The organism is Streptomyces sp. NPDC102279, assembly GCF_044766365.1.
In the GTDB taxonomy this organism is placed as follows: Bacteria; Actinomycetota; Actinomycetes; order Streptomycetales; family Streptomycetaceae; genus Streptomyces.
The window spans coordinates 55,698-168,686 of record NZ_JBIWLU010000002.1; the positions used below are offsets into that span (position 1 = coordinate 55,698).

At 68.7% G+C, this 112,989-nt stretch carries 98 protein-coding genes, 1 tRNA gene, 6 pseudogenes and 1 riboswitch; of the genes and pseudogenes, 45 read left to right on the forward strand and 60 right to left on the reverse strand.

Going from position 1 to position 112,989, the window contains the following annotated elements; genetic code table 11:
- Nucleotides 1-302: 302 nt before the first annotated feature.
- On the forward strand, nucleotides 303-968 hold the full coding sequence (locus ACIRQH_RS03765) for a nitroreductase (RefSeq protein WP_388879901.1): 666 nt from the start codon (nucleotides 303-305) through the stop codon (nucleotides 966-968).
- Nucleotides 969-1,003: 35 nt separating this feature from the next.
- On the opposite strand, the pseudogene ACIRQH_RS03770 reads toward ACIRQH_RS03765, so the two are convergent.
- Nucleotides 1,004-1,111 (reverse strand): annotated as a pseudogene (locus tag ACIRQH_RS03770) (AAA family ATPase); the annotation flags it as partial.
- A gap of 400 nt (nucleotides 1,112-1,511) precedes the next feature.
- Nucleotides 1,512-2,960 (reverse strand): hypothetical protein, encoded by a 1,449-nt coding sequence (locus ACIRQH_RS03775; protein WP_388879904.1) that lies wholly within the window; start codon nucleotides 2,958-2,960, stop codon nucleotides 1,512-1,514.
- Nucleotides 2,961-3,108: 148 nt separating this feature from the next.
- Here ACIRQH_RS03775 and ACIRQH_RS03780 point away from each other — a divergent pair, with 148 nt between their 5' ends.
- Nucleotides 3,109-3,510 (forward strand): DUF4913 domain-containing protein, encoded by a 402-nt coding sequence (locus ACIRQH_RS03780; protein WP_358817257.1) that lies wholly within the window; start codon nucleotides 3,109-3,111, stop codon nucleotides 3,508-3,510.
- A 360-nt stretch (nucleotides 3,511-3,870) separates the two neighbouring features.
- On the opposite strand, the gene ACIRQH_RS03785 is transcribed toward ACIRQH_RS03780, so the two are convergent.
- The 7 genes and pseudogenes from ACIRQH_RS03785 to ACIRQH_RS03815 form a co-directional block, all read right to left on the reverse strand.
- Nucleotides 3,871-5,424, reverse strand: a complete 1,554-nt coding sequence (locus tag ACIRQH_RS03785) for an alpha/beta hydrolase (protein ID WP_404224058.1) — start codon at nucleotides 5,422-5,424, stop codon at nucleotides 3,871-3,873.
- A 179-nt stretch (nucleotides 5,425-5,603) separates the two neighbouring features.
- A pseudogene (locus ACIRQH_RS03790) lies at nucleotides 5,604-5,835 on the reverse strand (transposase); the annotation flags it as partial.
- A 107-nt stretch (nucleotides 5,836-5,942) separates the two neighbouring features.
- Nucleotides 5,943-6,016, reverse strand: a tRNA-Met gene (locus ACIRQH_RS03795).
- A 49-nt stretch (nucleotides 6,017-6,065) separates the two neighbouring features.
- A pseudogene (locus tag ACIRQH_RS03800) lies at nucleotides 6,066-6,288 on the reverse strand (cold shock domain-containing protein); the annotation flags it as partial.
- A 179-nt stretch (nucleotides 6,289-6,467) separates the two neighbouring features.
- Nucleotides 6,468-6,749 carry an HU family DNA-binding protein gene (locus ACIRQH_RS03805; protein ID WP_388879911.1) on the reverse strand — a complete coding sequence of 94 codons (282 nt, stop codon included), beginning with the start codon at nucleotides 6,747-6,749 and terminating at the stop codon, nucleotides 6,468-6,470.
- Nucleotides 6,750-6,990: 241 nt separating this feature from the next.
- Entirely contained in the window at nucleotides 6,991-7,308 is a 318-nt protein-coding gene (locus ACIRQH_RS03810; protein WP_404224060.1) for a hypothetical protein, read from the reverse strand.
- 201 nt (nucleotides 7,309-7,509) lie between these two features.
- Nucleotides 7,510-8,121 carry a TetR/AcrR family transcriptional regulator gene (locus ACIRQH_RS03815; protein WP_388879917.1) on the reverse strand — a complete coding sequence of 204 codons (612 nt, stop codon included), beginning with the start codon at nucleotides 8,119-8,121 and terminating at the stop codon, nucleotides 7,510-7,512.
- A 144-nt stretch (nucleotides 8,122-8,265) separates the two neighbouring features.
- On the opposite strand from ACIRQH_RS03815, the gene ACIRQH_RS03820 reads away from it, so the two are divergent.
- Together ACIRQH_RS03820 and ACIRQH_RS03825 are read left to right on the forward strand one after the other, a co-directional pair.
- Nucleotides 8,266-9,000, forward strand: a complete 735-nt coding sequence (locus ACIRQH_RS03820; protein WP_388879919.1) for an SDR family NAD(P)-dependent oxidoreductase — start codon at nucleotides 8,266-8,268, stop codon at nucleotides 8,998-9,000.
- A 33-nt stretch (nucleotides 9,001-9,033) separates the two neighbouring features.
- The gene (locus tag ACIRQH_RS03825; RefSeq protein ID WP_388879922.1) at nucleotides 9,034-9,657 is read left to right on the forward strand and encodes an NADPH-dependent F420 reductase; all 624 of its coding nucleotides are present in this window, start codon (nucleotides 9,034-9,036) and stop codon (nucleotides 9,655-9,657) included.
- Nucleotides 9,658-10,414: 757 nt separating this feature from the next.
- Here ACIRQH_RS03825 and ACIRQH_RS03830 read toward each other — a convergent pair.
- Both ACIRQH_RS03830 and ACIRQH_RS03835 read right to left on the reverse strand, forming a co-directional pair.
- Nucleotides 10,415-10,936 (reverse strand): hypothetical protein, encoded by a 522-nt coding sequence (locus tag ACIRQH_RS03830; protein ID WP_388879925.1) that lies wholly within the window; start codon nucleotides 10,934-10,936, stop codon nucleotides 10,415-10,417.
- Between the two features lie 606 nt (nucleotides 10,937-11,542).
- Nucleotides 11,543-12,016, reverse strand: coding sequence for a hypothetical protein (locus ACIRQH_RS03835; protein WP_388879928.1), 474 nt, complete (start codon nucleotides 12,014-12,016; stop codon nucleotides 11,543-11,545).
- Between the two features lie 268 nt (nucleotides 12,017-12,284).
- Between ACIRQH_RS03835 and ACIRQH_RS03840 the strand changes: the two genes are divergently transcribed.
- Entirely contained in the window at nucleotides 12,285-12,908 is a 624-nt protein-coding gene (locus ACIRQH_RS03840; protein WP_404224543.1) for a Tn3 family transposase, read from the forward strand.
- On the opposite strand, the gene ACIRQH_RS03845 is transcribed toward ACIRQH_RS03840, so the two are convergent.
- From ACIRQH_RS03845 to ACIRQH_RS03870, 6 genes are all read right to left on the reverse strand, one after another.
- Nucleotides 12,814-13,377, reverse strand: a complete 564-nt coding sequence (locus ACIRQH_RS03845; RefSeq protein ID WP_388879931.1) for a dihydrofolate reductase family protein — start codon at nucleotides 13,375-13,377, stop codon at nucleotides 12,814-12,816. The two genes, ACIRQH_RS03840 and ACIRQH_RS03845, sit on opposite strands and share 95 nt — an antisense overlap.
- Before the next feature lie 435 nt (nucleotides 13,378-13,812).
- Nucleotides 13,813-14,526 carry a methyltransferase domain-containing protein gene (locus ACIRQH_RS03850; protein WP_388879934.1) on the reverse strand — a complete coding sequence of 238 codons (714 nt, stop codon included), beginning with the start codon at nucleotides 14,524-14,526 and terminating at the stop codon, nucleotides 13,813-13,815.
- 569 nt (nucleotides 14,527-15,095) lie between these two features.
- A complete protein-coding gene (locus ACIRQH_RS03855; protein WP_404224063.1) occupies nucleotides 15,096-17,777 on the reverse strand; it encodes a sigma-70 family RNA polymerase sigma factor in 2,682 nt (893 codons plus the stop codon).
- 1,184 nt (nucleotides 17,778-18,961) lie between these two features.
- Nucleotides 18,962-19,285 (reverse strand): hypothetical protein, encoded by a 324-nt coding sequence (locus ACIRQH_RS03860; protein WP_388879940.1) that lies wholly within the window; start codon nucleotides 19,283-19,285, stop codon nucleotides 18,962-18,964.
- A 222-nt stretch (nucleotides 19,286-19,507) separates the two neighbouring features.
- Nucleotides 19,508-19,876 (reverse strand): NUDIX hydrolase, encoded by a 369-nt coding sequence (locus tag ACIRQH_RS03865; RefSeq protein ID WP_404224065.1) that lies wholly within the window; start codon nucleotides 19,874-19,876, stop codon nucleotides 19,508-19,510.
- 173 nt (nucleotides 19,877-20,049) lie between these two features.
- The gene (locus tag ACIRQH_RS03870; protein ID WP_388879946.1) at nucleotides 20,050-21,189 is read right to left on the reverse strand and encodes a PucR family transcriptional regulator; all 1,140 of its coding nucleotides are present in this window, start codon (nucleotides 21,187-21,189) and stop codon (nucleotides 20,050-20,052) included.
- Nucleotides 21,190-21,275: 86 nt separating this feature from the next.
- Between ACIRQH_RS03870 and ACIRQH_RS03875 the strand changes: the two genes are divergently transcribed.
- A complete protein-coding gene (locus ACIRQH_RS03875) occupies nucleotides 21,276-22,331 on the forward strand; it encodes a ferredoxin reductase (protein WP_388879949.1) in 1,056 nt (351 codons plus the stop codon).
- 7 nt (nucleotides 22,332-22,338) lie between these two features.
- The gene (locus tag ACIRQH_RS03880) at nucleotides 22,339-23,457 is read left to right on the forward strand and encodes a fatty acid desaturase family protein (protein WP_388935112.1); all 1,119 of its coding nucleotides are present in this window, start codon (nucleotides 22,339-22,341) and stop codon (nucleotides 23,455-23,457) included.
- An 883-nt stretch (nucleotides 23,458-24,340) separates the two neighbouring features.
- On the opposite strand, the gene ACIRQH_RS03885 is transcribed toward ACIRQH_RS03880, so the two are convergent.
- A complete protein-coding gene (locus tag ACIRQH_RS03885; protein WP_388879956.1) occupies nucleotides 24,341-25,003 on the reverse strand; it encodes a hypothetical protein in 663 nt (220 codons plus the stop codon).
- A 618-nt stretch (nucleotides 25,004-25,621) separates the two neighbouring features.
- Between ACIRQH_RS03885 and ACIRQH_RS03890 the strand changes: the two genes are divergently transcribed.
- The 15 genes from ACIRQH_RS03890 to ACIRQH_RS03960 all read left to right on the forward strand — a co-directional run bounded on the left by ACIRQH_RS03890 (nucleotide 25,622) and on the right by ACIRQH_RS03960 (nucleotide 41,566).
- The gene (locus tag ACIRQH_RS03890) at nucleotides 25,622-26,416 is read left to right on the forward strand and encodes an ABC transporter ATP-binding protein (RefSeq protein WP_388879959.1); all 795 of its coding nucleotides are present in this window, start codon (nucleotides 25,622-25,624) and stop codon (nucleotides 26,414-26,416) included.
- Nucleotides 26,417-26,584: 168 nt separating this feature from the next.
- Nucleotides 26,585-27,277 carry an SRPBCC domain-containing protein gene (locus ACIRQH_RS03895; protein ID WP_404224069.1) on the forward strand — a complete coding sequence of 231 codons (693 nt, stop codon included), beginning with the start codon at nucleotides 26,585-26,587 and terminating at the stop codon, nucleotides 27,275-27,277.
- On the forward strand, nucleotides 27,274-28,191 hold the full coding sequence (locus ACIRQH_RS03900) for an HpcH/HpaI aldolase/citrate lyase family protein (protein ID WP_388879965.1): 918 nt from the start codon (nucleotides 27,274-27,276) through the stop codon (nucleotides 28,189-28,191). Before ACIRQH_RS03895 ends, ACIRQH_RS03900 begins: the two co-directional genes overlap by 4 nt.
- 3 nt (nucleotides 28,192-28,194) lie before the next feature.
- Nucleotides 28,195-29,265: an amidohydrolase family protein gene (locus tag ACIRQH_RS03905; protein ID WP_404224071.1), complete on the forward strand. Its 1,071-nt coding sequence runs from the start codon at nucleotides 28,195-28,197 to the stop codon at nucleotides 29,263-29,265.
- Entirely contained in the window at nucleotides 29,262-30,917 is a 1,656-nt protein-coding gene (locus tag ACIRQH_RS03910; protein WP_358817304.1) for a thiamine pyrophosphate-binding protein, read from the forward strand. The genes ACIRQH_RS03905 and ACIRQH_RS03910 overlap by 4 nt, the downstream gene beginning before the upstream one ends.
- Nucleotides 30,918-30,922: 5 nt before the next feature.
- A complete protein-coding gene (locus tag ACIRQH_RS03915; RefSeq protein ID WP_388935100.1) occupies nucleotides 30,923-31,834 on the forward strand; it encodes a hypothetical protein in 912 nt (303 codons plus the stop codon).
- 59 nt (nucleotides 31,835-31,893) lie between these two features.
- Nucleotides 31,894-33,069, forward strand: a complete 1,176-nt coding sequence (locus ACIRQH_RS03920) for a DUF3500 domain-containing protein (RefSeq protein WP_404224074.1) — start codon at nucleotides 31,894-31,896, stop codon at nucleotides 33,067-33,069.
- A 35-nt stretch (nucleotides 33,070-33,104) separates the two neighbouring features.
- Nucleotides 33,105-33,986, forward strand: a complete 882-nt coding sequence (locus ACIRQH_RS03925) for a hypothetical protein (protein WP_404224076.1) — start codon at nucleotides 33,105-33,107, stop codon at nucleotides 33,984-33,986.
- Between the two features lie 52 nt (nucleotides 33,987-34,038).
- The gene (locus ACIRQH_RS03930) at nucleotides 34,039-35,019 is read left to right on the forward strand and encodes an ABC transporter substrate-binding protein (protein WP_388935093.1); all 981 of its coding nucleotides are present in this window, start codon (nucleotides 34,039-34,041) and stop codon (nucleotides 35,017-35,019) included.
- Between the two features lie 50 nt (nucleotides 35,020-35,069).
- A complete protein-coding gene (locus ACIRQH_RS03935; RefSeq protein WP_404224078.1) occupies nucleotides 35,070-35,930 on the forward strand; it encodes an amidohydrolase family protein in 861 nt (286 codons plus the stop codon).
- Between the two features lie 67 nt (nucleotides 35,931-35,997).
- A complete protein-coding gene (locus tag ACIRQH_RS03940; protein WP_358817310.1) occupies nucleotides 35,998-36,690 on the forward strand; it encodes a GntR family transcriptional regulator in 693 nt (230 codons plus the stop codon).
- A 26-nt stretch (nucleotides 36,691-36,716) separates the two neighbouring features.
- The gene (locus ACIRQH_RS03945; RefSeq protein WP_404224081.1) at nucleotides 36,717-38,309 is read left to right on the forward strand and encodes a carboxylesterase/lipase family protein; all 1,593 of its coding nucleotides are present in this window, start codon (nucleotides 36,717-36,719) and stop codon (nucleotides 38,307-38,309) included.
- A gap of 14 nt (nucleotides 38,310-38,323) precedes the next feature.
- Nucleotides 38,324-39,361: an ABC transporter substrate-binding protein gene (locus ACIRQH_RS03950; RefSeq protein WP_388935090.1), complete on the forward strand. Its 1,038-nt coding sequence runs from the start codon at nucleotides 38,324-38,326 to the stop codon at nucleotides 39,359-39,361.
- A 32-nt stretch (nucleotides 39,362-39,393) separates the two neighbouring features.
- Nucleotides 39,394-40,257: an ABC transporter permease gene (locus ACIRQH_RS03955; protein WP_388879985.1), complete on the forward strand. Its 864-nt coding sequence runs from the start codon at nucleotides 39,394-39,396 to the stop codon at nucleotides 40,255-40,257.
- A gap of 163 nt (nucleotides 40,258-40,420) precedes the next feature.
- The gene (locus ACIRQH_RS03960) at nucleotides 40,421-41,566 is read left to right on the forward strand and encodes a lactonase family protein (protein ID WP_404224084.1); all 1,146 of its coding nucleotides are present in this window, start codon (nucleotides 40,421-40,423) and stop codon (nucleotides 41,564-41,566) included.
- A 27-nt stretch (nucleotides 41,567-41,593) separates the two neighbouring features.
- Here ACIRQH_RS03960 and ACIRQH_RS03965 read toward each other — a convergent pair whose 3' ends face one another.
- Together ACIRQH_RS03965 and ACIRQH_RS03970 are read right to left on the reverse strand one after the other, a co-directional pair.
- Nucleotides 41,594-42,811 (reverse strand): MFS transporter, encoded by a 1,218-nt coding sequence (locus ACIRQH_RS03965; protein ID WP_404224086.1) that lies wholly within the window; start codon nucleotides 42,809-42,811, stop codon nucleotides 41,594-41,596.
- A gap of 344 nt (nucleotides 42,812-43,155) precedes the next feature.
- Complete coding sequence (locus ACIRQH_RS03970) at nucleotides 43,156-43,566, reverse strand: MarR family winged helix-turn-helix transcriptional regulator (protein ID WP_404224088.1); 411 nt, start codon at nucleotides 43,564-43,566, stop codon at nucleotides 43,156-43,158.
- Between the two features lie 477 nt (nucleotides 43,567-44,043).
- On the opposite strand from ACIRQH_RS03970, the gene ACIRQH_RS03975 reads away from it, so the two are divergent.
- A complete protein-coding gene (locus tag ACIRQH_RS03975) occupies nucleotides 44,044-45,924 on the forward strand; it encodes a TolB family protein (protein ID WP_404224090.1) in 1,881 nt (626 codons plus the stop codon).
- A gap of 234 nt (nucleotides 45,925-46,158) precedes the next feature.
- Here the strand turns inward: ACIRQH_RS03975 and ACIRQH_RS03980 are convergent, their stop codons facing one another.
- Nucleotides 46,159-47,598, reverse strand: coding sequence for an alpha/beta hydrolase (locus tag ACIRQH_RS03980; RefSeq protein WP_388879999.1), 1,440 nt, complete (start codon nucleotides 47,596-47,598; stop codon nucleotides 46,159-46,161).
- Nucleotides 47,599-48,208: 610 nt separating this feature from the next.
- On the opposite strand from ACIRQH_RS03980, the gene ACIRQH_RS03985 reads away from it, so the two are divergent.
- The 3 genes from ACIRQH_RS03985 to ACIRQH_RS03995 all read left to right on the forward strand — a co-directional run bounded on the left by ACIRQH_RS03985 (nucleotide 48,209) and on the right by ACIRQH_RS03995 (nucleotide 51,429).
- On the forward strand, nucleotides 48,209-48,556 hold the full coding sequence (locus ACIRQH_RS03985) for a TetR/AcrR family transcriptional regulator C-terminal domain-containing protein (protein WP_388880002.1): 348 nt from the start codon (nucleotides 48,209-48,211) through the stop codon (nucleotides 48,554-48,556).
- A gap of 248 nt (nucleotides 48,557-48,804) precedes the next feature.
- Nucleotides 48,805-49,158, forward strand: coding sequence for a hypothetical protein (locus tag ACIRQH_RS03990; protein WP_404224545.1), 354 nt, complete (start codon nucleotides 48,805-48,807; stop codon nucleotides 49,156-49,158).
- Nucleotides 49,159-50,199: 1,041 nt separating this feature from the next.
- Complete coding sequence (locus ACIRQH_RS03995) at nucleotides 50,200-51,429, forward strand: PP2C family protein-serine/threonine phosphatase (RefSeq protein ID WP_404224547.1); 1,230 nt, start codon at nucleotides 50,200-50,202, stop codon at nucleotides 51,427-51,429.
- A gap of 670 nt (nucleotides 51,430-52,099) precedes the next feature.
- On the opposite strand, the gene ACIRQH_RS04000 is transcribed toward ACIRQH_RS03995, so the two are convergent.
- A complete protein-coding gene (locus ACIRQH_RS04000) occupies nucleotides 52,100-52,753 on the reverse strand; it encodes a hemolysin III family protein (protein ID WP_404224093.1) in 654 nt (217 codons plus the stop codon).
- Nucleotides 52,754-53,106: 353 nt separating this feature from the next.
- Here ACIRQH_RS04000 and ACIRQH_RS04005 point away from each other — a divergent pair, with 353 nt between their 5' ends.
- Together ACIRQH_RS04005 and ACIRQH_RS04010 are read left to right on the forward strand one after the other, a co-directional pair.
- On the forward strand, nucleotides 53,107-53,316 hold the full coding sequence (locus ACIRQH_RS04005) for a hypothetical protein (protein WP_404224095.1): 210 nt from the start codon (nucleotides 53,107-53,109) through the stop codon (nucleotides 53,314-53,316).
- Between the two features lie 136 nt (nucleotides 53,317-53,452).
- Nucleotides 53,453-53,812 (forward strand): hypothetical protein, encoded by a 360-nt coding sequence (locus ACIRQH_RS04010; protein WP_358817324.1) that lies wholly within the window; start codon nucleotides 53,453-53,455, stop codon nucleotides 53,810-53,812.
- A 105-nt stretch (nucleotides 53,813-53,917) separates the two neighbouring features.
- On the opposite strand, the gene ACIRQH_RS04015 is transcribed toward ACIRQH_RS04010, so the two are convergent.
- From ACIRQH_RS04015 to ACIRQH_RS04065, 11 genes and pseudogenes are all read right to left on the reverse strand, one after another.
- Nucleotides 53,918-54,226 (reverse strand): SCO5918 family protein, encoded by a 309-nt coding sequence (locus ACIRQH_RS04015; protein ID WP_358817325.1) that lies wholly within the window; start codon nucleotides 54,224-54,226, stop codon nucleotides 53,918-53,920.
- Between the two features lie 51 nt (nucleotides 54,227-54,277).
- The gene (locus tag ACIRQH_RS04020) at nucleotides 54,278-54,682 is read right to left on the reverse strand and encodes a CBS domain-containing protein (protein ID WP_404224097.1); all 405 of its coding nucleotides are present in this window, start codon (nucleotides 54,680-54,682) and stop codon (nucleotides 54,278-54,280) included.
- Nucleotides 54,683-54,727: 45 nt separating this feature from the next.
- Nucleotides 54,728-56,221: a DEAD/DEAH box helicase gene (locus ACIRQH_RS04025; protein ID WP_404224099.1), complete on the reverse strand. Its 1,494-nt coding sequence runs from the start codon at nucleotides 56,219-56,221 to the stop codon at nucleotides 54,728-54,730.
- On the reverse strand, nucleotides 56,218-56,418 hold the full coding sequence (locus ACIRQH_RS04030; RefSeq protein ID WP_388937400.1) for a hypothetical protein: 201 nt from the start codon (nucleotides 56,416-56,418) through the stop codon (nucleotides 56,218-56,220). Before ACIRQH_RS04030 ends, ACIRQH_RS04025 begins: the two co-directional genes overlap by 4 nt.
- 128 nt (nucleotides 56,419-56,546) lie before the next feature.
- Nucleotides 56,547-56,750, reverse strand: a complete 204-nt coding sequence (locus ACIRQH_RS04035; protein ID WP_151471173.1) for a cold-shock protein — start codon at nucleotides 56,748-56,750, stop codon at nucleotides 56,547-56,549.
- 600 nt (nucleotides 56,751-57,350) lie between these two features.
- A complete protein-coding gene (locus tag ACIRQH_RS04040) occupies nucleotides 57,351-57,863 on the reverse strand; it encodes a MarR family transcriptional regulator (protein WP_358817328.1) in 513 nt (170 codons plus the stop codon).
- A 235-nt stretch (nucleotides 57,864-58,098) separates the two neighbouring features.
- Nucleotides 58,099-58,335, reverse strand: a pseudogene (locus ACIRQH_RS04045) (MerR family transcriptional regulator); the annotation flags it as partial.
- A 7-nt stretch (nucleotides 58,336-58,342) separates the two neighbouring features.
- Nucleotides 58,343-59,986, reverse strand: coding sequence for a M4 family metallopeptidase (locus ACIRQH_RS04050; protein WP_404224102.1), 1,644 nt, complete (start codon nucleotides 59,984-59,986; stop codon nucleotides 58,343-58,345).
- A gap of 676 nt (nucleotides 59,987-60,662) precedes the next feature.
- Nucleotides 60,663-62,036, reverse strand: coding sequence for an MFS transporter (locus tag ACIRQH_RS04055; RefSeq protein WP_404224104.1), 1,374 nt, complete (start codon nucleotides 62,034-62,036; stop codon nucleotides 60,663-60,665).
- On the reverse strand, nucleotides 62,033-64,045 hold the full coding sequence (locus tag ACIRQH_RS04060; RefSeq protein ID WP_404224106.1) for a PEP/pyruvate-binding domain-containing protein: 2,013 nt from the start codon (nucleotides 64,043-64,045) through the stop codon (nucleotides 62,033-62,035). Before ACIRQH_RS04060 ends, ACIRQH_RS04055 begins: the two co-directional genes overlap by 4 nt.
- Nucleotides 64,042-65,415, reverse strand: coding sequence for an acetyl-CoA carboxylase biotin carboxylase subunit family protein (locus ACIRQH_RS04065; protein WP_388877180.1), 1,374 nt, complete (start codon nucleotides 65,413-65,415; stop codon nucleotides 64,042-64,044). The genes ACIRQH_RS04060 and ACIRQH_RS04065 overlap by 4 nt, the downstream gene beginning before the upstream one ends.
- Nucleotides 65,416-65,714: 299 nt before the next feature.
- Here ACIRQH_RS04065 and ACIRQH_RS04070 point away from each other — a divergent pair, with 299 nt between their 5' ends.
- From ACIRQH_RS04070 to ACIRQH_RS04085, 4 genes are all read left to right on the forward strand, one after another.
- Nucleotides 65,715-66,755: a PAS domain-containing protein gene (locus ACIRQH_RS04070; protein WP_388936470.1), complete on the forward strand. Its 1,041-nt coding sequence runs from the start codon at nucleotides 65,715-65,717 to the stop codon at nucleotides 66,753-66,755.
- 947 nt (nucleotides 66,756-67,702) lie between these two features.
- Complete coding sequence (locus ACIRQH_RS04075; RefSeq protein ID WP_358817335.1) at nucleotides 67,703-68,254, forward strand: SigE family RNA polymerase sigma factor; 552 nt, start codon at nucleotides 67,703-67,705, stop codon at nucleotides 68,252-68,254.
- A complete protein-coding gene (locus ACIRQH_RS04080) occupies nucleotides 68,251-69,633 on the forward strand; it encodes a PQQ-binding-like beta-propeller repeat protein (RefSeq protein ID WP_388936472.1) in 1,383 nt (460 codons plus the stop codon). Before ACIRQH_RS04075 ends, ACIRQH_RS04080 begins: the two co-directional genes overlap by 4 nt.
- Before the next feature lie 305 nt (nucleotides 69,634-69,938).
- A complete protein-coding gene (locus tag ACIRQH_RS04085; RefSeq protein ID WP_404224109.1) occupies nucleotides 69,939-70,625 on the forward strand; it encodes a DUF4232 domain-containing protein in 687 nt (228 codons plus the stop codon).
- A 365-nt stretch (nucleotides 70,626-70,990) separates the two neighbouring features.
- Here ACIRQH_RS04085 and ACIRQH_RS04090 read toward each other — a convergent pair whose 3' ends face one another.
- From ACIRQH_RS04090 to ACIRQH_RS04185, 20 genes and pseudogenes are all read right to left on the reverse strand, one after another.
- Entirely contained in the window at nucleotides 70,991-72,445 is a 1,455-nt protein-coding gene (locus ACIRQH_RS04090; RefSeq protein WP_358817338.1) for an NAD(P)/FAD-dependent oxidoreductase, read from the reverse strand.
- Nucleotides 72,446-72,606: 161 nt separating this feature from the next.
- Nucleotides 72,607-73,347, reverse strand: coding sequence for a 3-oxoacyl-ACP reductase FabG (gene fabG / locus ACIRQH_RS04095; RefSeq protein WP_388936478.1), 741 nt, complete (start codon nucleotides 73,345-73,347; stop codon nucleotides 72,607-72,609).
- Nucleotides 73,344-74,024, reverse strand: a complete 681-nt coding sequence (gene cofC / locus ACIRQH_RS04100; protein WP_358817340.1) for a 2-phospho-L-lactate guanylyltransferase — start codon at nucleotides 74,022-74,024, stop codon at nucleotides 73,344-73,346. Before cofC ends, fabG begins: the two co-directional genes overlap by 4 nt.
- Nucleotides 74,021-76,594 (reverse strand): annotated as a pseudogene (locus tag ACIRQH_RS04105) (bifunctional FO biosynthesis protein CofGH); the annotation flags it as partial. The pseudogene ACIRQH_RS04105 and the gene cofC, both read right to left, overlap by 4 nt.
- Before the next feature lie 28 nt (nucleotides 76,595-76,622).
- Nucleotides 76,623-77,780, reverse strand: coding sequence for an acyl-CoA dehydrogenase family protein (locus ACIRQH_RS04110; RefSeq protein WP_404224112.1), 1,158 nt, complete (start codon nucleotides 77,778-77,780; stop codon nucleotides 76,623-76,625).
- Between the two features lie 60 nt (nucleotides 77,781-77,840).
- Nucleotides 77,841-78,497, reverse strand: a complete 657-nt coding sequence (locus tag ACIRQH_RS04115) for an enoyl-CoA hydratase/isomerase family protein (RefSeq protein WP_388877199.1) — start codon at nucleotides 78,495-78,497, stop codon at nucleotides 77,841-77,843.
- Nucleotides 78,494-79,543 carry an LLM class flavin-dependent oxidoreductase gene (locus ACIRQH_RS04120; RefSeq protein ID WP_358817343.1) on the reverse strand — a complete coding sequence of 350 codons (1,050 nt, stop codon included), beginning with the start codon at nucleotides 79,541-79,543 and terminating at the stop codon, nucleotides 78,494-78,496. Before ACIRQH_RS04120 ends, ACIRQH_RS04115 begins: the two co-directional genes overlap by 4 nt.
- A 136-nt stretch (nucleotides 79,544-79,679) precedes the next feature.
- Nucleotides 79,680-80,003, reverse strand: a complete 324-nt coding sequence (locus tag ACIRQH_RS04125; RefSeq protein ID WP_388877201.1) for an NIPSNAP family protein — start codon at nucleotides 80,001-80,003, stop codon at nucleotides 79,680-79,682.
- Nucleotides 80,000-80,668: an NADPH-dependent F420 reductase gene (npdG, locus tag ACIRQH_RS04130; RefSeq protein ID WP_388877204.1), complete on the reverse strand. Its 669-nt coding sequence runs from the start codon at nucleotides 80,666-80,668 to the stop codon at nucleotides 80,000-80,002. Before npdG ends, ACIRQH_RS04125 begins: the two co-directional genes overlap by 4 nt.
- A 104-nt stretch (nucleotides 80,669-80,772) precedes the next feature.
- A complete protein-coding gene (locus ACIRQH_RS04135; RefSeq protein ID WP_358817346.1) occupies nucleotides 80,773-81,513 on the reverse strand; it encodes a helix-turn-helix domain-containing protein in 741 nt (246 codons plus the stop codon).
- A gap of 129 nt (nucleotides 81,514-81,642) precedes the next feature.
- Entirely contained in the window at nucleotides 81,643-82,116 is a 474-nt protein-coding gene (locus tag ACIRQH_RS04140) for a VOC family protein (protein WP_358817347.1), read from the reverse strand.
- A gap of 188 nt (nucleotides 82,117-82,304) precedes the next feature.
- Entirely contained in the window at nucleotides 82,305-83,927 is a 1,623-nt protein-coding gene (locus ACIRQH_RS04145; RefSeq protein WP_404224116.1) for an AMP-binding protein, read from the reverse strand.
- Nucleotides 83,909-85,363 (reverse strand): aldehyde dehydrogenase family protein, encoded by a 1,455-nt coding sequence (locus ACIRQH_RS04150; protein WP_404224118.1) that lies wholly within the window; start codon nucleotides 85,361-85,363, stop codon nucleotides 83,909-83,911. The genes ACIRQH_RS04145 and ACIRQH_RS04150 overlap by 19 nt, the downstream gene beginning before the upstream one ends.
- Nucleotides 85,364-85,388: 25 nt before the next feature.
- The gene (locus ACIRQH_RS04155) at nucleotides 85,389-86,276 is read right to left on the reverse strand and encodes a TIGR03619 family F420-dependent LLM class oxidoreductase (protein WP_358817350.1); all 888 of its coding nucleotides are present in this window, start codon (nucleotides 86,274-86,276) and stop codon (nucleotides 85,389-85,391) included.
- A 28-nt stretch (nucleotides 86,277-86,304) separates the two neighbouring features.
- Nucleotides 86,305-87,495 carry a CaiB/BaiF CoA transferase family protein gene (locus ACIRQH_RS04160; RefSeq protein ID WP_388877215.1) on the reverse strand — a complete coding sequence of 397 codons (1,191 nt, stop codon included), beginning with the start codon at nucleotides 87,493-87,495 and terminating at the stop codon, nucleotides 86,305-86,307.
- A 480-nt stretch (nucleotides 87,496-87,975) separates the two neighbouring features.
- Nucleotides 87,976-88,278, reverse strand: a complete 303-nt coding sequence (locus ACIRQH_RS04165) for a muconolactone Delta-isomerase family protein (RefSeq protein ID WP_358817352.1) — start codon at nucleotides 88,276-88,278, stop codon at nucleotides 87,976-87,978.
- 125 nt (nucleotides 88,279-88,403) lie between these two features.
- On the reverse strand, nucleotides 88,404-89,282 hold the full coding sequence (locus ACIRQH_RS04170) for an ABC transporter substrate-binding protein (RefSeq protein ID WP_358817353.1): 879 nt from the start codon (nucleotides 89,280-89,282) through the stop codon (nucleotides 88,404-88,406).
- 480 nt (nucleotides 89,283-89,762) lie between these two features.
- Nucleotides 89,763-90,434, reverse strand: a complete 672-nt coding sequence (locus ACIRQH_RS04175; RefSeq protein WP_388877224.1) for a TetR/AcrR family transcriptional regulator — start codon at nucleotides 90,432-90,434, stop codon at nucleotides 89,763-89,765.
- Between the two features lie 69 nt (nucleotides 90,435-90,503).
- Nucleotides 90,504-91,319, reverse strand: coding sequence for an IclR family transcriptional regulator (locus tag ACIRQH_RS04180; protein WP_388877226.1), 816 nt, complete (start codon nucleotides 91,317-91,319; stop codon nucleotides 90,504-90,506).
- 193 nt (nucleotides 91,320-91,512) lie between these two features.
- On the reverse strand, nucleotides 91,513-91,962 hold the full coding sequence (locus ACIRQH_RS04185) for a fibronectin type III-like domain-contianing protein (RefSeq protein WP_404224122.1): 450 nt from the start codon (nucleotides 91,960-91,962) through the stop codon (nucleotides 91,513-91,515).
- A 32-nt stretch (nucleotides 91,963-91,994) separates the two neighbouring features.
- Between ACIRQH_RS04185 and ACIRQH_RS04190 the strand changes: the two genes are divergently transcribed.
- Nucleotides 91,995-92,534 carry a substrate-binding domain-containing protein gene (locus ACIRQH_RS04190; protein ID WP_404224124.1) on the forward strand — a complete coding sequence of 180 codons (540 nt, stop codon included), beginning with the start codon at nucleotides 91,995-91,997 and terminating at the stop codon, nucleotides 92,532-92,534.
- 137 nt (nucleotides 92,535-92,671) lie between these two features.
- Here ACIRQH_RS04190 and ACIRQH_RS04195 read toward each other — a convergent pair whose 3' ends face one another.
- The 3 genes from ACIRQH_RS04195 to ACIRQH_RS04205 all read right to left on the reverse strand — a co-directional run bounded on the left by ACIRQH_RS04195 (nucleotide 92,672) and on the right by ACIRQH_RS04205 (nucleotide 95,466).
- Nucleotides 92,672-94,150 (reverse strand): UDP-N-acetylmuramoyl-L-alanyl-D-glutamate--2,6-diaminopimelate ligase, encoded by a 1,479-nt coding sequence (locus ACIRQH_RS04195; RefSeq protein ID WP_388877235.1) that lies wholly within the window; start codon nucleotides 94,148-94,150, stop codon nucleotides 92,672-92,674.
- A gap of 207 nt (nucleotides 94,151-94,357) precedes the next feature.
- A complete protein-coding gene (locus ACIRQH_RS04200; protein WP_388877238.1) occupies nucleotides 94,358-94,510 on the reverse strand; it encodes a hypothetical protein in 153 nt (50 codons plus the stop codon).
- A 278-nt stretch (nucleotides 94,511-94,788) separates the two neighbouring features.
- Nucleotides 94,789-95,466 (reverse strand): helix-turn-helix domain-containing protein, encoded by a 678-nt coding sequence (locus tag ACIRQH_RS04205; RefSeq protein WP_404224127.1) that lies wholly within the window; start codon nucleotides 95,464-95,466, stop codon nucleotides 94,789-94,791.
- Nucleotides 95,467-96,221: 755 nt separating this feature from the next.
- Here ACIRQH_RS04205 and ACIRQH_RS04210 point away from each other — a divergent pair.
- The 4 genes from ACIRQH_RS04210 to alc all read left to right on the forward strand — a co-directional run bounded on the left by ACIRQH_RS04210 (nucleotide 96,222) and on the right by alc (nucleotide 101,136).
- Nucleotides 96,222-97,658 (forward strand): hypothetical protein, encoded by a 1,437-nt coding sequence (locus tag ACIRQH_RS04210; protein WP_404224129.1) that lies wholly within the window; start codon nucleotides 96,222-96,224, stop codon nucleotides 97,656-97,658.
- Between the two features lie 45 nt (nucleotides 97,659-97,703).
- The gene (gene allB / locus ACIRQH_RS04215) at nucleotides 97,704-99,047 is read left to right on the forward strand and encodes an allantoinase AllB (protein ID WP_404224131.1); all 1,344 of its coding nucleotides are present in this window, start codon (nucleotides 97,704-97,706) and stop codon (nucleotides 99,045-99,047) included.
- A gap of 43 nt (nucleotides 99,048-99,090) precedes the next feature.
- Nucleotides 99,091-99,825 (forward strand): aspartate/glutamate racemase family protein, encoded by a 735-nt coding sequence (locus tag ACIRQH_RS04220; RefSeq protein WP_388877251.1) that lies wholly within the window; start codon nucleotides 99,091-99,093, stop codon nucleotides 99,823-99,825.
- 156 nt (nucleotides 99,826-99,981) lie between these two features.
- Nucleotides 99,982-101,136: an allantoicase gene (gene alc, locus ACIRQH_RS04225; protein ID WP_388931391.1), complete on the forward strand. Its 1,155-nt coding sequence runs from the start codon at nucleotides 99,982-99,984 to the stop codon at nucleotides 101,134-101,136.
- Nucleotides 101,137-102,087: 951 nt separating this feature from the next.
- Here the strand turns inward: alc and ACIRQH_RS04230 are convergent.
- Nucleotides 102,088-102,702 carry a PadR family transcriptional regulator gene (locus tag ACIRQH_RS04230; RefSeq protein WP_404224134.1) on the reverse strand — a complete coding sequence of 205 codons (615 nt, stop codon included), beginning with the start codon at nucleotides 102,700-102,702 and terminating at the stop codon, nucleotides 102,088-102,090.
- A gap of 97 nt (nucleotides 102,703-102,799) precedes the next feature.
- Between ACIRQH_RS04230 and ACIRQH_RS04235 the strand changes: the two genes are divergently transcribed.
- A complete protein-coding gene (locus ACIRQH_RS04235; protein WP_388931396.1) occupies nucleotides 102,800-103,261 on the forward strand; it encodes a hypothetical protein in 462 nt (153 codons plus the stop codon).
- Nucleotides 103,258-104,466, forward strand: coding sequence for an FAD-dependent oxidoreductase (locus ACIRQH_RS04240; protein WP_388931399.1), 1,209 nt, complete (start codon nucleotides 103,258-103,260; stop codon nucleotides 104,464-104,466). Before ACIRQH_RS04235 ends, ACIRQH_RS04240 begins: the two co-directional genes overlap by 4 nt.
- Nucleotides 104,467-104,767: 301 nt before the next feature.
- On the opposite strand, the gene ACIRQH_RS04245 is transcribed toward ACIRQH_RS04240, so the two are convergent.
- Nucleotides 104,768-105,736: a helix-turn-helix domain-containing protein gene (locus ACIRQH_RS04245; RefSeq protein WP_404224137.1), complete on the reverse strand. Its 969-nt coding sequence runs from the start codon at nucleotides 105,734-105,736 to the stop codon at nucleotides 104,768-104,770.
- A gap of 109 nt (nucleotides 105,737-105,845) precedes the next feature.
- Between ACIRQH_RS04245 and ACIRQH_RS04250 the strand changes: the two genes are divergently transcribed.
- The 4 genes and pseudogenes from ACIRQH_RS04250 (at nucleotide 105,846) to ACIRQH_RS04265 (ending at nucleotide 109,613) form a co-directional block, all read left to right on the forward strand.
- Nucleotides 105,846-106,874 (forward strand): saccharopine dehydrogenase family protein, encoded by a 1,029-nt coding sequence (locus ACIRQH_RS04250; protein ID WP_404224139.1) that lies wholly within the window; start codon nucleotides 105,846-105,848, stop codon nucleotides 106,872-106,874.
- An 87-nt stretch (nucleotides 106,875-106,961) separates the two neighbouring features.
- Nucleotides 106,962-107,047: riboswitch (ZMP/ZTP riboswitch) on the forward strand.
- Between the two features lie 21 nt (nucleotides 107,048-107,068).
- On the forward strand, nucleotides 107,069-107,935 hold the full coding sequence (locus ACIRQH_RS04255; RefSeq protein WP_404224141.1) for a bifunctional 5,10-methylenetetrahydrofolate dehydrogenase/5,10-methenyltetrahydrofolate cyclohydrolase: 867 nt from the start codon (nucleotides 107,069-107,071) through the stop codon (nucleotides 107,933-107,935).
- A gap of 18 nt (nucleotides 107,936-107,953) precedes the next feature.
- Nucleotides 107,954-108,172, forward strand: a pseudogene (locus ACIRQH_RS04260) (aminoglycoside phosphotransferase family protein); the annotation flags it as partial.
- Between the two features lie 451 nt (nucleotides 108,173-108,623).
- Nucleotides 108,624-109,613 carry a hypothetical protein gene (locus ACIRQH_RS04265; protein ID WP_388931406.1) on the forward strand — a complete coding sequence of 330 codons (990 nt, stop codon included), beginning with the start codon at nucleotides 108,624-108,626 and terminating at the stop codon, nucleotides 109,611-109,613.
- 345 nt (nucleotides 109,614-109,958) lie between these two features.
- On the opposite strand, the gene ACIRQH_RS04270 is transcribed toward ACIRQH_RS04265, so the two are convergent.
- Nucleotides 109,959-110,477 (reverse strand): hypothetical protein, encoded by a 519-nt coding sequence (locus tag ACIRQH_RS04270; RefSeq protein WP_358822558.1) that lies wholly within the window; start codon nucleotides 110,475-110,477, stop codon nucleotides 109,959-109,961.
- Between the two features lie 373 nt (nucleotides 110,478-110,850).
- Nucleotides 110,851-111,792 carry a LuxR C-terminal-related transcriptional regulator gene (locus ACIRQH_RS04275; RefSeq protein ID WP_388877277.1) on the reverse strand — a complete coding sequence of 314 codons (942 nt, stop codon included), beginning with the start codon at nucleotides 111,790-111,792 and terminating at the stop codon, nucleotides 110,851-110,853.
- Nucleotides 111,793-112,041: 249 nt separating this feature from the next.
- Here ACIRQH_RS04275 and ACIRQH_RS04280 point away from each other — a divergent pair, with 249 nt between their 5' ends.
- Together ACIRQH_RS04280 and ACIRQH_RS04285 are read left to right on the forward strand one after the other, a co-directional pair.
- On the forward strand, nucleotides 112,042-112,278 hold the full coding sequence (locus ACIRQH_RS04280; protein WP_404224144.1) for a hypothetical protein: 237 nt from the start codon (nucleotides 112,042-112,044) through the stop codon (nucleotides 112,276-112,278).
- A 354-nt stretch (nucleotides 112,279-112,632) separates the two neighbouring features.
- Nucleotides 112,633-112,875: a response regulator transcription factor gene (locus tag ACIRQH_RS04285; RefSeq protein ID WP_241539850.1), complete on the forward strand. Its 243-nt coding sequence runs from the start codon at nucleotides 112,633-112,635 to the stop codon at nucleotides 112,873-112,875.
- Nucleotides 112,876-112,989: the final 114 nt, after the last annotated feature.

Here is a 112,989-nt window from a genome sequence, read left to right on the forward strand (position 1 = left end):
AGGCCTCTACACCTCGCGGACGCCCGCGATCCCGCCGGCCCGATCCCAGGGAACCTCGAAGCAACCAGCGTCTTCATCCCTCTGTCTCAGCTCATGAGCACCGTTTCCGCGAAAGGGCCGGGTGGCTTTGTCGCTGAGAGCCGACCGAGCATGAAGGTGACTTCGACAGCACTTCGTGATCGGTTGGCGGAGGAATGTCGGCCAGTTTTGGCAGCACCAATGCGCCGACCGGTCTGCTCGCCTGGTGCGATGATCACCCTCGTGTCTTCGCTGCCCGCCATGGAGTGAGAGGACGAAGAGACGTGGATGTGTATGAAGCCGTGGACAGCCGCAGGGCTGTGCGGGCGTTCAGCGATGAGCCGGTACCCAAAGAGGTACTCGCACGAGTGCTCGCCGCAGCGACGCGGGCTCCGTCGAGCGGGAACCTCCAACCGTGGCATGTGTATGTCGTGACCGGCGAGCCCTTGGCCGAACTGAAGAGACGCGCGACGGCCAGGGCACTGGCGGGAGACCCGGGTGATGAGCGGGAGTACCCGATGTACCCGGCCGAACTGACCTCGCTGTATCTGGACCGCTTTTCCGCCGCGGCCGCCCAGCGATACAAAGCGCTGGGAATCAAGCGCGACGACCCCGACAGGCCCACGAAGATTGCCGCCTTGAACTCGGAGGCGTTCGGGGCGCCGGTCGTACTGTTCTGCTACCTCGACCAGACGATGGGGCCCGGACAGTGGGGAGACGCCGGGATGTACTTGCAGACGGTCATGCTGTTACTGAGGGCGGAAGGGCTGCACAGCTGCCCCCAGGTGATGTGGACGATGTTTCGCGAGACCGTCAGCCAGATAGTCGGAGCCGACGACAAGCTCGCACTGTTCTGCGGTGTCGCGGTGGGATTCGAGAAGGAAGGCGTGCCACGGCTGCGTACCGGGCGGGCGGACATGGCAGAAACAGTGAGCTTCATCGGAGCGTGACCCGCTGACCGATGGTCCTCACAACAGACGGGTCGTCAGCCCGTGTCACTCCGCTCATCGCGGGCTCGGGTTTGGGCGAGACGGAAGGAGTCGGTGCCGGTCTCGATGATGTTCCCGCCGAAGCTGAGACGGTCGACGATGGCATTGCCTAATCCATGAACGCGGCGAGACACAGTGGCCCCGCTCCGAGCGTCCGAAATCAGCGTCATATCGGCACTCCCCTCGAACCTCGGGCACCATTGCAGGCTCTCTCCTCGACTCAGGCCTCCCGGTCGACGACGACCTGAACGGCTCGGAGCGCCAGGCGAGGCAGGAGGGAGCTCACTCCCTGGCGTCATCAGCACAGAGACCCCGACCCAGCGCGATCATCGAAGACCGTCGCACTCCCCGCCTGAGTGAGGGGAAGACGACCGGCTCCGACGTGACCGACGCACGCCAAGTCCCTCGACGCGAATCAGCGCGTCGAGGGACTGAGAGACGCTCCGACTCGGCTTCCGCCCGAGAGACGCCTTCGCTCCGTTGTCCACCCGCGAGCAGGCTCCCCTAGCGCCCGGACACGTTGGTTGTCGCGGACCGGACCGGCTTGGGCCTTGCCACGGCGGTCGAGGCGGCCGAGTCGGTAAGACCAGGGCCCTCGGGGGACGGGGTCCGGGGCATCTGCAAATTGGCCACCTGGCTGGTGATCCGCCCCATGCTCTCGTCCGATGAGGACGCCGGACTCGGCGTCCTGCGGGGCGAGTTGCCGGCGGAGGTCGAACGCTCGACCGTGTAGGGGAGGTGGGCGGGCCTGTTCAGACCGTCCATACCCAGCTCGGCTGCCTTGCTGACGCCGATGTTGCTGGCTTGGACGAGGGTGATCTTCTCGCCTCTGAGGTTCGTCAGGTCGGCCGGGTCCTGGGTCGGGTCGGTACGCCAAGCCCCCTGGTTGTCCTTGCCGAGGCTCAGCTGCGGCAGAACCCGGACGTTGTCGACCTGGAACGCACGCATCGTAATGTCGTTCCAGGTCGTCGGATCGACCTGCAGCATCGGCATGTCCGTATGCGTAGCGCCCGGTGGGGTGGTGGGGGTGCCGAACGTGGCATGGATCCCATCGGCGAGGGCGCTGATGTTCATGCGGCCGATGATGTCCGCGCGCCTGCCGTCCTGGGTGTTGTACTTGGCACCCAGGTCGTTGTCGGCGGCGAGATTGACGGTATCGGGCTTGAAACGCTTGTCCGTGTCCTTCGGGTTGAAGGTCACGTTGCCCCGCATGGCCTCGTCACGAGTCATCGTGGCGAGATAGCCGATATGCATCGTTGCGGCCATCTTGGCCGCCTCCTGCCCGCGGGTGCCTTCCCTCGTGTAGATGGCGAAGGTGTCGAGGTGCGGCATCATCTGCGGCTCGATGTCCGCGTCACTGTGCTGTTCGGTCATCGCCTGAAAGCTGGAATTCAGGACGTGACGCATATTGGCGTCCTGACCGTGCGAGAGGTCGACGACCTTGAGCTCCGCGGTCGAGAAGTCGAAGGGTGCCACGGCCTGCGCCGTGAAGTGAGTGTCGTTCTGGACGGCATCCCACTCCGCGCGCGACATGTGGTGGTGTGACAGGTCCACGCTGAGACCGGTCTCGTTCGCACGGAGGAGATATGTCGACAGGTCCTTCGCCGCGATGTATCCGGAGTTGCTCATCTCCATCCTGAAGATGTCATCAACGGTCTGGTGGTTGTACTTCGGCTCGAGGACGGCGGCGAGCTGTCGCGTGTCCTCGCGGATGTGGCGAACGTTGACGCCGTGCTGCTGCGCCTCGGCTCGGTACCCCTCCATCAGCTCTTCCATGCGCCTCTGCCCGGTCTCCCCCGGACGACGGCGAGGCAGAACCACCAGCTGCTTTTCCGAGTTCGGGTAACGCTCGCTAAGCGTCTTCAACCCTGCCTTGGCGTTGTCGCTCAGTTCTTCTCCGAACCAGATCATCTGGAGCCTCTCCGGCTCCTTGGCCGGATCACGGTCGGGCATGTGACTTCCTCCCTGCGCCGATGACCCCGTGCCATCGGCTGTCACCAACAACGGACCGACCACCTGAAGGGTTCAGCACGTTGAACCGACAACGCCGATGATCCGTCGTATGCGTGACGAATGATCACCGACCAGACGGAGTACGGAAATGACGACCCTCGAGCCGAAGTCGGCGGAGGATCAGGAGCAAAAGCCAGCCTTCATCCTTTACATGGACGGCTCCGAGTACGACGAAGGACTGCACCGGCTGACGCTGTGGGTACGACACCTCCTGCTCCCCGTGTACGGCAGGGAAGTCACGTCAGGCGCGGCATGGTGCTCCAGCTGGTGGAAGCACCCAGAAGCGATCGCCCAGTTCTACGGCTTGTGGATGGCCTGGCAGGAGCTGACGGGCCCCGAGTCCGGCGCTACGGGGCCGTCCACCTGGCATCGTGACCATCTCACCCACATCGTGGCCTCGCTGCGGGATCCTTCGGGCCCCTTCTCGGGCTGCAAGCCGGGCCGGCACCGCGCCAAGCAGACACCCGAGATGGACCCGTTCCCGAGCTGAACGGTGCTTCTCCCAGGATCAGGAGGGGGCGCCCGAACGGGCACGGGCCCGCCTGGCCGCCTCTCCCTCCGAACCTGGCGTCCGTGACCGAGCGACCGGCCCCGCACCCAACTGTGCACGTACGGCGTCCAGTCGCTGGAGGTGCCGGGTCTACTCGCCCCACCCGCCGTCTGCGCGTGGTAGCGGCGGACGTTCTCGGACGTCTCGGCCAGGTAGCGCACCCGGCTCGTGGATGCGATCCGCGCCGCGCCGCTGGAGTGGCGCACCGCCCCCTCGGTCCGGGCGATGTGGTGCCGTACGCCCCGGGGCCATGCGAGCGGACCCGAATCCTGACGACCGCCCGGCGGATCCCTACGAGCCTCAGGACATGCTGCCCGGGCACACCTTCCCCGGGGCCGGGGTACGGCCCGTGCGGAGGTAGTGGTCGACCGTCTCCCTGACGCAGCGGTTCTGGGGGTATGTACCGTGGCCCTCCTCCTCGGCCGTCAGCAGGACGCCGACGCCGTCGCCCAGGGCGCGGGCCATGTGGCGGGCGCCGGGGTAGGGGGTGGTCGGGTCGCCGGTGCCGCCGACCACCAGGACGGGGGCCGCGCCGTCTGCGTACACCTGGAGCGTGGCGCGCTCACCGTCGAACGGCCAGTCGTAGCAGAGGTAGACGCCGATGGACCAGGCCGCGCCGAAGACGGGTGAGGCGGCTTTGACGCGGGCCGCGTCCCGGTCGAGGCGTTCGAAGCCGGGGCGCAGGCTGGAGTCCGCGCAGGTTATCGCGGTCTGGGCGGCGCGGCTGTTGTCGCGCGGGGCCGCCGCGCGGTCGGCGGAGCCGATGTCGTCCGCGCCCTTGCTCAGCGGACGGCCGTCGTTGTGGTCGATCAGCGCGGTGAGGGCCTTGGCGAGCGGCGCCCAGCCGTCCGCGCCGTGGACGAGATGGTCGCCGACGGCGTTCGCGAGGTCGTCGGCGTCGAGACTTCTTCCGGCGCCGGCCGGGGCGGGCTTCTTCTCCAGGCGGTCGGCCAGACGCGCCATGCGCCGCGCGGCCTCCTCGGGCCCATCGCCGGTCGGGCAGTGGCGGACACGGGCCGCACAGTGCGCGGCGAACCGGTCGAACGCCGCCTGAACCGCCTTGACCTGGGACACCTGATCCTCGTCGAGGTCCTGGGTCGGATCGACGGACGCTTCGAGGACGACCCGTCCGACGTGCGAGGGGTACAGGTGGGCGTAGACCGCGCCGAGCGCCGTTCCGTACGAGACGCCGAAGTAGTGCAGCCGCTCGTCGCCGAGGAGGTAGCGCATCAGGTCGACGTCACGCGCGGTGTGCGAGGTGCCGATGTACGGGAGGAGCGCCCCGGAGTGCTTGGCGCAGGCGTCGGCCCCGTCGTAGCCGGTGTCGTCCGCGGTCTTCCCACATCGCACGGGGATGGTCGCGCCGACACCCCGGGGGTCGAAGGAGACCAGGTCGTAGCGGTCGAGGAGCGGTTCGTACTGGTTGAGGCGTTCGGGCAGTCCGCTCACGCCGGACACGCCGGGGCCACCGAAGTTGAGGACGAGCGAGCCGATGCGCCGGGCGTTCGGGCCGGTGGCCTTGCGGCGGATCAGAGCGACGTCGATCGTCCTGCCGTCCGGTTTCCGGTAGTCGAGGGGGGCCTTCATGGTGGCGCAGTCGTAGCCCGTGCGCGCGGTGGGCGGCGAGGTGCAGCTGGACCAGTGGAGGTGCTGGCCGGTGGTGAGTGCGGTGGGCAGACCGGCGGGAGGGTTGTTCGCGGTGAACTCCGCACGCGGTTCCACACTCCGGCCGGGAGCGGCGTGCTGGAGCCAGGCGCCGACGGCCCCGATCACGGCGAGGACGACCACGGCGATGATGCGCGCGCCGACCGAGAGGCCCGGTCTGCGGCTTCGTATCGGATGTGCGTCACTCATCGAAATCCCCGCGCTCCCGCCCCTGGACGCCCGCCCCCGTGCCCGCATGCCCGTATCCGTGGCCGTCCGATCCTCGAATGCATGCAGGATACAAGCCGCCTCCGACAGGACGGCCGGACGCCTGGCGTGCGGTGTGCGCGGCGGCTGGCTAGTGACGGCCGGTCAGCCGGTGACCGACGGGGACGCCAAGACGGGGCAGGCCTGCGCAGGACACAGGCGGACCGCATCCGGGCCAGGGACTTGAACGGGCAGATCACTCAGCAGGAACGCCAGACGCGGTGCCTCGTAGCCGGTATCCGCAACGATGAGACTGTCCGGGTCTTCCGGGCGCAACTGCCGCCACGCGATGAGTCGTTCGACCACGTCACGCAGTTGCCGGGCGGTGACAGTGTCGTCGCCGGGTGCCGGACGCCGCAGGCTCAGCCGGTGCTGCTGTGCCAGGCCGCGGCATCCGTCACTGCGCCCCGCAGCCAGAAAAGGCGAAAGGGCCCGGCGGATTGCCGGGCCCTCTCATCTCGTAGCGGGGACAGGATTTGAACCTGCGACCTCTGGGTTATGAGCCCAGCGAGCTACCGAGCTGCTCCACCCCGCGTCGGTGATGCCACTCTACACACCAGCCCGTGCGGGGAGCGACTCGTTTGGCCGCGGATGATGTTCTCGGCCTTGGGCCCCTCCTGGCGGGCGTCCCATCGAACGTGACGCGCTCTCCCTCAACCAGCTCGCAAAAGCCGTTGCCGGAGACGTTGGACTATCGGGCGAGGACGTCGGATCCGCCGCCGTCCCGCATGATCCCGCCGAAGCCTGTTCGGCGTTGAACCACTTCACGCTGCCGTTGGCCCTGCTCCTGCCCTTCGACCCTGCCAGGAATCCCCGTTCCTTGCTTGTGCGAGGCCGTCCCCAACTGGAGGGCGCCCGGGGCCCCTTCGGCGTCCGGCGATCCAGCTTCTGCGCCGCTCGCAGTCGGCTGTGGTGCCTGCGTCGCCGCTGCGGGACGGCAAAGCTCGGCTGCTGCCGTGCGGCGCCCACTGCGGGCCAGAGGCCGGCTACTTGCCCTTGGCCGCTTCCTTGAGCTTGGAGCCGGCCGAGACCTTGACGCTGTAGCCGGCAGGGATCTCGAGCGGCTCACCGGTCTGGGGATTACGGGCGGTACGCGCGCTGCGGTGGGTGCGCTCGAAGCCGAGAAAGCCCGGGATGGTCACCTTCTCGTCGCCCTTGGCAACGACATCACCGACCGTCTCGGCGAGGGCGGTCAGGACGGCGTCGGCATCCTTACGGTCCACCCCGGCCCGCTCGGCCAGCGCTACTACCAGGTCACTACGGTTCATACGGCGATCTCCGAATCCGTGAATCGGCCCGCCTGCACCAAACAGGCAGGACAAGTCGACCATCCTGCCACCGGCCACTGACAACCCGGGCAAGAGGGCGATCTCCCGCTGGCTTCTGGACGAGAGCAAGGGGTGAGGCGGACACCGAAACTCCGGAGCACTCGGCGGCCGCCGTCGGAGAGCTCCGTCTATTGGGCCCGCACGAGTCTCCTGGCTCGCAGCAACTCTCCTGACGCGTCGGTCACCGACCCCCACCCGGGGTGATCAGTCGCCCGTTCACGGACACGTCCACGCGGGAGGCGGCGCCGTACGCGGGGCGCAGGATCACCAGCGGCCTCGCGACCCGCACGGGCGCGTCCCCGTTCAGGAGAATCAGCGCGTTTTCGGTGAGTACCGCGTACCCGAGTCGGTGGTAGAGGGCGAGCACCCGCTCCCCGGGCCGGAGCGTCCGGAGCAGGGCGCGCGCCTTGCTCAGGGGAAGGGGGACGATCTGGCGGGCGGCCGCCTCGGCTGTGCGCGGGTCGTCACGCAGCAGACGCTGCGCGGCGGTTGGGGGCATACGCGGAGAATAAACGCTGCCGGTCTTCGACAGAAGCACTGCTCTCCGAACCGATGTATGGCCGTGACCTGCGCAGATGACGTCGTCATTGCACAGTCGGCAACCGTGGCCACGCCGGCCGAAAACCCTGGGCACGAGTGACCCGTACGACTGCACCACTCGGCGGGACGAGGGCGGGCTACCCGGCCGCGGAGCGCCGGGTCAACTCGACGCTTCCTCCCGTACCCGGTCATTGCTGACTGCGGCGGGGATGGCGTTGTCGATGAGGACGGCGGCGATGGCCGCGGCGGTGGGGAAGGCGTCGGCGTTGAGGACCCGGGTGCGGGCCGCGGCGCCGTCGATGAGCAGCGCGAGCTGCTCGCCGAGCTGCTCAGGGTCGGTGGCGCCGGCTTCGCGGGCGGTGTCGGCGAGCCGCGCGGCGACGGCCTTCTTGTAGTCGCCTGCGTACTGGGATGCGGGGTGCTCGGGGTCGTGGAGTTCGACGGCGGCTGCGATGTACGGGCACAGAGGCGTGGTGGGGGGGACGTCGAAGGCTGCGAGGAGCCGTTCACGGGGCGTGAGGTCCGTGCGGTCGAACACGCCGGACAGAACGGAGGGGTCGAACCGGCGCAGGTACTCGGCGACGAGTTCGTCCTTGCCGGTGAAGTGCTGGTAGGCCGTTCGCTTGGACACCTGGGCCGCCGCGCAAAGCTCGTTCATGCCGGTGCGGTTGATGCCCTGCTCGCGGAACAGTTGCTGGGACGCGCCGAGGATGCGCTCGCGGGCGCCCCGGCCGCGGCGGCTGCCCTTGGGGCCCTTCTCCAACTCCGTCATGGGTCCATGCTACCCCAGACGGGTAACGACCGGTGTACATAACTTGCACCCTGGCCACCCGCCCCGTACCGTAAGCACACAGGGCGGTGTACATAACGTCGCCACCCCAGGTGCACACGGCACCACGGACCCAAGGGAGCGACCATGGGAAAGCTCGACGGCAAGGTAGCGGTCATCACCGGCGGCACCACCGGCATGGCGCTGGCCGGCGCGAAGCTGTTCGTCGACGAGGGAGCGCACGTCTTCATCACCGGCCGCCGCCAGGACGCCCTGGACGAAGCCGTGAAGCAGATCGGCCGCAACGTCACCGGCGTCCAGGGCGACGCCGCCGACCTGGACGACCTCGACCGCCTGTACGACACCGTCAAGCGGGAGAAGGGAAGCCTCGACGTGCTGTGGGCCAGCGCCGGCATGGGCGAGCCCGCCCTGCTCGGCGAGATCACCGAAGCCCACTTCCACGACGCGTTCTGGCTCAACGCCCGCGGCACCCTGTTCACCGTCCAGAAGGCCCTCCCGCTCTTCAACGACGGCGGCTCCATCCTCATGACCGGCTCCAACGCCTCCCTCGGCGCCTTCCCCGGCTGGAGCGTCTACGCCGGCAGCAAGGCCGTCCAGCAGGCATGGGCCCGCGTCTGGCTCAACGAGCTCAAGGACCGCCGCATCCGAGTCAACGTCCTGACCCCCGGCCAGGTCGCCACCGCCAAGCAGGCAGAACTCTTCGACGAGGCCACCAAGCGCCAGTTCGAGTCCCTCATCCCCCGCGGCCAGATGGGCCGACCCGACGAAATCGCCACCGCCGCCCTCTTCCTCGCCTCCGACGACTCCAGCTACGTCAACGGCATGGAACTCGTCGCCGACGGCGGCACCACGGCCATCTGAACCGACCAACACACAACCAGGACAGGACATCTCATGAGCAACATCAGCATCATCGGCACCGGGAACATGGCCCGCACGATCGGCGCCCGGGCGGTAGAGGGCGGCAACACCGTCGAGGTCATGGGCCGCGATCAGTCCAAGGCCGCCGACCTGGCCAAGGCACTCGGCGGCGGCGCCACGACGGGAGAATGGGGCACCGCCCCGGCCGGGGACATCGTCATCATGGCCCTGCTGTACGACGGTGCCGTGCCGGCCGTCGCCCAGTACGGTGACGCTCTCGCGGGCAAGGTCATCGTCGACATCAGCAACCCCTTCAACTCCACGTTCGACGGGCTGGCCCACCGCGAGGAGACCTCGATAGCGGAGGAAGTCGCCAAGGCGGCCCCGGCCAGCGCCAGCGTGGTGAAGGCGTTCAACACCATCTTCCGCCATGTCCTGGAGAAGGGTCGGCCGGACGTCTTCATCGCTGGCGACAATGCACAGGCCAAGGCCAGTGTGGAGGCGTTCATCGAGACCCTCGGGCTACGCCCGCTGGACGTCGGCGGCCTGAAAATGGCGCACTGGCTGGAAGGAGCCGGCGTGGTCACGGTGGGCCTCGCCAACCACGGGGTGGGGAACCTGGACTTCGCCCTCAGCATCACCGAACTTCCCGTCTGAGCACGGGTTGACGGATCACCGAGCACTCGCCGATGAAGCCTGGCTTCACAGGGTGACGTCCGGTTGTGTCGCGCGCGATCGGCGTCGGCGTCGGTCAACAGGCCAGCGCACGCAGGCGACATGGCGCTTTCCTCAACGCGAGCGGTAAGCGTCACCGCCTGCGCTTCACTGCGATCCGCCCGATACGCAGCGTCTGAACCGTCTACGGCGATGTCGGCGTCCGCGACAGCGATCAGCCGGTTGACCAGTACGGTCGGAACGTGCACGCCGGCGGCAGACCGGCACAGAACATGATGCACAGAGGCATCCTGACCGGACCGTCACCGAATGGTTCCTGGACAGGGCGGGGTCGAACGGCGCTGTTCTTCGACGCGGGGTCCGTTCTGCCAGGTGCTCCGCGGCTGGCTCGGGGAGGTTCGGCGAGGCGTTCACGTATCACTGACTCGGGCTCTGCTTCCCGGCAGCGGTGCGGCCGCGTATCGCCGACCGTGAACGGCTCACCGTCTTCCAACTGCCGCCCTACGCACCCGACCTGAACCCCGTTGAGGGACTGTGATCCGTCCTCCGGCGCACCAACTCTCACGAACCGGGCCCTCGCCGACCCGACGACATGACATCCGCTGTCCGACGCGGCCTACGACAACTTCGGGACCGTTACGACGTCCTGGACGGCTGTCTCACCGACACTGGACTCATCCGTGATCGACCACAATGACATCGCGCACCAAAAACACAGATCGGCATGCACGTTGGCAGCTCACATGTGCTGCATCCAGATATTGGGCTCTACATAGCTGCCCTGATCAGCGGAACGGTCCATCCGAAGCAAGCTCAGCCCTTCTGGGATGATGTAGTCCCCCGTCTCGGGAAACACCATGCCGGTCCACCGCTCCCATTCCGCGGTCGTGCCGGTCATGCTCTGCGACTCGGGAGCCGCCGCGAGAACACGTGCCCCAAGACGCTGGTGCGTGCGGACCCATGGATCCAGGGCCGTACCGTCCTCGCGGGTCCACCTCATGAACACCTCGATAGACGTCAGAGGGTAGCGGGCCTTCAGCGTCGGGCGTACCGGAGCGATGACACGTGGCCATCCTGCATCCACGGCGAGCCGGCGCAGTGCCTTGAGCGTCTCCCCGGCCAGACCGCGCCCTTTGAGTGATGGGGTGACGACTGCCCCGCAGATCACCAGGGTGTCGGGGTCGACGCCTTGTTCTCGGCCCTCAACGGCGCAGATCGTGGCCTGGGTGTAACCAAGTGGGGAGTGTCTCGGTTCGTCCATCCCACCGAATCGGTATACCCCAACCGGCTGCGACAGGCACGCCGCGCCCGTCCACCAGCGTGAGATCAAGGTTGGCGAACCACTCCCTGATCCTGCCGATGTACTGCTTGGCCAGCCGATCAGCTGTGATGAACTCCGGGAAGCCCTCGCTGAAGAGCTCGTGCATCTGCTCATCGGGCCACTTACGTGCGTCGGTTCGCTCAACGATCAATGTCACCGGCCCGTTTATAGCGCACCATCCACCAGCCGAGCGAGGCCGTTCCGCTCCCGATCCTCCAGGCATGCCTCCAGAGAGACGGCGTCCGTGCGGACCAGGAGGTCATCCCGAAGCGGAGCCCCGCTCGCGACGAAGGTCCAATGCGTCGGCGCATCGCGCATGCGCTCGGCGTCGACCTTCAACAACACCGTCACACCCTGCTCTGCCAACGACTCCATGACTCGTGCTACGTCCATCGCATTCCCACCCCCTGCCTGAAATCGAACAGCCAGAAGGCTGCACCGGCCTCTCACGACACCAGCTTGACCGCTTAGCATCGAGAGGTGTCTACCGCCTCGCCCAGACCCTTTCAGGCCGAGCGATCCGTCGCATGACCATGGCCACTCGAACTATCGGAGTGGTCCACGCTCATCAATGGACACTGGGGGCGCGGACAAGAAGGTATCGGAATTCACCGGGCCGTATGCGATGTTGAACGTGTCCAGCCAGTACGTCCAGCCCCGAATACCCAGTGCACTGCTGAAGCGGTAGTTGAGCTGCCAACGGACCCATTGGCCAGGGACGAGCCGGACGGCCGGTGGCCGCCGCTTCCGAGGCGGCAGGGCAAACAGCGGCTGCGCTCGCGGAAATACCCGCAGTCGATCATCTGCTTCACGGAGCTGGACATCGACTTTGCCCAGGACCTCCCTGTTGTCATACGGCTCGAAGCCGTCGCGCTCATGCATCCGGATCACATGCGCCAGGGGAGCTATCTCATGCGGGAGAGCGAAGCCGACCGGGGCCGCGTTCCTTCGAGCCGCAGCATCCCCGCCCCGCGATTCCTTCGTCCAGGTCGTCCGGATCCACTGGACGGTGATCTGCACAGCCATTGCTCCTACAACCTTGTCGAGCAGCCCACTCTACGGACCTGCCCCCCTTCCCCCCACGCCAGCACGAGCACTGGCACACGTGACCACTTCAGTTGCTCGCCGATATCTCCAACAGGGATGTGTGACTCCCGAAGACGGCGATCCAGCACATACACCGGGATCAAGGCCGTCTCCTCCGGCGGCCACGACCACACCGAGGACAACCTGCACTATGTGAGCCGGATCATGGCCAGTCGGAGATCGGGTTCGGCATCATGAGCTGCTGAACTTCGACCTGCTGCCGCGCATCAGTCGGATCAACAAGGTGAAGCTGCACCGGCCCGTGGCCGGCGAACCGGACGCCTACCAGCAGCTCGCCCCGGCGCTGACCTGGCCGATCCGCTGGGAACCCATCGCCCAGCAGTACGACCGGATGCTCGAGTACGCCACCGCGATCCGAACTCGCACCGCGTCCACCGAGGCGATCCTGCGCTCGGCCATGCTGGAGGTCAGCCACGCCCAGAAGACCATCTCCGTGGCCCGCTGCCTGCGACTTCGGGACCTCCAGCGGGAGATCGAGGAGGGCCTGAACGTGATGGAGCCCTCCGACGGCGCGAACTCCGTGATCGCCTACGGCAAGGGCGGGGAGATCGCCTCGAACCGGCGCGACGAGCAGCAGATGTTCGTCCTTTGCCTGCGCATCCTGCAATCGGCCCTGGTCCTCGTGAACACCCTGTTGCTCCAGGACATCCTCGGCGACCCGGAGTGGGCGGACCTCCTCACGCCCGCGGACCGGCGCGGCCATCGAGCGCTCAGCGCTTGGTCTCGTACCTGGTCAGGACCATGCCGTCGGGGAACGTCCGGGTCTCCACCAGGGTCAGGTTCACCCAGTTGTCCAGAGCCGTGAAGAACGGCGTGCCGCCGCCCACCAGGACCGGATGGGTGACGATCGCGTACTCGTCGATCAGCCCGGCCCGCATGGCCGCCGCGGCGAGTGTGGCACCGCCGATGTCCATGGGACCGCCGTCTTCGGCCTTGAGACTGGTGATCTCGGTGACCGCGTCGCCGGTGACGAGACGGGTGTTCCAGTCGACCGTGCTGGTCGTAGAGGAGAACACCGCCTTCGGCATGTCCCGCCAGCGGCGGGCGTACTCGATCGCCGCCGGTGTGGCACTTGGCTGCTTGTCGGCGGTCGGCCAGTGGGAGCTCATCGCCTCCCACAGCTTGCGCCCGTACAGCGCCAGACCCGTCGAGTCCACCCGGTCGGACCACCACTGGAACAGCTCGTCGCTCGGCACGCTCCAGCCGAGGTCGTCGCCGGGCGCCGCGATGTAGCCGTCCAGGCTCATGTTCATGGCAAAGGTCAGTTTCCGCATGGCGTCAGCCTCCCGTGAGTCGGTCTTCGGCGTACAGACCACCACGGCGCGGAAAAATCATCGGCCAGGCCACACTGCCGCAGGCAAGCCGGACTATTGCGGCGGAGCCCCTGCCGTGATCATCGCGACCTGCGGCGGGTTCTCCGGCCGCCGCAGGCAATCGAGGCGGGGGTTTCGGTGGCTACGTCGAGGTCCTGGCTGGGCGGTAGACCGGACCGTGAGCCGGAACGGCATAGCCGCCTGTGATCACCAAGGGGTACGGATTGCCGCGTGAGGACATCGGAAAGGAAACCACGGTGCAGGTCACTCAGGTTCTCACGGCCGGCATGCTTCGGGCAGCGGCCAGCTCAGGTGAGGCGGCTTCCCAGGCTTCCCTCAGTAACCGACTGATCAAGGTGCGCAAACGCCCCCGAGTACGCAGGAGCAATACGCTGGTCAGACTGTCGAGGTGAGGTCGAGGAGCTGGAAGGTGACCGGGGTGTCGCCGGCTTGGCGGGTGGCGTGGTTCAGTTCGGTGATCTGCAACCCTGCTTTGGCGGCGAGGTTCTCCAACTGCTCTCGGTCACCGAGGGTGTTGAAGCCCAGCAGCAGTCGGCCGCCATCGGTGAGCCGTGCCGGTCCTTGGGACAGGTAGCGGTGGTGGGTCTGGTAGCCGCGGTCGAAGATGGCGTGCTGGACGTCGCTGCTGTAGCGGAAGTCGTCCGGCGCGAGGACGACGTTGGAGTTCCAGAAGACGACATCGAAGCGTGTCCTCGGGTCCAGGACATCGAACAGATCGCTCTGCAGGGCGTGGACCCGGTCACCGACTCCGTGGCGAGCAGCGTTGAGCACAGTGTTGCGTACGGCCGCCGGGGCAATGTCCAAGGCCGTGACCCGCTGGCATCCCCGCAGCGCGGCTGTCACCGCGGTCACGCCCGCGCCGCAGCCGACCTCCAGGAACCGGCCGCCCATGGGGTAGGGAACCCACTGCGTGAACAACTCGGTCGAGGCGGTATGCACGGGGGCGAAGACGCCGGGCAGCAGGTCCCAGGGCAGCCCCAGCAACTCGAACAGCAGCGGCCGGTCCTGGCCTGCGCTGTGCCGGTCCACCAGCCGCTCGCCGATGTCGTATCCGGGGCCGGCAGAGGATCGCGAACGACTGGGTTCCATAGTTCTGGATCTTGACCGTTACCAGCACCGGGCGGCAGCCGACACGCCCGCGAGGTCTTCTCGTATCAGCCCCCACGAGAAGACAGCGAGACCCGCTCAGCGCCGTTCTCCCGTCTCCAATCCCGCCCCATCGATCTGGCCGTCGCCCTGCGCAACGCAACTCCTCTGCAACGTCTTCGCCGTTCGGTGAGGACTGGGCGGCGTCTGAAGGAGGCCGGTTTCACGCCTCGGCCGGTCGCGCCCTGTGACCCGAAAGTGAGTGACAGCGCCACGGCAGCCGGCCGTCGTGCACGACTCCGAAGCAGCCCTCCGGCACTGTTCTCGGCGTCGCGCCCCCTGCTCCGCGGACGCTCCCCCGGGCGAGTGCGCATGGACCCCCGGAATCCTGATCCCGCTCGCCTTCCTCCGTCGCAGGGCAAGGCGACGGTGGCGCGGTGGCGCGGTCCTGACCGCTGATCGGCGCCGGCAAAGAAGGCGCGCCGACCCCACCCGGGTCCGCACCGACCCCACCTCTCTCGCCACGATCAGAGCCCGGGCCGTCCCCGGCAGCCGGGGACGGCCCAGCCATGTCAGGAACGCCTGCGCCCGGCGAGCACGAGCAGACCGGCTCCGGCGACCAGGACGGCCGCGGCGATGCCCAACGGCAGCACTGGGTCGGACCCGCCGGTTTCCGCCAGCGGTTCGCTCCCGCCGTGAGCGGTGAGGCCGGAGTCGTCGTCACCGGCCTCACCGGATTTCGGCGCCTTGCCGCCGGCCCCATCCGCCCCGGTCTCGGCGCCCGCGCTGCCGGCCGCGTCCGGGCTCGCCTGCCCCGGCGCCGACGACTCACCGCCACCCGCGACCGCCCCCGCTCCGACTCCGTACGCTCCCCGGTCCGGTGCGCCGCCCTTGCGGGGCGCCCCGGTGAAGTCGGTGGACGTGGCCGGGAACGGGGTGGCGGAGCCGATGGCGGGTGAGCCCTTCATGAGGCGGAAGTCCGCGTTCGGGCTCGTGCCGGGGGCGGTGAACTTCGGGTCGGCGATGATGTCGTGCGGGCCCTTGGTCTCGGGGGCCTTGCCGCCGAAGTAGACGTTGTAGTCGTACGTGACGTTCACGTTGCGGGACGTGCTGTTGGTGGCCTGGCCCGGGCGGCCGTAGGCGATGTTGTTGAGGAGCCGTACGTCGGTGCTGTCGTGGGCGAAGATGTTGGCGTAGGGCGTTTCGACTCGGGTGCTGCGGCCGTTGAGGTAGGCGGTGTTGTTGACGATGTCGACGTGCCGGCTCTTGTAGGCGTGGATACCTGAACCGCCGTTGTCGTAACTGATGTTGTTGGCGACCAAAACGCGTCCGTTGTAGGCCGGCCGCCCTCGCTCGGGGTCGCCCTTCGTCGTGTCGACGATGATGCCGTTGCCGTCGGAGTAGCAGCGGCAGCCTTCCCACTTGACTTTGGTCTCGTTGTCGTGGACGCGGTTGCCGGTGATGCGGATCTTGTACGTCCGGGGGTCGCCGCCCCCGGTGTCGCGGGGGGTGAGGACGGAGATGCCGCTGCTGCCGTAGACGGTGAACCAGGCGTTGGAGTGGACGTGGTTGCCGGTGATGTCGACGTGGTCGGCCTCGATCGCGGAGATCCCGGCGCCCGCGCAGTCGTGTACCAGGTTGCCGGTGATGTCGACGTGGTGGGGGAACGTGCCGGACTCCCGGTTCTTCTCCACGGATATGCAATTGGTGTTGTAGGTGGGGTCGGTCTTGCTCGACGAGCGTTCGGCGTCGGCCAGGGACAGGGCTGCGTTGTTGCCCTTGACCTCCAGGTTCTTGATGACGATGTACGAGGCGCCGTAGACGCTGATGCCGTTCCAGGCGTTCTTGGGGTTCAGGACGGGCCGATGGCCGGGATACGCCGTGAAGGTAATGGGAGCTCCCGGACGCCCCGAGCGTCTGATGGTCAGCACGTTGGAACCCTTGCGGGGCTCGGTGTACGTGCCGTTCATGACGGCTACGACGTCGCCGGGGCCGGCCAGGTCCGCGGCCTTCTGAAGGGTGCGAAACGGCGATCCGGCCGACGTGCCGGGGTTGGAGTCGCTGCCACCGGAACTCACGAAGTAGGTGGGGGCGGGAGCCTTCGCGGGCGGGGACGTACGGAAGCGCGCGGCAACGGGTGAAGGAGCAGGGGTGCGGGTCTCCGCGGGGGCAGGCGTCCTTGTCATCGTCGACGGACTTGCCTGGGAGGCCGCACTCCGTGCGCCGACGGAGTACTCCGCCCCCGATGGGACCATGACGAGGCCCGTCACGACGAGCGCGGCCATCCCCGCGGCGACGGTCGCGCCCGTCGCCTTGGCGGAGACTCCGACGCGTACACCGTGGTCGCCACGCGGGCGGCCGGTCGCACGACGACCGTGCCCGCGAGGCGCCGGCCGGGGAGTGGCCTGACGGACGGTTGCGGCCTGGGGGTGGCCCCCGGCGCCGGCGACACCGGCCTCGACCGGGTCGCCCGCACGGCCCGGCAGGAGCAGGGGCAGACCGGCGAGCAGCCGCTCGGGCGGGACCAGTCGGCCGGCGGGATGACCGCAGGGTTCGCAGGAGCGGAGGTGCCGGGCGATCCGCTTGCGCAGCAGGGTACTGGGGCTCGGGTCGCCCGGGCCGGCGAGCTTGGTCAGCTCCGGGCAGCGCGGGGCACGGGACAGCGCTCGGACGACCGTCCGCGCCACGTCGAGTTGGGTCTTCATCCGCTGGACCTGGACAGCCAGATGGGCCGCCGGAAGGTTCATGGCCGCTGCGATGTCCTTCCGGGACAGCCGTCCGCACGCCTCCAGCCACCACAGCGAGAGCAGGTCGCGGTGTGCCGGGTCGAGCCACGCGGTGGCTGCGGCGACCTGCCGCTGCTCGGCGGAGAGTGATTGCCGCAGCAGGAAGAGGGTCGCGAAGTCGGGTTCCGGCGAGTGCCGTTCGTCGGCGTGCTCCAGTGTCGTCAGCCGGCCGGACCGCGCCCGGCGCCGGGCGTCGGTGAGCTGGCGGACCGCGATGGCCACCAGCCAGGAGCGGAACTTCGCCGTGTCCCTCAGGTCCGGCAGCGCGCGGATCACCGCGACCATGGTGTCCTGCACGATGTCGTCGACGTCGAGGTCGGTCTCCGCCGCCCGCCCGACTACGTTGTAGACCAGCGGCAGGGCGCCTGCGGTGAGCCGTTCGACGGCCCCGGTGTCCCCCTCGCGGGCTGCTTCGACCGTGCGGCGGTCCGGAAACGTGTCGGTCTGGTCGGACCCGTCATGTCGCATGCGATACATCCTCGGACAAGAGCAGGTGTGGCTGCTCTGGTGGGCGGTTGTCGCAGCAGGAGACGAGCGGGGCCCCCGGGCATAACACTTTTCGCATCCCGGGCCCGTCCTGCCTTCCTCCTCGCCGGACGACCGACCCTGATACGAGGTCGGAGTTGGCGTCGTCGTCGCCGGTGTGACCGGTACAGAGTGTGGTCGATTGAGGTGGGTGGCGGTCGGTGAAGCGGGCGATCTGCCGCCGTATTTCGGCGAGGCTGAGGTGATGCGCACGTCGTCTGCCGTTGTTTGCGGCATCCCACGCGGCCTGCTCGGACTCCTTCACCCTGCTTGATCTGACCGCGCAACACAGTTCGCCCCCAGTGCAGTTGGGGCCGGTATCGACAGCAGGCCGAGACGTGCCGAACAAGCGCGGCAGGGCAGGGCACTGCACATCGCGACCGAGTCCCTGAGGCCAACAGGAAGCCCGCCAACCCACTCACACGAGGGGGTACAGCTGGCGCGCGCGGCGCGCTGCCACACGCTGGCGAGCCGGGCGATATGGGGCTGGGTGCTGGTCGAGGATGGCCGCACGACCGCTCTCGTCCACCGTCACGACGTTCGCCCTCCACAGCCGCTGCCGACCGCCTCAAGACGGTCTTCTGACCCCTTGAACGCGTACGCACTGGCGAGGGAACTGGAGGAACTCGGCAGAGAGGAAGGACTCACCGCCGTCCGATGGGAGAACACAGCCCGCGAGAGAGTGGTCGGCGAATGCTCGACGCCGGAGGACTCCGTGCAGTTCGGGCAATGGTGGGCCGAGATCACAAGCCACCGGTGGCGGTCCCCCGACGAGTTGCCCCCGCCTTCGTCGTCCTCATCCGGCCAAGGCCAGTGGCACGGCCACTCGGGCAGTGATTACGGAGGCATCGGCGGGGATTTCGGCAGCGGACACGGCGGCGGCGGCTTCAGCCGTGGTTTCGGTGGCGGATATTGAAGAGCGCCTCGGCCGCGACTGCATGATCCGAGGCAATCCGTGAACGGTCACCGACTTGCCGCACGTGGTGTCGAGTGACCTGCAATGCGTTGGTCCAATCCGGGTAGTGCTCCTGTTCCTCAAGCCAGGTGCCACCGGCTTGAACGCCGACGGCACCCACCTGCCTCGGGGCCTTACGCGACTACGCGGTCGCTGATGACTCACAACAGGACTAGAACCGGCCGGTGCAGGCCAAACAGACCCGTGACGACTCCCAGGTGGCCCGCTGCTCTTGCGTGTAGGCCGTCGCCTTGTACACCACCGCGCCCCACCCCAGGCCGCCAGTCGCGATCACCAGGCCGAGCAGAACAGCTCCGCCCGCGGCCACCACGACGCCGAGCACCAGCGCACCCAACGCGCCCAGCAAGCCACCGCGCACCGCAGCGGGCGGAGCGTACTTCGCTTTCAAATCCGAGTCCGACGGCAGAGACCGCCAGTAGTGCGGAAGATCCGCCACATTCGGCGACCCGCACTTGGGCGACGGACACACGATCATGCTCAACCTCCAGCCAAGACAGTTCCGTTGGCGGCAGGATCCGGAGCGGGTGGGGTACTCGGCAAGACGTACCCGCGAGTGTGTGAGGCGGACCACAGCCCAGACGCAACAAGAGCCCCAGCCTGCACGGACGGGACCCTCGCGTAGCGGATCGACTACAGAAACAGCCAGGTCAGACGAATGGGAGAACGCCGGCGGCGTCGGCACCGGTCCGCGATTCGATCAGCCCTGGAGGACCTCGTCGAGGTACTCCTGCACCGGCTCGAATACCCCACCCGGCACCAGACGCGCCAACTCCCCGAGCCCCACCCACGCCACCTCGGCAACCTCTCGCGGCGACGCCGCACGAGCCTGGCCCGACACCAGCCGGCACGCCACGTAGACGACCTGCCACCCCGTCAGCGGATGCACCCGCTCGCCCAGCACCGACAGAGCGCCCACCACCACACCCGTCTCTTCCCACGCCTCCCGTATCGCCGCCTCGATCAGCTCCTCACCCGCCTCGACCTTCCCCGACGGGAACGTCCACACGAGCGGGCCGGCAGCCACGGCACGACGGATCAACAACACCCGACCCGCGTGCGTGATCACGGCACCCGCGACCAACCCGCTGCCTTCAACCGGCAACCTCGACTCCACCTCTGAAAAGGGTCAGCCGTCGCACTCCGAGTGAGCTGCGAGGCCTCAGCGCACCGCGGCCAGGCGATCTCGGGAGTTGCGACCGCCCTGCTGGCGGACGCGGTCGTGGACGGTCGAAGAACGCGTCAGCTGACCCGAGGACCGACCGCCAGCGTCAGTTCAAGGACCCGGTGCGGCGACCCGAGGTCCGGAAACAGCTCCCGCAGCTGCGACATCCGGTACCGGACGGTCTGGGGATGGACGAACAACGCCGCCGCCACCTCGTTGCGCCTGCCATGGTGCAGCAGCCACGCCCGCAGCGTCTCCTCCAGCCGCCGCGCGGTCGCGACAGGCAAGGTCTGCAACGGTGCGAGGGCTCGGGCGCGCAGATCTGCGAACGCGTCCACGTCGGCGCTCAGCACCAGCTCGGGCAGGTAGTCCTCGGTGTCGCGAATATCAGAGGAGAGGGAGCGCGCGCGGACGGCTCGTGCGTACGAGGCGGACGCACGAATCCATGGCCGGGCCGGGCCGACCACGGCGGTGCGGTCGGTCAGCTGCCTCAAGAGATGCGATCGGTCGGCATCAGGCACCAGCAGCACGCCGAAGGCGTCCGGTAGATCGTCGAGGACGAGGGTGCTCGGGTCGAGCGTGCGGTAGGCAGGGCGGGCCTGGGCGGCGGGCAGCAGGACCGCGGTCAGTGAAGCCGGAGGCTGCCATCCGGCCCGTTGAACAGAGGCCCACAGCACGTCCGGGCTCGCGCCGGCGAGGAGGTCGCGGACCAGTTGTTCCAGGTGGCGCTCATGAGCCCGGCCCTGGGCGGCCAGTTCATCGGCGTGGCCCGCGGCGCTCGCGGCGGAGAGCTCGTCGATGTAGGCGAAGGTCAACTCGGCGAACTTGGCGACCTCGGCGGCGGGCAGACCTGCGGGTACGGCACCCGCGGCCAGGCATCGCCAGGCCACGCGGGCGCCGACGCGGTAGGCGCTGAGCAGAGCGTCCATCGAACGGCCGTCGCGCACCTCGCCGCGGCCCAGCTCGTAGGCTGCGTCACCGGCGTCGCCGCCCGTGGCGTTGCCGCTCGCGAAGTTCAGGTAGTGCCCCAGAGCGGTGCGGACGGCTCGGCGGATGGTGCCGCCCATGCGGCCCGAAAGGGCGTTGGCGTAGGAAGGAACCTCGTCGATGATCGCCTGGACGACCTCGTCCGCGGTGGACTTCAGCGCGGCCCGAAGCGCGGTGACCGTCGTCTCATCCAGTGCCAGCTCGGTGGCCCTCCGTATTGCATGGCTCATGTTTTGTTCCCTACGAACAATTCCGCCGACCAGATTTACGTCCTATGGACAGGACTTTACGCCCTGAAGCGCATCAAGCTGGAGTCATGACGAGTACAGCCCTCCGCAGCAGAGCATGGAAACTGCTGGAGATGGTCACGACGCCGCTGCTGCCGTCGGACTACCTCGACCTGGTCAGCCCGCTGCGTGCGGGCGCCGACCTGCGTGGGCGCATCGAGGCCGTGCACCCCGAGACGGGTGACGCCGCGACCATCGTGATCAGGCCGGGACGGGGCTGGCGCGGCCACACCGCCGGTCAGTACGTGCGGATCGGGGTCGACGTCGACGGCGTGCGCCTGTGGCGTGCCTACTCGGTCACCTCGCCGACGAACCGCCAGGACGGCCGCGTCACGATCACCGTGAAGGCGATCCCGGACGGCAAGGTCAGCAACCACCTGGTCCGCAAGGCGAAACCGGGCACGCTGATCCAGCTCGACCAGGCGACCGGTGACTTCGTGCTCCCGCAGGCCAAGCCGGCCAAGGTGCTCTACCTGACCGCCGGCAGCGGCATCACGCCGGTGATGGGCATGCTGCGCGACACCGAGTTCGACGACGTCGTCATGGTCCACTCCGCGCCACAGCCGCACGACGTGATCTTCCGCAGCGATCTGCACGACCTGGTCGCGGACAAGAAGCTGCGTCTCACCGAGCTGCACACCGACACGGACGGCATGCTCGACATCGCCCGTCTCGACGAGCTGGTGCCTGACTGGGCCGAGCGCGAGACCTGGGCCTGCGGGCCCGCGGGCCTCCTCGACGCCGCTGAAGAGCACTGGACCGAGCACGGCGTCCGAGAGCGCCTGCACACCGAACGCTTCCGCCCCAGCATCGTCGTCGCCGGCGACGGTGGCGAGGTCACGTTCAGCACCACCGGCAAGACCGTCGACGCGGACGGCGCCACGCCGTTGCTGGACGTCGGCGAGGAGGCCGGCGTGCTCATGCCGTCCGGGTGCCGCATGGGCATCTGCTTCGGCTGCGTCACACCGCTCAAGGCGGGCGCCGTCCGCGACCTGCGCACCGGCGAGATCACCGAGGCCGAGCCGGGCGTCCTCATCCAGACCTGCGTGTCCGCCGCGGCGGGCCCCTGCGACATCGAACGGTAGGAGCACCTTGACCGCCATCGACCCCACCGCCCACCTGACCGCGGAGCAGATCGAGGAGCTCGGCCGCGAGCTGGACGCGATCCGCGACGGGGTGATCGCCAGCCGCGGGGAGAGCGACGCCGCCTACATCCGCAAGGTCATCTCGGCGCAGCGCAAGCTCGAGCTGGTCAGCAGAGGCGTACTGCTGTTCTCGATCTTCCCGCCCGCGTGGCTGATCGGCACCGCCGGTCTGTCCGTGGCGAAGATCATGGACAACATGGAGATCGGCCACAACATCCTGCACGGCCAGTGGGACTGGATGCGGGACCCGAAGATCCACTCCACCACTTGGGACTGGGACCACGTCTCGCCGGCCGAGCAGTGGAAGCACTCGCACAACGAGCTGCACCACACGTACACCAACGTGATCGGCAAGGACAACGACCTCGGCTACGGCATCATGCGCGTCGACGAGGACCAGAAGTGGCACCCGGTGTACCTCGGCCAGCCGCTGTGGAACTTCCTCAACGCCTGCTTCTTCGAGTACGGCATCGCAGCGTACGACCTGGAGCTCGGCAAGAACCTGCACAAGCGGCGCCGCAACAACCCCGAGTTCCGCGCGCGGGCCAAGGCCGTGGGCCGCAAGATCCGCAAGCAGGTGCTCAAGGACTACGTGATCCACCCGCTGCTGTCGGGCCCGTCGTTCCTCACCACGCTCGCCGCCACCTTCACCGCGAACCTGGTCCGCAACGTCTGGACCCACTCGGTGATCATGTGCGGGCACTTCCCCGAAGGCGTGCAGGTCTTCGAGCGCCGGTCGATCAGGGGCGAGACGCGGGGCCAGTGGTACCTGCGCCAGATGATGGGCTCGGCGAACATCAGCGGCAGCAAGGCCATGCACTTCATGACCGGCAACCTGTCGCACCAGATCGAGCATCACCTGTTCCCCGACCTGCCGAGCAACCGGTACGCCGAGGTCGCGGTGAAGGTGCGCGCACTGTTCGACAAGTACGAGCTGGAGTACGTCACCGGGCCGCTGCCCAAGCAGGTGTTCTCCGCGTGGCACAAGGTCTTCCGGCTCTCGCTGCCGAACAAGAAGCCCGCCGTCAAGATGCCGGACCGCGAGCAGGAGCTCGTCGCGGCCTGATTCCCGGCACTGGTCCAGGTCTTTCGACCGTATCGGTGGCACCGCCGGTGTCGGTGTGATCCGTTGCGGACGGCGGTCGGCGTCGGCGTCGGCGTCGGCGTCGGCGTCGGCGTCGGCGTCGGCGTCGGCGTCGGCGTCGGCGTCGGCGTCGGCGTCGGCGTCGGCAGACCGTACGACACGGATCCGAGGCAGCCCGGTGGGCGGCACATGGCCTTGCAAGTGTCAGCGAGGTGGCCTTGCGTGATCGGCACCTCCTCCGCCTCCGCCGTGCGCGCTGTTCGGTCCGATGGGCGTCGCTACCTGAACGTCCGCCAGGAGCTCGGCTCACAGCCCCCGGCAAGCGCCCCCGACGAGGTGTTGTAGTGCTCTGACCTGCCACGGTGGGCCTGGCGTTGGTGTGCATGGTGGCGGCATAGAACCTGGGTGACGCGGTCCGGTCGTCTCTCTGGCCGGCAAATCAGGTGCGGACCCCACGGCGTGGCCAATCGCCGCCCAGTCAGGCTCTGTCCTGCCCATGACGAAGACGCTGACGGATGAGCCCTGTACTACCGCGTCACCGCGCAGCTTTCCGGTGGCGGCGACATTCGCTGCTCGGTGACGGTGGAGGAATGACCAAGTCGGGACATACGGCTGGGGGATACAACATCTGCTCAGCGCAGTTCAGCAGCGGATTCCTCGGCGGCTGGAACTAGAAAGGCCCGCACAAGAGAACGTCCCCCTCACCGGTCGACGGGCGGGAGAGGGGGCGTCGGCGTTCGATCACGCGGGCATGAGAGCCCGGATGACAGTGGGAGGTGCTGGACCGGGATCTGCACCAGCTGCCGGCAACCCCTACCCACCAGAACCCACACGAGCACAGGACCAAGGAGGACCTAACGGAGTCCTACCAAGGGTCGTCAGAAATCCAGTCCGCTTCCGCTGATCGCTGGACGACCTTCTCTGCGATGCCTGCCCGCGCCGATTCGAGGGAGCTCGTGATCCGGTAGGCGTCTGGCAGGTCCAACCCCACGTACTTGCCCTCCTCTTCGAGTCCGTCGTCCGGTAGGTAGAGACGAACTATCGGCGTCGGGAGTTCGTCGGCGAACTTGGGAGGATCCCACCCCACGACCCGTCCGACGTAGGCCTCCCCTTCATCCCCCAGAGCCGCGTAGTACAACAGATAGTGCGCCGGGTCGACATAGAACGGCTCAGCACGATGAATCCCTTCCCAACCGTGAGGCTGCGGCCAGGATCCGGTGGACGAGGCTTCCCGCCACGCCTCTTCAACATCCTGGATGCTCCGGCCCATCCAATACCTCTCGGTCTGGCTCCCCAGCGATACGTACCGGGGCGGGCCTTCCTCCCCTTCCGTGTCGAGGAACCGTACGACCGGCTCGACAGCAGGGGTGACGGTCCCTCCGGATGCCCGGTAGAAGGCGACGATCCGTCCTAAGCGCAGCCGCCCGCCCTCGTCCTCGCCGTAGAAGAACCGGCCCGACCTGTAGTACTCGTCGGTGATGTCTTCAAAGCGCGGCCAATGCTCGTACTGCCTGTTCCGGTAGTCCATGAGAAAACCCCCTCGGGTGACGGCAAGCCACAGACGCTACTGCCCCCCTTCCCGAGATGCCGTGCCGTCGCTGCCGCCGGATTTCGGTCCTGTCCGGTCGCGGGCTGCTCCGCCGCGAACACACCAGAGCCGTCAAGTCACCTGCCTCAGGGCCAGCAGTACGGAACAGCCGCGTCGGCGGGCCGGTCACCGTGAAGAACCGCATCCCCAACTGGTGTCGTCCACAGGCCTGATGGTGGGGAACATCCGCGAGGTGACGTCGCCACGGGCGACGGCTGTCCGTACGCCCGATCACTGCGAGACGCGACGGTCCACTGATTGTCGGACAGTTCAGTCCCGGCCTCAGTCGGGGTTTCTGTGAATAACAGGCTCTCCCTGCACGCTTCTTGTGCCGTCTGGGCCGTGGTGTTACGTTCCCATTAACGGTTGTCGGACAATCTTGGCGACACGACGTGTCGCCGCTGACGGCAGCAGCAGGAGAACCCAGCCGACCTCGATGCCCGTCCGCGGGCATCGGACGCACCACTGTCACAGCACCGCCATCCACGAACGCCGCCACAGGCGCAAGCGCAGGGCCCCCGCTTCATCTCTTGCGAGGAGGAGGCCGAGGAGACAGGTATGTCGACCACACAGCGCAACTCCCACCCGGAGGCACTTCGTCTCGAGCACGTCACTCTGCAGTTCCCCGGCACTCACCGACCGGCGATCGAGGACGTGTCGTTCAAAATCGATCGCGGCAGTGTCGTCGCCGTGATCGGACCCAGCGGTTGCGGAAAGAGCACCATCCTCAATCTGGCCGCCGGGCTGCTCACCCCCACACAGGGGCAGGTGCACTACGCCGGTGACCTGGTCACCGCCGTCAACTCCGATGCGGCGTACGTGACTCAGCAGTCGCATCTACTGCCCTGGCTGAGTGTCCGGGCCAACATCGGTCTGGCGCTGAAGTTCCGCAAGGTCCCCAAGGAAGAGCGCGAGGAGCGGGTCGCCCAGTGGGTCGACCTCGTAGGCCTGACCGGCTTCGAGGATCACTTCCCCCGGGAACTGTCGGGCGGCATGCAGAAGCGCTGCGCGATAGCGCGAGCGCTGATCTACAACCCGTCCATCGTGCTGATGGATGAGCCGTTCGGGCCGCTCGACGCCATCACCCGGCTTGAGCTGCAGCAGGAACTGCTCAATATCTGGCGGGAGCAGAACGGGACTCTGATCTTCGTCACGCACGACCTCAACGAGGCGATCTACCTGGCCGACGAGGTCATCGTGATGTCCAAGGGCCCGGGCACGATCCGCCGTGTCATCCCGGTTCCCTTCGAACGCCCACGCCAGATCGGAGCGCTCGTCCAGTCACCCGAATTCGCCGACCTCTACAACGACCTCTGGGGTCTCTTCGCCGCCGAGCGGAAGGCCGCCGTGTAATACGGCCCTCTCCCCCAGCCGGAGCCAGTCGCCACGCGAGCTTCTGTCGCGAGTTCCTGAGGCGCCGCCCGGTGCTCCGCCCTTGAAAAATGTCAGATCGCCAACCCGGCTGTGCCGTCATGCCCCTCTCCCTGACGTCGCGCCTGCCGCCGAGTGAGGTTCACAGCTTTGATATCGATCACGGAAGAGATCGTCGTCCCGAGTCCGCCCGAACGTGTCTGGGAGGTCATCTCCGATCCCTCGGCCGTCGTGTCCTGCATCGGCGGTGCCGAACTCGGTCCGTCGCACGACGACGGCTCCTTTGACGGGACCCTGGCCATCAGGTTCGGCGGGCTCCGGGTCAAGTTCGCCGCCCGGCTCTCCCTCGACCTGGACGAGTCCGCGCAGGAGGGCCGTCTCGCGGCCCGCGGTGCGGATGGGCAGGGCGCCACCCGCTTCAGCGCCAACGCCACTTTCCGGGTTGTCGAAGGCGACACCCCCGGCGTCTCAAGGGTCTTTTGTGACGGGGAGATCAAACTCAACGGCAAGCTCGCCAAGTTGATCGAATCGGGTGCGGGGATGGTGGTCTCCAGGATGACGGAGGAGTTCACCGGCCAACTGATTCTGAAGTGCGCCGCACCCTCCGAGGCCCTCACAGCCGCGTCCGCCGAGTCACTGGCACAAGGCGCCGAGGAGCCGCGCGCGGCGGTGGCCGAAGGCTCGCTCGCGTCTCCGCCCCGCTCCGCCGGTCTGTTCGCCCGCCTGCGGGCGTGGTGGGCACGTCGTCGGTCCGCGCGGACAGCGCGGCCGCCACAACCACAGGTGGCGCGGGGTGCGGAGAACCAGTCCGGTGAAGCACTCGACAAGGGAGGCCGGCGATGACAACGCCCAGGCTCAACAAGGTGATCGGCGCCCTGGACGCGGGACAGCACGTCTTCGCGACCTTCTCCGCGGCGGACCCGGCATCCGCGATCGAGATGAGCAACTCGGACTACGACGCTGTGGTGTTCGAGATGGAGCACAAGCCATGGGACATCAACGCGCTGAGGGACAGTTTTCAGTACCTGTTGAGCAGGCGACGGGTCTACGAGGCGGACAGCCTCGCGCCGGCCGTCACCCCGCTGGTTCGCATCCCGGTCAACGGCGCGGAGAAGGCACAGTGGCATGCGAAACAGGCTCTGGATCTTGGTGCGTTCGGCATCATCTGGCCGCACATCTCCACGGTGGCCGAAGCCCGCAACGCCGTAGCCGCCTGTCGATATCCGCGGCTGCCCGACGCTCCCCGCTATGAGCCGGCCGGCCTGCGCGGGGACGGCCCGCACGCGGCGACTCGCTACTGGGGCATCTCGAACATCGAGTACTACGCCAGGGCCGACGTGTGGCCGCTCGCCCCCGACGGGGAGATCCTGGTCGGTCTCATGATCGAGGACCAGCTCGGCATCAAGAACCTGCCGGACATCCTCGACCAGGTGCCCGGCATCGGCCTGGTTCTGATCGGCGAGGGCGACATGAGCCAGGAGCTGGGCGTTCCCCGCCAGTACGAACACCCGCGGGTCCTGGAGTGCAAGCGGCGGATCCTCGACGTCTGCGGTGAACGCGGAGTCGCCGTGGGCCATCCGCACGTCACCGCCGGCAACGTCAAGCAGGTGCTGGACGACGGCTACCGCTTCCTCATGTCGGCGCCGGTGCGCACCTACCCGGGCCTGCACAAAGCCCGGGAGCTGACCGGCCGCGGCGGCCCGAGCCTGCCGGGCCCGGCGCATCACGCGACCACCGCACCGCGAGTATCGGAGTAACTGATGATCATCGACAGTCATGGCCACTTCACCACGGCGCCCCCGGCGCTGGGCATGTGGAGGGAGAGGCAGATCAGGGCGTTCGAGGAGTCCGGCACCCGGGTATCGCCCGACGAACTGCGCATCAGCGACGACGAGATCCGTACCGCCATCGAGAACGGGCAGCTGAAGCTGCAGACCGAGCGCGGCACCGACCTGACGATCTTCTCCCCGGGCGCCGGAAAGATGGCCCACCACTACGGTGACGAGCGGACCAGCCTCGACTGGTCCCGCGTCAGCAACGACCTGATCGCCCGGGTGTGCGGCCGCTTCCCCGAGCGGTTCGTGGGCGTGTGCCAGCTCCCGCAGTCCCCGGGTGCCGCACTGGCGGCCTCCGTGGCCAATTCGGTCACCGAACTGGATCGCTGTGTCGAGGAGTTGGGCTTCGTCGGCTGTCTGCTCAACCCGGACCCCTCGGACGGCTACTACCAGGCGCCCCCGCTGACGGACCGGGTCTACTACCCGCTCTACGAGAAGATGGTCGAACTCGATGTCCCCGCGATGATCCACGTTGCGATGTCGAGGAATCCCGCGATGCAGGGCACCTGCGCCCACTACCTCGCCGGCGACACCGCAGCGTTCATGCAACTGTGCGAGGCGGACCTGTTCAAGGACTTCCCGACGCTCAAGCTGATCCTGCCGCACGGCGGCGGAGCCGTCCCTTATCACTGGGGCCGCTACCGCGGAATGATGCAGGACCGCGGCCGGCCGCCGCTGGAGGAGTCCATCCTGCGCAACGTCTTCTTCGACACGTGCGTGTACCACAAGCGCGGCATGGAACTGCTGCTGGACATCATCCCTGCCGAGAACGTGCTGTTCGCCTCCGAGATGATCGGCGCCGTCCGCAGTGTGGACCCGGAGACCGGCCGGCGGTTCGACGACACCAAGTACACCCTCGACTCCATCGACAGCCTGAGCGACACCCACCGGCGGGCGGTCTACGGAGGCAACGCGATGCGGGTATTCGCACGGCTCGACGGCGTCCTGAAAGCGCGGGCGACGGCCGCGGCGAACCTGAAGGAGTCCCAGAAGTGAAGGTCTACGAAGCACTGGCCGAGGCGTTCGTCAAGGAAGGCACCAGCGATGTCTTCGGCATGATGGGCGACGCCAATATGCACTGGATGGCCGCGCTCGCCGACCGCGGGGTGCGGTTGTACGAGGTGCGCCACGAAGGCTCCGGCCTCGGCATGGCGGACGGCTGGGCCCGGGGCGCGGGACAGCCGGGCGTTGTCACCACGACCAGCGGTCCCGGTGTCTCGCAGCTGGCCACGTCGATGCTCTGCGCAAGCCGGGCGGGGACCCCTCTGGTCGCCTTCTGCGGGGAGACCCCGCTGGGCGACGAGGCCGCCACCCAGTATCTCGACCAGCGGCGCTTCGCCGCCGCGATCGAGTGCGAGTTCATCCAGGTGACCCGGCCCGAGAACGCCCAGGAGGCCGTGCGGCAGGCCTTCTACCTGGCGCGGACCGAGTCCAAGCCGGTCATGATCAGCGCGCCGTTCGACGTACAGGTCGCCGAAATGGACGACTACGACGAGAACTACACACCGTCCACCGCCCTGATCGACAGGCGCCGGCTGTTGCCTGACCCGGCCAGGGTTCAGGCCGCCTGTGACCTGATCCAGGATGCCAAGCGCGTAGTGATCATCGCGGGGCGGGGCGCGCGCAAGGCGGACTCGGCCGAAGAGATCCTGGCCCTCCAGGAACGGACCGGCGCCCTGCTGGCCACCACCTTGCAGGCGAAGAACTGGCTGTGCGACCGCACCGAATTCCACGTCGGTCTATCCGGTCTGTTCGGCGACAAGGTGTCGATGGAGCTGCTTCAGGAGGCCGACTGCGTGATCGCGGTGGGCGCCAGCCTGAACCACTACACCATCGAGAGCGGCTACCTCTATCCCGAGGCCAAGTACGTCCAGATCGACACGGCCCCGCACCTGGTGATGGGCAACGGCAGGACGGCTGACTGCTACCTCCAGGCCGACGCGGTCAGTGCCCTGACCGAGCTGTCCCGGGTACTCCAGGAACGGTCCGTGCGGCTGGAGGGCTTCCACACCGAGCAGGTTCAGCGGCACCTGAGCGCCCGGGCCCAGCAGCCGGCGGAGTACGTGCGCGAGACCGGCCGGCTCGACCCCCGCGAGGCGATCTGGATCCTCGACCATGAACTCCCGGGCGAGATGGGGCTGGTGCTCGGCAGCGGACACCAGACCGACTTCGGCACCATGCTCTTCCAGCGCTCCCGTGACGTGCTCTCCAACTACGGCATGTTCGGCGCCATCGGCCAGGCCCCGCTGATCGCCATGGGGCACATGGTCGCGCGGGGCAACAGGCCCGGCTTCGTGGTGGAGGGCGACGCCAGCTTCATCATGCACCTGTCCGAGTTCGAGACGGCGTGCCGCTACGACATCCCGCTCCTCGTCGTCGTGATGAACGACCAGGGCCTGGGCGCCGAGTACCACAAGGCGAAGGCGAAGGGACTGGATCCTGAGCTGGCAACCATCTCCACGCCCGAACTGGGCGCGGTCGCCCAGGCGCTCGGCGGTGGAGGGGCCACGGTCCGTACGGCGCAGGAGCTGCGCGACGCGCTGGCCGAGTACGTGCGGGCCCCCCGGCCCACCGTGATCGACGTTCGCATCACACGCGAGGTGTTGAGCACCCCCTACCGCCGCATCCAGTACGGCGAGGACGTGTGAGCGGCGTGAGCGCGGCACCTCCAACGACACCGCTGTCCGTGCTGCTGGGCAACTACCCGCACACCCGGCCGCTGAAGGAGGGGACGATCCCGGTGGACGGGGTGGAGTGCCACTACCCGGCGTTTTCCCCGCTGCCCCCGGCCTTCGCCCGAATGGTCCGCGACCTGGCCTTCGACATCTGCGAGATGCCGACAGCCACCTACCTCCAGGCACGCGACGCCGGCGTCCCGATCACGCTCCTGCCGGTGGTCCTGGTGGGAGGCACCCACCACCGCTCCCTGACCAGGCTGCCCGAGGGACCGCAGCTGAGCCCTGGACAACTCGTCGGCCGGCGCGTGGGGGTGCGTTCCTACGGTCAGACCACCGGCCTGTGGGTGCGCGGCTGGCTGCGCGAGGAGTACGGCATCGAGTCGTCGGACGTCACCTGGGTGACCACCGAGGACGTCCACGTGGCTCAGTACGTCGATCCCCCCTTCGTGGAACGGTCGGGAACCGAGCGGGTCGCCGACCTGCTGCACTCGCACGATGTCAGTGCGGCAGTCCTTGGCCCCAAGGCCATCGGAGGGCAGGGCGCAGGACTGCTCCCGCTCGTGGCGGACGCCGAGAACGCCGGACTGGCCTGGACGCAGCGGCACGGAACGATCCCCGCGAACCATCTGCTGGTGGTGCGCGACGGCGTCCTGCGCAGCCGCCCGGAGGCGGTGCACGCCGTGTACGAGGCCCTCAAGAAGGCGATCGCGGACACCGCGGGCGAGCGGGACGACTCCCCCGCCGGGCGAGCGGTGGCGGCCGGGTGGAGCACGTCACTGACCGCCTGCCTGGAGATCGCCGGACGGTACGCGCTGGAGCAGGGCCTCATCACACAGCCCGTGGACGTGGCGGCCATCGGGGCGAAGACAGCCTTTCTCGGCCGGTGAGAGAGCGACCGACGGAGACGCGCCGCACGGGTGAAGGAACAGCGAGTGGAGGAGCGGTGATGCGAGAGCCGGTAGGGCTGCGCAAGCGGGGCAACCCGCCCACGCGCAAGCCGGAGGTCTGGACACCCGACCTGCTGGAAAAGGTCGCCTGGCGAGTGAAGGCGGCGGACGAGCCGTTTCGGGGAGTGGCCGCCTCGGACGGCATCCGGGCGGGGCTGTTCCCGCTGCGCAGCACGGGAGCGGACGTCCGCACGGTCCATCGGGCCGCGGAGCGCTACCTCGCGGGCCTGACGCATGAACAGCGGGCCGAGGGCCGGTTCTCGATGGACGACGTGAGCTGGCGCCACTGGAACAACGGCGCCCGGTACTTTCTGCGCCACGGCCTGTTGCTGGAGGAATTCGACGACGCGGGGCGGGAGCGCGCCCTGGCCGTCATCCGCGAAAGCCTCAGTGCGGACGGGTTCGGCCAGATGGTCGACCTGATGCGACTCAACCTCACCATCGGCGAGTTGAGCGACAACACCCAAGGGCTCAACGAGTGGCTCTACTGGTTCTCCCTCTACGGGGAACCGGAGAACGGCGGCCCGTGGGGCTGGCAGCTCGACGGGCATCACGTCAACATCAACTGCGTCTTCGTCGGGGACCAGATGGTCCTCACCCCCTCCTTCCTCGGCGCCGAGCCGGTGGTCGCCGGGTCCGGCAAGTACGCCGGAACCGTGGCCTTCCGAGGCGAAGAGGCCCTGGGTCACGAGCTGTTCACCCAGCTCGACGGCCGACAGCGGGAGCGGGCCGTCGTCATGGACACGATGCCGCCGGAGCTGTTCGTCGGCGCCTTCAGGGACAACTACGAACTCGACTACCAGGGCCTGCCGTTGAGCGCGATGTCCGCCGGCCAGCGAGACACCGCACTGCGGCTCCTGGGGCTGTACGTGAACCGGGCCGGCGACCACCACGCCCGGGCGCGCATGGACGAAGTGCGGGCGCACGAGGGGGACACCCACTTCGCCTGGGCCGGAGATCCCGACGGCACCTTCTACTACCGCTTCCACAGCCCGGTGATCCTCATCGAGTTCGAGCACATGGCCGGTGTGCTCTTCGACAACGACTACCCCTCTCGCCGACACATCCACACCGTCGTGCGAACCCCCAACGGCAACGACTTCGGAATCGATCTGCTGCGTCGGCACCACGAGCGGCACCACCAGTCGCCCACGGCGCATCCCAACCCCCACTGACGAGACCCCTGTTCGTGTAGCAAGAGGAGCAAGACATGCAGTTGGTGCTTGGCCGTGACGATCTCGCGGCGGCCGCGCTGTCGGCGGCCCGCGAAGCGGGTGCGGAACCCGAGCGGGTCGCCATCGAGCCGGTGCACAAGGCCTCCCGCGGATTTGTGAACGAGTCGAACGTGGACGTGTGTGAACTGGCCATCGTGACCGTCCTGCAGGCCGTCGCTCATGACAAGCCGGTGCTGCTGCTGCCGGTCACCACCCTTGGACGCCACCAGCACCAGACCCTGGTGACACTCGGGGGCGACCTCTCGGTCGCCGACGTCGAGGGGCACAGTGTCGGAGTCCGCGCCTGGAGCCAGACCACCGGCGTGTGGATGCGCGGATTCCTCACCGAGCAGTACGGCGTGGACCTGCGCAAGGTGGACTGGACGACATACGAGGGCCACCACGTCGACGGCGCCGAGGACCCTGCCTGGGTGAAGCGGGCGCCGCAGGGGTCCAAACTGCCGGCGGACTTTCTGCGGGGCGGCGTCGACTTCGCGATCATGGGCAACGAGCTGCCCTCCGACGACCGCATCCGCACCGCCATCCACGACGCCCGCCAGGTCGCCGAACACTGGTCGAAGGACCAGGGGTTCATTCCGGTCAACCACGTGGTCGGCATGTCCGCGACCGCTGCGGCCGAACACTCCGCCGCCATCCTCGCCGCGTACGACGCGATGCACGCGGTGCTGACCGCCGGCGAACACGACGGGCCCGTCGCCCTGCACCCGGTGGGCTTCAACGCGCTGCGCGGTGCGTTCACCAAGGCCGCCGCCTACGCACTGGAGCAGAACGTGATTCCGCGGGCGGTGGACTACGACGAACTCATCGAGCGGACCTGCGCCGCACTCGACGTACCCCCGGCCCGTCTTGGCGGCTGAAAGCCACGACACGGACAGCCGGCCCAGCAACTGAAACAGCAAAGGACTGAGCATGGACAAGCTCACAGTGGTACTCGGCGACTTCCCGCACGCGCAGCCACTGCTGCACGGTGACGCGAGCGTGGACGGCTACCTGCTCGAGCCGGTGGAGGTCAAGCCGGTCATCGGCGCCTACCGGCGGATGATCCGGGATCTCGAATTCGACGTCTGCGAACTGGCGCCGGTCTCCTACCTGATGGCACGCCAGGAAGGCATACCGCTGACAGCGATACCCGTCTTCCTCAACCGGCGCTTCCACCACGGCGACGTGCAGTGCGCCACCCATTCCGGCATCCGCGTGCCACGCGATCTGGAAGGCCGCCGGGTCGGAGTCCGCGCCTACACGGTGAGCACGGCAGTGTGGGTGCGCGGGGTCCTGCGCGAACAGTACGGGGTGGACACCGACAAGATCACCTGGGTTGTGGACGACGACGACCACATCGAGGGCCGGGCCCCTGCCAACGTCGAACGGGTCACCGACGGCCGCTCACTGGGGGAACTCCTGCGCGCAGGGGAGATCGACGCCGCCCTGACCGGCAACGCGGGGACCGGCCGGGCGGGTTCGCCGCGAGCCGGCTGGACGGCGGCGACCGACCCGCAGTCCGGCGACGACGGCCCCCACCCGCTCTTCGCCGAGGCCGACACGCTGGCCGTGGACTACTACCTGCGGACCGGCGTCTACCCGCTGCACTCCCTGATCTCGGTGCGCTCCGAACTGCTGGAGCGCGACCCCAACCTGTCGACCAAGCTGTACGCGGCGTTCACGGAGAGCAAGCAGCGACACCTCGCTGCTCAGCCCGACTGGTCGGCGGTGCCCCGACTGGCCCGCCAGCAGCGGCAGATCGGGGGCGACCCCGTCCCGTACGGCATCGCGGGCAACGAGAGCAGCCTGAACGCGATGGTGCGGTTCTCCCTGCAGCAGGGGCTGCTCGACCCCGCCTTTCCCACCGACACGCGGTCGCTGTTCGCCGAGGGCGACTACCCGGACGCCTGAGCTTCCGCCAGGCCACGCAGCACACACCACCGACAAGGGAGCACCCCCGCATGGACGTCGTCGACGCGCACTGCCACATCATCTCCGAGGACCTGACCCGCTACCCCAAGGCGCCGATCGGAGGAAAGCAGTCGGAGTGGGCGGCGACCCGGCCCGTGACCGCCGAGGGCATGATCAGCCGCATGGACGAGGCCGGCATCGCTCAGGCCGTCCTGGTCCAGGCCACCACGAACTACGGCTACGACAACTCCTACGTCCTCGACAGCAGCCGCGGCCGGCCGGAACGCTTCGTCGCCGTCGGCACGGTCGACCCGCTGCGGCCGGACGCCGCCGCGAACCTCAAGGCCGCGGTCGGCGAGGGCGCTCTCGCCGGTGTGCGGCTGTTCACCAGCGGCAGCACCGTTCCCACGCAGGGCGAGTGGTTCGTGGCCCCGGAGACGTTCCCCTTCTGGGAGCAGGCCGGGGAACTGAACCTGCCGGTCTGCCTGCAGATGCGTCTGGGGCCTGCCACCAGGCAGCTGGTGGAGCTCCTGGAGCGATTCCCCGGCGTCACCGTGCTCCTCGACCACATCGGCTACCCCGACATCGCGGCCTCGCCCGCCCGAGCCGGCGCCGAGGTCGCCCGCCTGGCGGCCCACCCCGGCCTGCACCTCAAGCTCACCCATCGCAACCTCGAGCGGCTGCGGGACGCCGAGGAGCGAGCCGGAGACTTCCTCGGACCGGTCGTCGAGGCGTTCGGCGCCGAGCGGATCGCCTGGGGGTCGAACTGCCCGGCGGCCGAACAGTCCCTGCCGGAACTCCTCGCCCTGGCCCAAGGCGTCCTCGCCGGCCTGCCGGAGCCCGACCAGCGGGAGATCTTCGCAGGCACGGCCCGCCGCCTGTACGCGCTCCCGGGTGGAAGCGGGAGCTGACCTGCCATGACGTCGGCTACTGTTCCCGCCTCAGTTCTCATATTCACGAAAGGCAGAGGCGGTCGAGGTGGACAGCGAAAGCATCGGTGCCGAACCCGGAGCGAAAGCATCGGGTACCCGCTACAGCCATGCCTACGAGGGACTGCGTTCCCTGTTGCTGTCGGGCAGCATCGCGCCCGGCACGCGACTGACCGAGGCGGACCTGACGCGGATGTTCGACGTCTCGCGGAGCACGATGCGTACCGCCCTGGCGCGGCTGACGCAGGAGGGCTACATCACCGGCGAGGTCAACCGCGGGGTGCGGACCAGGAGCTTCTCCGTCGAAGAGGCGGCGGACATCCTGGAGGCACGGGAGATTCTGGAGGCCGCGCTCGCGGGGAAGGCGGCGGAACGGGCCACCGCCCAGGAGATCGAGGAGCTGCGCCGCACCCTCCAGGAAATGGAGGAGGCGCAGTCCCGCGGCGATCAGGACGCCTACTCCCGCGGCAACCGCAGCTTCCACCAGCAGATCAAGCACGCCTCCCACCAGACAACCCTGGCCCGCGCCTACGACACGCTGCTCTACCCACTGGTGATGCGCCAGTACCGCAACCTCTCCGCACAGCACCCCAGGACCGGGTCGATCGAGGAACACCAGACGATCTTCCTCGCCATCGTCACCCGCAATCCCGATGCGGCGAACGCAGCGATGCGCCATCACGTCGGCTCCGCCCGCCGGGCGCTGCTGCTCGACACGTCCCCGCAACCGCCCGGCAGCTGACGGGCGCCCGGGGCGGAAAGGACCACATGGGCCGCCCCACCGCGCTCACCGAAGCGGGACCCGTCGAAGGCATCTTCTGCCGGGACCGCACCGTCACCGCCTTCCGAGGCATCCCCTACGCCGCCGCGCCCGTCGGTGACCTTCGCTGGCAGCCACCGCAGCCGCCGACGGGCTGGGAGGGGACCCGGCGAGCCGACCGGTTCGGCCCCATGTGCCCGCAGTCACCGACCGAGGCGGCCGCGACCGGCGTCGACGTGCCCATGAGCGAGGACTGCCTGAACCTGAACATCTGGACAGGAGCCGCCTACCGGGAGGAGCGGCGCCCGGTCCTCGTCTGGATCTACGGTGGCGGCTTTCGCGAGGGCACCGGGGCGAACCCGCGCTACGACGGCGAGAACCTTGCCCGCGAGGGCCTGACCGTGGTCACCTTCAACTACCGCCTGGGTGCGTTCGGTTTCCTGGCCACACCCGAACTCGGCGAGGAGTCGCCGCACCACGCCTCCGGCAACTACGGGCTGCTCGACTGCATCGCCGTCCTGCGCTGGGTGCGTGACAACATTGCGCAGTTCGGCGGCGACCCGAACCGCGTCACCGTCGCCGGACAGTCCGCAGGCGCCGGCATGGTCAACTTTCTGGCCATGTCCCCGCTCGCCGAAGGCCTGTTCCATCGTGCGATCGCGCAGAGCCACGCCCGGCACTCACGTGACCCCGAGCTCCGCTATCTGTCCACCTCCTACCGCCTGCCCGCCGACGCCGAAAGCGCCGGTGACCGCTACGCACGGGCACACGGTGCGAGCACGGCCCTCCAACTACGGTCCCTGCACTGGCGGAAGCTCATCGACGGCAACCACCCCCTCGACACGAGCGTCGACACCAAAGGCCTCGCATCACCACCGCTGTTCCGTCCCGTCCTCGACGGTTGGGCGCTACCCGCCGGCTACGACGAGACCTACGCCAAGGGCCTGCAGAACCCGGTCGACTACCTCACCGGAAACAACCTCGACGAGAGCGGTGCGATCCCGCAGACGATGGCCGCCGCCCTGCGCGGCGGACGCAGGACCGTGCGGCCGGGCTCGCCCGCCGTCAACGTGACGCTTGAGCAGCATGTCAGCGCCGCACAGCGGAAGTTCGGCGCACTCGCGGAGGAGTTCTTGCGGCTGTACCCGGCCACCACGGACGACGAGGCGGCACGGGCGAGCAGCAGCGCGGCACGCGACAACTCCCGTATCTCGACCGCTTTGTGGGGCGTGGACTGGACCCGCCACGCCACCGGCACATTGCACACCTACTTCTGGACCCACCGCACCCCGGCGCCGGACGGCGGTCCCAGACGAGCCGGCCACGGTTCGGAGATCGACTACGTCTTCCGCAACCCCGCCGGCGGCATGGGGGCGTGGACCGAGGAGGACCACACCATCGCGCGGACCGTCTCCGCGTACTGGGCCAATTTCGTCGCCACCGGCGACCCCAACGGCGGCGGCCTGCCGAGCTGGCCGGCCTTCTCACCGGATGCCGGCGCCGTCATGGAGATCGGCGCGCACTTCCGGGCGATTCCCGTCTCGGACCCGGCCCGCACCGATTTCTGGACTCGCTTCTTCCTTACTCAGCAAGCCTGGTGAACAAAGGAGTTCCCATGAAGTACCGCGCGAACCGCACGCCCCTGGCTCTGACCGCCTCCCTGATGTGCGGTGCCGCACTGCTGACCGCCTGCGGCAACGACGGCGCATCGTCCGTCGGCTCGGACGGCAAGACGACCGTCTCGGTCGGTGTGAGCGGCAACGTCTTCGACCTGTCCATCCGCCTGGCGGACGAGAACGGCTACTTCGCCCAGCAGAACATCAAGATCAAGTATGTGACGCTGACCGCCGCCACCGGCACCTCGGCCCTGCAGTCGGGGTCCGTGCAGTTCCTCAACTCCAGTCCGACCAGCTTCCTGGCCGGCCTCTCCAAGGGCCTGCCCGAGCTGTCGATCGCCACGAACGGGGGCGGCAACCCGCTCGGTGTGGTGGTCAGCGACGAGTTCGCGAAGAAGCACGACCTGACCACCGACAGCCCGGCGGACAAGGTGGCCAAGGCCCTGGCCTCCTCGACGGCAGGCGCCAGCTCCGCCAACACCAAGGCCGAGGCCGGCATCTTCCTCAAGGCCCACGGCGTCAACCCGGACAAGCTGAAGTGGGTCTCGCTGCCGAGCCCTGCCGCCGACAAGGCGGCCCTCGTCAAGGGGGAGGTCGACTGGTTCATCACCTCCGAGCCGATACCGCTGCAGGTGCAGCACGAAGGTGACGGCGTCGTGGTGGCCGACCCGATGAAGGTTCCGGAGTGGTCCTACGGCGACGCCGGCTACGGCCAGGTCGTGGTGGTCAAGAAGAGCTACGCGAACTCCAACGCCAAGGTGGCGAAGGGTTTCGCCACCGCCGTCCAGCAGGCGACCGCCTACCTCGACTCCCATTCCGCCGACGACAAGAGCGTGCTCGCCGCGGCACGTAAGACTCTGCCGGGCGTGCCCGACGACGTGCTGAGCGAAGCCGTCAAGCAGGTCGACTGGCCGAACAGCGCCAAGCAGGACGACGCCGGCTGGAAGAAGACCCTGGCCTTCGTGAAGGACGGCATCGGTGCCGTACCCGACGCGAGCGTGTCCTCGGACAACTGGACCAACACCTACCTGCCGTGACCCGGCCGAGCCTCACCGGAAGGGAGCAGAACATGCCAACCGTCACCGAAAAGGCCGTACCCAAGCCCGTTCCCGACATCGTGGAACGGCCCGCCAGGAACGCGCGCGACGTCTGGCAGAGCCCCCCTGCGGTCATCGCATTGCGCATCGTGGTGATCGTCATCGCCCTGGCCCTGTGGCAGGTGCTGAGCGGCCCCGTCCTTCCCGAGTACGCGGTCAGCAATCCCGCCGACGTCTACGACGCCCTCACCAAGATGCTCAGCTCGGCATCCGGCTGGACCGACATCAAGGTGACCACCGTCGAGGTGCTGGCCGGTTTCGGACTCGGCGTGGCCGCCGGAACCGTGATGGGCCTGGTCCTGGGCTCCTTCCCCTTGCTGGGCCGGGTGCTCGAACCCCTCGTAGCGGCCATCAACGGCATTCCGAAGATCGCACTCGCCCCACTGTTCCTGCTGTTCTTCGGCATCGGCCCCTGGTCGAAGATCACCATCGCGATGACCGGTGTCGCCTTCGTGGTCTTCTACAACGTCTACCTCGGCCTTCGGCTGCGCGAACGCGAACTCGTCGAGGTGGTCCAGGTGATGGGTGGCCGCAGGCACCACGTCCTGGGTTACGTGACGATCCCCACCCTCGCCGCTCCCTTCTTCGCCGCCCTCAAAACGGGCGGACCCCTCGCCATCCTCGGGGTCATCGGCGGTGAGTTCATCGCCTCCTCGGAGGGCGTGGGGCACGAACTGTTCACCGCGGCCCAGAACCTCGACGCCGCCTCCGAGTTCGCCGGCCTCATCGTCCTGGTCGCACTGACCCTCGGTCTCAACGGTGTGCTGACCGCTCTGGACTCCTACGCGCTGAAACGCCTCGGTCTCGCAGCCCGCCGCTCGCAGCCCAAGGGCTGAGCCACGTCCGGCGTCCACCGCGCTCACCCCATATTCGGGAAAGGACAGCCCGCCCATGAACGAACATGCCACCACCTCACCGTCCGTCCCCCCGGGAGGCTGGCCGCCACCTCCCCGGCGGCCTTCCCGCAGAGCCGTTCTGGCAGCGGTCACCGCCTCGGCCGTGACCGCCGTGCCACTGCTCTCGGCCACCTCGGCGGCCGCCGCCCCGAAGCAGCGGGGTGACCTGCTCTACATCGGCACATGGGGTCAGAGCCAGGTGCACGCGGTCCGGTTCGACCCCGCCAACGGCACCATGACCTCCCTGGGCGCCGTGGCGCAGGTCAGTTCGAACTGGGTGGCCGCCCACCCGACCCGACCCGTCCTGTACGTCGCAGGCGGCGAACCAGGCGGATTCATCCGTACGTTCCGCATCGACGAGACGTCCGGAGCCCTCACCCGAACCGGCGAGATCGCCACGGAGGCCGTGCCCGGCGGCAGCGGCGGCCTGTCGTACATCGGGCTGAACGAGGACGCGGACACGCTGCTGGTCGCCGACTTCGCCACCGGCTCCGCGGTGACCGTCCCCGTCGGTCGCGACGGCCGGCTCGGTGCGGTGGCCTCCAGCATGCAGGACACCGGTTCAGGACCCAGTCCGAGGCAGGCCGGCCCGCACACCCACCACGTGGTCATCGACCCGAGCCGCAGGTTCGGCCTGGTTGCGGACTTCGGCGCCGACCGGGTGTTCGTCTACGACTACGACCGGAGCTCGCACCGGCTGTCCTGCGCCACGCCCGACAGCCCCCGCTCCTATGCCACCGCTCCGGGTTCGGGGCCGCGGCGCCTGGTCTTCCACCCGAACGGGCGGACGCTCTACCTGCTGAACGAACTCACCGCGGACATCCAGGTCCTGCGGTGGGACGCCAGAGCCGGGGTGGTGACGCCCCGTCAACTCCTGACCACCAATGCGCCGGGCCACGCCGGTACCACGAGTGCCGCGGAACTGGCGATCAGCGGAGACGGGCGTCATGTCTACACCTCCAACCGCGGCGACAACGCACTGGTCGTCTTCGCGGTCGACCCAGGCACCGGCCTGCTCACCGAGACCCAGCGCCTGCCCTGCGGCGGTGTCACACCGTGGAGCTTCACCCTGCACCCCGAGGGGCACTGGCTGTTCGTCGCGAACGAGGCGAGCAGCACAGTCAACCTCTTCCGCGTGAACCCGGGATCCGGACATCTCATGGATACCGGTACCTCCGTGGCCGTCCCCAACCCCGACTGCGTCAGCGTCCGTTCCCCACGCCTCGCAGCCGGACGTGGCCCCTCCTGATCACGTGCTGTCGCGGGGGCCGGCCGGTCACCGCCGGCCCGCCCCCGCGATGCGCCGCTCGTCAGAGAGCGGTAGCACGAGCATGGCGAGTCCGACGGCCACCGCGGCGAGCCCGCCGACCAGGAGAGCACTGCGCGGGCCACCCACGGCTCCGACGGCCCCGACAGTCGGAGCACCGATGACGGTGCCGCCCATCCAGCCGATCGACCAGATGGACACCACGCGCCCCCGCATCTGCGGTGCAGCTTTCACCTGCAAGAGCGTCTTGGCCGACGCGTTGAACGTGATCGACCCGGAGCCGACAAGCACCAGGGCGGCCAGTGTCAGCGGCAGATCGGGGGCCATGGCAGCGGCGCAGATCAGAGTTCCCCAGATCACTGCCGAGACGGACAGGGACCGTATGGTGACGCCGGCTCGGCGCACCGCCAAGAACTCGCCCACGACCGCTCCGGCGCTCATGAAAGCCGTCGCGGCACCGTACCCCTCGGGCCCGGCGTGCAGGACCGAAGTGGTGAAGAGCGGGAGAGTCACCGGGAACTCCCAGGTCAGGATTCCCGTCACGTACACCATGACCATCGGCCGGAGCAGTTCGGGCGTGCGCCAGATGTAAGCGATGCCGGCCCGGATCTGCCCCTTCGCACGCACCTCCCGCTCGGCAGGTCGCATCTCACCGGCGCGCAGGGCAACGAGGCCGGCGATGACGGCCAGGAAGGACAGGGTGTCCAGCGCGAAGCATGGAGTCACCCCGAGCGTGGCGATGATGACTCCGGCAAGGCCCGGCCCGACGAGCTTCGCGGTGTTGACGAGCGTGGAGTTGATGGCGATCGCGTTCGGCATCTGCTCCCGGTCGACCAACTCGCTGATCAGGCTCTGGCGCGCGGGGCCGTCGAAGACGTTGATGAAGCCGAGCACCAGCATGATCGCGACAAGCATCGGCAGTTGTACCCACCCGGCCCACGACAGCACTGTCAGCAGCGCGGCCTGCAGGGCGAAGCAGACCTGCGTGAGGGTGAGCATCCGGCGACGGTCGTGCCGGTCCACCACCAGGCCGCCCCAGGCCCCCAGGAGCAGGACCGGCAGGTATCGCGCGGCAGTGACGACACCGAGCATCGTGCCGCTGTGGGTGAGTTGCAGCGCCAGCCAGCCCACGGCAATGCTCTGCATCCAGTTGCCGACCACGGAAATCGACTGACCGACCATGTACAGGCGGTAGTTGCGGATCCTGAGCGAGGTGAAGCTGCCCATGCGCGCGGCGCCGACAGGCTGCTGTCGAAGGGACGGCATGAAGCTCCCTTCAGTGTCACCGACTTCGATCGACGCCGGATCCGGGAGGAGAGCGTCGTTTTGCCGGACTCGAAAAAGTTCTGGTTCGGTACTAGTTGGAGCAGGGAAGAGCGATGCGTCGAACGGTATTCCTCGCACGCACGGGGAGGCAAGACCCTGATTCGCCATGGGGTCTGGCAGGCTGTGGTCGGGAGTTCCTGGCGCGGCGGGCCGGGCAGGACGCGCGCCGGACCGTCGGCAACTTCCTTGTCAGTGCACCGAGCTGCGAGAAGAAGTACACAAGCGGAACAATCGCGCGTAGTGCCTCACGCGTCGGTCCTTCCGCGCTCCCGCTCGTTCGCCCGCTCCCCCTCAGCGGGGGTGACCAGCCGTTCCAGCAGCATCACGGCAGCCTCGAGCATCACCTTCTCGGCCTCGGAGAAGCCGGCGAGGCGGGAAAGGAAAACCATGTCCGTACGCTCCGAGCTCTCCGCGAGGACCCTCCTGCCCGCGGGCGTCATCGCGACGAGCGTGGACCGACCGTCGTTCGCGTCCGGCGCGGCCTCCACCAGACCGTCCGCCGAAAGGTTGCTCACGATGCGCGTGGCCGACGACTTGCTGACGTTCTCCAAACGCGCCAGGTCGGTCATCCGCAAGGGACCGAACCGGCCGACCGTCCACAGAGTGGAATAGCGCGACGGCGTGATCGGTGTCTCGGCACCCGCCGGCTGACGCATCTGCCGTGACAGCCCCATCGTGACGGCACGCAGTCGCGCCAGGACGGCCCCGTCGTCCGAGCTCTCAGCCATCGCCATCCCTCGCAGACCTCGGACACTCGCTTCCGTGACGTCACGAGTTTAACGAGCCCGTGCCACCGCGGGAGTTGAGACATCGATCGCCTCAACGCCGCTCGATTGTCTGACAATAAGTGGCAATCGTCGGCGGCGCGACGATGAACGACCCACGTTTTTGCAGGATCTCTTGTGAGCGAATTTCCCCGGTGTTACGGTCACGCCCAACTTGTTCGACAATCCGTGCGGTGGATGCACGTGACCTACGAACCGAGCGCCTCCTTCGAACCGAGCTGGGCCGCAGTCGGCGGGGCTTCTCCCCACTCCCCCGGGCCCCATCCATCACGTGGTGCCCGGTGGCCCTCCAGTAGCGGTCGTACGTCCGTCCCCAACGAAAGGACCCAGACAGCGATGTCACCCGACATGAAGCGTCGAGCGTTTCTCACGGCCGGCGCGGGCATCGCCGGCGCCGCACTGCTGCCCCAGCCATTCGCCGTGGCCGCAGCGGCCTCCGGAAAGAAGGGGGTGATGCTGATGAACCGCATCGGACCCTCCTCGTCCGCCCTCTACCTCGCCGACGCCGATGGCTCCAACGAACGCGCGCTGCTGCAGAAGGCGGCGTTCGACTACCACGCCGCCTTCTCCTCCGACGGCGCCTCGGTGTTCTTCACATCCGAGCGGACGGGCGACGGCAACTCCTGCCTCTACCGGGCCGGCATCAACGGTTCGGGCGTTCAACCCCTGGTCGTCAACTCGGCGATGAACGACTGGGCCGTCCCGTCGCCCGACGGCACCAAGGCTGCCCTCGTCACCACGAGCGGGGACCACAAGACACAGATCTGGCTCCTCGACCTCACCACGAAGAAGCTGACCAACCTGACCGGCACCGCAGCACTCGCCGGCGACCCCGCCGCCCCGGACGGCCACTTCCGGCCCTCCTGGTCGCCCGACGGCCAGTGGATCGCCTTCTCCAGCGACCGCAACACGACCTGGCGCGGTCACGGCAACGGCACCGGCTGGGAGCACACCCAGGAACTGAGCATCTACATCATCCGGCCGAACGGCACGGGCTTTCGGCAGGTCGCGACCCGCGACGGATACTGCCTCGGCTCACCGAAGTGGTCACCCGACGGTTCACGGATCGTCTTCTACGAGATCACCGTCGAAGGAACCTGGGGGGCGCACCGCCCCGAGGCCATCGGGACCGTCGAGTCCCAGATCGTCTCCGTCGATGTGGCAACGGGCACACGTGTCGAGCACACCTCCGGACCCAACCTCAAGGTCGCCCCTCAGTACGTGGGCGCGACGGAGATCGGATACCTCGTCAAAGGCGGAGCCGACGAGGGCCTGGCCTACGTCTCGGGGACACGACCGTCCGTCAAGCGGGCACTGCGCTCCCCGGTCTGGTCACCGGACGGGAAGACGGTGATCTACGAGAAGCTCGACCACACGACACGCGCACTCGACGCTCCTCTCTACAGCTGGGACGCGGACTGGGACTACCGCTTCTGCGACGTGTTCCCCGCGCTGTCCAAGGACGGCCGCCTGGCCATCACCAACAAGCAGCTCGGCAACTCCTCGATCGTCACCATGCGCGCGAATGGTTCCGACCAGAAGGTCGTCTTCGACAGCGCCGCGTCCGGCCTCGACCCGGTGATGGTCGCGAAGGGGCTGGCCGGAGCGTTCCGCCCCGCCTGGTCGCACGACGGCAAGTGGATCGCGTTCGGTCTGGGCGGCTGGTTCCAAACCCGCGCGACGAGCAGCGCCGTGCTGGTACGCGTGCCCAGCGACGGGTCCTCGCATCAAGTACTCACGGACGGCTCCGTCAACGCCGGCTTCCCCAGCTACTCGCAGGACGGCAACCGGATCGTCTACCGCGTGTGGGGCCAGGAGATGGGGCTGCGCATCCTCGACCTCCGGACCGGCGCGACCACCGTCCTCACCACGGAGTCCGACAACCTGCCCGACTGGTCCTGGGACGGCAAGCTCATCCTGTTCACTCGAAAGACGAGCCCGACCAACTTCGACGTATGCACCATCAAGCCGGATGGAACCGGCCTGAAGGTTCTGACGACCAGCGGCGCCAACGACGGCCACGCGGTCTGGAACTACGACGGCCGCATCCTCTTCAACAGCGGCATGTACGGCTTCCGGGAAGAAGCCGCCCTGTACGACGACACCTTCCAGCCCTACGGCCAGATCTACAGCATGAACGCGGACGGCTCCGACAAGAGGATGCTGACGGACAGCCAGTGGGAGGACTCCATGCCGCTCTATCTCACGCAGGATGTCCTCTCCACGTGAACTGAGCGCGAAGGCGGCACCATGAACGGGTGCTGGAAGATCCGCGTCATCCGCGTCCCGTTGTCCGGGCCGGGCAGGCCCCGCAGGAAGCCGGACAGCGTCGCGGCAGCCGGGGCCGCAGACCACCGGCCCTCGACCGGGACGCCTACAAGAGCGCAACACCGTCGAGCGATGCCTCGACCGCCTCAAACAACGGCGAGGCATCGCCACACGCCACGAGTAGACCGCCACCATCTACCCGTTGAGGTCGGCGTGCTGGGTGTTGACGAGGCCTCCGCCGCCCGTTGCGATGCCACCTGTCGGCATGACCGGGGCGAAGGGCGGGGTGTCCTGTCGGCAGGTGGCCTTGGAGGGCGGCAGGACACCTGTGGTGAGGTAGCGGATGACGTAGTCGTTCACGCAGGTGCTGGGGTTGAGCAGGGCCGTGTGGCCGTAGCCCTGCAGGGTCAGCAGCCGGGCGTCGCCCAGTTGCTTCGTCATGGCCTGGGCCGCCTGATACGAGGTGGCCGTGTCGTAGACGGGATTGACGACGAGGATCGGGTGGGCGGTGGGCCGGTCGAACGGGCCTGTGTAGCGCTTGGCGGCCGTGGCGGGCCACTGCCCGCACCACTCGTAGTCCCAGACCCAGCGGTGTCCGAGGTCGCCCGCGCGTTCGGCGCTGAACGCGTCGAGCTCGGCGTAACGGCTGAGCACACGGGGGTTGGGGCTTTCCGAGCAGACCACGGCGGCCTCCTGCTCGGTTCCGGGGTACTTTCCTGCCGGAGGGGGCGCGGCTGCCTCAGGCTCGCGCTCCTGCCACAGCGCTTGCAGCATCTCCGCGGCGCTGGTCCAGCCGGGGTGGACGAAGTACAGGTCCTGCCTCAGTTCCGTGACGGTCCTGGCGTAGGTCCACTCACCCACCGAGTGACGCTGGAGCCGTCGCATCAGGTCCGAGTATTTGGCTCGGGTTGCCTTGGGGCTGCCCGCCGAGAACGCACAGCGGGATGCGGGGGCCTCGCCGCACAGCTTGAGGAACTGGTCCAGAGTGTCGGCCGAACCCAGGTCCGATCCCATGCGCAACGACGTGGTCTGTCCCGGCTCGCTGTCCATCGCGCCGTCCACGTAGTTACGGGGATCGACGTTGCCGTCCAGGATGAGGCCGCCCACCTTGTCGGGGAAGGTGTTGGCGTAGACCGCACCGAGGAACGTGCCGTACGACAGACCCCAGTAGCGCAGCTGCTTGTCTCCCACGGCCTGGCGCAACTGGTCCAGGTCACGGGCGCTGTAGTACGTGGAGACGTACGGCAGCAGGTTCGCGGCGCGCTTCTTGCAGCCTTCGGCCAGCTCCGCCCTGCCGGCGAACCAGGCCGTCCGCTCCTTCTCGCCCACCGGGAATCCGACGGGCTGCCGTGCCCAGAAGGCCGTCGCTTCCTCGGCGTCTCCGAAGCAGCGCACCGCTGTGCTGCGGCCCACGCCGCGCGGGTCCCAGCTCACGATGTCGAAGCGCTTGCGCAGCTCAGCGGGGAAGAAGCGGTCGTACCAGGCCGGAAGAGCGTCGGTGCCGGCTCCGCCGGGTCCGCCGGGATTGAAGAACAGCGAACCGATTCGTTCGGACGGGCTGGTGGCCTTGCGCCGGATCACGGCAAGATCGACGACCTTCCCCGTCGGGTGGTCGTAGTCGAGCGGGACCGTCAACGTCGCGCATTCGGATCCCTGCTCGGCAGGCTCCTCACACGGCTTCCAATCCAGCCCGGATCCCCCGCTTTCCCCGTCTCCCCCGCCACGAACGGCTTGCGGCGCGGCCGCAGCAGTCATGAAGAACACGCACGCCGCCAGCGCGGCGGCGCGTGATGCCATGCTGCCGCGCCGTCCGGATATCAGACCGGGCATTGGATTCCTTCCCATGTGAGCCGGCCACCCATGCCGGAGGTCCCGCGATCTTGAATTCACCTCACCACGGCACCGGTACGCTCGGCACCCGCTGCGCACCCGAACAGGTTCCGCGGTTGTCCCTCGGGGGACCGCCTGCCTACATCGGACCGAGTGCGGTGGCGCGGCGGCCCACACGGTGCGGCAGGAGGACGTCGGCCGCCGTCTCTCGGGCCGGCTGAGGGCGATGGCCTGACGCTGGTCTTGGTCAGCGCCGGGCGAACCCTGGTGGTCGCTTCGCGCCTCGGTGACCGCTCACTGTGCGTCCGGGCCGGCACCCTCGGCGGCGGCCGTATCGTGCCGCTGCGCCTCTCGCTCCCGGCGGTTGCCGAAGCATCGGGACTCGCAGCTGCGGCAGGTGATAGGGGAGCTGAGCGTGCGGGCTCGTGCCCTGGCGGTGGAGTACGAGACGGTCTGCCTCGACAGTGACGCCCTGGCGGCGGCGCGGTCGATGGCCCAGCAACGGTTGCCCGCGGTCTTGGTGGTCGACGCGGAGGGCACGCCGAAGGCGATCCTCCCCGCGACGCAGATGGTACGGCTGCTGTCGACGCCGCTGGCCCGTCGCGCGCCCGCGGTACTGCGCAGCGACGAGCGTGTGCTGGCTCTGTTGCAGGACGCGGGACTCGATGATCGCCAAAGCGTCTTGGTTCACCGGGCCTTCACCGCGTGGGTCCTTGGCTATCTACTCGTCGAGCTGCGGGCCATGGAGGACGAGCCGGCCTAGCCGGAACCGGCATTTCGGCTGGGGCTTCACCGCCTTTCCGCCCAGGAGTTTCCACGACTCCGTGCAATGGCCCCCGCCCTGGCGGAACACGGAGGTCCCGCGGGCCTTGCTGCCGGCCTTGACTCCCTGCTCAAACAACTCATCTGAGCGCAGCGATCCTACGAATACAGTATTCCGTGATGCGAACGGAGGAACATCTCTGCCGTGGTCTTCCCCACGTAAAGCATCCCGGGCAGAAAGGCGGCATCATGGAAAATCTCATTACCGTGGATGATCGCTGCATCAGAGCCTTTCGGGAGCTGAAGTCAAAGCGATATGTCAATACGGTGATATACCGACTGAATGAACGCATGGATGCCTGCGTCGTCGAGCGTCAGGACAATCTGATACACGAGGACCTCCTGCCGGCAATGCCCCCAGGAGACCCTCTGATCGTCGCCTACGATCTTGCTTTCGCAACCGTGGACGGCATGCGGAAGAATAAAATTCTGCTCATTAACCGGCTCCCGAAGAGAGTCGCTTCTCGGCAAACGGCTCTCTACGCTCAGGCTTACGGTGATAGATGGCGACCATCTTCCCCTGCAGGTGGGCGAGATCGGTGAACTCGACTACTACCACCTTGTCGCGCATGCTCGCGGAAGGCGGCGCTGACCTTCAGAGAGCGACCTCCGAAAATCTTGGTCAGGTGTTCCCGATGACCATCTCAAAAAGTTGAGCGGGGAGTAAGGGTGCGCTTTGCCTTAATGGCACTTCTCAGACACGGGGTCCACGGTTCGAGACTGCGCGGTGTCCGCTTCTGATCCGGCGGGGGTCCGGCCGCGCGGGCCGTAGACTCGGCTGCCGCCTCCGTGTCCGGCGTGAGGCGCCGACAGGAAAGGTGCGTTGTTTCGTGTTCCAGGATGCCCCGATCTACCGACAGCTCGTCACGGAGCGCGGTGACATTCCGGCTCAGGTGCGCGGTGAGGCCGAGCGGATCCACAGGGACCTCCAGCGGGTCATGCCGCCGCAGCGGGATTCCGCTCCCGCCATACCCGAACGCGCATGGCCGGACGCACCCGTCGGCCGAGCGCAGGGTCCGCAACCACGCTGAGTTCCCGGCAACGGAGCAACGCGCCGGAGCGCGATGGCCGGCGCGCGGCCTGCACGCATCGGGCCGGAGGGCGGAGGCTCGGCCGGACGTCCTCGCGTCGCCCATGCCGCCCTGAACGCACTCTGCGTTTGCGCTCGGGCCACGGCCGTCGCCGTGGCCAGAGCGCAGGTCATCAGCCGAGCCTGGCGCTGACGCCGTGCCTGGCGCATGAACAGGTATGGATCTGCTGGCTCTGACTCTGGCTCTGGCTCTGGCTCTGGCTCTGGCTCTGGCTCTGGCTCTGGCTCTGGCTCTGGCTCTGGCTCTGGCTCTGGCTCTGACCAGCGTCGACGACACTGCGCAGCGGGTCGTCGACCGCCCCGGCCTCTCTGCGCGCTGGTTGTACCGCAAAGCGCACCGTGTCCCGGTCCGTCGGCGGTATCGATGGCGGAGCGACTGCCACCGGGGGCAAAGGTATCCGGGGGGGGCAAAGGTAAACGAGAGAAGATGGGTCCGGGGGCGGCTGAGACACAGGAGGCTCCTCGTGACGCAGCGGGACAGCACGGTGAGGCGCATGCTGGCGGGGCTGCTGGCCGAAAGCCACCTGATGCCGTTCGAGCGTTTGCCTTCGCGGGTGGCCGAGCACGCCGCGACGGCCGGTCTCCATGACGTACTGATCTACCTCGGAGACCTGCAGCGCCATGTCCTGAGACGGCTCACCGGCCACGGTCAGGACGCCGCGCAAGCCGCGTCCGGGAGCACGACGGAACTGGCGGTCGAAGGCACCGTGGCCGGCCGGGCGTACCAGTACGGACGCGTTCTGCCCACTGCGCGCGAGGACGGCCGGTACGGATGGTGGGTGCCGCTGCTGGACGGCACCGAACGCCTTGGCGTGCTCCACATCGCCACCGACGAGGAGGGCGAGGACGTCCGCGAGGACATGCTGGCGCTGGCCTCCCTAGTGGCGATGTTGGTGGTCAGCAGCCGGGACACCAGCGACGCCTATGCCCGCCTGGTCCGCGTCCAGCCCATGAACGTCGCAGCCGAGATGCAGTGGACGCTCATGCCGCCGCGCAGCTACGCCGATGGCCGGGTGGTCATCGCCGCCGTGATGGAACCCGCCTACGAAATCGGCGGTGACGCCTACGACTACGCCACCGCCGGCGACACCATCCACCTGTCGATCTTTGACGCCATGGGCCACGACACTGCGGCCGGACTCACCGCCAACCTCGCCGTAGGCGCCTGCCGCAACCACCGCAGACAGGGCACCCCCCTGGAAGACCTCGGCGACGCCGTGGAACAGGTACTGCTGAAACAATTCGGTCCCTCACGGTACGTCACCGGCATCCTGGCCAACCTGGACACCGCTACCGGCATGCTGACCTGGGTCAACCGCGGCCACCATCCCCCCGTCGTCATCCGAGACGGACGCTGGACCACGCTCCTGCACTGCCCGCCCGCCCACCCCATGGGCAGCGACCTACACCTGCCTACCACCGTCTGCCGCGAGCAGCTCCAGCCCGGGGACCGCATCGTCCTCTACACCGACGGCATCACAGAAGCCCGCACCCGCGGCGAGGAATTCGGCCTCAGCCGCTTCACCGACTTCCTCATCCGTCACCACGCCGACGGCCTCTCCGTCCCCGAAACTCTCCGCCGCCTCACCCGCGCCCACCTGAGCCACCACAACAATCAGTTGCAGGACGACGCCACCATCCTGCTGTGCGAATGGCTCAGTCCCCGAGTAGACACGGCCACGAGCGCCGCACCCCTAGCAGGAGTGCCTACGGCTGACCGGTGAGCACACAGCAAGACCCCCGGCGCTTGCACACTTCCAACGAGCCAGCCGCATTTCGGACTAAGCGTCTCGGTGGCGGCAAGTCGATCGTCGTGGCATCTGAGCCGGGGCATAGCGGACTGCTATCGGATCTCTCTGCGGTGCGCCGCCTTCAGGGCGGTAGCGGGGCACTCCAGACGCGGGCCTCGACGACTGCTGCTCAGGGCGCAGGTCAGGCACGTCGGCCTGTTCGCACCCGGGGCGCAGCTGCGGAGGCAGCCGGCGGGAGTGGGTCAGCCGGCCCGGGAAACGAGGCCGACGTCATCAAATCGGCCTCGCCCACGCATCCAGGACAGCGGTCCACTTGTCGAAGTCGTCCGTGGAAGGGGGGCAATACGCCGGCCGGGCACTGATCCAATTCCGGTGTGACCCCGACCGTGACCGGGTTTGCCGCGACAGTCGACGGGCGAGGCGAGTGCGGGTCCTCGTGTCTGTGTCTCCCTCCGCCCCCCTGCGACCATCGAAGGGACCATCCGGGACCTCCGCAAACACTCACGCCCCCAAGCATTCACGCTCCGGTCCTTATGAGTTGACGATTGGGGCCATGATGTCGTGGTCGGCGTTGGCGACGGCGTCATCACCGATTGAGGTTCTCCCCAGCGAAGGGCCCACCTCGCATTGAGGCAGCTCGCAGTCAGTAGGCGGCCATGCAGATGGCGACGTAGTGCGCCGTGAACGCCGCGATCGTCAGCGCGTGGAACACCTCGTGGAAGCCGAACCAGCGAGGTGAGGGGTCGGGGCGCTTGAGGGCGTAGACGACCGCGCCCGCGCTGTAAAGGAGGCCGCCGGCCACGATCAGGACGAGCACGGCCACTCCCCCGGTGTGCAGGAAGTCGGGCAGGTACCGTACCGGCGCCCATCCCAGGGCCAGGTAGCACGGGGTGTACAGCCAGCGCGGGGCTGCGACCCAGAAGACCCGGAACGCGATGCCGGCCAGTGCGCCCGCCCACACGATCCACAGCAGCACGGACCGCTGGTCCGGCGGGAGAAGGAGCACGGCCAAGGGGGTGCAGGTGCCCGCGATGATGAGGAAAATGTTGGCGTGGTCCAGACGCCGCAGAAGGGCTTCACCGAGCGGCCCCCAAGTGCCGCGGTGGTAGATGGCGCTCGTTGCGAACAGCATCCAGGCGGTGACGGAGTACACGGCGCAGGCCCAGGTCGCCTGTGGGGTGGGGGCAAGGCAGATGAGGATGATGCCGGCGATCAGTGAGGCGGGGACCATGCCTGCATGGAGCCAGCCGCGCAACTTCGGCTTGACCGATTCGGCCAAGTCGGCCGCCTGCTCCACCAGAGCGGTGACCGAGTGGCCATTTCCTCTTGCGCCGTCACCTTGCGGTTCATGAGGCAGCCCGCCTGCGCGCTGTTCTCCACCGTCTGAAGCGGCGTGAACATATTTGGCCTCAACGGCGTCATGAGACGGGGCTTCCCGTTCTCCCCCGGACTCCTGGGCGTCACTGGCAATCATGTGCTCATGCTAGGAGACTTCGCGTGTCAGCCTTGCGAGAGGTCGGCCCGAAGCCGGCTGTACCTCGCTTGGTGTAGGCCCTCTCGCCGCTGTCCGGACTCCGGCACCCGCTGCTCCTCCTCCTGCCGCGAACTGAGCCCTCCCGTAGCCGACAGATCCTCTCGGCTGTCGATGAGATGACGCCGCCCCAACGCGCGGCAGCCGGGGAGGTGCTCGGCCAAGCCCTGGCGGAGTCCGACCACCTTCCCGACCTCAAGACCCAGGTCATCGGAGAACTGTGGCTCCGGGATCTCGAACTGACCGCCTGGCACGTCCTGCACGCGGACCGCAGATCGGACGACCCCGCCGGACGCAAAGCCTTCCTCGACGCCTGGACGGGCATCTGAGGGGCGCGTTTCGATCGCCGGGCAGACGCCACCGCGGTCGCCCCCGAGCTCACGCGCCAAGTCCGTGTCAACACCCTTCGCACCCGCCGTTCGCCACCCGTCACGGAGCCGGTGCGCGGTAAATATAATCTTCGCCATGTCCCAGCCTGACGAGCTGCTCGTTGACGTCGCCACCCTGGTGGAGTCCGGGCAGAGTAACCAGATGTCCCTGACCGTGGTCACCGGTGGTGCTGTCATCACCGGCCGACTGGCACCCGAGAAGGTGTGGAGGCAGCGGGTGTCGGACGTGCTGACGGATTCCGCCCGCCTGGGCGAGTTCTCCGCCGTCTTCGACACCTCTGCGAAGAGGGGCGGAGCGCCCACGCATCTGCACTTCCATGTCGCCCGGATCCTGCAGGGCACGGTCGGGATCCCCGAGACGGGCGGCATGTACCGCGTGGCGATCAATGACGTCAGTGCCTGGACCGTGGGCGACTTCAGCTACTCCGACCACTGAACAACCTGGGGCAGAGCCCCCTGCAACGACCGTGGGCCCGGCCGGCGCCTGCCGGTCGGGCCCCGTACGGCTGTCCAGACGCCGGCTCGTCAGCCGTTGCCTCGGTCAGACGAACATGGGTGTGCCCAGCATCGCGGAAGCATGCTGGTGCGCGCTGAGGGTGCGTACGGGCGCGGCCTCGGGGAGGGTGCGGCAGGTGAAGCCGAGCTGCGTCATGGCCCGCAGGACTTCGCCGACGCTGAAGTCACGACGGTCCTGACGGGTGATGACCTGGCCGACCTGCTTCACGGGGTACTGGCGGCGGCCGATGATCACGGATTCGCCGGTGCCCCGCTCGGGCTTGATGCCCTTCATCGACTCCAGCACGCTGACCTTGGTGAGCTCGAAGGGGAAGCGGGCGATGACACAGCGCATGTGACCTCACAGAGAGAGAACGGGGGAACGGTCCGGCCGGGGTGAGGCGGTTCAGCTGGAGAGAGCGAAGACGCCCAGAGCACAGCCCTGCCCGTCGACCACGGGCAGGGCACCGAGCCGGCGGGTACGCATCGCACGCTCGGCCTCGGCCATCGTGGTCACGGGCGAGGTGAACAGCCTGTGGTCGCCGAGGAGGTCGCGCAGTCGCACACGGTCCGTGTAGGCGGAGCCGGCGCGGACAGCGGCGAGCTCAGCCCGGGTTACCAGGCCGGTGCAATGGCCGTCCTGGTCGCAGACGACCAGCCGGTGCGTGCGGGCGGCGGTCATGACGGACAGTGCCACCTCGACACTCATGTCGTCACAGACCTGCGGTCCGGACGCGTCCATGACCTCGGCCACCCTCGTGTGCAGGAGGCCGGCGCTCACCGGGCGGGGCTGCATCTGAACCAGCGTCAAAAGGTGCCTCCTGCAGAGATGGGTCAACTTCCTGATCACGAAGGTTCAGGCCGCCGTGTCGAGGACGGTCTGACGTGCGGGCGCGCGGCGTGCCGTCGCGGACGGGCGGCGCCGGCCCCGGGGGGTGGAGCTGCGCTTGGGGCGTTCGGTCACCGGTGCGGTGATGACGACCGGGATGCCGGACGGGGCCTGGGCGCCGGTGATCCGGTGCAGGGCTTCGTCGCCCGAGCGGATCTGGGTGGTCTGCGGCCGGATCCCCGCGTCCGACATCAGGCGCACCATGCCGCGGCGCTGGCTCGGTGTGACCAGGGTGACGACGCTGCCGGACTCGCCGGCGCGGGCGGTGCGGCCGCCGCGGTGGAGGTAGTCCTTGTGATCGGTCGGCGGGTCGACGTTGACGACGAGGTCCAGGTTGTCGACGTGGATGCCACGTGCCGCGACGTTCGTCGCCACCAGCACGCTGACATGGCCCGTCTTGAACTGCGCGAGGGTGCGGGTGCGCTGCGGCTGCGACTTGCCGCCATGCAGTGCCGCGGCCCGTACCCCGCTGTTGAGAAGGTCCTGGGTCAGCCGGTCGACGGCGTGCTTGGTATCCAGAAACATGATCACGCGGCCGTCGCGGGCGGCGATCTCAGTCGTGGCGGCGTGCTTGTCGGCGCCGTGGACGTGCAGGACGTGGTGCTCCATCGTGGTGACCGCACCAGCCGACGGGTCCACCGAATGCACGACGGGATCGGTCAGGTAGCGGCGCACCAGCAGGTCGACGTTGCGGTCCAAGGTGGCGGAGAACAGCATCCGCTGCCCCTCCGGTCGCACCTGGTCCAGCAGAGCGGTGACCTGCGGCATGAAGCCCATGTCGGCCATCTGGTCCGCCTCGTCCAGGACGGTGATGCCCACCTGGTTCAGCCGGCAGTCGCCACGGTCGATGAGGTCCTTGAGCCGGCCCGGGGTCGCGACGACGATCTCGGCGCCGCCACGCAGCGCGCTGGCCTGGCGCCCGATCGGCATCCCGCCCACCACCGTGGCCAGCCGCAGCCTGACGGACCGGGCATACGGCGTGAGCGCGTCGGTCACCTGCTGCGCCAGCTCACGTGTGGGGACGAGGATCAGCCCCAGCGGCTGGCGAGGCTCGGCGCGCTGTCCGGCGGTACGGGCGAGCAGGGCGAGGCCGAAGGCGAGGGTTTTGCCGGATCCGGTGCGCCCGCGGCCCAGAACGTCGCGGCCCGCCAGGGAGTTCGGCAGCGTCGCGCCCTGGATCGGGAACGGCACACTCACGCCCTGCCGGCCGAGTTCGGCCAGCAGTTGCTTGGGCATGGAGAGATCGGCGAAGCCCTCGACGGCAGGCAGCGCGGGGGTGATCGTGGTGGGAAGCGCGAACTCGCCCTGGACGGCGGCGACCCGGCGGCCGTAGCCGCCGGAACGGGCAGGGGCGCCGGAGCGGCGCGGTGCCGGCGAGCCGAAGCGGCTGCCGCCCCTTCCTGCGTCGGCACTCCCATTACGAGTACGGGGAGAACGGTCGTTCGTACGTGTGCGGTTCATGCGGAACCTTCCTCGATACGGCACATATCAAGGAATTCCCGCAGGCGATGAGCAGCACGGAATTTCGAGTATGGACCGATGTCAAAGCAAATCCGGCCGACGGAAATCCGTGCGGGCGTGATTGCTGAAATGAGTGACGCGGTACGGATGTGAAATCCGGGCGTCGGGTCGTTCGGTTGTTCAGGATGCTTCTGCATCCGCGAAAAACCTTGTGAGGTGAAGCTGCGGATCGCTCCGAGCCGCCCCTCAGGTGAAACCACTGCGGGAAATGCGTGCAGCTGGGGCCCGCACCCCGAGGGATGCGGGCCCCAGCTGCAAGTCTGCGTCAGGCCGGAACGATGTTCTCAGCCGTCGGGCCCTTCTGGCCCTGCGCGATGTCGAAGGTCACCTTCTGGCCCTCGAGCAGCTCACGAAAGCCCTGGGCGGCAATGTTCGAGAAGTGGGCGAACACATCAGCGCCGCCACCGTCCTGCTCGATGAAGCCGAAACCCTTATCCGCGTTGAACCACTTCACGGTGCCAGCAGCCATGTCATATCTCCTTTGGGGCAGTACACCGGTGCCTGCACTGTGCGAACACCGTGTCGTCGCGATGATCAACCCGCCGGAAATGACCGGAAATACAAAAGCGCCCTCTCCGGCAATAGCCGGGTTGGAACACTTGAAGCTTCGGGAACCACAACTGCAACTGAGATGGACAGTAGCACGCCGAAACGGCCTTCGTTGGCTGAGTAATTCCACTCAGGCCATTGCGCCAAGAACTCTCAGCACACAGCCTGGCAAACTCTCTTCTCGCGAGCACAGATATTGGCGCACTCGCAGTACAGCGTTCCAAAAAAGCGTCCGCGAGATCAAGCGCTTCATCCGCTTACAGGGGCTGAGCCGTACTCGTATCCCGTTGCCTTGAGAAAACCCGCGTCCCGGCTCGCCCAGGCCGCCGAGGAGCACCGCGGCCGGCTCATCGGCCGCACCCTCTTCAAGCTCCGCGAAGGCACCCCACCGCCAACTGGGCAAACGCTGCCGGTTCGCATCACGGCATGCCGGCGAGAGCGGCTTCCCTCTACTTACGGTGTGGCTTTTCGGGCCGGCAGGTCTGTTGCGACCGGCGTACCTGTGCGCCGGGGAGCCGGCTCAATCGTGCAAGGTCGGCGTGGGCGGGACGTCCTCAGCCAGGAGACGGAGCATGGGGTGATCGGTCAGCGCCTGCTGCAGTCCGGCAAGACCTTCAGCCAGAGCGGCTCGCTGATGGCCGGGCATGCTGTCGAGGGCCTGGAGGAGGAGTCGATCCCGCCGCTCGCGTACTCGGGCCAGATGTTCACGGCCTGCGTGGGTCACGCAGAGCACGACTTCACGGCGGCTGTCGGGACTGGGGCGGCGTTCGACAAAGCCAAGGGCCTGGAGTCGGTCGATCAGACGGGAGGCGGACGGCGGCGACGCGCCCAGGAGCCGGGTGAGCGCCCTCATGCGGATCCCGTTCTCGCGGTCGGCGATATACAGCACGCGCAGCTGGGAGACAGAGATATACGGCGGCCGACCGTCGTTGCGGTCCTGTTCCCACATGACATCAAGGAGTTCGGCGATGCTGCCGGCCCGGCGGGCCGCGGAGCGGAGGAGACCGAAGCCGGGGCCGGTGTGCTCGGTCATGCGTTTCCCATCCGCCGGGCCCGGTTCCTCATCCGGGTCATGCACCCCCGGCCGAACGGCGCCAAAACACGGTCCAGCCGCAGATGCCCCTTGGCTTTGGGCGTGGGCACCGAGCATCCCTCCTCAAACGTATGACGACATGCCAGCCCGTGGGGCTCTGTCGGAGCGCCGACACCTGCCGCGCGGCCTGGCGCCTCGCGCACCGCAGGAAACGCCGTTGCCCGTCGCGGCCGTCTCAGGCCCCGCCCGTTGTCCCCGCGGATTCGGCGGCGCGACGGTGTCCCGCGTTGATGCGCTGGGCTTCTTCGAGTTGGTCTTCGAGGATGATGATGCGGCAGGCGGCCTCGATGGGGGTGCCACCGTCGACGAGTTCGCGGGCGCGGGCGGCGATGCGCAGTTGGTAGCGGGAGTAGCGGCGGTGTCCGCCCGTCGAGCGCAGCGGGGTGATCAGGCGGGCTTCGCCGATCGCGCGGAACGGCTCAGTGCACGTCGACCCCGGTCCAGGCGGCCTCGACCGCCTTGTACTCGGTGCTGTCGGCGCCGTACAGGTCGGTGGCCGCGGACAGCGTGCCCTTGCGGGCGCCGGCGTAGTCGGTGGTCGACGTGAAGTACGTCGTCAGCGCCTTGTACCAGAGCTGGAGGGCCTTGTCCCGGCCGATGCCGGTGACCTTGGAGCCGTCCTTGGTCGGCGAGTCGTAGTCGACGCCGTCGATGCTCTTCGCGCCACTGCCCTCGGACAGCAGGTAGAAGAAGTGGTTGGCGACGCCGGACGAGTAGTGGACGTCCTCGTTGCCGACGGACGAGGTCCAGTAGTCGGCGGACCCGCCGTCCTTGCTGGGCTTGTCCATGTAGCGCAGCGGCTTGCCGTCGCCGTTGATGTTGATCTTCTCGCCGATGAGGTAGTCGCCGGCGTCGGTGCTGTTGTTCGCGGCGAACTCGACGCCGGTGCCCATGATGTCGCTGGTGGCCTCGTTCAGGCCGCCCGACTCCCCGCTGTACTCCAGTCCCGCGGTGTTGGCGGTGACACCGTGGCTCATCTCGTGGCCGGCGACGTCGAGTGAGGTCAGCGGGTCACTGTCGTTCGTGCCGTCCCCGTAGGTCATGCAGAAGCAGCTGTCGTCCCAGAACGCGTTCACATAGGCGTTGCCGTAGTGCACGCGCGAGTAGGCGGCCTTGCCGTCGTTCTTGATGCCGCTGCGCCCGAAGGTGTTCTTGTAGAAGTCCCAGGTCGCCTGCGCGCCGTACGCGGCGTCCGCGGCGGCGGTCGCGGCGTTCGACGTCTTTCCGTCACCCCAGGTGTCGCTGTCCTGGGAGAACAGCGTGCCGGTGCCGTCCTGCTTGTGGTCCAGGTTGTAGGTCTTGTGGCCGCCGCGGGAGTCGTCGGTGAGGGTGTAGGACGAGCCCGACTGCGCGGTGGTCAGGTCGACCTTGCCGCTGTACTGGGTGTTGCCGACGCCGGTCTCGATGCCCTGGTACTGGAAGAGCTTCTTTCCTGTGGCCGCGTCGGTGACGACGTGCAACTGATTCGGTGTGTCGTCGTCCTGGAAGCCACCGATCACGGTCTCGAAGGCGAGGACGGGCTTGCCGCTCGCCGCCCAGACGACCTTGCGCGGAGCCCGGTCGGTGGTGGACTTCGCCGAGCCGTGCTTCTTCGCCAGGCTCAGTGCCTGCTTCTGCGCCGTGGCCGCGGCGATCCGCGGCGTGAGCGAGGCGAGCTTCAGCGTGACCTTCGACGCTCGGCTGACGCCCTCGGTCCTGCCGGACTCGGAGGTGTGCACGATCAGGTCGCCGCCGAGCACCGGGAGTCCTTCGTAGGTGCGCTCGTAGCGGGTGTGGACGGTGCCGTCGGCGTCCTTGACGACGTCCTTGACGACCAGCTTCTCCTTGGAGCCCAGGCCTATGTTCTTGGTCGTCCGGGCGAGCCTGGCCTGCGCGTTCCGAATGAGGCCGGTGCGGGCGGCGGCCGACAGCGCGACGGGCGCGGCAGCCGGTCGGGCGGAGTCGGCGGTGAGTTGCGGGGCGGCGGACGCGGTGAGCGAGGTGCTCATCAGGGCGGCCGCGGTGGCGACGGCGATGGCTGCCGCGAGGGCCGTGTGCTGGTGACGTGTGGTGCGGGAGGTCATGCGAGCTCCAGGTTCCGTGGGGGGATTTACCGGCTGGTGTGGCGTCGGCCGGTGTGAGCTACATGAAGGGCACACCCCGAAAAGGCAGGGGCATGACAACGTACGAAGGGGGTCCGCGGTACATCAATCCTCGACATCCCGTGGGCAGTTGACTGTGACACCCAGAGAAAACCCCAGCGACTGCGCTCGCGCCATGCATCCAGGTCACAAATGACAACAACCCCACGCGCCCTTCACATGCAAGGCACAGACCTTTCCATCTATGTATGCCGCGCGAACTGGTTGAAAGGAGCCATCAGTGATGAGAAGGCCACTGATGCGCCCATGCCACCGGGCACCGGAGCGATACCCACCCTGCGAACTGGCCCGTATCGCCCGTGATGTCGGACCGTGATGCGCGGGCGAGAGCGGATACGGGCCCCGGCGCAGCGAGTTCTCGAACCCGGGGGATCCTGACCGACGTACGCCGCGGCATGACTCGCACCCGTTGCACCGAGCGCGGCTCGGCACCAACGGGGGCCTGGTGACAGCCCTTTACACCAGGAGCCACGTCTGAACATGCCGCTCTCACGGGCGACCTTCGTCGCGCAGCCCGGTGCCCCACGGCCAGGCCACGGCAGGCGCATTGCGGGAACTGGTCACCCAGGCGTGCTCCCGGTCGGCCCCGAGCCCCAGGTCAGTGCCGCGGGGCCGCTCCCTCGTCGACGGGCAGTGCGACGGGTTCTTCGGCCAGCAGCGCCCTCGCCCGCCTGGATCCCGGAACTACGCCGGCTGCGTTGCCGGCTCTGTCCGCCCGCCGCGCCCGGTGCACGCGACGCAGCGCCAGATGAAGGGCCAGGATCACCGCACACGTGACGGCGGCGGACTGCCACAGCAGCGCGTCGAGCCGGTCAGCCGCCAGATAGGCCCCTGCGGCCACCGCGGCCAGGGCACAAACCCCGCGGTCCACGATGCTCTCCACCGACAGCAAGGTGGCACGCGGAGCGCCCTCGGGGATCGCGTCGTTGATGAGTTTGCGCTGTACCGGGTAGCAGAAGCCGGTGAACGCGGCGAAAACGCAGAGCAGCCCTGCCACCGCCCACGGGCCGCCGACCACGGTGCCCGCCAGCGTGGCCGCGAGCGCCACGCTCAGCAGGGACACCCAGGCCGTGGGCGACAGCCGCGACCCCAGCCACTGAGGCCGCGCGGAGGCCACCGCCTCGGCGACCGTCATCGCCGCGAGCACGCTGCCATGGCTGCCCTCGCCGATGCCATGGTGCAGCAACACCGGCTGGAAGAGGTTGACCTGGCAGATCCGCGACAGCGTGAAGACCCCGACACCTTGCACCATCAGCAGGGCCAGCCACGGCGACGACCGGAGCGCCCGCAAGGCGGCTCCGGTGTCGCGCAGCAGCGGCGCGCCGCGAAGCCCGGAGACACCCTTCACCTCGCCCGCCTCGCGGGGAGCGAGCCGTGGCAGAGCGAGGGCACATCCCAGCGAGCCCGCCGCACTCACCGCGCTCAGCACATACGGAGACTGCGGCGCCACCATCATCAGCGGTCCGACGAGCGGCCAGCAGACCACCTTGGCTGCCAGCCCCAGAGCACGCGCCGTACCCTCCGCGCGAAGGTAGTGGGCATCCGCCCCTTCCGCTCGCAGCCCGTCGTACAGGCAGGCACTGGCCGCGCCCGATGTCAGGGAGCGGCCGGCGGCGATGGCCAGGAAGTGGAGGAGGAAGCCCGTGTAGGAGGGCGAGAACACCGGCATCATGTTCGCCGCTGTCATGACCGCCGCACCCGCCCACAGGCAGTTGCGCGCTCCGATGCGGTCGGCGACGAGTCCGGTGGGGATCTCGAAGAGGCAGAAAGCGATGTAGTAGATGCTCTGGATGCCGAAGATCTGGCCGTTGGACAGGCCCGCGTCACGCTGGTAGGCGTAGAAGACGGGCATCCACCACAGCAGATTGAACAGCAGCTGGAACCCGTTGTTGAGGCGGATCACACGGCGGGCGGCCGGGGTCAGGTCCGCCTGGGGAGCGCGGCGCCACGGGGTGAACGTACGGCGCCTCATCGGGCGTACGGGCGTACCTGGACCAACTGGAACGCCCCCTCGTCGGTCATCAGCCATTCGATGTCCAGGGCGTCGTCCGGGTCGCCCTTGCTGAAGTGGGACTGCAACAGCCGTCCTGCCAGGGCCAGTCGGGCCAGCGCCGCTCGCGAACCCGCCGCCAGGTCCGTGCCCGAGGATCCGACGGCCACCGTACGGCCACCGCCCTCGACCGTGTTGTACAGGTACTGGTGCGGCAGGACCGTGCCGTCCACCACGCGCTCGGGCGATCCGGCCGTGCAGTTGAGGTACACGTTGCGGAAGTCCTCCCGACGTGTCGGGTTGCAGGTGACCAGTACGCCCCCGAGGTCGGCCGGCGCGTACTCCTGGATGATCACCCCCATGTAGGTGTCGTCCAGCGAGATGCCGACCTGGTGGCGCATACGCACGCTGCGCGGCGACAGCAGGGAGGCCCACACATGGACGACGGCCTCCATCAGCTGCCGCGCGCCGCGTACGGTCGTCACCGAGTCGTAGATGCCCGCTGCCGAGAACCCCGGCAGGTCCTCGGCGTTGGAGGAGGAACGCACCACGAGGCGGCGGCCGTCGGCCAGCAGTTGCGGCACCGCTCCGGTGATGGCTCGGGCCACCTCGTCGGGCATCGGCGTGCTCCGCATCAGGTGCTGGAGATCCAACGAGAGCGAGTCGATCATGTCGAGCGCGTCGAGTTCGAGCGCCATCTTCAGCTTCCCGATGCCCTGTTGGAGGGCGGGCGACGAGGTCAGGTAGAGATGGTGCAGATGGAACGGCAGCGCGACGCCCCGCGGGGCCCGGACCGTCCGAGCCACGCGTTCGGCGGCCGAGGACCGGAGCCGGTCCAGGGGCGCTCCCGGTTCGCCGAGCCGCGCGCCGAGATGGGCGAGGAGGTCCGGCCGTGGGGGGCGCGGGCGGGCGTAGAAGGCGGTCAGGTCCGCGGTGCGGCTGTCCAGCACATGGTGCAGTTCGCCGAGGTGGGCGGCCTTGGTGCCGTAGCTGTCGCGATCGTCGCTGCGCAGCCGGTGCAGTTCCATGATCGGCGCGTCGCCGATGAGCGGGGCGTCGATGTGGATGCGCTGGGTGTCCCAGACCGGCCGCTCCAACGTCGGGGCGCGGTTGAGCCGTTCCACGGTGATGGTGTCTTCCCGCACGCGGTAGTCGACCCACGCACCGTCCAGGCCGTGCCGCTCGACGAGACCGTCCAGGTCACGGATGATCGCGTTCGGAATGCCCCAGCCCGAGGCCAGCACGTTGGTGTGCGACAGCGGCGTCGTGGCGGCGGTGTTGATGAATCCGGCCACCCGGGGCACGTCGTCGGGCAGGCCTGCCATGGCGACGATGTCCGACCAGCCGAGGTCCTCGGCGCCGGCGCGGTACTCCTGCGGACTGCGGAAGTACCGCAGACGTCCCTGCGCCACGCCCGGGTTGAGGCAGGTCCGGGTGCGGTTGCCGAAAAGCTCCTGGCTCAGGATGCGCGGGAGGCGGGCGTCGCTGACGGTGGCGAGTTCATGCTCCTGGCCGTGATTCGCCGGCTTCATGAGCAACGGGAGGCGTCCGTCCACGCGGTGGCGTACGTAGTCGTAGAACTCCTGGAGCAGGGCGCCGTGCATGGTGTCCGCCTCGGTCGTCTCCAGGACGAGGAAGGGCCGTTCGGCACCGTCGGCGTCCTCGTCGCTGTGCAACGAGAGAACTCCCAGCAGAAAGCGGCGGTTTGGCGCCATGTACACCGAGGCGTTGAAGGCGTCCAGCTCGGCGTCGAGTTGCTGCGGTGTCATGCCGAGTACGCGCGTGGCGATGTAGTCGACGTGGAAGGGGTGCACCCGGGTGTCCAGCAGATGCCAGGCGTCCTCGGCCCGGTCCACCACGACCTTCAGGTACGGGTGTCCGGCGAGCACGCCGGACAGGGTGCGGAACAGCGGCAGCGACAGGTTGGCCCCGACGACGGTGAGGTCGCCCGCCGCGTCGGGGGCGCGCGCCTCGTCCGGTGCGAGCGTCATGCGCGGGCCTCCTCGGCGGCGTCCGCCCGCAGGATGTCCGGCAGGGCGTCCACCAGGGCGGTGAAGTCGCGTACGACGGTCTGCGGGCGGTCGGCCGAGAGCAGACACAGTCCGGCCATGGTGTTGGCGCCGCCCGCGGGGTCGTAGACGGGTACCGGCGAGCCGTCCGGGAGGGAGCTCTCCCGGACCACGGACAGCGTGCTGTCCGCGCCGACCGGTGCCTCGCGGATGACGGTCGCGGAGTCCCACCGACCTCGCCGCGCCCACGGGGTGCCGTCACCGTTGACCGCGAGCACCACCAGCGAGCCCGCCGCGCGCTCGGCGTCCGCGAGCGTCAGCGCCCTGGCGGGCCAGGCGGGCGAACGCCCGAGCAGTTGATCGGTGAACAGGCCGACCAGATCGAGGCCGAAGACCTCTTCGATCTGCGGCACGGTCATCGCGCCGCCGAACCGCGCGGCCGTCTCGATGACCCACATCCGGCCGTCCGCCCCGAGTTTGATCTCCGTGTGGGTGCCGCAGTTCTCCAGTCCCAGCGCGTCCACGGCCTGCCGGGCAAGCTCCACGATCCTGTCCTGCGCCTCGCTCTCGACGGCGGCCGGCGTGATGCCGGCGCGCTCGGTGAACGGGGCCACCGTCGGCATCCGCCCGCTCAGACAGACCGGCCGGAACTCGCCGTCGACGACGGCGCCTTCGACGCTCACGTAGTCACCCCAGCCGGGGCCGTCGAACCACTCCTCGGCCCGTCCGGAGACGATCTCCTCGACGATGTAATCCTCCGACGCGCCCTGCACATGCAGTTCGGCGAAGCCGAGTTGTGCCGACTCCGCCATCACCTGACGCGAGCTGCGCCAGGCGTGCTGCGCCTGCTCGGGCTCGTCGATGATCTGGTGCGCGGTCGACCCCGCACTCCAGGCGGACTTGAGTAGTAGCGGACATGACAACTCTTTGGTCGCCTGATCCAGTTCGGCGAGGTCGGCGACGGCACGGAACCGCGGCTGCGGTACACCGCGGCGGTCCCACCTGGCGCGCATCAGCCGCTTGTCACGGGCGAGGGCGGCTGCCGCGCCGGCACCCCTCAGGCCCAGCCGTCGGCACGCCTCGGCCACCGCGACCACCGCGTACTCCGAGAAGGTGAGGACCGCGTCCGCCTCCACCTCGCGGGCGCGGGCAGTGATCAGCTCGACCAGATCCCGGTGTTCGGTCCCAGACGGCGTGACCACCGAGGCGCACAGCCGCGCCGCGTCGTCCGCCACCCCGACGGGCAGCCCGCTCAGTGCCAGCAGATGCACCGTGGACCTCGCGGCCACCCGCGCCAAAGCATGACCCACCGGGGGCCCGCCCTTGGCATGCACGTACAGCACCTGGCTCATACAGATCCATCTCCTTCGAGGTCGCGGCACTTGAGGCCGGGAGCACTGACACCCTCCGGTCCGCCTCCTTCAAGCGAACCAGTCCCAACTCCCCCGTCAGCAGCCGTAGTACGCGAACGACTCAGGCAAATGCCCTATCCATCCGCGTGATTGGCGTCATGTGAAGATGCCGTGATGCGCTAGCGAACAGGCAGTGCAGAGCGTGAGGGCGCCCGGCCTCCCCGTCTTCCCAGGGTGCTACGGCTTACACACGAGATGTCACCCAACGTCACATCGTGCAGCATTGAAGGAGTTGGGTCGTGAACGAGACGGAATCCAAGGCATGGCCGGTTCACATGGCAGGTCCGACCGACCGGAACCCGTTCGGCGCCCTCGCCGAACTCGCCCCGGCCGCCGCGTTCATGCGCGACGACACGGGCCGCTACGTGTGGGCCAACCACGCCTACGCCCACCTGTACGGGACGACACGTGACGCAGTGATCGGCAGCCATCTGTCCGACCTCGACGAACCCTCCGACGTCAGCCGCTTTCTCGCCATGGACCAACAGGTCCTGACCGACGGCAAATCCGTGCGGCACGCCCTCACCTACCGCCGCCCCGACGGATCCTCCGCGCACGCGGCGGGCTATCGATTCCCCGTCCGCTGGGGTGCCGAACACTGCGCCGCGGGCATCTACGTCGACGTCACCGACTACGTCCGGGTGATGGACCAACGGCAGCGGGCCGAGGCGGACTTGCTCGTGCTGCGCGACCACAGCGGACTGGCCTGCGTCCGGCTGTCCCCGGACGGGCGGATCAGCGAGGCCGGCACCGCCACGGCAGAGATCCTGCGCGTCCGCCTCTCCGATCTGACCGGTCTGCGCGCCGACTCCCTTCTCGCCGACACCCCCGACCGCGTCGACCTGTTCCGGGCCTGGGACGACCTGATCACCGGCCGGCGCAGGAGCGCCCGCGCCTCAGCGGTGATCGTCGACGGGGAGGGGTGGCAGCGCCGGGCCCGGATCCGGCTGACCACGGTCGGCGCGACGGCGCCGGGCGTGACCGGCGTCTGGGCCGTCGCCACCCACCTGGGCCGGCGCCAGCAGGCCCAGCCTTCCCTGACCGCCGCGCAGGTGCGCATAGTCGCCCTGCTCGCGGCCGGTCGCAGCAACGCGGACATCGCCGGGGAACTGCGCCTTTCTCGGCAGACCCTCGACTACCACCTGAGTCGGCTGCGCGTCCTCCTGGAAGCACCGACCCGACCCGCGCTGGTCGCCCGGGCCTACGTCCTCGGCATCCTCTCTCCCCAGGCGTGGCCACCCCGCTCGCCCACGGCCGCTCATCCCTCCAGCCCGGTGTGACCGATCCGGCGGGCCGAGACGGTTCTCGGCCGCGCGAAGGAGAATCCGACCGGCGCTGGTACAACTGCCCCTCCCTGGGCAGCACGAAGACAGCGGGTGCGTACAGGCCGGCGTTACTGACTGACCGATCCCGTGCAGCCGTACGGACAAACAGGACCCGGCCCGTTCGACCGCGACAGGAACCGTCGTCCGGCGACAGTTCGACCGTGCCGGTGCTGTTGCCGCGAAGTCCCCCTCCAGGCGCCTCGGTGAGCCGATACGTCCCCGGCCGAAGGCGCCACGGCAGGACCGGGTGCAATGCCCCGGTGCCGACGTCGACGCGGACCACGTTGGACATCCAGCCACCGATACCCGGGGGGCGATCAGCGCCGCGATCTCTCCGGACCCGAGATGTCGAGCGCGTGACTCGGACGTCGGTCGTAAGGACAACGTCCCGTGCGCCGGTGCGCGGATCGCGGTGTCACCGTTCCGGGGCCCACGTCCGGCCCTTCGACGGCCCGCGATCACGTCGGTGCCGAGGCACGGTGTCCACGTAGCCGCCCGTATGCCATGGAGCCGCGCGGTCCGGCGGTCCTCGAGAGACATGAGCAAACTTCGCGGAAGCCCGCCGGCAGCCGGCGCCCGTCGCACGAGATCGACGGTTCGCCGTTCGGCGCCAGGTGTGGCAGGGCGCCGACCCGGCGACGGGTGTCGGCCGTCGGTTCGTGGACCCACACCATCAGGCGTGCGGTGCCCTTGCCGCCGTCACGGCAGAGGAGGCCGAGGCCGAGCAGCTGCCGCCGCCTTCGCGGAGAAGGTCCGCGCAGGCGACGACAGCAGCCCCGTAGGACCTCACCGCCGCCCAGGAGTTCGCCGACTTCGCCGAGCACGCGCAGAATTTCGCAACGGCCGACATAGATTGCCCGCGGCTCGCGCGTCCTTGTGGGCGTTGAGAAACGGGAGGGCCCATGAACCCGCAGGACCACGAGAGATTTCGGGACTTCGTCGATGCCCGATGGAGCGCCTTGCTGCGCCTGGCGAACCTGCTCACCGGCGGTGACCGCCACGAGGCCGAAGACCTCGTGCAGACCGCTCTGATGAAGGCGCTGGGCCGCTGGCGGCACATTGAGGACCCGGAAGGCTACGTGCGCAAGGTGATGTATCGGCACCAGATCAGCCGCTGGCGACTGCGCAGGCCGTACCGCGAAGCGACGTTCGCCTCGCCGCCCGAGAGTTTTGGCGTCACCGACGGCACGTCCGCCGCCGACCTGCGGATCACTGTGGGCCAGGCACTGACCCGACTGACGCCGCGACAACGCACCGTACTGGTGCTGCGCTACTTCGAGGACCTGTCCGAGACGGAGGTCGCCGGCGCGCTGGGCTGCTCGGTGGGCACCGTACGCAGCACCACCCACCGGTCGCTGGCCCGGCTGCGCAGACTCGCGCCGGAGCTGGGTTCCCCCGAGCAGACCGCGACGACCACCCCGAACAACATGTCCCTGAAGGGAGCCCGCACATGAATGCCGACCAGAACGCCGACCAGCTGGACCGCACGCTCCGGGATGTCCTGCACGCCTGGACCCCCCTGGGGCCGGGCGCTCCCGCGCACATCGCCGAACGCATCATCCGCCGCCGACGGCGACGGAACGTCATGCGCGTCACCGGCGCCGCTCTCGGACTGGCCGGCATCACCTTGGGCGCTGTCATCGCCACCGGTGCGGGCGCCGACAACGGGGCGCAGCCGCCGGCCGCGCGGGTGAGCAAGCAGAGCAAGCTGCTCTGGCAGACCGCGTTGCCCTCGAAGACATGGGACGCCTGTACTCTCGGCGCCGCTACCGGTGACGTGTACTGCCGAGGGATGGAGTACGACAGCATCGGCGTGAACGCCCGTTCCGGAAAGGTCGAATGGCAGCGGAAGGCCAAGGACGCCCACGGCAGCAGCACCCCGTCAGGATCGATGCCCGGTGCACGTGACGGAGTGTTGTACACCTACGCCGATCACGCCCCGGGGGCGCCCCGGGCCGGCACCGACCTGGTCGCCCTCGACATCCACAGCCGGCGGGTTCTGTGGAAGCACGAGCTGGCCGACGACAGCCGAGGCCGGACGTCCGCCGTGCTCTTCGACGGCGGAATCCTCGCCAACGCCCCGACCTTCAAGAGTGTGGTCGCGCTGGACGGCACGACGGGCCGGACGCTGTGGACGTACAAATGGAAGAAGGCCGACTGCGACCGGGCCGTGATCGGCGGTGTCCCGTACCTCACGTGCTCGCCGGACAGCGAGAAGGCGCCGCAACAGAGCACCGTCGTCCGACTCGACCCGGCGACCGGCACGCCACGGACGGTCGCCACGGTCAAGGGCCCGACCATGTACATCGGCACGGATGACGACGCCGTACTGCTGGGCGCCATGGCCGGCGGACAGAAGTTCTTCAGCGACCCCGGTCCCGCCACCCTGACCCGCGTCGACACCCGCTCGGGCTCGGTGACGAAGCACCGCCTCGACGGCCTGCCGACGGGTGTGGTCGCGGACGGCCTCATCCTGGCCACCGACAGAAGCGGCAGCGCCATCGCGTACTCCGCCGACAGCGGCAAGCGGCTGTGGTCGCGCGACCTCGGGCTGACGCTGCGCAAGGTGCGCAACCCCACCATGCGCGAGTTGCCCTCCGCCGCCGCGGTGGACCTCACCAGCCGGATGGCGTACTTCCTCGACCCGTCCGGGCACCTGGTGGGCCTCGATCTGGACAGTGGAGCGGTGCGCTGGCGCGGCCAGGTGCCACTGCCGAAGAGTCCGATGCAGGCCGGAATCGCTCCCGAGCTCATGGCTTACGGCCACGGCCTCATCGGCCAGGTCGGCGGCGAGCTCTTCCGGATCACGCCCCAACTGCCCCAAGGAGGATGACGGTCGGGACGCGGCGAGGGCCGCGCGGGCTCCGTCCGGGGAACCCGGAGCCCGCGCGGCCGGCAGCCCGACCGTCCTGCCCCTCCCACGGCGGTCCCGACGACGCCCTCGTCACCACCAGGCCTTGAGGCACGGACGGCAGCGTGCACGTGACGGAAGACCGGCCAGGCCGGCCACCAGACGGGTCGCCGGCCCGGCGGATGCGCCTGTGACAGAACGAAGACCTCGCGAAGAGCAGCCCGTAACTCGGTGCGAGATACAAATACTTCTGACCGCACAGACAGCACCACGCACGGGGGAACACCATGAAGCACACGCGTATCACCGCTCTCGCCGCCATCGGCCTCGCCGCCACCCTCTCCCTCACCGCCTGCAGCGGTGACGGCTCCGGCAAGGACTCCTCCGCCAAGGGCGCCTCCACCCCGCCCTCAGTCGCGTCTTCCTCATCCTCGGACAGTGACCCGAAGTCGGGAGGGAGCTCGGACTCCGGCGACGCCACCGCCAACGACACGAAGCCGGACTCCGGTGGCCAGGACACCCAGGCGGGCACCGGCAGCACGAACGGCACCGCGAAATCCAGCAACAAGGTCCCGTTCTGCAAGACCGAGGACCTGGCCATCGATGCCACCAACGCCGCGCCCGACAAGACCTCCGGCCGGATCGACATCACCATGATCAACCGGGGTTCGACCACCTGCTCGGCCACCGGCTTCGCCGGCGTCGACATCAAGGACGCCGACCACACCTCGAGCCCCATCGAGCGCGGTCCGGCACAGCCGCGCATCACCGTCCTCAAGCCCGGCGACGCCGCGATCTTCGACCTCGCCTACACCATCGACACCACGGGCAACAGCCTCGCCAGCCCGACCAACATCCTGGTCACACCGCCGAACGAGACCCACACCGTCAGCCTGGAGTGGCCCGCCGCGGCCGGCCAGATCAAGGGCGCCTACACCGACGTTCAGGTCTACCCCACCCACACCACCAAGTAGGAACGGCGGCCGCCGGCCGAGCGGCGAGCTGCTTCACCTCACCCAGGACGCCGAGACGTCAACCGTTCTGAGGCGGATCTCGGCGCCCTCGGGGCGGTGGTGACGCTGGTGACGCTGGTGACGCTGGTGACGCCCGGGACGAACCTCGCCCCCAGCCCTCGGACATGCAAGGCGATGGGAGGCGGCCCTGAAAGATCAGGCAGGCCCGCCCTCGCCGTTGCGGGCAGTACGAACACCCCAGTGGGCGTGAGGAGTTGTTGTGGTCGCGGTCCGTCCCTGCAGGCCCGACCTCAAGTGAGAGCGGCCGCCATCCGGCCCAGCCCTCGCTCATGGACCAGCGACGCCGGGATCGCCGTCGTCGGTGCTCAGCGACGCTGGGAGCGCAGTTGTTCCAGCAGGCGGAGCCAGACCTCGCTGGCCGTGGGGTAGCTCGGAACGACGTGCCACAGTGTGGACAGGGGGACGCGTCCCACGATGGCGGTGGTCGCCGAGTGGACGAGTTCGGCGATACCCGCCCCGACGAAGGTCGCCCCGACCAGCACATCGTCGGCGCGGTCGATGACGAGCTTGGCCCGGCCGCGATAGTCCGGGCGCATCACGTAGGTTCCGGCGAGGGCTGCCATGTCGTACTCCACGCACTCGACGTCGAGGCCTTCCTCCCGGGCCTGCCGCTCGGTCATGCCGGCGCTGCCGACCTCCGGAGAGGTGAAGGCGACCTGGGGCAGCCCCCGATGTCCGGCCACGCCTGAGGGCAGGTCGGTCACGCCGGCGGCCCGTGCGGCGATGGTGTCTCCGGCGATACGGGCCTGGTACTTGCCCATGTGGGTCAACAGCGCCCGGCCGCACGCGTCGCCGATGGCGTAGAGCCAGGTCCCCGTGCCCCGCACGCACTGCTGGTCGTCGACGTCGAGGAAGCCGCCGGGAGACAGTCCCACCGTCTCCAGACCGATGTCCGCCGTGTTCGGCGTCCGCCCGGTGGCCACCACGATCTCGTCCGCGACCAGTGCTGTCCCGTCGTCGAGGGTCACGATGACCTCGCCGCCGTGGACGTGCCCGTATCCGCTGTCCCGTGTGTCGGGCCGACGTACCTCCGACAGGTTTCGCTCCAGAAGCACTCGCACGCCGTTCGTCCGCAGCTCCTGCGCGACGAGGTCGCCCGCGAAGGGTTCGTTGCGTGTCAGGAGCCGGTCGCCGCGCTGGACGATCGTGACGTCGGCCCCGAGACCGCGCAGCCAGGTGGCGGCCTCACAGGCCACCACCCCTCCGCCGATGACGACCACCCGGCCGGGCACCTCGCGCATGGAGGTCACGTCGCGTGAGGTCCACGGCAGTGCGGCACGTAGGCCGGGCACATCCGGGACGGTCGGAGCGGAACCCGTGTCGATGACGACGGCGTGCCGGGCGACCAGGGTGCTGACGGAACCGTCGGGCCGGGTCACCGCGAGGGTGCGTTCGCCAGTGAGCCTTCCGTGGCCGCGCACCAGATCGATGCCGGTGTCGAGCGCCCACCGCACCTGCGAGTCGTCCTCCCGGTTGTGCACGACATCGTCTCGCCGTGAGAGGACGTCGGCCGGGTCCAGGCGGGCCGAGACGCCGGGCAGATGGGCGGCCGCGTCGACCACCTCGACGGGGCGCAGCAGTGCCTTGCTCGGCATGCAGGCCCAGTAGGAGCACTCGCCGCCCAGCAGGTCGCTCTCCACGATGGCCGAGGACAGGTCCGAGTACTGACTCGCGTACTGGGCGGCGTTCTCGCCGGCCGCCGCGCCTCCGAGGACGATCACGTCCCACTCGGAGCGGTCCGGATCAACCTTCGCGATCATCGAGCCTCCTTGATCGCCGGAATTCGACACGCGACAGTTCAGCCTAGAAGCCGCTGCTCCTCTCCGCATGCCGGCTACCGCCGGGTGCCGGGCGGTGTGCGCCGGCCGTGGGCGGGCAGGCGATGGCCTGCGCCTCCCCGGCATCCTTTCGTCGCCGATGATCACATGTAGCGGCCGCCGGTCACTTCCGTGACCGTGCCCGTGACGTACGACGCCAGGTTCGAGGCGAGGAAGAGCGCCACCGACGCCACCTCCGACGCCTCACCGGCCCTTTGCATCGGGATCTCGGCCAGTTTGGACTCCCAGATGGGTGCCGGCATGGCCTCGGTCATCGGCGAGCGGATCAGGCCCGGCGCGATGGCGTTCACCCGTACGCCGTGGTGTGCCATCTCCTTGGCCGCGGCCTTGGTGAGGCCGATGATCCCGGCCTTGGCCGCCGAGTAGTTGGTCTGGCCGACGAAGCCGACCTTGCCGGATATGGAGGAGAGGTTCACGACGGCACCGGAGCGCTGTTGGCGCATGACGGCGGTGGCCAGTCGCGTGCCGTTCCAGCACCCTTTGAGATGGACGTCGATCACCTGCTCGAACTGCGCCTCGGTCATCGTGCGCATGGTCGCGTCGCGGGTGATGCCCGCATTGTTGACCATGACGTCGAGGCGGCCGTACGTGGAGACGCACCGGTCGATGGCGGCCTGGACGTCACCGGCGTCAGTGACATCGCATGCCGCCACCGTGACCTGGTCCCCCGCGTCGAGGAGTTCGGCGGCGCGCCGACCGGCGTCGGCGTCGAGGTCGGCGATGACGACCCGCGCGCCCTCGCGCAGGAATGTCTCGACGATCGACAGCCCGATGCCCTGGGCTCCTCCCGTGACGATCGCGGTTCGCTCGCTCAGCAGACTCATGGGTGTACTCCAAGAAGGGGGTGTGCGGACAGCGCGTGCCGGTACGCGCCGGCCTCGAGCCGGCCGAGCGCGTCGGACAGGTTCGCGTGGTGTGCGATCGGTGCGACGAGCACCAGATGGTCGAGATGATCGACGTCGAGTCGCAGCGGCGCGAAGCGCGGGCCGGTCAGTTCGTAGGCGCCGGTCCGGCGATGTGCCTCGCGCGAGCCGATGCCGTACGCCGAATTCAGTGAATGTCCCGGAGCCGCTGTCAGCAGAGTGGTACCGCGGTGGTCCGCGTCGGCGACGAATGTCCGGTCACGGGTACGTGCCTGGGCCAGGGCATGGCCGAGCAGGGCCGGTTCGATGAGTGGAAGGTCCGCGGGCAGCGCGGCCACCCCGCACCCTGGACGGGTCGCCCGGGCCGCCCACTCCCCCTGGCGCAGCGCCTCGTTGAGGCCGGAGCCCGGAGCAAGGACATGCCGTACGCCGAGGTCCTCGACCGCGGCCAGGTCCCGGGCCCGGTCGAGGACGACGATCACTTCGGCGACTCCGGGAGTAGCGCGTGCGGTCGTCACGGTGTCGCGGAAGAGCGCGCGGGCCACTCGTCGGCGGTCCTGCCCGTCCAGTTCCAGTCGGCTCTTGGCCAGCCGGAGGTCCTTCTGCGGGACGACGACCACCCATTCCCATGGCGTCACCGGACGAATCCGACGCTGAGCGGCACGACGCGGTGCACTTCCGTGTCGAACCGGCGTGCGGCCTGGGCTCGTTCGGGGGTGACGTCGCCGTATGTGGTGGTGCGCTGCCGGGTGGGCCGGCCCGCTGTGGCCGCCAGTTCCTTGATTCCGGCGATCGTCTTCATCGATCCGTTGGTCGATCCGGCCATCCGGCTGATCGTCTCCTCCATGAGCGTGCCGCCGAGGTCGTTGGCCCCGCCGCGCAGCATCTCCTCGCACTGTTCGGGAGAGAGCTTCACCCAGGAGCACTCGATGTTGTCGATCCGGCCGTGCATGAGCAGCCGCGCGAGGGCGTGAACAGCGCGGTTGTCGCGGCGCGAGGGTCCTGGACGGGCGATGCCCGCCAGGTAGATGGGTGAGCTCTGGTGCACGAACGGCAGTGGTACGAACTCCGTGAATCCGCCCGTGTCCTGTTGCAGCTTCACCAGTGTTCGCATGTGGTCGACCCAGTGACGCGGCTCGTCGACGTGGCCGTACATCATGGTCGCTGTCGTTCGGATGCCGAGTTCGTGCGCGGTGCGGATGACACGGAGCCATTCAGCCGCTGGGAGCTTTCCTTTGGTCAGTACCCAGCGCACCTCGTCGTCCAGGATCTCGGCGGCTGTGCCCGGCAGGGAGTCGACGCCGGCCGCCCGTGCTTCGGTCAGCCATTCGGCGACCGAGATACCCATCCGCGAGGCGCCGCTGATGATCTCCATGGGTGAGAAGGCGTGCAGGTGGATGTCGGGACGGCGTCGCTTGACCTCGCGGGCGAGGTCGAGATGGACGGTGCTGGGCAGCGCGGGGTCGATGCCGCCCTGCATGCAGATCTCCGTCGCGCCCACGTCCCATGCCTGCTCCACGCGCTCACCTACCTCATCGAGGGAGAGGCGGTAGGCGTCCGCATCGGTGGCTCGCTGGGCGAAGGCACAGAAGCGGCATCCGACGTAGCAGACGTTGCTGAAGTTGACGTTGCGGTTGACCACGTACGTGACGACGTCGCCCACTGCCGAGCGGCGGACCTGGTCGGCGAGCCGGCACAGCGCGTCGAGTTCCGGTCCGTCGGCGTACGCCAGTGCCAGCGCCTGGTCATGGGTGAGGCCCGCCGGGTCGTGCTCGGCCGCGCGCAGGGCTGCGGCCACATCGCTGTCCAGCCGCTCGGTGCCGCGGGCGCCGCCCGATGCCGGCCTGTTGTCGAGCTGCTCAGCCAGGACCTTCCAGTCGCCGAAGGCGTTGTCGAAGTCGCCGCGCGTGCTGGTCCGGCGGCCCTCCTGATCGATCGCGACATGGAGGTCGGTGCGTCCGGAGGAGACCACTTCGGCAGCCTCCTGCCAGGGCAGGCCCGCCGGGAGGACGTCTGCCGCCAGTCCTGTGGCCGGGTCCGCCAGTGCCTCGAGGTGCGGGAGCACCCGGGCGTCGGCCCAGGGGCTGCCCGCACGTAGGTACTCCGGCTGCACGGCCAGCCGCTCGCGCAGTTCGAACCCGGCATCCGCGGTCAGCTCCGCCAGCCTCTCCAACTGCGGCCAGGGACGCTCCGGGTTCACATGGTCGGGGGTCAGCGGCGAGACCCCGCCCCAGTCGTCCACTCCTGCGGCGAGCAGCCGGCGCAGTTCTTCGGGGTCGGTGAGGTTGGGCGGGGCCTGGATCCGCATCCGGGGGCCGAGCAGGACCCGGGCCACCGCGATCACGGCGAGGTACTCCTCCAGATCCGCGTCCGGTGTGGCCATCATGGCCGTGCCGGGTTTGGCCCGGAAATTCTGCACGATCACTTCCTGGACCGCGCCGTACTGCCGGGCGAGGCGGCGGAGCTCCAGCAGGGAGTCGACACGGTCGGCCGGACGCTCGCCGATGCCGATCAAGATCCCTGTCGTGAAGGGGATGTTGGTCCGTGACGCGTCTTCGATGGTCCGCAGCCGCAGCGCCGGTTCCTTGTCCGGCGAGCCGTAGTGGCAGCCGCCCGGTTCGGCCCACAGCGAGCGCGCGGTGGTTTCCAGCATCAATCCCATCGATCCGGCCACGGGCTTGAGTCGCTGGAGCTCCGCCCAGGACATCACGCCGGGGTTGAGGTGCGGGATCAGCCCGGTCTCCTCAAGGACGAGGATGGCCATCGCGCGGAGGTAGGACAGTGTGTCCTCGTAGCCGCGGGCGTCCAGCCAGTCGCGGGCGGCCTGCCAGCGGTCCTCCGGGCGGTCGCCAAGGGTGAAGAGGACTTCCTTGCAGCCCAGCCGGGCGCCCTCGCGGGCGATGTCCAGCACCTGGTCGGGGGCGAGATATGCCTCCTCCACCCGGCCCGGCGTGGTGGCGAAGGTGCAGTAGTGGCAGCGGTCCCGGCACAGTCGCGTGAGTGGGACGAACACCTTCTTGCTGTACGTCACCACTCCGGGCCGTCCCGCGTCCCGGAGCCCCGCCGACCGGATGGACGCCGCGACCTCGCACAGCCGGGTGAGGTCCTCTCCCCGCGCTTCGAGCAGGGCGACGGCTTCCTCGCGGTCGATGTTCTTGCCCGCCCGGGCTCTCGCCAGCGCGCGGCGTACGGATGTGGTGGTCACTGTGACCTCCTCGCGTGGACGGCGGAGCGCATCAGCCGGCCCTCAGTCCCATGGAACGGGCGATGAAGTCGAGCTGGACGGACGGCGGGCCGGCGACGACCCGGGCGATGATGCCGTCGGAGTGGTGCATGGGAAGTGTGTGGTCGCGGACGTAGCCGTAGGCGCCCTGGATCTGGATGGCCAGTGCTGACGCCTCGGCGTAGATCTGCCCGGTCAGGAACTTGGCCATGGTGCTCTCCGTTTCGCAGGCGATGCCGGCGTCGAAGAGTGCGGCCGCACGCTGTACGGCGCATCGGGCGGCGTCCATGCGGACGTACATCTCCGCCAGGGGAAGGCTCACCCCCTGGTAGGAGGAGATGCTCCGGCCGAACTGCATGCGCTCGTTGGCGTAGGCGACGGTCATGTCGAGTACCGAGGCCACGCTGCCGAGGAAGCCGGAGCTGATCATGATCCGTTCCAGGACGAGGCGTTCCTTGAGGATCTGCCAGCCCTGTCCCGGCCGGCCGAGCAGTGCGGTGTCGGGCAGCTGGACGTCGTGCAGGAACACCTCGTAGATGCCGCTGATGTTGCGGCCCAGTGCCGGCATGCGGCGGACCTCGACGCCCGGGTGGTCGGCCGGTACCAGGAAGACGGCCAGGTCGTCCCGCTTGCGTCCGCTGTCGCCAACCTTGACGAGCAGTTCCATGACCGCGCCCGGCAGTCCGGCGCCCTCGCAGTAGGTCTTCTGGCCGTTGATGACCCAGCCGCCGTCGGTGCGCTCGGCTCTCGTGGTGACGCTCGCGGCGTCGGAGCCGACGTCGGGCTCGCTCACCCCTATGGCGAACCGACCGTCGCCGCTGAGCACCGGCGCCGAGTAGGTCTGCCGCTGGCCGGGGGTTCCCCAACGGACCAGGTCGCGGATGCCGCTGAAGTTGAGGTTGAGCAGCGCCACGAGGTCTGAGCTGGCGCGGCCCACCTCCTCGCACAGGGCGGTGAGCAGGCCGGCGAGGTTCTCTACGGGCTCGTCCGCGTCCGCGACCATGTCGTACCAGCCGAGCTTCGCGATCTCGCGGTAGAGCTGTTCCGGGTAGGAGCCCTCTTCGTCCCAGATCTGCACGTCGCGCTCCGGGGCGTTGCGTGAGAGGAACTTGCGGGCAGTGGAACGCAGTTCTGCTTGTTCTTCGGTGTCCATGAAGGCGCTTGCGCGCATGGTCGTCGCCTTTCCTAGGGGATTCGGGCGGTTGGTTCGGTGCCGCTGTCTCAGGGGAGTTCAGGTGGTGAGCGCAGTCCGAAGGTGGTGGAGAAGGTCGGGCGGCGCGGCGGCGAACTGGTCGGCGAGGTGGCGCGCGCGGCTGTCGAGGTCCGGGGCGGCGACGACCTCGACCAGTCCCAGCCGGGCCAGGTCGTCCGCGGTGAAGCGTTCGTCGGCGGCGAGCAGCCGGAACGCGAGCGAGGGCCCGGCACAGTCGCGTAGTCGCCGCACTGTGGCGTCCGGGGGGAGAAAGCCGAGGCGGAGTTCCGGGAAGCGAAAGGCCGCCTCGGGCGCCGCCAGGATCACTGTCGCGGCCGTGGCCAGGGCCCAGCCCCCGCCGACAGCCGGTCCTTGAACGGCGGCGACCGATGCGGGGAAGGACTCGATGAGGTCGCAGACCTGCTCGATCAGCCGTCGGCGCAGGCCGGGTTGTCCGATCGCGGTGCCGTCGTCGGCGCGGATGTCGGCTCCCGCGCAGAAGGCGGTGCCCTCCGCCCGCAGCACCAGCACGTCCGCGCCGTGGGCGCGGGCCTCATCGAGCGCCGCGGCCAGTTGCCGGAGCAGCGGGATGTTGAGGGCGTTGCGGGCGTCGGGGCGGTTCAGCGTCACCGTCGCCACCGTGCCGTTCTTCTCCACCAGGCACAGTCCCGCGGCCTGGTCCGCGTCGATGTTCACAGGATCTCCGGGAGGATCTTGGAGGTGAGCAGTTCCACCGCTTCCGCCGGGTCCGGGCCGACGGGGGCCCCGACGTAGGCCTCGGTGAAGCCCGCGCCACGCGCGTACTCCAGCAGTTCCATGAGCGCGTCGATGCAGTCGGTGGGCGTGCCCGAGATGATCAGCTGGTCGGCCACTTCCTGGGGCAGCAGTTCGGCGGCCTCGCGCAGACTCACGCCTGCCTTCACGGCTTCCCGCGTCGGCATGTAGTCGGACTGCTCGAAGCCGGCCCGCTGCAGGCTTTCGTGCGGCTGCTGCGCGACGATCAGCGTGGCCTGCCTGCGCGCCGCGGCGGTGGCACGGTCGCGGTCCGCGGAGACGGAGACGTTCACGCCGTAGATCCGGGTGAACCCGGCGCGGTCGCTGCGCTCACGGCCGCGTTCGAGCCGATCGAGATTACTGACCGTGTCGAACTGGCCGCTGCGGAACGCTGCCAGGCTGTGGGCCGGGAAGTTGCTCGCGCAGATGACGCCGTCGGCCAGCTCGCCCGCCATCTCCAGGACCTGGGGTCCCGCGCCGGCGACGATCACCCGCACAGCGGGGTCCTCGACCCAGTCGAGCGACACCCGCGCGTCCTCGCGCAGGCCCAGGTCCGCGCAGGTGAGGGGGAAGTCGCCCAGCCGGACGATGTCGCCCCGCCACAGTGCCCGGCAGATCCTGATGAGCTCCGCGACGCGGCCGACGGGACTGCGCCGCTCCATCAGTGCGCTCACCAGACCGCCACCGGTGCCGATCCCCATGCTGACCTGGCGCCCCGGCGGCATGAACTCCGCCAACGTGGCCATCGTGGAGGCCTGTTCCAGGGGGTTGCGACCGAACGGGAACGTCACCGCCGTGCCCACACCCGCCCCGGTGCGGGCCGCGATCGCGCCCAGGACGGCGCCCACTCCTCGCGACTGCATCTGGTCGGTGACCCAGATCGTCTCGAAGGTGCGGGCGGCGACCTCGGCGACCTCCACGATGCTCGGTCCGGCCGCCCAGGCATGGAGCTGAATACCCTTGATCATCGAGCCTCAATTCATTGATGAACCGTGTCCACGATGTGGAACAGGTGGAGTAGCGATTCACTCCGGTCAAGACCCCTGAATGCCCTCCGGCTGGTCGAACGCAGCCGTACTCAAAGGCAACGGAACGATCCGAGGATCACCTGCGGGCGACGACGTAATCGGGCTCGACGAGGTAGGTGCTCTCGATCTTCTCGATCAACGGCCCGGTCGCTTCGGTGCGTTCCTTCAGCGCGATCCACCGCGGATCGGCCCGGAAGGACTCCCAGAACGCGACAGCCGCGGCGACGTCCGCGAACGCGCAGAGATAGACGATCCGCCGCCGCTCGTCCGCCGCGTGCCAGAACCCCCGAAGGTCCAGTCCGACCTCGTCGAAGAGATCGAGGGTCTCCTCACCGAATCGCCGGTGCAGGTCCTCGGCCCGATCGGGCAGCGCGACGTATTCGCGCAGTTCGAGGATCACGCCGGGATTCCCGAGATCGCGACCCCGGAGCGCGTCTTGTAGCGGCGGTTGATGCCGATGAGCACGGCGGTGAGCGGCTCCAGTTGGCGTGCCAGACGCAGCGCACCGCCGTCGACACCGGATCGCCCGGTGATCGTCGCGGCGAGAGCGGCGACCTGCTCCTTCGCGTCCCGGTCGTCGCCGACGACCAGGACGTCCTCGTGCTCCAGGGGCCCCTCCGCATCCCACAACGACACCGCGGAGAGGTGGTGGAACGCGCCGACGACGACTGCGTCAGGGACGAGTTGCTGCGTCTGTTCCGCGGCGCTGCCCTCCTCGACGTCCAGCCCGTAGGCGCCGCGCTTGTCGAAACCCAGCGGGTTGACGCAGCTGATCACCAGCTTCCCGGCGAGGTACGGGGCGAGGTCGCGCACCAGTTCCTTGTGGCCGTCCCACGGCACGGCGAGGAGGACGGCCCCGGCCGCCTGGACGGCGGCCGTGTTGTCGAGGCCTCGCACCTGCCCGCCTGGGCCGATGCGCTTCCGGATCTCCCGCGCGGCCTCCTCGGCGCGCTCGGCCGAGCGTGATCCGATGACGACCTCGCGACCCGCTCGGGCGAAATGCAGGGCCAGGCCCTTGCCCTGCGGGCCGGTCCCTCCCACCACGGCAATGGTGTGTTCACCCATGGTCGGGTGCTCCTTTCGAAAGGTGCCGTCAGCCGGTCACCGGACAATCGATACGGGCTCAGAGTCGGTCGGCGGCCCGGCGGAACCGCGCCGGGCAGCTGAGGTCAGAAGGGTCGGCCGGCGGCTTCCTCGACGCCGCCCACGGGATAGTCGGACGGCACCTGCCCACCGCTGCGGACGGTGATGGCCCGAGCGGCGGTCACCAAGTACGGGGCCAGCTCGTCGATGTCGTGCGCCGTGAGATCCGTCCCGATGCCGAGCAGCGTGATCAGGAGACAGGGATGTCCGTCACGGCCGAAGACAGGGAATCCCACGACGTTGAGCTCGGGCGCGTACTCACCGAAGACGGCGCCGAAGCCCAGTGCGCGTAGCTCCGCGCGGCGCGGGCCGCCCTCTTCCGCCGCCGCGGGAACTCCGTCGTGCCACGCGTCGGCCAGCCGGCTGAGCAACGGCGCCTGCTGGTCGAACCGGGAGCCGATCTCGATCGTGATCTTGATGTCCTTGCGGCTCTCGATCTTGGCGATCGCGGTGAAGTGCCCGTCCGGCATCGGCTGGATCGCGAGACAGGCCAGTTCGGTTCGCTCGGCCAGCCGCTCCATGAACGAGCGCGCCTCGGCGACCGGCGTGATCCGGGTGACCGCCGTGACGCCGTACTCCACCAGCAAGGGCCCCAGGTTGTACCGGCGACTCGCACCGTCGTAGTTCATGAGGCCCTCCCGCACCATCGTCCGAATGAGATTCGACGCCGTACTCTTGGCAAATCCACAGGAGTTGGCGAGCTCGGTGAGCGTCGCCCCCTTGGCGTGCCGGACCAGGTGGTCCAGCACCCGTACGGTGCGCGACACCGCCGGCACGAGATTTCCGGAGTCCTGCTCGCCGGTATCGCCCGCATCGCCGTCAGCACCGTCGACAGTCCCGGTGCTGCGTTCGGAGAGCCCTCGCGTCACGTCTCCTGCTTTCCGTTCAGGGATGACTCATCCGTGCGCAGCGGCGTCCCCTACCAGTTCGACGAAGTGGAAGAGCGTGCCGTCGGGGTCGACGGCAAAGAGGATCCGCCAGCCGCTCGTACCGTCTGGACCCATGACGGTCTGCGGCGTGTGCAGGAATTCGACGCCCGCGGCGCTCAGCCGGTCGTACTCGCCCTGGATGTCGTCGGTCAGGATCGAGAACCGGCACAGGCCGGGGTTGACGGTGTCGGCGATGGAGCGCTCACGCGTCGCCGGGACGTCACGCCACTCGATGATGTCCAGCATCGCCTCATCGGGCGAGTTGTTGAGCCGCATGTGCGCGAAGCGCAGTTTGCTGCCCTTCTCGATCATGAACGCCCGCGCCAGATTGACGTCGTCGACAACCTTGTCCTGCACGACCTCGAAGCCGACGTGCTGGTAGAACTCGATCGAGCGGTCCATGTCGGTGACGTTGATTCCCACATGCCAGAACTTGCGCATGACGATTCCTTTCAACGGTGCGTTGTTGGTGGTCGCGGACCCGGATGCGCCCCTCGTACGGGCGGCAGGGCCGGGTGCGGAACGAAGGCCTGCAGGCGGGGGTGCCTTCGGGCGAAGACAGATTTCAGCAGCACGTCTCGGAGGTCTTCGGCTTGCCTGCCGCCGGCCCCGAGAGCCGTCGTTTCGTGTCACTGGCTCCGTGCGGTGAGCAGGCGTCTGAGCAGCTTTCCGGTCTCGTTCCTCGGCAGGGCCTCGACCACCTCGAACTGACGGGGTCTGGCATGCGGGCCGACCGAGGTGGCCACCAGTTCGCCCAGCTGGGCGCGGAGCGGCTCGTCGAGCACGCCGTCGTCCTCGTCCTCGATGAGCCTGAGGAACACCTTGATCTGCTGGCCGATCCGGTCGTCGGGTATGCCGACTGCCGCGGCCTCCAGAACGCGCGGGTGCTTCACCAGAGCGTCCTCGATCTCCGTCGGCCCGATCCGGTAACCGCGGCTCTTGATGACGTCATCGACGCGACCGAGGTACTCGAACCGCCGCCCGTGTGCGCGCCGGGCCAGATCACCCGTCCGGTGCCACGTGCCCACCGGCGGCACCGCACGTGCCGACTCCGCGTCCCACACCCCGAGCAGCGCAACCGGATCGGGCAGTCCCACGGCGATCTCTCCGACCTCGCCGCGACCCACCTCCTGACCGTCGTCGCCCAGGAGCGCGATGCGGTGCCCCGGATAGACGGTTCCCATCGTGTCGTCATCGACGGAACCCAGGACTCCAGCGTCGCCGATGAGCGCGTTCGCCTCGGTCTGCCCGTACGCCTTGTTGACCGCCTGGGCCAGGTGGAGCCGAGCCCACGCCATCTCGGAGCGGCCTGCCTGTTCTCCGCCGGTGACGACGGCCCGCAGCCTGCGTTCCGGCGCCCGGCCGTTCGCCTGGAAGAGACGCAGGACCGACGGCGGAAGGAATGCGGTGGTGACACCGCACCGCGCGAAGAGGTCGAGGGCGGCGTCCGGGTCGAAGCGCGTCTGCCGCTGTGCGATCACCGGTACACCGAACGACCACGGGACGAGCAGCCCCAGCATGAGGCCGCCGATCCACCCCCAGTCGGCCGTCCCGTAGTAGACGTCGCCCGGCTCGAAGAACTCGAACGCGCAGTCCACGCCGGCATGGCCGAGCAGGACTTGGTGTCCGTGGACGATTCCCTTGGGCGGACCGCTGGTCCCGGAGGTGTACATCAGCAGTGCCGGCTGCGTCGGGCCGCCGGGGTGGGGGGCCTCGCCGTGCGGCTCACCGGACTGCTCGGCGATGCGCTGTCCGTCGGCGCCGTCGACCATCAGGACCATGCGGTCCTCGATCGCACATCCGGTCGACCTCAAGCGGTCGAGCCCCGGCCCGTCGGTGACGAGGATCTTCGCCCCGGAGTCGCCAAGGCGATGGGCCACGGATGTGCCGGCCATGAGCCGGGGAATCGGAAGCAGTACGGCTCCAGCCGCCAGCACTCCGAAGACGGCCTCCGCCGCGGCGGGCGAGGGTTCGAGGTACATGGCGACGCGGTCACCCGGGTCCACACCACGTGCCCTCAGGGCGACGGCGATGCGCAGCGCGGCGCGTTGGACCTCGCCGAACGTGATCCTGGTCGGTGCGTGCGGTCCGGCTGTGATCAGGGCCACCGCACTCGGATCCTGAGCGAAGAGCGCATCCTGGGTGATCGAGTAGTCCGGTGCCGGCCTCCACCGGTTGACGCCTCGCAGTGCGCGCAGCCGGGACACGGCCGGGCCGTCGGCGCCGTCCGGCGCTAGTCCAGCCGTGCCCATACGCTCTTCTCCTTCGTGAAGCTCTCGATCGCGCTCTGCCCGAGGTCGCTGCCGTGGCCGCTGTGCCGGAAACCTCTGTACGGCGAGGCGGGGTTGAGTACGCCCCAGCTGTTGATCCATACGTTCCCGGCGTCCAGGGTCCCGGCGAAACGCAGCGCCCGGCCCACGTCGCGGGTGAAGACACCGGCTGCGAGGCCGTAGATCGTGTCGTTCGCCAAGGCCAGCGCCTGCTGCTCGCCCTCGAACGGCAGCACGCCGAGCACGGGTCCGAAGATCTCGTCGCGCGCTATCCGCATGTCCGCGGTCACGTCCGCGAACAACGCGGGCTCGTAGAAGAAGCCCTGACCGGGACCGTCCTTCGGTGCTTCGGTGCTTCCGGCCAGCAGGACCGCACCTTCTTGCACGCCGGAGAGGACGTAGGAGTGGACCGAGTCGCGCTGCACCGCGTTGATGAGCGGGCCGATCTCCGTCTCCGGGTCGAGCGGGTCACCGACCTTGGCGGACTCGACCCGGGCCTTGACCAGCTCGATGACCTCGTCGTAGATCGGCCGTTCGACCAGCAGCCTGCTGGGAGCGGTGCACGTCTCGCCCTGGTTGCCGTACATGGCCGTGAAGACCACGTCGGCGATCGCCTTCGGAGCAGCGTCGGCGAAGGCCACCAGGGCGGACTTCCCGCCGAGTTCCAGAGAGGTGGTGACGAGCCGGTCGGCAGCCATCCGGCCTATCTCCTGGCCGACCTCGGTGGACCCGGTGAAGGTGATCTTGCCGACGTGCGCGTTGCGGACGAGTGCGTTTCCGGCAACCGAGCCCCGGCCGGGCAGGACATTGACCACCCCGGCCGGGATTCCGGCCTGCAGCGCCAGCTCACCCAGTGCCACCGGTACCAGCGGGGCCAGTTGGGCGGGCTTGAGGACGACGGCGTTACCCATCGCCAGCGCCGGTGCGATCTTCCAGATGGACTGCACGGCAGGGAAGTTCCACGGCGTGATGGCGCCGACCACACCGATCGGCTCACGCACGGTGTAGTTGAGGAAGCGCCCGGGCGCCGGAGTGGTCCGCCCTTCGATCTTCGTCACCAGACCGGCGAAGTACTCGAGAGTCTCGACCATGACGGGCAGGTCGATCGAGAGTGACTCGCGGATGGGCTTGCCCATGTCCCGGGTCTGCAGCTCGGCGAGTTTCTCCTTGTTCGCCTCGATCAGCGCCGCGTAGCGCAGCATCAGACGCGTTCGTTGGGACGGCCGCATCCGCTGCCACACCTTGGCGCCGGCGCGCGCGGCCTCGACCGCACGGGCGACGTCGTCCGCCGTGGCCTCGGCGACGGTCGCGATGACACTGCCGTCGGCCGGGTTGACGCTGTCGAAGGTCGCCCCGGTCGAGGCTTCAGCAAGCTGGTCACCGATGACCAGCGGGACATGGGAGGTCAGAGCACGCACGATCGATGTCTCCTTCACTCGGTCGTCAGGGAAGGCGGTGGGCGGTCGGCAGGACGGCCTCGGCGAGAGCCTGGAGTTCCTCCATCGCGGAGTCGAGCGTGGCGTGCTCGAAGGATGTGTCGCAGATGAAGTGAGTGACGCCGAGATCGCCGTACGCTTCGATGGTCTCGGCGTTGTAGGGGGCCTTGCGCAGCGGCCTCGCCGTCAGCGTGATCTCGCCCATGTCGCGGCCGGCCTCCTCGACGTACGTGCGGAGGGTGGCGAGGTAGCCGGCGTATTCCTCGGGGCCGACCGCCAGCGGGTGCCAGCCGTCGCCGATGGCGGCTATACGGCGCAGTGACGCCTCGCTGTAGCCGGCGAACCAGATCGGGATGGTGCCCCGTACGGGCTTCGGATACATCTTGAAGTCGTGCAGGTTGTAGAACTCGCCGTCGAAGTCCACTTCGTCGTCCGACCACATCTGCCGCATCGCGTTGACCATCTCGGTCACCCGACGCCCCCGGTCCTTGAAGGGCGCGCCCAGGGCCGCGAACTGCTCCTTCATCCACCCGACGCCGATGGCGACGGACAGCCGGCCCTTGGACAGGACGTCGATGCTCACCAGCGTCTTCGACGTCGGTACCAGCGGCCGCCAGGGAAGGATCAGACAGGATGTGCCGAGTTCGACGGTCTCCGTCGCGGCCGCCGCCCAGGTCAGGGCCGTCAGGCAGTCCAGGTACGGCGTCTCGGGCGACCAGAGGAACTTGCCGTCCGTCGTGTACGGATAGGGGGTCTCGACCTTCGTGGGCAGGGCCACGTGATCGGTCATCCACAACGAGTCGAAGCCGATCTTCTCCGCGTAGCGGGAGACCTCGCTGATCGCGTCCGGCCCCGCCCACGGTCCGGCGCCGGGGATCCTGATACCGACCTTCATGTGATGCTCCTTTGCCTGAGTTTCGACGTCAGCGGACGACCCGCGCGGCCAGAAGGCGCGCGATGTCCTGGTTGTCGTGTCCGAGCTCTGCGAGGAGCTCGGCTGTGTGCTCGCCCAGCGATGTCGGCGGCCGTTCCACGCGCCCGGGGGTGTCCGACAACTTGATGGGGATTCCGGGCACTTGGAGTGGACCGAGGGTGCTGTGCTCGATGTCGACCACCAGGTCGAGCGCACGGATCTGGGGATGTGCCACGGCCTCGTCGTAAGCCAGCACCGGGGCGCAGATGATGTTCTGCTCGCTGAGGAGTGTGACGACGTCGTCGCGGTCGCGGTCGGCGAACCACGGAGCCAGCGCCGCATCGAGCTCCTCACGATGGGCGAGCCGGCTCGCGGCCTCGGCGAATCGCTCGTCGTCGAGGAGCCGCTTGTCCACCACCTGCGCGAGCCGTGCGAAGTGACGGTCGTTGAAGGCCACCACGTGTACGGATCCGCCGTCCCGAGTCGGGTACGCGTTGTACGGGGCGTAGAAGGCGCTCGCGTTGCCGACGCGCGACGGCACGTGATCGGCCAGCAGATACTGGCCCAGCCACGGCGTCTGCAGGTGGAACAGTGAGCCCACCAGCGACACGGAACCGTCCTGTCCGGCTCCGGTGCGCTGCTTCGCCAGGAGCGCGACCAGGGCTGCGATGGCGATCAGGTAGCCGGCCGCGCTGTCCGCGATGGGTGGGCCCGCCTTGGTGGCTGGGCCGTCCACGTCGCCGGTGGCGTGCATGAGGCCGGTGAGCGACTGGGCCACGGGGTCCATCGCCGGCCTTCCGGCCAGCGGGCCGTTCTCGCCGTAGCCACTCACGTTGAGGCAGATCAAGTGCGGGTGACGCCGGCGGAGGGCGTCCGGACTCAGGCCGAACCGGTCACGCACGCCGGGCAGCATGTTCTCGATCAACACGTCCGCTCCCGCGCACAGTTCGTGGAAGAGCTCCCGCCCCTCCTCGGCGCGAAGGTCCAGTGCGATCGCCCGCTTGTTCCGGTTGACCCCGGAGTACACACCGCTCATGCCGTCGCGGCCTGGCCCGAAAGTTCGGGACTCGTCACCCGTGAGGGGCTCCACTTTCACGACGTCCGCGCCGAAGTCCGCCAGGATCGACGCGCCCAGCGGGCCCGCCACCATCGTGGCCGCGTCGATCACACGCGTCCCCAGCAAAGCCTTGGCCTGCGCCATCACGGGACCGCCTTTGTTCATTATCTCGAACTCGGATCAGCATTGTGGACGACTGTAGGTACGGGTCGTCCCTACGTCAAGAAGCCTGTGATCGAGTGGGCATTGGCGTTCCCGGACCGACCTGGCGATGTCCTGGGAACCCGGAAGACGTTCAAAAGACCGAGCCGCGGGTCCATCTCCCCAGCTCAGAAACGCGATCGGCGGACGGACGTCCATCGACCAAGTCGAAGGGCCCGCCCGCCGGTTCACCCCGCACGTGCGGCCGGGCATGACGGGGCGCTGGGGAACACGGCGATCAACGGGCTTGCGGCGGCGCGGTTCGACACGGCCTGGGCCGCGCATGGCAAAGCCCGGCACAGCCCCTCCCCCGGGCGCCGGCCCGAACAGGACCGAGTGAGTCATACAGCCGCCGTTCCCGGGGACCACCGCGGCTGGGCGAGTGGGAACTTGGGAGGAACAGGGGAACCCCGGGGTACGCGGTCAGGAGGTGGCGTCCGCCTTACCCGGGTCGTTCGGGTGCGACTCGAGAGCAGTGACGACCCCGGTCATCCACGGCCACAGCGGCAGCGTGTTGAGGACCTTGTCGTACAGTTCGGCCTCGTCAGCCGCGCGCCACAGGGCGATGCTGCGCAGCTCGCCCACCGGTCGCCAGAGCCGGACCAAGTGGCCGGCGGCGATGAGCTCCGCCGCCCGAACGGCCTCAGCGGCGCGACGGCGGTCGACCTCGGCCGGATCGGTTCCTTCAGGAATCGCGGTGGTGACCTCGACCAGAAACTCTTTCACAGGACAGCCTCTCTGTACTCCTCGGAGAATGGGGTGCCACAAGCTCGCTGTCGGACACTGCGGACAGCGACCGCCCGACCGCTCCTGCCACGCGCCTTTGGTGCCGCGGCACCAAAGGCGTGGCACTAAGCGGCAGCGGAAGTGGTGCGGAAGAAGTCCGCCGCGGTGAACGTGGCGGGGACGCCGAGTTCGGCGGCGACCGCGGTGATGCCGGCGGCGCCGACGGTGAGGTCGACCTGGCCGTCGGTGCTGAAGTGCGGGGCGATGAACTTCTCGTAGTGCGCTCGGGCTTCCGCTGCCGTGTGTCCGCCGAGGAAGGTCTGGAGGTACCTCAGGGTGATGTCGGGCTCGTTGCGGATCACTCGCAGGGCGCGTCGGTGGGCTCGTACGAGCGCCTGGACCGCGGGGTCGTCCGGGCGGGTGTACGTGGGGTCGACGGCCACGCCCACGGTGGGGATCTGGAAATGGTCACCGGCGAAAGCCAACACCTGCCAGCCGTTCTCGGCCGCGACCGCCTCCGGCGCCATGGTGTCGCCGACCACGGCTGCGTCGATCGTGCCGTCGCGCAGCCGGCGCAGGTCCATGCTGTAGTCGCCGGGCGAACGGACGATGGTGTGCACGTCGCGGTCCGGGTCGAGGCCGGCCTCGCGCAGGATGATGCGGGTGAAGCACCCGGGCCCGGTATGGGCGGGATGCACCGCCAGCCGTCGCCCGGCCAGATCCGCCAGGGAGTTCAGGCCCGAGCGGGCGAGGAACCAGAACTGCGGGCGTTGCGTGTTGACGTTCAGCGCCACCCAGGGGATGCCACCGACGAGTCGGGAGAGCAGTGTTCGCCCAAGCCCGATGACAGCGCCACGGCGCAGCCGTTCCGGATCCCAGACGGAGCCGTCCCGCAATGCGACGTGGACACCTTCGTCGGCGTAATGGTCCTGCTGGTCGGCGACGTACGCAACGAGTTCCTCGTGCGGGCCGCGCCCCACGTAGGCGAGATCGATGGTGTGCATGAACGCCCTTCTTCGATGGAGCTGGTTGGCCGGGGCCGTCCTGCCGCAGGCCGGACCACGACCGGTGCGGACGACTACGCGGGGGGCGAGAGCGTCGGCACCAGGCACGTCGTCACCGACCGCGCCCGCCGCGTGTGCGGATCGTCCGGTCCGTCCGTCATGGGGTGCCGCATCGCCGGCGCGGAGATGGGTGACACCCTCGAGCCCCAGATCCGGGCGAGGTAGTGAACAGGCTGTCCGGGACGCCCCCTCCAGGGGGCAACGGCCGAGGCAATCAGCGGAGCACACGAGTCGCCCCGGGCCACGGCAGGGCAAGCACTGCAGGGGGCGCGCATGACGCCGCGACCCATCGGCCCTCGGCTCACCGACCCGCGCAGCGGGCGCAGTTGACGCCTGGGCTCATCCCTCGCGGTCAGAGCTCGCGCGGCGACACAAAGATCAACGGCCCGTCACCGTGACGAGCCACCCTCTGCCGCGGGCCTACCCCGGACTGTCGCTGCGGACGCCCGGGAGGGCAGCCCCGTGTGGTGCATCGTCGATGGCGTGGCCCCCGGAGCGGATCGCCCCGTACAGCACCGTGTCGACGGTCGCCCGGAGAAGATCGGCCGCAGTCCAGTCGAGGTCGCGGGGCAACTGCGAGGTGAGCAGCCGTTCCAGCGCGCCGCAGATGATCGCACTCAGCAGTTCTGGCGGTGCGGGCAACAGCCCCTGCCGGTGGCCGTCCACGAGCAGTTCGTCGAGCCGGCGGTAGATCACCGCGTCCACCCGCTGCTCCACGTACTCGCGCAACATCGCATCACCTCGCCCCACGGCGAGTTGAGCCGCACCGAGCCTCTCCAGCTCACTGCCTGCCGCGATCAGGAACCGTTGTATGCCTACATCGAACGGTTGCCCCTCCGCATCCTCCGCGGCAGCGACCAACGTTCGTTCCACGGCGGCGAACTTCCGATCCAGGACCGCGGCCAGCAGGCTGCGCTTGTCCGGGAAGTGACGGTAGATCGTCTTCTTGCTCATCCCGAGCTCGCGAGCGAGGTCGTCCATGCTCACCCGCGGGCAACCCGGCGCGAAAAAGAGCCGGCCGGCGGCTTCCACGATGACGTCAGCACGCTGCGCGTCATCACTGGAAACGCCGGAAACTGTTTTAGTTTCCACGGTCCCGATCGTGACCCCCCGTTCCCGCGCTTGTCAAGACACCCGGATCAACTCGGCCGAAGGCCCGGTTCAACCGGTGGACTCCTCCGCACCGCCGGTGGGGTAGTCGGCCGGTACCTGTCCGCCGCTGCGGGCGGTGACGGCGCGAGCCGCGACCACCAGGTACTCCGCCAGCTCCTCGACATCCTGCGGCGTGAGATCCGCGCCGATACCAAGCAGGGTGATCACCAGGCAGGGGTATCCATCCCGGTCGAAGACCGGGAAACCCACGACGTTGAGTTCAGGACGGTACTCGCCGAAGACGGCACCGAAACCCTGAGCACGCAGTTCCTCACGGCTCGGCCCGTCGGGCCTCACGGCCTGCGCCGCGGAGTCGTCCCATGCGGCGATCAGCCGGCTGAGCAGCGGCGCGGTCCGGTCGAAGCGAGCCCCTATCCCGATCGTGATCTTGATGTCTTTGCGGCTCTCGATCTTGGCGATCGCGGTGAAGTGCCCGTCAGGCATCGGCTGGATCGCGAGGCACGCCAGCTGCGTCCGCTCGGCAAGCCGTTCCATGTACGGTCGCGCCTCGGTGACCGGCGTGGTGCGCGTCACCGCAGCGATGCCGTACTCCACCAGCAACGGCCCGAGATTGTAGCGTCGGGTCCCGCTGTCGTAGCTGATCAGGCCCTCGGTCGTCATCGTCCGGATCAGGTTCGACGCCGTGCTCTTGGCGAGCGAGCAGCTCTTGGCCAGCTCGGTGAGCGTCGCACCACCAACCTGTTGAGCCAGGGTGTCCAGCACACGGACCGTACGCGATACGGCCGGCACGAGAACTCCGCCGCCCTGCTCATCCACATCGTCGTCCGGCGCCGCGCCGTCTCGCTGGGAAAGCCCGTTCGCCACGTCTTCCTACCTTCCGGTCCGGTGTCCTACCCGACCGTAACGGCATCACGCACCAGCCTGACGAGGTGGAGCAGCGTGCTGCCGGGGTCACGGGCGACAGCCGCCAGCGTTTCACATGATCCGGTCCACGGACCGGCCTGCGCGCCTGTGCCCGTGGATCTGGAACCGCTCAGATCCACGGGCCGAGAGGCGGCTATCGGAAGGTGACGGACTTCTTCAGGAGCAGGTCGGCCGAGGAGGAGCCGGCCTCGACGGTGTACGTGCCCGAGGGGGTGACCCAGGCATCCTTGTGGGTGTCCCAGATCGACAGCGGGTGGTCGGAGGCAGTACGGGCGATGGTGACCTTGATCCTCTTGTGCTGTCCCGGACGCAGCTCGACCTGTCTGAAGGCGGCAAGTCGCTTGCCCGGCTCGCCTGCGGCCTTCGGGAGCGTCACGTAGACCTGGCCCGTGTCGGTTCCGGCACGCCGGCCGGTGTCGGTGACCTCGTAGCTGACCTCGATCCCCTGCTTCGTGGTCCTCACACTCAGGTCCCGGTAGGAGAAGGACGTGTACGACAGGCCGTAGCCGAAGGCGTACAGCGGCGTGATGTCCTTCTCCTCGTACCACTTGTAGCCGACCGCGAGGCCCTCGGTGTAGTTCACCTGTCGGATGCTGGTGTCACCGGTCGCAAGCCATGTCCCGCCATGGCCTGGCGGATCGGGCACGGATCTGCCGGACAAACTACTCCGACGAGGGCGGATACAAGGCCGGCATGAGCCTGCTGGGCTGCGAGACCCGCCCGACCGCAATCATGGCCGGCGCGGACGTCGCCGCGCTCGGTGTCTGGCGCGCCGCTCACGAACTGGGGCTGCGTGTGCCCGAGGACGTCTCTGTCGTCGGCTACAACAACACCGCGGTCGCCGACCTCGCCACCGTACAGCTCACCAGCGTCGACCAGGCCGGGCACAACATGGGGGCGAACGCCGCCCGGCTGCTGATCGAACGTGTCGAGGGTAAGCGGGACCGTGCCGTGCAGACCAGCATGACGCCGCGGCTCGTCATCCGCAGCAGCACTTCGGCCCCGCACCTGACCAACATGGCAGAGCGTCCGCAAGGCCGCCTCACGACGACCGGTGTCGCACGGGAGGCCGGTGTCTCCTTGGCATTGGTCTCCTACGCGCTCAACCAGCCGCGCATCGTGGCGCCGCCCACCCGTCAGTGCGTGGGTCGTTGACGCAAAAACTGTGGCCGGGCGGGGTTGAGTCCCAGGAGCAAGCTGGTGAGTCCGATGGCGACGACTACGCATGGCACACCTTCCCAACCACTCCCCCGCCGCCGGACAGTTTGTGTCATGACGCGGGGCGGACTCCGCTATGCCCGGGCGAGTTCGCGCACTGTTGCCATGTCGCTGAAGGGGATCAGTTCCTCACCGACGATCTGGTGCGGCTCGCTGCCTTTGCCGGCGATCAGGACGATGTCGTCCGGGCCGGCGGCGGACAGGGCGAAGGCGATCGCGTGACGGCGGTCCGCACACCGTTCGAACGGTGTGCCGGTGGCCATGAGACCTGGGGTGATCTGGTCCAGGATCGCCTCGGCGTCCTCGTTGCGGGGGTTGTCGGAGGTGAGGACGCACAGGTCGGAGTGGGTCCCGGCGATCTCGCCCATCTCGGCCCGCTTGGTGGTGTCACGGTCTCCGCCACAGCCGAAGACGGTGATGACACGGCCGGGAGCGAAGCCCCGGATGGTGGTCAGGACCTTGTCCAGGGAGTCCGGTGAGTGGGCGTAGTCCACGATCACCGATGTCCCGCGCGGGGTCTGAAAGCGTTCGAACCGGCCCGGAACCGGGGGCATCCGGTCGAGCGCGGCGACCAGACCGCCCAGGTCGTGCCCCAGGGCGTGGCAGGCCGCCACGGTGGCCAGCGCGTTGGCCACCGAGTACCGGCCCGGTACGGGAATCGCCGCCGGATACTTGCGGCCGTCGTGGTGCAGGGTGAACCGCGTGCCGGAAGCATCCACGACGAGGTCGGTGGCCCGGTAGTCCGCCTCCTCGGCGTCGAGGCCGTAGGTGGTGACCGCGCCGGGCATCATCGCCTGGATCCGGGCGCCCACCGGGTCGTCGGCGTTGACCACCGCGCGCCGGCACAAACCCTGGAACAGGCGAAGCTTGGCGTCCCGGTAGTTCTCCATCGTTCCATGATCGTCCAGGTGATCCTGCGTCAGATTGGTGAAGACCCCGACGTCGATGAACGCGCAGTCCACCCGGTGCGTCAGCAGGGCCATCGACGTGGCCTCCAGCACCACGCTGCCGGCCCCGCGGTCGCGCATGCAGCCAAGCAGGTACTGCAAGTCCGGCGACTCAGGCGTGGTCAGTACCGACCTCGGCATCAAGATCGGTTCGTCGCCGATCCGGCTGCCGGCCGTCCCGATGACCCCCACCGTCGCGCCCTCGGAGAGCCGCAACACCGACTCGACCATGTACGACACCGACGTCTTCCCGTTGGTACCGGTGATCGCCACCATGTCCATCCGCCGCCCCGGCTCGCCAAAATAGCGGGAGGCGACGACCGCGGCTGCCTTCCGGGTGTCCGGCACCCGCACGGCGCACACACCCGCCGCCACCATCGGAAGACGAGGTGCCGCGCCGTCGACGAGTACCGCCGCCGCGCCCCGTGCGAGGGCCGGTCCGACAGAGCCGGGACCGCCTTCGCGGTGCCCGGGCACCGCGATGAACAGCGAGCCCGGCGTCACCCGGTCGGCGTCGAAGGTCGTTCCCGCGGTGATCCATGTCGTCTCCGGGTCGCCCTGGAGAATGTGGTGGTCCTGCCCGGCCAGCAGTTCGCTCAGCTTCACGATGATTCCTTCGAAGGTGGCGCGGCCCGGTCGCGCGGCCGTCGCCAGGCGGCAGCACCGGCGGAGCGCCGGAAGCTGCGGTGATGACGTGGAGCAGTGGGCGGGAACATGCCCGATGACAGCCGGATGCGACGGCTCAGCCCGGCAGGCGACGCCCTACGGTGTTCTTGGAGGTGCAGCGAGCCAGGTCAGGGGCTGTGAGAATCGCTAGCCGTGGCCGTGCAACGCGCTGCGGCCGGTCTGCGGCGCCTGGACGTCGGCTGCGGTCGCCAGGCCGACGGCCGGCAGACCCGAAGTGGCCGGACACAACGCACCGGTGGCCTGCTGCAGGCACTCCCTCACGGCACGTGTACGACCCATAGGCCGAGTGTACGTTCACTTGGGCGGCTTGAAACCCGCCTCCGAGGAACCGCCGGGCCAGTGGCCCGGTCGCCACCATCTGACAGCCGTGGCCGCACCGCGGCACCGAGTGCGCACTGATGCAGCGCCCGGACCGCACGTTCGCCTTCGACGAGTTCGGGGCCGTCGGCCGTCCGTCCGACCGTCGGCGCGCGTCCGTCCGTCCGGACCCCGTTCCTCACGAGTGCCGGCGCGAACAGCCCGCCACCAGCGCGGCACGGTCGGATGCTCGCCCGCCTTCAGCGGCCGTTGTGAGGCGTGGTCTGCAGGAAGAGCGAAATGAGTTCCGCCTTCTCGTGCCACGGGTTGGTCAGGCGATGAGGTGTGGTTGCGGGGAACGTGAGGGTGTCGCCCGGAGCAAGCGCGTGACGCTCGGTCCCGACCTCGATGATGAGGCGACCGGAGACGAGGTAGTTGAACTCGTGGCCGACGTGGCGCACGAACTCGTCGTTCGGCGGTGACGACGCACCAGGTTCGTACGTGAGGAGGAGGCAGTTTGCCCCCGGGAGGGAGGCGCCGCTGAGTACCCGGAAGGACTCTCCGCCGTTCAGGCTGACGGTCCGTTGGACCTCGCGGGGCAGGAACTCAACGGCGTGGCTCAGGTGGGCGGCCAAGCCGTCCGCCTCGGGACTTGCGTGGTTCGGAACCGACGAAGGGGTGCCTGTGCCGTTGGGCTGCGCCGGCACACCGGTGGAGAGTTCGGCCAGGGTGACGCCCAGGTGCTGAGCGAGCTCGTAAGCGGTCTTGGCGCTCGCGCGGGTCTTGCCGGTCTCGATCTGCGAGAGTGCGCTCGCGCTGATGCCTGCACGTCGGGCGAGTTCTCGCAGGGACATGCCCTGCGCCTTGCGTGCTGCGCGGATGTTGTGCCCCAGATCGGTGACCGGGCTCTCGGTGGTCGGGAACGATCGGTCTGTCATGTCGGGAACCCTAGCGCGCCACTTAACGCTTTGGCGACAGCCCTACGCCTACCTCGCGGAACAGTGTTAAGCAGTGTTCAGTGAAAGGGCTTGACGCGTCCGGCGGGCAAGTTGTTAGCTACCGCCATCGGAATCGGAAATGAGCTTCCGTAGGGCGGAATCTCCGCCCCCTGGTGTCCCCGCACGGGGAAGGGAGCCGGCATGACCCAGTTACACCAGCGCCGCTGAACGGCAGGACCCTGAGCCGCCCAGCTCGTTCTCATGCCGACGTGCCGACGTAGCGCACGGTGCACAGCGCGCAGACGGGCCAAGAAAAGCCCTGGCAAGGTCGGATGTGCCGGAAGGGCTCACCCTCGCATCCGCACCCGGTGGGAACCGATCCTGTTCACGAACGGCCCGTGCCTGGCGACCCGTTGACCCCCATTACCTGATGGGACTACGAGTCGACGGCTCTCGCTGACATCTCGCAGGTGCTTTCGTCCACACCTCATGCCTCTTTCGAGCCGACGCGCTTCGTACCCGCGGTCACACCGCGGTCGAACCGTTCGTTCTCGCGGCGGGTCACCGAACGGCCGATCGGCTTTCCCCTACCTCGGAGGGATCGGCCTCCTTCCCTCCGGGGTGCACACACCAACCGCCGACAGGCGTACCCGACGGTCATCCATGACCGCACACAGTCCTAGGGAGTTGCCATGACCGGTAACGCCGGGTTTGCTCATTCCTCTGACACCTCCAGCAGTATCGATAGCAGTTCGGTGGCCGCGGACGCGGGGCACGACTACACCGACAGCGTCGTACCGCTGGCCGAGCGGCGCTCCAACTTCCGCATGTTCCTGACATTCCTCTCCATGCAGGCGACCTTCGGAGCCGTGTACGTCGGCTACACCGCGCGCTTCGAGGGACTGTCGTTCACCCAGTTGATGATCGCCATGGCCATCGCGACGGTGGCGATGTCGCTGTACTGCCTCGGCTCGGCGAACGCCGGCGCCGCGGCCGGTCAGACGACCTCGGTCATGACGCGCGGCATCTTCGGACGTCTGGGCAGCCGACTCGTCTCCGTACTGCTGGTGATCAACGGCATGGGCTTCTACATCTTCACCGTGCTGTTCGTGATGTCACTGCTCGGCGGACTGTTCACGGTACCGGCCGTCAAGGCGGTGACCGTCGGGCTGGCCTTCGTCATGATCACCAACACGTACTTCGGCTTCGACGGCGTCCAGCGATTCGCCCAGTACGTCGCCGTGCCGGTGGTGATGATCTGGGGCCTCTACGCGACGATCCGCGGGCTGGCGACCGTCTCGAGCACAGACCTGCACTCACAGCTCCACGTATCGGGGCCCTCCTCGATCCTCTTCGTGACGGGCGCGATGGTGGGCCTGTCCACCTGGGGCAACGAGGCGGACGTCTTCCGGTACGCGAAGACCCGTCCGCAGTGGAACCTACCGACGATCATCGTCTCGTATGCGGTCGGATCGTTCATGTTCCCCATCATGGGATACGTCGTGGCGGTGCTCGCCAACCAAGCCGACTTCGGGCCGAGCATCAAGTACTTCGTGAACTTCTCGCTGTTCGGGTTGGTGGCCCTCGGATTCATCTTCTTCATCGTGAACCAGGCCGCAGTCAACGACGGCAACCTCTACATCGCGGTCAACGGCGTCCAGAACCTGACGTCCGAACTGCCCCGATGGCACCGCAAATACACGGTCCTGGTGCTCGGCGCCATAGCCGCCGGCCTGACCTTGATCCTGCCGAGCCTCCAGCAGACGTTCAACATCGTCACCGGCATCGGTGCCGTGACGGTGCCGACCGCGAGCACGGTCATGGCGATCGACATTTTCCTCCTGCCGCGTCTGTTCGGCCTCCGCCGACCGATGGACCGCGTGACGCACTGGAAGGACGCCGCAGCGGCCAACTGGCCCGGCGTGGCCGCAGTGATCGCGGGCACGGTCGTCGGCACGATCACCGCCGGCTTGATCCCCGGAACGGACGGGTTCCAGAAGACGTACATCGGCTTCCCGGCCCTGCAGGCGTGGCTCACCGGTGCGGTCGTCTACGTCATCGGGGTGGCCCTGGTCCACACGCGGTCGAACGCCACGGCGCTGCTCGGCTTCCCGCGGTTCGCGCCGGAACCCGCGGAAGCGCCGGAGGGCGGCAACGTGGCCGCGGCTGAACTGGCGCCCGAGCTCTCCTGACCCGGTTCCACCGAGACGCACACCAGATACATACAAGGAGCCGGGATGGAAAGAGTGGACACCGTCGTCCGCGCCCACCGCGTGATGACGTCCGAAGGTGAACGAGCCGCCTGCATCGGCATCCTGAACGGGCGGATCCAGTACGTGGAGGCCATTGACGCCGTCGCTCCGGCCCGGGAAGAAGTCCACGTCGAAGCCGACGTGGTGGTCATCCCCGGCCTGGTCGACACCCATGTTCACCTTCAGGACCCGGGACAGTCCGCCTGGGAGGGCTTCGATTCCGGCACCCGGGCAGCGGCAGCGGGCGGCGTCACCACCGTGGTCGACATGCCGCTCGACAGTCTCCCGGTGACCGTCGACGTGTCGGCCCTCGAGATCAAACGGAAGGCGGCCCGCGGTCGTAGTCATGTCGACGTCGGCTTCTGGGCCGGCGTCACCCCCTCAAACATCCCCCGGCTGGGAGAATTGCACCGCGCGGGAGTACTCGCCTTCAAGTGCTTCCTCGCCAACACCGGCCTTCCCGAGTTCCCGCCCGTCACCGTTGACGAGCTGAAGGCGGCGCTGGCCGAGCTCAAGGGGTTCGACGGCGTCCTCGCGGTCCACGCCGAGGACGCCGACGAAATTGCCGCGATCTCGGTGCCTTCAGGGCGCTCGTACCAGGACTTCCTGGCAGCACACCCTCCGCGTATCGAGGACCTGGCGGTGAGCGCGGTGATCGAGGCGACTCGCGTCACCGGTGGGCGCAGCCACATCGTCCATGTCTCCAGCGCGCGGGCCGCCGACCTCATTCATGCGGCCCGGGTCGAGGGGCTCGCCATCTCCGCCGAGACCTGCCCGCACTACCTGACCCTCACCTCGGTGGAGGTGCCGGACGGCGACACCTCCTTCAAGGTGTGTCCGCCGATCCGGGACGGCGCCAACGCCGACGAACTGTGGGCCGCCCTGCGCGGCGGATCCATCGGGATGATCGTCTCGGACCACTCACCCTGCGCCCTCGAGCACAAGGGTTTGGACCAGGGAGACTTCGCCGCGGCGTTCGGCGGCATCTCGTCCCTGCAGATCGGACTGCCCGCCGTATGGACCGAGGCACGCCGCCGCGGCCACTCGCTCGAGGATGTCGCCGACTGGATGGCCCGGCGGCCGGCCGAGTTCATCGGCCTTCAGCAGAAGGGCGCGATCGCGCCGGGGTACGACGCCGACCTGTGCTTCCTGGCGCCCGACGAGCAGTTCGCCGTCGAGCCGTCGGCCCTGCACCACCGTCAGCCGATCACCCCCTACGCCGGACGGGAACTGTTCGGCGTGGTGAGGCAGACCTGGCTGCGGGGCCGGCGCATCGACTTCTCCCGTCCCCGGGGGCAACTGTTGACGTCGTCCGGCGTCACCCCCTAGCCGGTGTCCACCCGCCGGACCATCGACCGTGAAGGAACGTCTGATGCGCATTCTGGTCATCAACCCGAACACCACCGAAGCCATGACCCAGGCGATCGCCAAGACCGCCCAAGAGTTCGCCTCGCCCGGAACCGAGGTCGTCCCGCTCACTCCGCTCTTCGGGGCTGACGGCATCGACTCCAATTTCGAAAGCCTCCTTTCCGCCGTCGCCGTCATGGACCGCGTCGCCACCTACGACCAGCCCTTTGACGCGGTGGTCATGGCCGGTTTCGGCGAGCACGGACGCGAAGGGCTCCAGGAGATCACCGACGTCCCCATCATCGACATCGCCGAGGCATCGGCCCACGTCGCGCTGCTGATCGGCCGTCGCTACTCCGTGGTCACCACCCTCGACCGCTCGATCGGAGCGATCGAGGACCGCCTCCTGACCGCCGGACTCGCCGACCGCTGTGCCTCGGTCCGCTCGGTCGGCATGGGCACTCTGGAGTTCGACCAGAATCCGGAGGCCGGGATGGCCGCGATCGTCGAGGAGGCGCGCCGAGCCGTCGAGGACGACCGGGCCGAGGTCATCTGCCTCGGCTGCGGCGGCATGGCCGGACTCGACCAAGCGATCACCGCAGCCCTCGGCGTGCCGGTCGTCGACCCGGTCGCCGCGGGCATTCGCCTGGCCGAGGCTCTGGTGGGCCTCGGGCTGGGCACCAGCAAGGTCTGCACCTACGCGCCGCTCGAAGCGAAGACGATCCTCGGCTGGCCGCTGTCCAAGCACCTGACGCTCTGAAACGCCCACCCCCGCCAAAGCGCCCGGCGCGCCCCATCGGGCCGGCCCGGCCGGCCGACCCGCGTCCCGCTCCTCCCCGTCAGCCGAGCCGACGCCCGAAGGCCATTACCCGAGCAGACTCCTGCGCGACCATTCGACCTGTGGAGGTTGTCCATCATGTCCACCGCCCGCCCGTCCTCGACGGACCTCGCCTCGCGCCTTCTCGGCGGCAGCGTCATCGCGGCAAGCGACGAGTCCTTCGGCGACAAGGAGAACCTGCTCGTACCGGGCGCCGCCGACTTCACCCCCGGCAACTACGGCCACAAGGGCGAGATCGTCGACGGATGGGAGACCCGCCGCAGGCGCACTCCCGGACACGACTGGGCCCTGATCCGCCTCGGAACACCCGGAGTGATCCACTCCATCGACGTCGACACCAGTTTCTTCACCGGCAACTACCCGCCGGAGTGCCGTATCGAAGCTTGCGGTGTGGAGGGCTACCCCTCGCCGGAAGAACTCGCGGCACCCGACGTCGCCTGGAAGGAAATCGTTCCACTCTCTCCGCTCAAGGGTGACTCCCACAACGAGTTCACCGTCACGGCGCAGACCCGCTTCACCCACCTCAGGCTGTCGATCTACCCCGACGGCGGCGTGGCCCGCCTGCGGGTCCACGGCGAGGCCGTCGCCGACCCCCGCCGCTTCGACGGTCTCACCCCCGACCTCGCCGCCCGCGAACTCGGCGGCGTCGTCGAGGCCAGCAGCGACACCTTCTACTCATCGGCCGAAGTCCTCAACCAGCCCGGACTCGCCCGGCACATGGGCGACGGCTGGGAGACACAGCGCCGTCGTGGCCCGGGGAACGACTGGGCGGTCATCCGGCTGGCCGCTCCCGGGCGTCTGCGACAGATCGAGGTCGACACCTCCTACTACAAGTTCAACGCATCCAACGAGTGCGCTCTGTACGGGGCCAACGCCGGGACGACGCCGGAGCCGGAATCGCCGGTCTGGTTCCCCGTGATGCCCAGGACCAGGCTCCAGCCCGACACCAGGCACTACTTCGACATCGCCGACACCGAGGAGGTCACGCACCTGCGCTTCGACGTGTTCCCCGACGGAGGAATCTCCCGTCTGCGCGTCCTCGGTTCGGTCGAGGCCGCGGCACGGCGTGCGCTCGCCCTGCGATGGTTCAACTCCCTTCCGGCGGGCCAGGCGCAGGCCGTCCTCACCGCAGCGGGGACGGCCGCGGACGCTTCGGCCGCGATCACCGACAGGCGGCCGCTCGGCGAGGGCGACGCGGCCCTCGCCGAGATCTCCACTCTGTTCGGCGCCTGAATCCTCCACGGCGGCCGCACGCATGCCGGACCGCCGATCCGCGGGGAATTGCCGTAGGACGATGCCGATCTCGAATCCAAGAAGACAGCAGTGCTGCCGCCAGGGCCGACCGGGAAGTCCCCGGTGCCAGGTGACAACACCGCCGTGTGGTGCGGACGAAGCCGGCAGCGACATGAGGTGAAGACTCCGGAGCCAGATCGAGGGGACCGAGCCCGGGCGGCACCGCCGACGCGGTCGGCAGGTCCAGTGGCTTCGGCTTCGGCTTCGGCTTCGGCTTCGGCTTCGGCTTCGAGCTCCCGGTGCGCTCCCGGTGTCTTCCAGGAAACCGCTGGTCACGTTGGCGCGGAGGGCACGGTCACTCCCGGTACTGGCGGTACCTCCCTGCCTGGCAGGGAGGTACCGCGCCGAATGCCGTCACCCGCCCCGGCCTGCGCCTGCTGCGCCGGTTCGGGGGCCTGTAGCCGGCGTGGCGGGTCTACCGTGGTTGGCGGTGACCGTAACCGCACCGCCGTCGGACCTGCTCTGGGTACGGCCCGTTGATCTTCCGGCTTCGCGGTGGTGAACAGGACCGGGGTGGGCGTCCGTTGTCATAGCGTCGCGTTTCTCAGCGCCGTCGTAGTCCACGGGTGTCCATCAGGACATGCCGGAACCCTCGCGCCGATCCGCTGCGCCACTGTCTGGCGCCGAGTTTGTGAAACTGGTCGTCCGTCACCCTGTGCAGACAACATTCGGCCGACCTGTTCAGCGAGGCCGACCTCGGCGGCAAGTGCAAGTGCGCTTGCGACTGCGCGCCTTGGATCGACGATTCCGTGGGTGGCCTGGCCTTCCCGAGCCCGAGGACGCCGGTGTACAGCAATGAGCCGGGCAGCAGCGGATCCAGCGGATGTGCCCACCGGCGCGTGCCCCGCGAACACGCGACGCTGCAGGCGGTCCCCTGACGGCTCGCGGGGCTCAGTCCTGTACCGGCCCCTCCGCGACGGCGTCCAACTGCTCCTTCGACCATGAGAGGCCGCCGGCTCGCAGGTCCTCGACCACCGCGCGCGCCCAATCCAGCTCCGCGGCCGTCACCGCCCGCAGGTACTCGGTCTCCAGGCGGGTGACGCGCGGCAGTCCCCGCTCCGCCTCCGCCGCCAGGGCCGTTTGCAGGCCGTCGAGTTGCTCCGCGAGGGCGTCGGCCCGCCGTTGCAGCAGGTCCGCCACCTCTCCGGGCGTGAGCAGCAGCAGATTCGAGAGGGCGGCCGGGAACTCCGGGAACTCCTGCTTGGGGGCGGAGAGCATCTCGTCCAACCAGGCGCGGGCGGTGTCGCGCCCTGCGTCGGTGACTTCGTAGACGGTCCGCTCGGGGTACTGCTGATCGCGCCCGGTCTCGCGGACCGCGATCAGCCCCTCCCCGTTGAGTCGCTCGATCGTGCGGTAGAGGCTCGCTCGCTGCCTGACGTTGACGACCTGCTCCTTGCCCCAGTCCTTGACCAGCCGCTGGATGCCGTACGGGTGCAGCGGCTTGTAGTGCAGCAGGGCCAGGACGGTCAGGGCGAGGGGGGAGCTGCGGGGAGCGGAGTTGGCCATGGACTCGATATTAGCCCCAGGAAGACTAGTTGACGCGAAACTAGTTTCAGTGCAACTATCGAAGCATCGCCACCCCACCCCGGAAGGAACCACCGAGATGTCCCTCACCGAGCGCATCCACTCCGACCACGGCCTCGTCAAACACCTCGGCAACTGGACGGAGGCCGACCAGTTCGAGATCAAGGCACGCCATGGCGCGGCCGTCCTCGACCTCCGCTCCCCCAACCTCCCCGACGACATCGAGATCCACCTCGACATGGACCGAGCCATGGTCAAACTGCTCGTCGACGACGACACCGCCATCGACCACTGGAACCTGGAATGGACCGCCCGCGGCAAGATCAAGGGCTCTCCGCATCCGTCCACCCGCGGTACGGCGGCCGGCCGCCGTGTCCGTCTGTCCGGCTCCGTGACGAACAGCGAGATCCGCGTCCAGCGCGGCGGCATCGCGATTCTCTCCGCGATGTTCTCCCGTGCTTACGTCCAGGATCTGCGCCGCGCATACAAGAGCGGCGACGTGACGACGATCGACGACCCGGCCAGGGGGCACCAGTCATGACGGGCATCGGCAAAGTCCGCACCGCGCTCGTCATCGGCGGCGGCATCGCGGGTCCGGTCGCCGCGATGGCCCTTCGCCAGGCAGGTATCGAGGCCACCGTCCACGAGGCGTACGACTCCACGGCCGATGGGGCCGGAGGCGGCATGACCATCGCCCCGAACGGACAGGACGCCCTCGCCGCGATCGGCGCGGGCGACCTCGTCCGCGCCATCGGCACACCGGTCACCGCCATGGGGCTACGGAGCTGGACGGGCAAGCACCTCGCTCAGTTCGCCCCGCCCTCCCGCCTCCCGTCCCTGCAGTTCGTCTGGCGCGCCGACCTCTACCGCGCGCTCTACGACGAGGCCAAGCGCCGCTCCGTCCCCATCCACCACGGCAAACGGCTGACCGGCACGACGGACACCGCCTCCGGCATTACGGCGCACTTCGCGGACGGTACGCACGCGAGTGCCGATGTCCTCGTCGGCGCCGACGGCATCCGCTCCACGGTCCGCTCGCTGATCGACCCGGCCGCAGCAGAGCCGAACTACGCCGGCCTGGTCTGCTTCGGAGCGCGGATGCACCAGTCGGAGATGCCCTCCACCGACGGCATCATGTACATGTGCTTCGGCAAGCGCGCGTTCTTCGGCTACCAGGTCTTCGACGACTCCTCGGCGGTGTGGTTCGTGAACCTGCCCCACCGCGCCCCGATGACAGTCACCGAGGCTCAGGCGGTCGGCGCGAAGGAGTGGAAGCGCACCCTGCTGAACGCCTTCGCCGACGATCGAACGCCGGCCCTCGAGATGATCAGCCACACCCCTGTCGGCCAGTTCCTCATCACCGGCCCGATGGAGAACATGCCGAACGTCGCGACCTGGACCCGCGGCCGCACGGTCCTCATCGGCGATGCCGCCCACGCCGCCTCGTCCAGCTCCGGGCAAGGCGCCTCCATCGCCGCCGAAAGCGCCGTCGAACTGGCACGCTGCCTGAGGGACCTGCCCTACAACCAGGCCTTTGCCGCGTACGAACAACTGCGCCGCTCCCGCGTCGATCGCATCATCAAGCTCGGCGCCCGCACGAACAGCAACAAGACCGCGGGCCCGGTCGGCCGCGTACTGCGCGACCTCGTGATGCCGACGACAATGAAGTTGATCAACCCGGAAAAGATGGCTTGGCAGTTCGACCACCACATCGACTGGGCGTCGAAGGCAGTCCCCCTCACGTGAACTCCAGCCCGTCCTCGGCCACGACGCCGAAACGGGCTGGTGCCCACACGGATGGGTCTCCTGGCCCACATCGGGCGCACCGCTCCAGTGACCCGGGCAGTGACCGCGCAGCAGCCGTACGCCCCTCCCCCTGCGACGTGGCTTGAGCACGCCCGTGGCTACGCTGCCGAACACGCCGCAACGGCCCCTCCACCCGCCCACAAGGGCAGGCCGCTGATGCAGCGGCCCGGTCTGCCAGTCCGGCGGCCCGGCCGACCGTCCTCCTACCGCCGCCAGGAGCCCGCCATGTCTCGCTCGACCGTCACGGCCTGCCAGTTCCTCCTCCGTGGTCGCCCCGGGTGCGAAATGTGCGGCGGTAGGCGTCCGGGGGAACGCCGAGCGTGCGATTGAAGTGCCGACGCAAAGTGGTCGCGGTGCCCATGCCGGTGGCGGTCGCGATGGCGTCGATGCTCTCCTCCGTCTCCTCCAGAAGTTCCTGGGCGAGACGGATCCGTTGGGCGAGCAGCCACTGGAGAGGGGTGGTACCCGTCGCGGCACGGAAGTGGCGGCCCAGGTGCCGAGAACTCATCCGAGCCTGGCGGGCGAGGTCCTCCACGGTCAATGGCTGATCGAGCCGTTCGATCGTCCAGGGCAGCAGTTTGGTGAGGGGGTGGTCGTCCTGGTCGGGTATGGGTGCGGTGACGAACTGGGCTTGGCCACCGGAGCGGTGTGGGGGGACGACCAGGCGGCGGGCGGTGGTGTTGGCGACGGCGGAGCCGTGGTCGAGACGGACGAGATGCAGGCACAGATCGAGTGCTGCGGCCTTCCCTGCGGAGGTGAGCACGTCGCCGTTGTCCACATAGAGGACGTCAGGGTCGACCTCGACCTCGGGGTAACGGGCGGCCAGGGCGTCGGTGTGCGCCCAATGCGTGGTGGCACGCTTCCCGTTGAGGATGCCCGCAGCAGCCAGGACGAACGCGCCCGTACACAGGGAGACCATGCGAGCGCCCGCCTCGCGGGCGGCCCGCACCGCCTCGATGAGGTCCGCGGGTGGGTCCACGTCGGTGTCCGCCCAGCCCGGGACGATCACCGTGTCGGCGAACTGGAGATGATGAAGGCCACGTCCGGGATCCAGGCTGAAGGGGCCGAAGGACACGGTGCCGGTCCCGCAGACAGTGAGGTCGTACCAGGGGACGGCGACGGCGGCCGGCGCGGAACCGAAGACCTCGTAGGCAACGGACAGTTCGAAGTGCAGCATCCCGTCGGTGACGGCCAGCGCGACAGATCTCATGTCCGAAAGTGTATGGACCATGTCGTTCCAGCCGCTCACGATTGACGACTCGATCAGGGCAGGATGCTCGCAGCCAGGCGATTGGTCGCTTCGAACACAGGAGAAAGTCATGACAACGGGTCAGGCCGTCACGGTGTACGGCGCATACGGGCACACCGGCAAGTTCGTGGTGGCACACCTGCTGGAGCGCGGATTCGTCCCCATCCTGTCCGGGCGCGACACCGACAAGCTCAACGTGCTGGCGAAGGCGTATCCCGACCTCGATGTGCGTCCGGCATCCGTAACCGATCCGGATTCGCTCGATGACGCGCTGACCGGTGCAGTAGCGGTAGTCAACTGCGCGGGCCCCTTCGCCACCACCTCCGCCCCGGTCATCGAGGCGGCCCTGCGGGCCGGGATCCCCTACGTGGATGTGGCGGCCGAGATCGAGGCCAACGCCGACACATTCACGAACTTCGCGGACCGGGCCCGCGATGCCGGCACGGTGATCGTCCCCGCGATGGCCTTCTACGGCGGCCTCGGCGACCTGCTCGTCACCGCCGCGATGGGCGACTGGACCAAGGCCGACGAGGCGCACATCGCCTACGGGCTCAACAGCTGGGAGCCCACTGAGGGGACGCGGGTTGCGGGCAAGGTCTCCGCCGAGCGGCGTGGCGGCCGCCGGGTGCGCTTCACGAACGGGCAGTTGGAGTACCACACCGACGAACTGCCCACCGTGCAATGGCCTTTCCCCGACCCGATGGGGCCGCAGGCCGTCGTCGCCGAGTTCACGATGGCCGACGTCGTCACCATCCCGAGCCATCTGTCCATCCCCGAGATCCGCACCTACATGACGACGGCGGCGGCGACCGGTGTCGCGGCCCCGGCCACACCAACCCCCACCGGCGTTGATAGGGACGGACGCTCAGCGCAGACCTTCCTCGTCGACGTCGTCGTACGCTCCGGCGACACCGAACGGCGCGCTGTGGCCGGCGGTCAGGACATCTATGCCGTCACCGCCCCCCTCGCCGTCGAAGCCGTCCACCGCATCCTGACCGGACAGACACGCACGAGCGGCGTGGCCTCCGCCGGCCAACTCTTCGCAGCACACGACTTCCTGGACGCGCTCTCCCCGCACATCACCGTCGAACTGCACTGACGTCAGCAGCGAGGGGGTGGGCCTTCGTAAGCCGCTTCCCGGCCGAGGATGCCGAGCGGTGTGAGCATGCGGCGTCTACTACAGTGGCGAGCGGACCGTGACTGGCGCTGAGGTGGAGCACCACCGGGGAGCGGCCTGACGAGATGTCGATGCCGTGCGCCTGGGCGAGTGGTCAGCAACGCCTGGAGGCGACGATGTCCCCGACTCAGACGGCTCAGCTCATGGACGGCACCGGCCTAGCCGGACGCATGGTCGAAGAAGCCGCTGCCGAGGCGGCGAGGATCTCACAGCGCACGGGGATCAGTCCCTGTCTGGCGACGGTGCTGGTCGGAGAGGACCCCGCTTCGGTCACGTATGTCCGTATGAAACAGGCGCGATGCGCGAAGGCTGGTATCCGGTCTCGGCACATCACTCTGCCCGCGGCCACCACGACTGCCGAACTGATCGCCACCCTCGCCGGCTTGTCCAACGATCCGGAAGTGCACGGCATCCTGCTCCAACATCCTTGCGGTCCGCACATCGACGAGCGAGCGGCGTTCGAAGCGATCGCCCCGGAGAAGGATGTCGACGGGGTCACGACGCACTCCTTCGCCGCGATGAGCTTCGCGCTGCCGGGCTACGTCTCCTGCACTCCGGGCGGAATCATGCGGCTGCTGAAGGAGTACGACGTCGGCCTCGCCGGCAAGCACGCCGTCGTGGTAGGTCGCAGCGCGATTCTCGGCAAACCCGTCGGGATGCTCCTGCTCGCCCAGGATGCGACGGTGACCTACTGCCACTCCCGCACGGCTGACCTGTCAGTGATGGTCCGGGAAGCGGACATTGTCGTAGCGGCCGTGGGACGGCCTCGATTGATCCGGGGTGAGGACATCAAGCCGGGCGCGGTGGTGATCGACGCCGGCTACAACCCGGGCAACGTCGGCGACGTCGACTTCGACACCGCCCTCACCCGCGCCCGTCTGATCACCCCGGTGCCCGGCGGAGTTGGGCCGATGACCATCGCCGTCCTGCTCGCACAGACCGTGGAAGCCGCCGCGATCCAGCTAGGAATTCAGGAACACTGACCTCCGGACCAGCAGCCCGTGCGGCTGGCTGATCGCTATCTGGCTTCCGGGGGCACGCTGAGCGATGACCCGGCCGCTCACCTGTACTGGCGCATCCTGGATGCGCTCGCGTTCGCCCCGGATGCCGAGAGGGTCGCGGCGCCCTGGCGGGAACTGGGACGCGACGACCTGGCTTCGGCCCTGCTCACAAGCAGGCTGGAGGACTACCTCGAAGAGCTGTTCCGCCGCTTCGGCTGATCGCTCCGCCTGAGCTCGCCCGAGCAGCAAACGGTCAGCTGGAGGATCCTGTCTTTCTCGTCCAGCTGTCGGCGCGGGGTCCTTTGCGGGTGAGCCACCGGGTCATGAGTGTGACGAGTGCCCAGGTCAGATGGGCTTCACTGTGCTGCGAGAGCCATTCGTAGTCCCACGCGTCGCGGCGGGCACGCTTGGTCCAGCCGATTGTCCGCTCGACACGCCGACGGCGCGGGCTGCACGACGCCGACTCCACCCTCCCGAGTGCCGGGCCCGCCAGCACCCCAGCCCAAACAGCCACCCCTGCGGGCCGGGGTGCGCACCTGGGGTGGCCCGCAGGGTGGAGGGGCAAGTCAGCCCAGCGGGGGAGCGAGGTGCGCCCGGGGGTTGATGCGGAGCGGTGAGCGCGCGCCGGACGATGGCCCCGGCGGAGGGAGACCTGGTGGAGGGAGACCCGGTGGAGCGTTGGGATCGGATCGGGCGTGCGGCGGCATACGGGGCGGCGGCGGCCCTCGTGCCGTATCTGCTGATCAAGGTGACGTGGGTGGTCGGATCGTTGCTGCGGCTGCTGCCGATCGGGCGGGGGTTCAGTCTGGGCGAGTGGCTGGTGCTCAACACCGTCACGATCGGCATGGCTTCGGCCGGGATCGCGCTGGGGCTGGCGCTGGTGCGGCCGTGGGGCATGCGGATCCCCGGCTGGCTGGTGGGGTTCCTCGCCTGGGTCGGCTCAGGGTTCTTGGTGTCGATCTTGCCGTTCGTGCTCGTCAGCGCGTTTGTGAGCTCGGGGACGGACAGTTCGGGAGGGTCGGGGAACTCGGGAGGGGACGCGGCGATGCCGGGCTGGGAAGCGGCGCTGCTCCAGTGCAGCTTCGTGGGAACCGGGATCGCGCTGGCCATCGCGCTCCCCACCTATCTGCGGCGGCGCTGGCCCCACGCGCTGCGCCGGTCGGAGCGAACCGACCCCCGCACTTCCGCGGGACCGCTGTGGCCTGTTGTGACCAGCGCCGTGACCGGCTTGGTCTGGCTCTACTGGGCAGCCGGCGGCCCCGTGGGCATCGCGCACCGCGATGAGCGGCCGGCCGGCTGGCATGTGCTGGTCGGCGTCAGCGCGTGCTGGGCTCTCGCCGCCTCCGCCGCGATCCTGGCTCTCATCCGACGTCGGCCGAATCGGCTGCCGTATCCGCTCCTGCTTGCGCTGGCGTGGCTCGGGTCGGGCTCGATGTTCGCGTGGAGCGGCTGGAGGCTGCCGGCCACCGTGTACGTGACGCTGTCGCACCCGAGTGACGTCAACTACCCGGAGAGCGCCGTGGTCGCCGTGGCACTGCACGTCACGGCCGTGCTGACAGGGGCGGAGATCATGCGGCTGCTGGTACGCGGTGACCGCAGGCAGGTGCGCGTCCCCGACAACGCCCAGCAGTCCGCCGAGCGAGCGGACCGCCGCCTGTGAACCCGGCCGTTGAGGAAAACCGTTCACCAGGAGCACCCCGATGCTGCCCTGGCAAGAACTCTGGCCGGCGTAGCAGGCCTGTTCGTTGGAGGGCAGGTTGGTGCTGTGACGGTCCGGTGCGACCACCCGGCTTCCCCAAGCTCGCGCGACACGACGCACGCAGACGTCGGGCGTCCTCGTCGTGATCCCGGTCGTCGACGAGCGGCCGCAGCGCGGGGCGCAGGGCCGGGTTCCGGTCGCGCGGCAAGGCGAGGCGGGCCGGGTCTCACCCCCTCCCCCGTCGCCCCGCATACGCACCTGTCGGCGCCGGCATCGCGTCGGCCGGCGCCGGCCGCTCCGCCCCGGTCACCACGCCGGCGGGTGCAGGGCCAGGATCTGCAGGGTGCAGGGGGTGTGGACGTCGTTCAGGGTGTACGTGTAGCCGCGGGGGAGGTAGAGGACCTCGCCTACGCGTAGGCGGAGTTCCAGGGTGTGTTGTGGTCGGGGGGACGACTGTGTGGGGTGGGTCGGTTCGACGCGGCCGCCGCAGCTTCCGTGGACCGGGAGGAGGACCAGGTCGGTCTCCGTGGTGGTGTCGGTGTGCCGGGCGCCCAGGGCGAGGGCGACGGACGAGCTGACGACCGTGCAGCCGAGGAGGGTGCCCAGACGTGTCGTCAGTTCCGTCGCCTCGGGGCGCACTTCGAGTGAGGGCGGCGGCGTGCCGAGGGGTGGGGTCTCGCGGGCTGCGGCCACCACCGCCTCGATGCCCTCCGGCCAGACGAGGGCGGGTGTCCTGTCCCGGTTGACGGACAGGCACAGGGCCACATCCCTGACGAAGAGGTCCAGGCCGGCTCTGCCCGTGACCGAGGTCGATTCGAAGTCCACGTCGTGCTCCCGCTCCCGTTGGCGCAGACCCTCCGGCGTGCCGCGACGCACGTGAGGCCGCCGACCGCGCCGTCGCCCGCGGGTGGGACACGTGCGCGGCGTCGAGCCGGACCGGTGCCCACATGCGGTGTCGTTCGTGCGCGGAGGGCCCGTCCTTCGTGCACGGAACATCCGGGAAGGACAGATCTGCTGTTCTTCCGCCACATGGCCGCAGGGATGGGCGGCGTCGTCGGACCGGTCCTCGTCCCTGCGGTTTGCAGGAACTCTCTCGGACCGGGCCGGTGGTGCGGCAGTCCCGGGATCACGGTACCGCAGGGGCCACGGCCCGTCGCGGCCCCTTCCGCCGGACCTGCGTACGCCGGTGCGGGGCCGCTCAGCCGGGAGTGGGCACGCCCTCCGTGTCGTCGTCGAGGAGTCCGGCCCGTGCCGCCAACACCCCGGCCTGGAAGCGGCTTTCGGCGCCGAGCGTCTCCATGATGTCGGCGATGTGCTTGCGCGCGGTGCGCAGGGACATGCCGATGCGGCGAGCGATCGTCTCGTCCTTCAGCCCGGCCGCGAGCAGCCGGGCGATGGTGCGGTCGATGTCCTTGGCGACGAGTTCGAGTCCGTCGGTCGCGGCGTCGGAGAACGGCGCGGCCTGCATCCACGCCTGCTCGAAGACCTCGCAGAGGTAACTCACGACCGACGGTTCCCTGATGACCACCGCGCCCCAGGTGCCGCCGCGTTCGGGGATGAAGGCGACCTTGCGGTCGAAGACGATCAGGCGGCCGAACAGTTCGTGCGCGGTGCGGTACTCGGCGCCGAGGGAGGACACCATGGAGACGTAGGCCTGGCTGGGGCCGTTGAAGCGTGCGGTGTGGTGGTAGAGCGTGCGCATGCGGACGCCCCGGCCGAGCATGGCGCTGTCGCGGGCGAGCGCCTCCTGGAGCACCTCGGGAACGCGGTTGCCGCCGGGCTGACTGGTGAGCATCTCCTCGGCGCACTCCTCGGAGGCGCGGTTGAGGGCCGCCCTGACCTCCTCCAGGCGGGGAATGACCTCGAGGCCGACGGACCCGCGGCTGATGCTGTCCAGGTAGTGGCCGCGCAGGTCGGCGAACTGGTCGCGGATGCGGTGCAGTTCGGCCTGCTGGGTGCGGATCTCCGCTTCCATCGTGGTCGTCACCACGGCGGCCACCAGGTCCGGGTCGACCGGTCGCAGCCGGCTCGGGTCGTCCGGGTCGGCCTTCATGAGGCCCAGTTCGGTGAGGGAGACGATGGCGGCGTCGACCTCGTCGCGGCCGAGGCCCAGTTCCCGTGCGGCCCGGTCGGGGTCCATCCGCTCGTTCCTGGCGACCCATCTATAGAGGGCGATTTCCCTTTCGTTCGGTCGCACGGGCGGTTCGAATGCCCTACTTTCGTCCGCTATGAACACTTCGTCCCCTGTTCGTTTTGCTGCGAGGCAGCTTGGTGAGCACCGTGATCGGTAGTCAGGACCACGTACGGCACGAGAGTCTTGGGGCAACGGAGAAACCGCCGCAACGGAATCCCCGAATCCGTCCAGAATTCAAATACAGGAGTGCCCAGAATGAAGTCCTTCCGCGCCGCCACCATTGCCCTCGCCGCCGCGTCCATCGCTTTCGGCGGAGTTATCGGGACCGCCCAGGCCTCGTCGGCGACACCGGCCCGCACCGCGGCCACGGCATCGGTAGCCACGGACGGCAACACGGACGGCGACAGCGGCTGGGGCGGCCGCGTCATCAACGACCCCACCACCACCGCCACGACCGAACGGCTCACGGCCGGCAACCACACGGCCGCCTGAACCTCCCCGCACGCGTGACCCGGCGGGCCCGAGACGGCCCCCGGGAGCAAGAGCGAGGACCCTGCGAGCGCGCCTGGAACGGGTAATAACCGCTGCTCCACGCGCCGTTCGCGGTCCGGGCGTCCGGTCAGCACTGCGGCCGCGCCCCCACCGTGTCGATATCCGAACACACGCTTCAGACTAGCCCGTGCGACCGACGCCCTGCTCGACGGCGCGCGGAGGGCACACAGGTGCGGCCTGACCGGCGATTCAGCAGCCGGGGCCGCCGCGTGACGGCGACCGAACCGGCTCCACCCTCCCTGGAGCACCGGGGAGCCCGCCCCATGGCCCTCACCCCCCATGAAAGGCACACGCGTGAGTCCGTTCGCCGTCGAAATCCTGGAACTCCTCAGCGACCGCGAGCTCGAAGTTCTGGGCTACCTCGCCGAGGGTCACACCTATTCCTCCATCGCGCGGAGAATGAATCTCAGCCCGCACACGGTGGACACTTATCTGCGCAGAATCCGGGGAAAGGCGGGAGTCAGCAATCGCGCGCATCTGATGGTTCTAGCGCTTCAGGTCTCGCGTCGGCACGACTTCGGCATGACGCAGGTGTGAACTCCGTCCGAACGACGGCGGAGGGGGCCGGGGGGGGGGGCCCCCCCCCCCCCCCCCCCCCCCCCGGGGGGGCCCCCCCCCCCCCCCCCCCCCCCCCCCCCCCCCCCCCCCACC

Excerpts from the sequence above, each read along its gene's own strand:
- ACIRQH_RS03860 (WP_388879940.1), bottom strand. The coding sequence starts at position 19,285 with ATGATCGTGTGTCCGTCGCCCAAGTGCGGGTCGCCGAATGTGGCGGAT.
- ACIRQH_RS04075 (WP_358817335.1), top strand. The coding sequence starts at position 67,703 with ATGAACCCGCAGGACCACGAGAGATTTCGGGACTTCGTCGATGCCCGA.
- ACIRQH_RS04170 (WP_358817353.1), bottom strand. The coding sequence starts at position 89,282 with ATGCACACCATCGATCTCGCCTACGTGGGGCGCGGCCCGCACGAGGAA.
- ACIRQH_RS04060 (WP_404224106.1), bottom strand. The coding sequence starts at position 64,045 with ATGACGCTCGCACCGGACGAGGCGCGCGCCCCCGACGCGGCGGGCGAC.
- ACIRQH_RS03850 (WP_388879934.1), bottom strand. The coding sequence starts at position 14,526 with ATGGAACCCAGTCGTTCGCGATCCTCTGCCGGCCCCGGATACGACATC.
- ACIRQH_RS03955 (WP_388879985.1), top strand. The coding sequence starts at position 39,394 with ATGCCAACCGTCACCGAAAAGGCCGTACCCAAGCCCGTTCCCGACATC.
- ACIRQH_RS03815 (WP_388879917.1), bottom strand. The coding sequence starts at position 8,121 with ATGACGGAGTTGGAGAAGGGCCCCAAGGGCAGCCGCCGCGGCCGGGGC.
- ACIRQH_RS04080 (WP_388936472.1), top strand. The coding sequence starts at position 68,251 with ATGAATGCCGACCAGAACGCCGACCAGCTGGACCGCACGCTCCGGGAT.
- ACIRQH_RS04110 (WP_404224112.1), bottom strand. The coding sequence starts at position 77,780 with ATGCGCGCAAGCGCCTTCATGGACACCGAAGAACAAGCAGAACTGCGT.
- ACIRQH_RS03900 (WP_388879965.1), top strand. The coding sequence starts at position 27,274 with ATGACAACGCCCAGGCTCAACAAGGTGATCGGCGCCCTGGACGCGGGA.
- ACIRQH_RS03965 (WP_404224086.1), bottom strand. The coding sequence starts at position 42,811 with ATGGGCAGCTTCACCTCGCTCAGGATCCGCAACTACCGCCTGTACATG.
- ACIRQH_RS04030 (WP_388937400.1), bottom strand. The coding sequence starts at position 56,418 with ATGCAGAAGCATCCTGAACAACCGAACGACCCGACGCCCGGATTTCAC.
- ACIRQH_RS03990 (WP_404224545.1), top strand. The coding sequence starts at position 48,805 with ATGGAAAATCTCATTACCGTGGATGATCGCTGCATCAGAGCCTTTCGG.
- allB (WP_404224131.1), top strand. The coding sequence starts at position 97,704 with ATGGAAAGAGTGGACACCGTCGTCCGCGCCCACCGCGTGATGACGTCC.
- ACIRQH_RS04235 (WP_388931396.1), top strand. The coding sequence starts at position 102,800 with ATGTCCCTCACCGAGCGCATCCACTCCGACCACGGCCTCGTCAAACAC.
- ACIRQH_RS04240 (WP_388931399.1), top strand. The coding sequence starts at position 103,258 with ATGACGGGCATCGGCAAAGTCCGCACCGCGCTCGTCATCGGCGGCGGC.
- alc (WP_388931391.1), top strand. The coding sequence starts at position 99,982 with ATGTCCACCGCCCGCCCGTCCTCGACGGACCTCGCCTCGCGCCTTCTC.
- ACIRQH_RS03905 (WP_404224071.1), top strand. The coding sequence starts at position 28,195 with ATGATCATCGACAGTCATGGCCACTTCACCACGGCGCCCCCGGCGCTG.
- ACIRQH_RS03925 (WP_404224076.1), top strand. The coding sequence starts at position 33,105 with ATGCAGTTGGTGCTTGGCCGTGACGATCTCGCGGCGGCCGCGCTGTCG.
- ACIRQH_RS03855 (WP_404224063.1), bottom strand. The coding sequence starts at position 17,777 with ATGCGACATGACGGGTCCGACCAGACCGACACGTTTCCGGACCGCCGC.
- ACIRQH_RS04230 (WP_404224134.1), bottom strand. The coding sequence starts at position 102,702 with ATGGCCAACTCCGCTCCCCGCAGCTCCCCCCTCGCCCTGACCGTCCTG.
- ACIRQH_RS03845 (WP_388879931.1), bottom strand. The coding sequence starts at position 13,377 with ATGCGGAAACTGACCTTTGCCATGAACATGAGCCTGGACGGCTACATC.
- ACIRQH_RS04120 (WP_358817343.1), bottom strand. The coding sequence starts at position 79,543 with ATGATCAAGGGTATTCAGCTCCATGCCTGGGCGGCCGGACCGAGCATC.
- ACIRQH_RS04160 (WP_388877215.1), bottom strand. The coding sequence starts at position 87,495 with ATGGCGCAGGCCAAGGCTTTGCTGGGGACGCGTGTGATCGACGCGGCC.
- ACIRQH_RS03970 (WP_404224088.1), bottom strand. The coding sequence starts at position 43,566 with ATGCGTCAGCCGGCGGGTGCCGAGACACCGATCACGCCGTCGCGCTAT.
- ACIRQH_RS03935 (WP_404224078.1), top strand. The coding sequence starts at position 35,070 with ATGGACGTCGTCGACGCGCACTGCCACATCATCTCCGAGGACCTGACC.
- ACIRQH_RS03950 (WP_388935090.1), top strand. The coding sequence starts at position 38,324 with ATGAAGTACCGCGCGAACCGCACGCCCCTGGCTCTGACCGCCTCCCTG.
- ACIRQH_RS04275 (WP_388877277.1), bottom strand. The coding sequence starts at position 111,792 with ATGGACCCCGACCGGGCCGCACGGGAACTGGGCCTCGGCCGCGACGAG.
- ACIRQH_RS04050 (WP_404224102.1), bottom strand. The coding sequence starts at position 59,986 with ATGACCTCCCGCACCACACGTCACCAGCACACGGCCCTCGCGGCAGCC.
- ACIRQH_RS03780 (WP_358817257.1), top strand. The coding sequence starts at position 3,109 with ATGACGACCCTCGAGCCGAAGTCGGCGGAGGATCAGGAGCAAAAGCCA.
- ACIRQH_RS03825 (WP_388879922.1), top strand. The coding sequence starts at position 9,034 with ATGAGCAACATCAGCATCATCGGCACCGGGAACATGGCCCGCACGATC.
- ACIRQH_RS03820 (WP_388879919.1), top strand. The coding sequence starts at position 8,266 with ATGGGAAAGCTCGACGGCAAGGTAGCGGTCATCACCGGCGGCACCACC.
- ACIRQH_RS03870 (WP_388879946.1), bottom strand. The coding sequence starts at position 21,189 with ATGAGCCATGCAATACGGAGGGCCACCGAGCTGGCACTGGATGAGACG.
- ACIRQH_RS03945 (WP_404224081.1), top strand. The coding sequence starts at position 36,717 with ATGGGCCGCCCCACCGCGCTCACCGAAGCGGGACCCGTCGAAGGCATC.
- ACIRQH_RS03920 (WP_404224074.1), top strand. The coding sequence starts at position 31,894 with ATGCGAGAGCCGGTAGGGCTGCGCAAGCGGGGCAACCCGCCCACGCGC.
- ACIRQH_RS03995 (WP_404224547.1), top strand. The coding sequence starts at position 50,200 with ATGCTGGCGGGGCTGCTGGCCGAAAGCCACCTGATGCCGTTCGAGCGT.
- fabG (WP_388936478.1), bottom strand. The coding sequence starts at position 73,347 with ATGAGTCTGCTGAGCGAGCGAACCGCGATCGTCACGGGAGGAGCCCAG.
- ACIRQH_RS04190 (WP_404224124.1), top strand. The coding sequence starts at position 91,995 with ATGTCCCGCCATGGCCTGGCGGATCGGGCACGGATCTGCCGGACAAAC.
- ACIRQH_RS03830 (WP_388879925.1), bottom strand. The coding sequence starts at position 10,936 with ATGGACGAACCGAGACACTCCCCACTTGGTTACACCCAGGCCACGATC.
- ACIRQH_RS03805 (WP_388879911.1), bottom strand. The coding sequence starts at position 6,749 with ATGAACCGTAGTGACCTGGTAGTAGCGCTGGCCGAGCGGGCCGGGGTG.
- ACIRQH_RS04015 (WP_358817325.1), bottom strand. The coding sequence starts at position 54,226 with ATGCGCTGTGTCATCGCCCGCTTCCCCTTCGAGCTCACCAAGGTCAGC.
- ACIRQH_RS04155 (WP_358817350.1), bottom strand. The coding sequence starts at position 86,276 with ATGAAGGTCGGTATCAGGATCCCCGGCGCCGGACCGTGGGCGGGGCCG.
- ACIRQH_RS04010 (WP_358817324.1), top strand. The coding sequence starts at position 53,453 with ATGTCCCAGCCTGACGAGCTGCTCGTTGACGTCGCCACCCTGGTGGAG.
- ACIRQH_RS03885 (WP_388879956.1), bottom strand. The coding sequence starts at position 25,003 with ATGGACTACCGGAACAGGCAGTACGAGCATTGGCCGCGCTTTGAAGAC.
- ACIRQH_RS03975 (WP_404224090.1), top strand. The coding sequence starts at position 44,044 with ATGAAGCGTCGAGCGTTTCTCACGGCCGGCGCGGGCATCGCCGGCGCC.
- npdG (WP_388877204.1), bottom strand. The coding sequence starts at position 80,668 with ATGGGTGAACACACCATTGCCGTGGTGGGAGGGACCGGCCCGCAGGGC.
- ACIRQH_RS03930 (WP_388935093.1), top strand. The coding sequence starts at position 34,039 with ATGGACAAGCTCACAGTGGTACTCGGCGACTTCCCGCACGCGCAGCCA.
- ACIRQH_RS03810 (WP_404224060.1), bottom strand. The coding sequence starts at position 7,308 with ATGCCCCCAACCGCCGCGCAGCGTCTGCTGCGTGACGACCCGCGCACA.
- ACIRQH_RS03890 (WP_388879959.1), top strand. The coding sequence starts at position 25,622 with ATGTCGACCACACAGCGCAACTCCCACCCGGAGGCACTTCGTCTCGAG.
- ACIRQH_RS04205 (WP_404224127.1), bottom strand. The coding sequence starts at position 95,466 with ATGACAGACCGATCGTTCCCGACCACCGAGAGCCCGGTCACCGATCTG.
- ACIRQH_RS04280 (WP_404224144.1), top strand. The coding sequence starts at position 112,042 with ATGAAGTCCTTCCGCGCCGCCACCATTGCCCTCGCCGCCGCGTCCATC.
- ACIRQH_RS04005 (WP_404224095.1), top strand. The coding sequence starts at position 53,107 with ATGACGCCGCCCCAACGCGCGGCAGCCGGGGAGGTGCTCGGCCAAGCC.
- ACIRQH_RS04040 (WP_358817328.1), bottom strand. The coding sequence starts at position 57,863 with ATGACCGAGCACACCGGCCCCGGCTTCGGTCTCCTCCGCTCCGCGGCC.
- ACIRQH_RS04245 (WP_404224137.1), bottom strand. The coding sequence starts at position 105,736 with ATGAGATCTGTCGCGCTGGCCGTCACCGACGGGATGCTGCACTTCGAA.
- ACIRQH_RS03875 (WP_388879949.1), top strand. The coding sequence starts at position 21,276 with ATGACGAGTACAGCCCTCCGCAGCAGAGCATGGAAACTGCTGGAGATG.
- ACIRQH_RS04140 (WP_358817347.1), bottom strand. The coding sequence starts at position 82,116 with ATGCGCAAGTTCTGGCATGTGGGAATCAACGTCACCGACATGGACCGC.
- ACIRQH_RS03775 (WP_388879904.1), bottom strand. The coding sequence starts at position 2,960 with ATGCCCGACCGTGATCCGGCCAAGGAGCCGGAGAGGCTCCAGATGATC.
- ACIRQH_RS04200 (WP_388877238.1), bottom strand. The coding sequence starts at position 94,510 with ATGGGTCGTACACGTGCCGTGAGGGAGTGCCTGCAGCAGGCCACCGGT.
- ACIRQH_RS04065 (WP_388877180.1), bottom strand. The coding sequence starts at position 65,415 with ATGAGCCAGGTGCTGTACGTGCATGCCAAGGGCGGGCCCCCGGTGGGT.
- ACIRQH_RS04035 (WP_151471173.1), bottom strand. The coding sequence starts at position 56,750 with ATGGCTGCTGGCACCGTGAAGTGGTTCAACGCGGATAAGGGTTTCGGC.
- ACIRQH_RS04090 (WP_358817338.1), bottom strand. The coding sequence starts at position 72,445 with ATGATCGCGAAGGTTGATCCGGACCGCTCCGAGTGGGACGTGATCGTC.
- ACIRQH_RS04055 (WP_404224104.1), bottom strand. The coding sequence starts at position 62,036 with ATGAGGCGCCGTACGTTCACCCCGTGGCGCCGCGCTCCCCAGGCGGAC.
- ACIRQH_RS04220 (WP_388877251.1), top strand. The coding sequence starts at position 99,091 with ATGCGCATTCTGGTCATCAACCCGAACACCACCGAAGCCATGACCCAG.
- ACIRQH_RS03785 (WP_404224058.1), bottom strand. The coding sequence starts at position 5,424 with ATGAGTGACGCACATCCGATACGAAGCCGCAGACCGGGCCTCTCGGTC.
- ACIRQH_RS04145 (WP_404224116.1), bottom strand. The coding sequence starts at position 83,927 with ATGGGCACGGCTGGACTAGCGCCGGACGGCGCCGACGGCCCGGCCGTG.
- ACIRQH_RS04025 (WP_404224099.1), bottom strand. The coding sequence starts at position 56,221 with ATGAACCGCACACGTACGAACGACCGTTCTCCCCGTACTCGTAATGGG.
- ACIRQH_RS04085 (WP_404224109.1), top strand. The coding sequence starts at position 69,939 with ATGAAGCACACGCGTATCACCGCTCTCGCCGCCATCGGCCTCGCCGCC.
- ACIRQH_RS04250 (WP_404224139.1), top strand. The coding sequence starts at position 105,846 with ATGACAACGGGTCAGGCCGTCACGGTGTACGGCGCATACGGGCACACC.
- ACIRQH_RS04255 (WP_404224141.1), top strand. The coding sequence starts at position 107,069 with ATGTCCCCGACTCAGACGGCTCAGCTCATGGACGGCACCGGCCTAGCC.